Annotated in this window: 108 protein-coding genes (2 of these 108 only partly in view); 15 read left to right on the forward strand and 93 right to left on the reverse strand. The window is 59.3% G+C overall.

Going from position 1 to position 113,453, the window contains the following annotated elements; genetic code table 11:
• From NO887_RS09125 to NO887_RS09145, 5 genes are all read right to left on the reverse strand, one after another.
• Window positions 1-61, reverse strand: partial view of a hypothetical protein gene (locus NO887_RS09125; protein WP_154017988.1) — the start only. 290 nt of this gene lie to the left of the window's left edge; only the first 61 of its 351 coding nucleotides appear in the window; it begins with the start codon at window positions 59-61; its stop codon lies beyond the left edge, outside the window.
• 66 nt (window positions 62-127) lie between these two features.
• Window positions 128-388, reverse strand: coding sequence for a hypothetical protein (locus NO887_RS09130; RefSeq protein ID WP_256396980.1), 261 nt, complete (start codon window positions 386-388; stop codon window positions 128-130).
• A 111-nt stretch (window positions 389-499) separates the two neighbouring features.
• Entirely contained in the window at window positions 500-859 is a 360-nt protein-coding gene (locus NO887_RS09135) for a hypothetical protein (RefSeq protein WP_256396979.1), read from the reverse strand.
• 32 nt (window positions 860-891) lie between these two features.
• Complete coding sequence (locus NO887_RS09140; protein ID WP_256396978.1) at window positions 892-1,206, reverse strand: hypothetical protein; 315 nt, start codon at window positions 1,204-1,206, stop codon at window positions 892-894.
• Between the two features lie 84 nt (window positions 1,207-1,290).
• Window positions 1,291-1,752 carry a hypothetical protein gene (locus NO887_RS09145; RefSeq protein WP_256396977.1) on the reverse strand — a complete coding sequence of 154 codons (462 nt, stop codon included), beginning with the start codon at window positions 1,750-1,752 and terminating at the stop codon, window positions 1,291-1,293.
• A gap of 200 nt (window positions 1,753-1,952) precedes the next feature.
• On the opposite strand from NO887_RS09145, the gene NO887_RS09150 reads away from it, so the two are divergent.
• Window positions 1,953-2,354 carry a hypothetical protein gene (locus tag NO887_RS09150; RefSeq protein WP_256396976.1) on the forward strand — a complete coding sequence of 134 codons (402 nt, stop codon included), beginning with the start codon at window positions 1,953-1,955 and terminating at the stop codon, window positions 2,352-2,354.
• On the opposite strand, the gene NO887_RS09155 is transcribed toward NO887_RS09150, so the two are convergent.
• The 27 genes from NO887_RS09155 to NO887_RS09285 form a co-directional block, all read right to left on the reverse strand.
• Window positions 2,355-4,130 (reverse strand): DEAD/DEAH box helicase, encoded by a 1,776-nt coding sequence (locus NO887_RS09155; RefSeq protein WP_256396975.1) that lies wholly within the window; start codon window positions 4,128-4,130, stop codon window positions 2,355-2,357.
• 62 nt (window positions 4,131-4,192) lie between these two features.
• Window positions 4,193-4,693, reverse strand: coding sequence for a hypothetical protein (locus tag NO887_RS09160; protein ID WP_256396974.1), 501 nt, complete (start codon window positions 4,691-4,693; stop codon window positions 4,193-4,195).
• Window positions 4,694-4,735: 42 nt separating this feature from the next.
• Entirely contained in the window at window positions 4,736-5,650 is a 915-nt protein-coding gene (locus NO887_RS09165) for a hypothetical protein (RefSeq protein WP_256396973.1), read from the reverse strand.
• Window positions 5,651-5,824: 174 nt separating this feature from the next.
• Window positions 5,825-6,127, reverse strand: a complete 303-nt coding sequence (locus NO887_RS09170) for a hypothetical protein (protein WP_256396972.1) — start codon at window positions 6,125-6,127, stop codon at window positions 5,825-5,827.
• Window positions 6,124-6,534: a hypothetical protein gene (locus NO887_RS09175; protein ID WP_256418056.1), complete on the reverse strand. Its 411-nt coding sequence runs from the start codon at window positions 6,532-6,534 to the stop codon at window positions 6,124-6,126. The genes NO887_RS09170 and NO887_RS09175 overlap by 4 nt, the downstream gene beginning before the upstream one ends.
• Before the next feature lies 1 nt (window position 6,535).
• Window positions 6,536-6,856 (reverse strand): nucleoside triphosphate pyrophosphohydrolase family protein, encoded by a 321-nt coding sequence (locus NO887_RS09180; RefSeq protein WP_256396970.1) that lies wholly within the window; start codon window positions 6,854-6,856, stop codon window positions 6,536-6,538.
• Window positions 6,857-6,922: 66 nt separating this feature from the next.
• Window positions 6,923-7,429, reverse strand: a complete 507-nt coding sequence (locus NO887_RS09185) for a hypothetical protein (RefSeq protein WP_256396969.1) — start codon at window positions 7,427-7,429, stop codon at window positions 6,923-6,925.
• Window positions 7,430-7,933: 504 nt separating this feature from the next.
• On the reverse strand, window positions 7,934-8,503 hold the full coding sequence (locus NO887_RS09190) for a DUF7332 family protein (RefSeq protein ID WP_256418057.1): 570 nt from the start codon (window positions 8,501-8,503) through the stop codon (window positions 7,934-7,936).
• Window positions 8,504-8,581: 78 nt separating this feature from the next.
• Window positions 8,582-9,325: a hypothetical protein gene (locus NO887_RS09195; RefSeq protein WP_256418058.1), complete on the reverse strand. Its 744-nt coding sequence runs from the start codon at window positions 9,323-9,325 to the stop codon at window positions 8,582-8,584.
• Between the two features lie 8 nt (window positions 9,326-9,333).
• Complete coding sequence (locus NO887_RS09200) at window positions 9,334-9,630, reverse strand: hypothetical protein (RefSeq protein ID WP_256418059.1); 297 nt, start codon at window positions 9,628-9,630, stop codon at window positions 9,334-9,336.
• Window positions 9,627-9,779: a hypothetical protein gene (locus tag NO887_RS09205; RefSeq protein WP_256418060.1), complete on the reverse strand. Its 153-nt coding sequence runs from the start codon at window positions 9,777-9,779 to the stop codon at window positions 9,627-9,629. The genes NO887_RS09200 and NO887_RS09205 overlap by 4 nt, the downstream gene beginning before the upstream one ends.
• Before the next feature lie 625 nt (window positions 9,780-10,404).
• The gene (locus tag NO887_RS09210) at window positions 10,405-10,566 is read right to left on the reverse strand and encodes a hypothetical protein (RefSeq protein WP_256396964.1); all 162 of its coding nucleotides are present in this window, start codon (window positions 10,564-10,566) and stop codon (window positions 10,405-10,407) included.
• Between the two features lie 334 nt (window positions 10,567-10,900).
• Window positions 10,901-11,785: a hypothetical protein gene (locus tag NO887_RS09215; protein WP_256418061.1), complete on the reverse strand. Its 885-nt coding sequence runs from the start codon at window positions 11,783-11,785 to the stop codon at window positions 10,901-10,903.
• Window positions 11,786-12,315: 530 nt separating this feature from the next.
• Window positions 12,316-12,546 carry a hypothetical protein gene (locus tag NO887_RS09220; RefSeq protein WP_256418062.1) on the reverse strand — a complete coding sequence of 77 codons (231 nt, stop codon included), beginning with the start codon at window positions 12,544-12,546 and terminating at the stop codon, window positions 12,316-12,318.
• Window positions 12,547-12,634: 88 nt separating this feature from the next.
• A complete protein-coding gene (locus NO887_RS09225) occupies window positions 12,635-13,375 on the reverse strand; it encodes a hypothetical protein (RefSeq protein WP_256418063.1) in 741 nt (246 codons plus the stop codon).
• 327 nt (window positions 13,376-13,702) lie between these two features.
• Window positions 13,703-14,002: a hypothetical protein gene (locus NO887_RS09230; RefSeq protein WP_256418064.1), complete on the reverse strand. Its 300-nt coding sequence runs from the start codon at window positions 14,000-14,002 to the stop codon at window positions 13,703-13,705.
• A 77-nt stretch (window positions 14,003-14,079) separates the two neighbouring features.
• The gene (locus NO887_RS09235) at window positions 14,080-14,337 is read right to left on the reverse strand and encodes a hypothetical protein (RefSeq protein WP_256418065.1); all 258 of its coding nucleotides are present in this window, start codon (window positions 14,335-14,337) and stop codon (window positions 14,080-14,082) included.
• On the reverse strand, window positions 14,334-14,957 hold the full coding sequence (locus NO887_RS09240) for a hypothetical protein (protein WP_256418066.1): 624 nt from the start codon (window positions 14,955-14,957) through the stop codon (window positions 14,334-14,336). Before NO887_RS09240 ends, NO887_RS09235 begins: the two co-directional genes overlap by 4 nt.
• 247 nt (window positions 14,958-15,204) lie before the next feature.
• Window positions 15,205-16,419: a hypothetical protein gene (locus NO887_RS09245; protein WP_256418067.1), complete on the reverse strand. Its 1,215-nt coding sequence runs from the start codon at window positions 16,417-16,419 to the stop codon at window positions 15,205-15,207.
• Between the two features lie 2,229 nt (window positions 16,420-18,648).
• A complete protein-coding gene (locus NO887_RS09250) occupies window positions 18,649-18,810 on the reverse strand; it encodes a hypothetical protein (RefSeq protein WP_256396955.1) in 162 nt (53 codons plus the stop codon).
• A gap of 190 nt (window positions 18,811-19,000) precedes the next feature.
• Window positions 19,001-19,210 (reverse strand): hypothetical protein, encoded by a 210-nt coding sequence (locus NO887_RS09255; RefSeq protein ID WP_256396954.1) that lies wholly within the window; start codon window positions 19,208-19,210, stop codon window positions 19,001-19,003.
• 339 nt (window positions 19,211-19,549) lie between these two features.
• The gene (locus NO887_RS09260) at window positions 19,550-20,125 is read right to left on the reverse strand and encodes a hypothetical protein (RefSeq protein ID WP_256396953.1); all 576 of its coding nucleotides are present in this window, start codon (window positions 20,123-20,125) and stop codon (window positions 19,550-19,552) included.
• A gap of 45 nt (window positions 20,126-20,170) precedes the next feature.
• Complete coding sequence (locus tag NO887_RS09265; RefSeq protein ID WP_256396952.1) at window positions 20,171-20,827, reverse strand: hypothetical protein; 657 nt, start codon at window positions 20,825-20,827, stop codon at window positions 20,171-20,173.
• A gap of 215 nt (window positions 20,828-21,042) precedes the next feature.
• Entirely contained in the window at window positions 21,043-21,660 is a 618-nt protein-coding gene (locus NO887_RS09270) for a hypothetical protein (protein ID WP_256396951.1), read from the reverse strand.
• Between the two features lie 234 nt (window positions 21,661-21,894).
• A complete protein-coding gene (locus tag NO887_RS09275; RefSeq protein WP_256396950.1) occupies window positions 21,895-22,872 on the reverse strand; it encodes a hypothetical protein in 978 nt (325 codons plus the stop codon).
• A gap of 1,128 nt (window positions 22,873-24,000) precedes the next feature.
• Window positions 24,001-24,264 carry a hypothetical protein gene (locus tag NO887_RS09280; RefSeq protein ID WP_256396948.1) on the reverse strand — a complete coding sequence of 88 codons (264 nt, stop codon included), beginning with the start codon at window positions 24,262-24,264 and terminating at the stop codon, window positions 24,001-24,003.
• A 6-nt stretch (window positions 24,265-24,270) separates the two neighbouring features.
• Entirely contained in the window at window positions 24,271-24,645 is a 375-nt protein-coding gene (locus tag NO887_RS09285) for a helix-hairpin-helix domain-containing protein (protein WP_256418068.1), read from the reverse strand.
• A 107-nt stretch (window positions 24,646-24,752) separates the two neighbouring features.
• Here NO887_RS09285 and NO887_RS09290 point away from each other — a divergent pair, with 107 nt between their 5' ends.
• The gene (locus tag NO887_RS09290) at window positions 24,753-25,067 is read left to right on the forward strand and encodes a hypothetical protein (protein WP_256396946.1); all 315 of its coding nucleotides are present in this window, start codon (window positions 24,753-24,755) and stop codon (window positions 25,065-25,067) included.
• Between the two features lie 259 nt (window positions 25,068-25,326).
• Here the strand turns inward: NO887_RS09290 and NO887_RS09295 are convergent, their stop codons facing one another.
• The 5 genes from NO887_RS09295 to NO887_RS09315 form a co-directional block, all read right to left on the reverse strand.
• A complete protein-coding gene (locus NO887_RS09295; protein ID WP_256418069.1) occupies window positions 25,327-25,587 on the reverse strand; it encodes a hypothetical protein in 261 nt (86 codons plus the stop codon).
• Between the two features lie 508 nt (window positions 25,588-26,095).
• On the reverse strand, window positions 26,096-26,554 hold the full coding sequence (locus NO887_RS09300; RefSeq protein WP_256396944.1) for a hypothetical protein: 459 nt from the start codon (window positions 26,552-26,554) through the stop codon (window positions 26,096-26,098).
• Between the two features lie 218 nt (window positions 26,555-26,772).
• Window positions 26,773-27,396 (reverse strand): hypothetical protein, encoded by a 624-nt coding sequence (locus NO887_RS09305; protein WP_256418070.1) that lies wholly within the window; start codon window positions 27,394-27,396, stop codon window positions 26,773-26,775.
• A gap of 290 nt (window positions 27,397-27,686) precedes the next feature.
• Window positions 27,687-27,971 (reverse strand): hypothetical protein, encoded by a 285-nt coding sequence (locus NO887_RS09310; RefSeq protein WP_256396942.1) that lies wholly within the window; start codon window positions 27,969-27,971, stop codon window positions 27,687-27,689.
• Window positions 27,972-28,221: 250 nt separating this feature from the next.
• On the reverse strand, window positions 28,222-28,383 hold the full coding sequence (locus tag NO887_RS09315) for a hypothetical protein (protein WP_256418071.1): 162 nt from the start codon (window positions 28,381-28,383) through the stop codon (window positions 28,222-28,224).
• A 161-nt stretch (window positions 28,384-28,544) separates the two neighbouring features.
• Here NO887_RS09315 and NO887_RS09320 point away from each other — a divergent pair, with 161 nt between their 5' ends.
• A complete protein-coding gene (locus tag NO887_RS09320; RefSeq protein WP_256418072.1) occupies window positions 28,545-28,679 on the forward strand; it encodes a hypothetical protein in 135 nt (44 codons plus the stop codon).
• 586 nt (window positions 28,680-29,265) lie between these two features.
• Here the strand turns inward: NO887_RS09320 and NO887_RS09325 are convergent.
• Window positions 29,266-30,489 carry a single stranded DNA-binding domain-containing protein gene (locus NO887_RS09325; RefSeq protein ID WP_256397258.1) on the reverse strand — a complete coding sequence of 408 codons (1,224 nt, stop codon included), beginning with the start codon at window positions 30,487-30,489 and terminating at the stop codon, window positions 29,266-29,268.
• Between the two features lie 531 nt (window positions 30,490-31,020).
• Between NO887_RS09325 and NO887_RS09330 the strand changes: the two genes are divergently transcribed.
• A complete protein-coding gene (locus tag NO887_RS09330; RefSeq protein WP_256418073.1) occupies window positions 31,021-31,260 on the forward strand; it encodes a hypothetical protein in 240 nt (79 codons plus the stop codon).
• Window positions 31,261-31,559: 299 nt separating this feature from the next.
• On the opposite strand, the gene NO887_RS09335 is transcribed toward NO887_RS09330, so the two are convergent.
• The 24 genes from NO887_RS09335 to NO887_RS09450 form a co-directional block, all read right to left on the reverse strand.
• Window positions 31,560-31,865, reverse strand: a complete 306-nt coding sequence (locus tag NO887_RS09335) for a hypothetical protein (protein WP_256397256.1) — start codon at window positions 31,863-31,865, stop codon at window positions 31,560-31,562.
• A gap of 225 nt (window positions 31,866-32,090) precedes the next feature.
• A complete protein-coding gene (locus tag NO887_RS09340; RefSeq protein WP_048076068.1) occupies window positions 32,091-32,603 on the reverse strand; it encodes a hypothetical protein in 513 nt (170 codons plus the stop codon).
• A gap of 93 nt (window positions 32,604-32,696) precedes the next feature.
• On the reverse strand, window positions 32,697-33,206 hold the full coding sequence (locus NO887_RS09345; RefSeq protein WP_256397254.1) for a hypothetical protein: 510 nt from the start codon (window positions 33,204-33,206) through the stop codon (window positions 32,697-32,699).
• Between the two features lie 57 nt (window positions 33,207-33,263).
• Entirely contained in the window at window positions 33,264-33,539 is a 276-nt protein-coding gene (locus NO887_RS09350) for a hypothetical protein (protein WP_256418074.1), read from the reverse strand.
• A 245-nt stretch (window positions 33,540-33,784) separates the two neighbouring features.
• Complete coding sequence (locus NO887_RS09355; RefSeq protein WP_256397252.1) at window positions 33,785-34,297, reverse strand: hypothetical protein; 513 nt, start codon at window positions 34,295-34,297, stop codon at window positions 33,785-33,787.
• A 687-nt stretch (window positions 34,298-34,984) separates the two neighbouring features.
• Window positions 34,985-35,341, reverse strand: coding sequence for a hypothetical protein (locus tag NO887_RS09360; RefSeq protein ID WP_256418075.1), 357 nt, complete (start codon window positions 35,339-35,341; stop codon window positions 34,985-34,987).
• Between the two features lie 1,729 nt (window positions 35,342-37,070).
• Window positions 37,071-40,814: a type IV secretory system conjugative DNA transfer family protein gene (locus NO887_RS09365; protein WP_256397249.1), complete on the reverse strand. Its 3,744-nt coding sequence runs from the start codon at window positions 40,812-40,814 to the stop codon at window positions 37,071-37,073.
• 137 nt (window positions 40,815-40,951) lie between these two features.
• Window positions 40,952-43,237, reverse strand: coding sequence for a hypothetical protein (locus tag NO887_RS09370; protein WP_256418076.1), 2,286 nt, complete (start codon window positions 43,235-43,237; stop codon window positions 40,952-40,954).
• Window positions 43,238-43,618: 381 nt separating this feature from the next.
• Complete coding sequence (locus NO887_RS09375) at window positions 43,619-44,002, reverse strand: hypothetical protein (RefSeq protein WP_256418077.1); 384 nt, start codon at window positions 44,000-44,002, stop codon at window positions 43,619-43,621.
• A 203-nt stretch (window positions 44,003-44,205) separates the two neighbouring features.
• Window positions 44,206-44,631, reverse strand: coding sequence for a hypothetical protein (locus NO887_RS09380; RefSeq protein WP_256397246.1), 426 nt, complete (start codon window positions 44,629-44,631; stop codon window positions 44,206-44,208).
• Window positions 44,632-44,812: 181 nt separating this feature from the next.
• Complete coding sequence (locus NO887_RS09385) at window positions 44,813-47,044, reverse strand: phage NrS-1 polymerase family protein (RefSeq protein WP_256397245.1); 2,232 nt, start codon at window positions 47,042-47,044, stop codon at window positions 44,813-44,815.
• Window positions 47,045-47,395: 351 nt separating this feature from the next.
• Window positions 47,396-49,879 carry an ATP-dependent DNA helicase gene (locus tag NO887_RS09390; RefSeq protein ID WP_256397244.1) on the reverse strand — a complete coding sequence of 828 codons (2,484 nt, stop codon included), beginning with the start codon at window positions 49,877-49,879 and terminating at the stop codon, window positions 47,396-47,398.
• 81 nt (window positions 49,880-49,960) lie between these two features.
• Complete coding sequence (locus NO887_RS09395) at window positions 49,961-51,592, reverse strand: ATP-binding protein (protein WP_256418078.1); 1,632 nt, start codon at window positions 51,590-51,592, stop codon at window positions 49,961-49,963.
• Between the two features lie 281 nt (window positions 51,593-51,873).
• Complete coding sequence (locus tag NO887_RS09400; protein ID WP_256397242.1) at window positions 51,874-52,479, reverse strand: hypothetical protein; 606 nt, start codon at window positions 52,477-52,479, stop codon at window positions 51,874-51,876.
• A 55-nt stretch (window positions 52,480-52,534) separates the two neighbouring features.
• Window positions 52,535-53,899 carry an ADP-ribosylglycohydrolase family protein gene (locus NO887_RS09405; protein ID WP_256397241.1) on the reverse strand — a complete coding sequence of 455 codons (1,365 nt, stop codon included), beginning with the start codon at window positions 53,897-53,899 and terminating at the stop codon, window positions 52,535-52,537.
• A 102-nt stretch (window positions 53,900-54,001) separates the two neighbouring features.
• A complete protein-coding gene (locus NO887_RS09410) occupies window positions 54,002-60,025 on the reverse strand; it encodes a TrbL/VirB6 family protein (protein WP_256418079.1) in 6,024 nt (2,007 codons plus the stop codon).
• Between the two features lie 99 nt (window positions 60,026-60,124).
• A complete protein-coding gene (locus NO887_RS09415) occupies window positions 60,125-62,983 on the reverse strand; it encodes a hypothetical protein (protein WP_256418080.1) in 2,859 nt (952 codons plus the stop codon).
• 80 nt (window positions 62,984-63,063) lie between these two features.
• Window positions 63,064-64,185, reverse strand: coding sequence for a hypothetical protein (locus tag NO887_RS09420; RefSeq protein WP_256418081.1), 1,122 nt, complete (start codon window positions 64,183-64,185; stop codon window positions 63,064-63,066).
• A 137-nt stretch (window positions 64,186-64,322) separates the two neighbouring features.
• On the reverse strand, window positions 64,323-64,691 hold the full coding sequence (locus NO887_RS09425; RefSeq protein ID WP_256397237.1) for a hypothetical protein: 369 nt from the start codon (window positions 64,689-64,691) through the stop codon (window positions 64,323-64,325).
• A gap of 104 nt (window positions 64,692-64,795) precedes the next feature.
• The gene (locus NO887_RS09430) at window positions 64,796-67,252 is read right to left on the reverse strand and encodes an outer membrane protein assembly factor BamB family protein (protein ID WP_256418082.1); all 2,457 of its coding nucleotides are present in this window, start codon (window positions 67,250-67,252) and stop codon (window positions 64,796-64,798) included.
• 131 nt (window positions 67,253-67,383) lie between these two features.
• Window positions 67,384-67,848 (reverse strand): hypothetical protein, encoded by a 465-nt coding sequence (locus NO887_RS09435; RefSeq protein WP_256418083.1) that lies wholly within the window; start codon window positions 67,846-67,848, stop codon window positions 67,384-67,386.
• 98 nt (window positions 67,849-67,946) lie between these two features.
• Window positions 67,947-68,492 carry a hypothetical protein gene (locus tag NO887_RS09440; RefSeq protein WP_256418084.1) on the reverse strand — a complete coding sequence of 182 codons (546 nt, stop codon included), beginning with the start codon at window positions 68,490-68,492 and terminating at the stop codon, window positions 67,947-67,949.
• A gap of 63 nt (window positions 68,493-68,555) precedes the next feature.
• On the reverse strand, window positions 68,556-69,197 hold the full coding sequence (locus NO887_RS09445) for a DNA-binding protein (protein WP_256418085.1): 642 nt from the start codon (window positions 69,195-69,197) through the stop codon (window positions 68,556-68,558).
• Window positions 69,198-69,205: 8 nt separating this feature from the next.
• The gene (locus tag NO887_RS09450; protein WP_256397232.1) at window positions 69,206-70,213 is read right to left on the reverse strand and encodes a hypothetical protein; all 1,008 of its coding nucleotides are present in this window, start codon (window positions 70,211-70,213) and stop codon (window positions 69,206-69,208) included.
• Window positions 70,214-70,961: 748 nt separating this feature from the next.
• On the opposite strand from NO887_RS09450, the gene NO887_RS09455 reads away from it, so the two are divergent.
• Window positions 70,962-71,168, forward strand: coding sequence for a hypothetical protein (locus NO887_RS09455; RefSeq protein ID WP_256418086.1), 207 nt, complete (start codon window positions 70,962-70,964; stop codon window positions 71,166-71,168).
• 4 nt (window positions 71,169-71,172) lie between these two features.
• Here NO887_RS09455 and NO887_RS09460 read toward each other — a convergent pair whose 3' ends face one another.
• From NO887_RS09460 to NO887_RS09475, 4 genes are all read right to left on the reverse strand, one after another.
• On the reverse strand, window positions 71,173-71,565 hold the full coding sequence (locus NO887_RS09460) for a hypothetical protein (RefSeq protein WP_256397231.1): 393 nt from the start codon (window positions 71,563-71,565) through the stop codon (window positions 71,173-71,175).
• A 36-nt stretch (window positions 71,566-71,601) separates the two neighbouring features.
• A complete protein-coding gene (locus NO887_RS09465; RefSeq protein WP_256397230.1) occupies window positions 71,602-72,573 on the reverse strand; it encodes a hypothetical protein in 972 nt (323 codons plus the stop codon).
• Between the two features lie 92 nt (window positions 72,574-72,665).
• Entirely contained in the window at window positions 72,666-73,082 is a 417-nt protein-coding gene (locus tag NO887_RS09470; protein WP_256397229.1) for a hypothetical protein, read from the reverse strand.
• Window positions 73,083-73,143: 61 nt separating this feature from the next.
• Window positions 73,144-73,677: a metal-dependent hydrolase gene (locus NO887_RS09475; protein WP_256397228.1), complete on the reverse strand. Its 534-nt coding sequence runs from the start codon at window positions 73,675-73,677 to the stop codon at window positions 73,144-73,146.
• Between the two features lie 182 nt (window positions 73,678-73,859).
• Here NO887_RS09475 and NO887_RS09480 point away from each other — a divergent pair, with 182 nt between their 5' ends.
• Both NO887_RS09480 and NO887_RS09485 read left to right on the forward strand, forming a co-directional pair.
• Entirely contained in the window at window positions 73,860-74,765 is a 906-nt protein-coding gene (locus NO887_RS09480) for a hypothetical protein (RefSeq protein ID WP_256418087.1), read from the forward strand.
• 93 nt (window positions 74,766-74,858) lie between these two features.
• Window positions 74,859-75,485 carry a hypothetical protein gene (locus NO887_RS09485; protein ID WP_256397226.1) on the forward strand — a complete coding sequence of 209 codons (627 nt, stop codon included), beginning with the start codon at window positions 74,859-74,861 and terminating at the stop codon, window positions 75,483-75,485.
• Window positions 75,486-75,546: 61 nt separating this feature from the next.
• Here NO887_RS09485 and NO887_RS09490 read toward each other — a convergent pair whose 3' ends face one another.
• Complete coding sequence (locus NO887_RS09490; protein ID WP_256418155.1) at window positions 75,547-79,122, reverse strand: TSCPD domain-containing protein; 3,576 nt, start codon at window positions 79,120-79,122, stop codon at window positions 75,547-75,549.
• Between the two features lie 484 nt (window positions 79,123-79,606).
• Between NO887_RS09490 and NO887_RS09495 the strand changes: the two genes are divergently transcribed.
• On the forward strand, window positions 79,607-80,005 hold the full coding sequence (locus NO887_RS09495; RefSeq protein ID WP_256418088.1) for a hypothetical protein: 399 nt from the start codon (window positions 79,607-79,609) through the stop codon (window positions 80,003-80,005).
• A gap of 22 nt (window positions 80,006-80,027) precedes the next feature.
• On the opposite strand, the gene NO887_RS09500 is transcribed toward NO887_RS09495, so the two are convergent.
• Together NO887_RS09500 and NO887_RS09505 are read right to left on the reverse strand one after the other, a co-directional pair.
• Window positions 80,028-80,780, reverse strand: a complete 753-nt coding sequence (locus NO887_RS09500; protein WP_256397223.1) for a presenilin family intramembrane aspartyl protease — start codon at window positions 80,778-80,780, stop codon at window positions 80,028-80,030.
• A gap of 41 nt (window positions 80,781-80,821) precedes the next feature.
• Window positions 80,822-81,463 carry a hypothetical protein gene (locus NO887_RS09505; protein ID WP_256418089.1) on the reverse strand — a complete coding sequence of 214 codons (642 nt, stop codon included), beginning with the start codon at window positions 81,461-81,463 and terminating at the stop codon, window positions 80,822-80,824.
• Between the two features lie 185 nt (window positions 81,464-81,648).
• Here NO887_RS09505 and NO887_RS09510 point away from each other — a divergent pair, with 185 nt between their 5' ends.
• Complete coding sequence (locus NO887_RS09510; protein ID WP_256418090.1) at window positions 81,649-84,804, forward strand: ATP-dependent DNA helicase; 3,156 nt, start codon at window positions 81,649-81,651, stop codon at window positions 84,802-84,804.
• A 7-nt stretch (window positions 84,805-84,811) separates the two neighbouring features.
• Here NO887_RS09510 and NO887_RS18655 read toward each other — a convergent pair whose 3' ends face one another.
• Window positions 84,812-84,967, reverse strand: coding sequence for a DUF7563 family protein (locus tag NO887_RS18655; RefSeq protein WP_425492956.1), 156 nt, complete (start codon window positions 84,965-84,967; stop codon window positions 84,812-84,814).
• Between the two features lie 117 nt (window positions 84,968-85,084).
• Window positions 85,085-85,339 carry a DUF7835 family putative zinc beta-ribbon protein gene (locus tag NO887_RS18800; protein ID WP_465261988.1) on the reverse strand — a complete coding sequence of 85 codons (255 nt, stop codon included), beginning with the start codon at window positions 85,337-85,339 and terminating at the stop codon, window positions 85,085-85,087.
• 381 nt (window positions 85,340-85,720) lie between these two features.
• Between NO887_RS18800 and NO887_RS09515 the strand changes: the two genes are divergently transcribed.
• Window positions 85,721-86,734, forward strand: a complete 1,014-nt coding sequence (locus tag NO887_RS09515) for a PH domain-containing protein (RefSeq protein ID WP_256397219.1) — start codon at window positions 85,721-85,723, stop codon at window positions 86,732-86,734.
• 33 nt (window positions 86,735-86,767) lie between these two features.
• On the opposite strand, the gene NO887_RS09520 is transcribed toward NO887_RS09515, so the two are convergent.
• The 5 genes from NO887_RS09520 to NO887_RS09540 all read right to left on the reverse strand — a co-directional run bounded on the left by NO887_RS09520 (window position 86,768) and on the right by NO887_RS09540 (window position 91,122).
• Entirely contained in the window at window positions 86,768-87,532 is a 765-nt protein-coding gene (locus tag NO887_RS09520) for a DNA polymerase sliding clamp (protein ID WP_256418156.1), read from the reverse strand.
• An 860-nt stretch (window positions 87,533-88,392) separates the two neighbouring features.
• Window positions 88,393-89,193 (reverse strand): LamG domain-containing protein, encoded by an 801-nt coding sequence (locus tag NO887_RS09525; RefSeq protein WP_256418091.1) that lies wholly within the window; start codon window positions 89,191-89,193, stop codon window positions 88,393-88,395.
• 392 nt (window positions 89,194-89,585) lie between these two features.
• Window positions 89,586-89,918, reverse strand: a complete 333-nt coding sequence (locus NO887_RS09530; protein ID WP_048076098.1) for a hypothetical protein — start codon at window positions 89,916-89,918, stop codon at window positions 89,586-89,588.
• Window positions 89,919-89,978: 60 nt separating this feature from the next.
• Window positions 89,979-90,299, reverse strand: a complete 321-nt coding sequence (locus NO887_RS09535; protein ID WP_256418092.1) for a hypothetical protein — start codon at window positions 90,297-90,299, stop codon at window positions 89,979-89,981.
• Between the two features lie 34 nt (window positions 90,300-90,333).
• Window positions 90,334-91,122 carry a GIY-YIG domain-containing protein gene (locus NO887_RS09540; RefSeq protein WP_465261989.1) on the reverse strand — a complete coding sequence of 263 codons (789 nt, stop codon included), beginning with the start codon at window positions 91,120-91,122 and terminating at the stop codon, window positions 90,334-90,336.
• Between the two features lie 135 nt (window positions 91,123-91,257).
• On the opposite strand from NO887_RS09540, the gene NO887_RS09545 reads away from it, so the two are divergent.
• A complete protein-coding gene (locus NO887_RS09545) occupies window positions 91,258-91,614 on the forward strand; it encodes a hypothetical protein (protein WP_256418093.1) in 357 nt (118 codons plus the stop codon).
• 25 nt (window positions 91,615-91,639) lie between these two features.
• Here the strand turns inward: NO887_RS09545 and NO887_RS09550 are convergent, their stop codons facing one another.
• Entirely contained in the window at window positions 91,640-92,371 is a 732-nt protein-coding gene (locus NO887_RS09550; RefSeq protein WP_256397214.1) for a CPBP family intramembrane glutamic endopeptidase, read from the reverse strand.
• Between the two features lie 57 nt (window positions 92,372-92,428).
• Entirely contained in the window at window positions 92,429-94,237 is a 1,809-nt protein-coding gene (locus tag NO887_RS09555) for a TRM11 family methyltransferase (protein ID WP_256397213.1), read from the reverse strand.
• A gap of 127 nt (window positions 94,238-94,364) precedes the next feature.
• On the opposite strand from NO887_RS09555, the gene NO887_RS09560 reads away from it, so the two are divergent.
• Window positions 94,365-95,018 carry a DUF7504 family protein gene (locus NO887_RS09560; protein WP_425492955.1) on the forward strand — a complete coding sequence of 218 codons (654 nt, stop codon included), beginning with the start codon at window positions 94,365-94,367 and terminating at the stop codon, window positions 95,016-95,018.
• Here NO887_RS09560 and NO887_RS09565 read toward each other — a convergent pair.
• The 4 genes from NO887_RS09565 to NO887_RS09580 all read right to left on the reverse strand — a co-directional run bounded on the left by NO887_RS09565 (window position 95,015) and on the right by NO887_RS09580 (window position 101,109).
• On the reverse strand, window positions 95,015-97,402 hold the full coding sequence (locus NO887_RS09565; RefSeq protein ID WP_256418095.1) for a VWA domain-containing protein: 2,388 nt from the start codon (window positions 97,400-97,402) through the stop codon (window positions 95,015-95,017). The genes NO887_RS09560 and NO887_RS09565 overlap by 4 nt on opposite strands.
• A 248-nt stretch (window positions 97,403-97,650) precedes the next feature.
• Window positions 97,651-98,316 (reverse strand): hypothetical protein, encoded by a 666-nt coding sequence (locus NO887_RS09570; RefSeq protein ID WP_256397211.1) that lies wholly within the window; start codon window positions 98,314-98,316, stop codon window positions 97,651-97,653.
• Window positions 98,317-98,411: 95 nt separating this feature from the next.
• Complete coding sequence (locus NO887_RS09575; RefSeq protein ID WP_256397210.1) at window positions 98,412-99,044, reverse strand: hypothetical protein; 633 nt, start codon at window positions 99,042-99,044, stop codon at window positions 98,412-98,414.
• 160 nt (window positions 99,045-99,204) lie between these two features.
• Window positions 99,205-101,109: a methyl-accepting chemotaxis protein gene (locus tag NO887_RS09580; RefSeq protein ID WP_379811941.1), complete on the reverse strand. Its 1,905-nt coding sequence runs from the start codon at window positions 101,107-101,109 to the stop codon at window positions 99,205-99,207.
• 125 nt (window positions 101,110-101,234) lie between these two features.
• Here NO887_RS09580 and NO887_RS09585 point away from each other — a divergent pair, with 125 nt between their 5' ends.
• Window positions 101,235-102,431 carry an outer membrane protein assembly factor BamB family protein gene (locus NO887_RS09585; RefSeq protein ID WP_256418096.1) on the forward strand — a complete coding sequence of 399 codons (1,197 nt, stop codon included), beginning with the start codon at window positions 101,235-101,237 and terminating at the stop codon, window positions 102,429-102,431.
• A gap of 31 nt (window positions 102,432-102,462) precedes the next feature.
• Here the strand turns inward: NO887_RS09585 and NO887_RS09590 are convergent, their stop codons facing one another.
• The 9 genes from NO887_RS09590 to NO887_RS09630 all read right to left on the reverse strand — a co-directional run bounded on the left by NO887_RS09590 (window position 102,463) and on the right by NO887_RS09630 (window position 110,109).
• Window positions 102,463-104,277: an AAA family ATPase gene (locus NO887_RS09590; protein WP_256418097.1), complete on the reverse strand. Its 1,815-nt coding sequence runs from the start codon at window positions 104,275-104,277 to the stop codon at window positions 102,463-102,465.
• 2 nt (window positions 104,278-104,279) lie between these two features.
• Window positions 104,280-105,758, reverse strand: a complete 1,479-nt coding sequence (locus NO887_RS09595; RefSeq protein WP_256418098.1) for a hypothetical protein — start codon at window positions 105,756-105,758, stop codon at window positions 104,280-104,282.
• Between the two features lie 134 nt (window positions 105,759-105,892).
• Window positions 105,893-106,246 (reverse strand): hypothetical protein, encoded by a 354-nt coding sequence (locus tag NO887_RS09600; protein ID WP_256397204.1) that lies wholly within the window; start codon window positions 106,244-106,246, stop codon window positions 105,893-105,895.
• A 118-nt stretch (window positions 106,247-106,364) separates the two neighbouring features.
• On the reverse strand, window positions 106,365-106,826 hold the full coding sequence (locus tag NO887_RS09605; RefSeq protein ID WP_256397203.1) for a hypothetical protein: 462 nt from the start codon (window positions 106,824-106,826) through the stop codon (window positions 106,365-106,367).
• A gap of 71 nt (window positions 106,827-106,897) precedes the next feature.
• Window positions 106,898-107,200, reverse strand: a complete 303-nt coding sequence (locus NO887_RS09610) for a hypothetical protein (RefSeq protein WP_256418099.1) — start codon at window positions 107,198-107,200, stop codon at window positions 106,898-106,900.
• 47 nt (window positions 107,201-107,247) lie between these two features.
• A complete protein-coding gene (locus NO887_RS09615) occupies window positions 107,248-107,556 on the reverse strand; it encodes a hypothetical protein (RefSeq protein WP_256397201.1) in 309 nt (102 codons plus the stop codon).
• 111 nt (window positions 107,557-107,667) lie between these two features.
• Window positions 107,668-108,015 (reverse strand): hypothetical protein, encoded by a 348-nt coding sequence (locus tag NO887_RS09620; protein ID WP_256418100.1) that lies wholly within the window; start codon window positions 108,013-108,015, stop codon window positions 107,668-107,670.
• A gap of 220 nt (window positions 108,016-108,235) precedes the next feature.
• On the reverse strand, window positions 108,236-109,465 hold the full coding sequence (locus tag NO887_RS09625; protein ID WP_256397199.1) for a hypothetical protein: 1,230 nt from the start codon (window positions 109,463-109,465) through the stop codon (window positions 108,236-108,238).
• Window positions 109,466-109,521: 56 nt separating this feature from the next.
• Entirely contained in the window at window positions 109,522-110,109 is a 588-nt protein-coding gene (locus NO887_RS09630; protein ID WP_256418101.1) for a rhodanese-like domain-containing protein, read from the reverse strand.
• Window positions 110,110-110,241: 132 nt separating this feature from the next.
• On the opposite strand from NO887_RS09630, the gene thyA reads away from it, so the two are divergent.
• On the forward strand, window positions 110,242-111,267 hold the full coding sequence (thyA, locus tag NO887_RS09635; RefSeq protein WP_256397198.1) for a thymidylate synthase: 1,026 nt from the start codon (window positions 110,242-110,244) through the stop codon (window positions 111,265-111,267).
• A gap of 29 nt (window positions 111,268-111,296) precedes the next feature.
• Here the strand turns inward: thyA and NO887_RS09640 are convergent, their stop codons facing one another.
• Window positions 111,297-111,620 carry a hypothetical protein gene (locus tag NO887_RS09640; protein WP_256397197.1) on the reverse strand — a complete coding sequence of 108 codons (324 nt, stop codon included), beginning with the start codon at window positions 111,618-111,620 and terminating at the stop codon, window positions 111,297-111,299.
• A gap of 653 nt (window positions 111,621-112,273) precedes the next feature.
• Here NO887_RS09640 and NO887_RS09645 point away from each other — a divergent pair.
• The gene (locus tag NO887_RS09645) at window positions 112,274-112,813 is read left to right on the forward strand and encodes a hypothetical protein (protein WP_256418102.1); all 540 of its coding nucleotides are present in this window, start codon (window positions 112,274-112,276) and stop codon (window positions 112,811-112,813) included.
• 33 nt (window positions 112,814-112,846) lie between these two features.
• Here NO887_RS09645 and NO887_RS09650 read toward each other — a convergent pair whose 3' ends face one another.
• Window positions 112,847-113,453: the 3' portion of a LamG domain-containing protein gene (locus NO887_RS09650; protein ID WP_256418103.1), read on the reverse strand. It continues 77 nt past the right edge of the window; only the last 607 of its 684 coding nucleotides appear in the window; its start codon lies beyond the right edge, outside the window — the gene reads right to left on this strand; its stop codon occupies window positions 112,847-112,849.

Genomic DNA, 113,453 nt, shown 5'->3' on the forward strand with positions numbered 1-113,453 from the left:
GTACCTCAGGCTGTGCGTCGGCTGTCCCAGATGCTGGGCGCGATCGGTTTGATGTTCCCATGGTGGTGTGGCTGCTGGACCGGGCTGTAGATTCGGTGTTCGCGGACATGGTATTTGAGTGTACGGGTCAGGCCGGAGTCGCTGTCTTCGAGGTGCTACTACCACAGTTCGGGCAGCAGTCGGGACATTCTGCGTAGACGATCGCGATATGACCCTCTGGGATGGACCGGTCGAGGTGTTCGCCGACGCCCTCGGCATCGTCGAGGACGAGCTCTTCGTCAGCGACGATCGTGTTTCCGAAGCAGGCGTCGACGGTGCCGTCTTCGTCGATTTCGGTCTCGATGTCGGTTCCACAAGACGCACAGCCGACGGTGATGGATGATGGCATTTTTCTGAATTCCTCTATCTCACTCGGGAGATAGAAAACCACCAGCTCGCTGGTGGTAGACGGTTGATTTTCGGAGGAGCGACTCCAGATGTTGTTGGTCGACGCCGGCCGTCAGGCCATTGCGGGTTGCGCGGCGGACATGATTGCCTGATCTGGACCAGAACACCAGTGGCAGTCGCCGTCGTCGCGCTCTGGGTCGTACCGGTGACCACAATCGGAACAGGATTCGAGGTGGCTATCGCGAACGCGAATGTTCTCGGCGTAGATGACGGTGACGAGTCGGTCGTTTCGCGAGAGGATGATGATCCCGCTGGGCTCGTGGAGCCGGGCGTTATCGTAGTGGTAGTCGGGTGCGCCGATCGGGACGCTGAGTCGCCATGCAGTTTGGATATCGATATCTCGGTTCGGGTTCCGGCTCCACCACTGGAGCTGAACATGGTTCGATGCCTGAGGTGCGTGAGGTACGTCCATAAGAGGAGAGAATTGTGTAGATGGCGTAGTGGTTACAGCGTGCTATCAGTGAAGAGGTGGAGGTGCCCCTCAGAGACGGGATCGACGCCGAGGAGGTACTCCGGGTTCGTCAGTGGCTCACCGTCGGTGTCGACCAGTTGGATGTTGAATACGGTCTCCAGGTCGACGTCGGCGAGTGGCGGCGTCTCGCCGGGGGCGGCTCCAACGTGGAGCGCCAAGGTACCGTTGTCGGTGTGAGCGGCGGCCAGCGGTGCTTCGCGGGCGGGTCGTCGCCCGTGGTGTGATTCGGTCAGGGAGACGCTTCTGACAGCGCGAGCGTCGGTTTTGCTGAGTGGGTATTGGCTCATGTCTGGGTAGGTATGCGCGCGGCTCTGTGGGTTCTGTATCGGCTCGCAGCAATCGAACGAGGTGGGGTGACCCCTCCTCGCTGGTTAGATGCTCGGTGCGGTGGTCGGCGTGGCGGGCTCGGCCGTCTGGGGCTGCTCGACCGGCGACGGGACCGTCGTGGCCCGGAGGCGCTGGCTGAGGAGCGTGATCGCATCGCCGAGGGTCTCGGCCGTGTTGAGAACGTCGCGACCGCTGGACGGAGACTGACGGCGGGTGACCGCCACTTCTCCGTTCGGGTCGAACGTGTCGGTCGGTTCGAGCCGGTACTCGGTCGGGAGTTGATTGTGGGTGATCGTCGCGACCTGGTTGAGACTGCCCGAACGCCCCTGCGTGATCTCGAACTGGACATCCCAGCCACCTTCGAACTGGTGGGCGATCTCGCTCGGAGTGATCACGTCACGGAGCGTGGTTCGCTCTTCGACACCGTCGAGCGATTCGGACGAGTCTCCAAGGCTACAGATGGGTTTTACGACGGTGCTGGCAGCTGCTAGTGCGATTTCGAACATTAGTATCTTTACCTCTCATTTCAAACGGAGAATACAAATTCTCCTGCGACGTGTGGTGGTTCATCACTGAATAGAGCGTCGGACGAAGGGGATATAAGCGGTTTTCAAGATTCGAATAGATGTTCTGATTGGAAAGTTGTTGAGATTGGACATTAGAATTGACCGAAAGAGCCAAGAGCCAGATCCGAGTGAGTACAGGTATGCGACCCCGCGAAAAGCGTACGCTGGCGGTTCGTCTGCTGCTTTTCGTGGGGATGGCCTGTGTCGGCGTTGGGGCGTTCGCTGGGGGCGCAGCAGCTACCTCGGCCGTTGTCCTCTCAGGTGCCGACTTGGCGTTTGCCGCTCGGGTGGATTCGTACGGGACAGTCCTCGATGATCTGATGGGCAACCTCTTCGAAATCGTCCATGTGACGGTGTTCTACGTTGGACTGAGCGCCCTAATGATCGGAGTGGTGCTCAGCTTTCTTGGCTCGCGCCGGGGCGACCGTTCGCTTCTGGGCTATGCGATTGGGACCGGCGGCGGGTTCTTGTTGCTGTTGTACTACGGCTACGATATCCTGTTCGGGCTGCTCCGCTGGACGTTCAAGGTCGGGACTTGGTAGTCAGGCCATGTTCGGCGTCGGTAGCTGCTCTACCCAGTCCGGGGCGGCGACATTCGCGTCGCCGTTATAGCGGATGCCGGAAGCGTTCTGGACGGCGTTCCGGAACGTGTTGAACTCGTTGCCCGGCATATAGCCGTCTAGTTCGATCTCGACGGCCCCATCCTCACGGACGGCGAACGAACACGGGTCGGTGAAGACGCCTTTGTCCTCGAGATACGCTTCCACCGTCTCGATCCGTTCATCGATCCCGCCAGTCGGCCCGTAGGCCCCGTAGTATTGGTCGAGGATATCGACGCGCTCCTCGAAGTGGTCTGAGAGGTACTTGCCCTGGTCGCGAACGTCGGCGATGACGGCGTGGTCACCGTTGCTCGGGCGAAGCGCACGGCCGGCACGCTGGATGCGCTCGATTTCGGATTTCCCACCCTCTGCGTGGACGATTGCGCTGATTTCCGGTATGTCGACGCCCTCCTTCAGCAGGGTGCTGATCAGGATGTCGATTTCGCCGGCTTGGAACTGGTCGAACGCCTCCTGGCGGACGTCGTTGATGTCGCTGCCGTGGAGGAACACGGCATTGTACTCGCTGATAGCGTCGAGGGTGTCGATCGCGGCGTCCTTCTCGGCACGGGCCTGGGTGTCGTCGCCGTCGCCGATGATGTCCTCGCGAACGTCAGCCGCCGTCGTCGACGCATCGAGAGCGTACTCGAGCAGTTTCCCCTGGTTGATCCGGTCGACGCTGACGTGGACGGTGTAGCCCTCGTCGACGAGGTCGGCGGCAGTCGCCGCGACCGTGCTGTTTCGGACGGGAGCGAGCTCACGGCAGTGACGGACGACATCGTGGTAGTCTTCTCCCGGTTTCGCCGTCCGCTGGCCCTCAGCGTCGACGAACCGGAACTCCGGTTTCGCGAGATGCCCTTCGTCGATGAGCTGCTCGGCGTCGATGACGCTGATACACTCACCGACCGCGGCTTCGATTTCGAGTTCTTCACCGGGCGTCGCACGCCACGGGGTGGCCGACAGCCCAATCCGGTACTCGGTGTCGAACTCGAGGCCGATTTGTTGCATCTTCTTCGCTCCGGAGGTCGTATGACACTCGTCGAAGATGGCGACGCCGTAGCGGCCGTCGAGGTCGCCGATGTCGTTCGACAGGAGGCTCTGAATCGTCGCGACGGTAACCGGGCCTTCCGACCACTCGCCGTCGCCGATGATCCCCGGCTCGACGCCGAGGACGGATTCGATCTGATCTGCCCACTGGTACAGGAGGTTCTTGGTGTGAACGAGGACGATCGCCTGCTGCTCGACGGTGTGGATGAGGTTGAGCGCGACGACGGTCTTGCCGCCGCCCGTCGGGATGGAGATGACGCCCATCTGTTTGTCGAGACTCGCTTCGACGGCCTCCTGCTGGTACGCACGGAGCGAGTGCGGGAAGTTCCACTCGGTCGCGATCGACGCCCCCGAGCGGTCGCCCTCGATGGTCGTCTCAACGGTGTAGCCTTCCGCTTCTAGGAGTTGAACGGCCCGACCGAGCAGCCCGATTGGAGCGCCGCTGTGCTCACTGTTGTAGATCCGGTGAAAGCCGTCCCACGATCCGTTCTTGTAGCGGTCAGTGTATTGCGCGTTCGGATCGCGCCACGCGAGTTCGTCTGCGAGTAGCTTGTCGACGACCGTACTAGCGTGTTGGACGAAGAACCACGTATACCCCTCGGGGACGACGATGTCGATGTGGCTGGCGTCTGCGGTCGGCTCTGCGGTTGTTGCGGTTGGGTCTTGTGTACTCATATTATTTCACCCTCTACCCCCCTCGGGGGGTATAAATACTCCCGCTGGGCGCTCTCGGGGGTCTAAGCGTCGTCGGCGAACTGCCCGTCCTCGTCGGCGAGCTCGACAGTGGCCAGCGGCTCGCCACAGGCACACTGGACCGGCGCTTCCGGGGGCGCTCGCATGTGTGGGGGGTGGCCGTCGTCGGCTGGCTCCTCGGTGACGAAGGTCGCCCGACCGCACTCGTACACCGCGATCGCGACGGGGTCGTCGTGGTAGTCGGCCTCGACTCGCTTCTGGGCCTGCTGCCGGTGTTTCTCGCGCAGGGACGGTCGCTCGTCGTCACAGTCCTCACAGAGGAGTCGGTACGGGACATCCGGCTGCTGGAGCGCGAGACAATCAGGGGCGATCAGGCTTCGTCGCGCAACGGTCTCGTTCTGGGCGTCGCAGTTGTCGCACTCGGGCGTTCGATGCCGCTCGACTGCGCTCGGCATCGCGGCGTGTGCCTGTTCGTTCCGGATCGCATCTGCGACCGGATCACCGATATCGCCGGGACTGAGGCCGTCTCCGTGTGGACTTCTCATTAGATATCTCCCTCTACTTCAGTCGGGGCGTACAAACTCTCCTCACGGGGAGGCCGTCTCGGCGGTCGGAGACGCGGTCCCGTCGGTGGCGCTCGCGTGTGTGGGTGTCGAGGTGGACTGCGGGAACGAGAGGTGCTGGCGGCCAGTCTCGGTCAGCCACTGGTGGATCTCGCGTTTCTGCGTGTCGGAGAGGCGGGAGTAGACGACCTGCTTCTGGAATCGTGGGTCGAACACGGCCGCCTGGACCCAGCTGAGTCCGTCGTTGCCAGATCCGTCGATGGTCTCGTCGATGACCATCCCGTCACAGCCGGTCGGGTACTTGATCCAGTCGTTCGAGCCGTTGGCGTGGTCAACGATATGTTCGTGGGGGTTCACGCCGTCGCCGAGGATGAGCGCGTGCTTCGCGGTCGGGATATCGAACCAGTCGTTGGTGATCTGTTCGAACCGCTTGCTCTCGGCTTTCTGGTTGGCTCGACAGAAGCGGTCGGCCTCAAGATGGCGGACAACATCGGAGGTAATGCGGGCTCGGTCCTCGTAGTCGCTCAGGTCGAGGTCGTCGACGGAGTCGCGTGAGAGCTTGTTGAGACCGGCGAGGTACTCGCCGACCACCGGGTCGTCGCGGACAACGGATGGAATGTGAAATCCGTCTCCAGACTCCCCAGCGTCGTCGAGGTGGCGGCGGAAGGAAACGTGGTTGTAACTCACCTCAACGTAGGCTGGAGTGATCTCGTCGATGGCGGTCGCGATACAGGCGGGGCCGGCGACGACCACATGCTTGATCTTCTCGCCAGCGATGCGGAGCCGTCGGTCAACCGGCGCAGCCGCGGTACAGATGTGCTTTGCGAGCTGTTCAGGGTCGGAGATACAGCGGGGGTTCGCGAGGATGCCGGTGGGGATGACCGCGAGCGTGAACATCGGGTCCACGAGGGAGGTGACTCGTCGGGCTGGCTCGGCCATTCAGTTTCGAAGTGTGAACTGGGGTTCAAGGCTGGCTGGGGCGGCTCGGCCGGTGGACTGGGTGGGTTTCGGATACATCTTTGAGAATATCCCTCGCTCCAAACGGGGGTTAAAAACCCCCTCTGGAGCTTCACGCGGGAGTGGTGTGGGTGTGCCGGCGTAGCCTCGTGGGCGTTACTCGTCTGGATCGAGTTCGAACGCGAGGTCGCCGTCCATATGGTCGAAATCCGCGCCGTTGCCTGAGTGGTGGATGCGGATCTTGGGGACTGTTGTCCGCTTGATGTACTTGGCGTCGATCGCGACGATGTTCTCGGTCTGGATGACGAGACGGTTGGTCTCGACCGTGTCGCTGTCGGTGATCCGACTCGCGTACGCCCAGTCTTTCTCGAAGTGCCGGACCACGTGTTGGACGTCGAGTGTTTCGCCGCTGGTCGTGTGAATGGTGACGCCGTTAGCCTCGTCGGGGTCGTTGCTCATGCGAAGTCACCTAGCGACCGGTTCTGCTTCTCGCGGACTCGGTGCTCGAACGCTTCCGGCGTGTCGATGTCTTCGTCCTCGTCGTAGAAGGTTAACAGCCAGACGGTCTGTTCTCGTAGCTCGGTTCGCTTGGGGCCGGTGTCGACGCGGTGGACATCTGTCCCGTCAAGTTTGAACGCGAAGGTGTCCTTCGGGCCGGGGGTCCGCTTCGAGGAGCGGGTCAGTTTGGCCCCGTCTTGGTGAACCCACGTGGTGTGGAACGGACCATGATCGTCGATATCCCAGCCGCCGGGGACTGGGTACCGGAGGTTGGCTCTCGACCACGTTTCAACACCGTTCCACTCGGGATGGTCGGGTGGATCTGGCATCTCAGGCGGGCTGTCGCGGTCGGTATCTCGGTCAGACATGTTACCCGAACAGCTCCAGTCGGTGGTCCAAGTCGTCGAGGACGGTTTCCAATTCCTCGGTGAGCTCTTCGTCGGTGAACAGCAACTCCAACTGCCAAAGCATCACCCGCGCGTCGACGAGCTCTTGGAGAAGGCTTTCCCGTTCCTGTTGTCCGTTCAGGCTTCGGTTGATCGCTGCTGAGAGTTCCGAGAACTCTTCGGCGGCCTTGTTAAGTTGCGAATCTCTGCTCCAAGCGAGGTCGGCTCGCTTCCGCAGATCAGACTCGGAAAGCGCGGCATCCCACCGTTCAGGTTCAGGTTCGTCTTCTAGTGCTTCTGTCATACGGGCTAGCTACTCACCGTCATTATCGTAGCAGTCGGAGCGCGCCGATATAACGCTACTGGGGGCCTATTCCGTAGCGAACGGCGTTTCGGTCTCGTACTTGCGGCCACGGTACGGGATCTGGGTGGCGACGAGTCCGGCGGTCTGCTCAGTGAGGATTTGCTCCAGGCGATCGTTGATCTGCCAGAAGCCGGGGTCGATATCGAAGCGGTCAACGCTCACGTTGGCGAGACGGATGTCGACCGGGTGGAACCGCCCTGCTGTACCGGCCTTGAAGACGATCGAGATGTCGACACCGTGCCGAGGGGTCGGTTCCGTGGTGTCGCCTTCGATGGTGATCGGGCGGTGGATGAAATGCCGGATGATGTTCGCGAGGTCGGAACAGCCGGGCCAAACGGCGGTGACGTCTTGGATGGTGCGGTACGTCCTCGTTGCGTGGAGTTCGTAGGTTGCTGGTTCGGGACTGTCCTGTCCGGTGACGGTGAGGACCGTCGTGAAGTCGTATTGCTCAAGGGGGTCAGCCGGCCCCAGGGGCGCTGTACTTCCGTTTTCTGGATTCGTCGTGATGCTCATGGGTGTGGGTGGTGTGTTGGTGTGTCCGTTGATTCATTGAGTGTGGATTAGGATCGTCGATACCGTCGGTTGATGGGCATACTATGCGAGTCACTAACAGACAAGATAAATGTTCTTGTCGTCGGGGGTGGGTGAGTGGTCATCTCTCTCCTCCATTTCAGTCGGGATGTACAAACTCTCGGGCTCTACTGCGGTATCTCGCTTCGGACGGTCGTTCGTGTTGAGGGTGAGTCAAGCCCTTCGCAACAGCCTAACGACGGCGAGCGTCAAGCAGAGTCCGGTGGCGAGCCCAAAGAGAATCACGCCGAGCATACCGATACTGCCGATCGAAGGGGTGCTGGGATTGGTGATGACGCCATACGCTACGCTGGTGAAGCCCAGCGAGAGCCACGCCATCACGATTCCGACAGCAGGGAGTTCGCGCTGGTTTCGGTGTCGACGTCGAGCTTCTGGATTCTCGTTCTCGTGTTCTGTATTACTGATCTGGGTTGGTCTTGAGCGCATCTAACACTCGACCTCACCAGCGGCGGAGGTGAGCGGGGGCGTGGTCTCGGTGTAGGTCGACTGGTCGATCATGCCGGAGAACATCGGGAGCTGGAAATTGTAGTTGTACAAAAGGTCGAACGCGGCAAACGGGTTGACCCCGTCTTCGAGAAGGCCGCTGCGGCTCAGACGGACGCCAGCCGCGAGAGAGATGATTTCGTCATCGTTGATCTGGCCGGCGAGTTCAACGCCGAACTCGTTGCCGTTGGTCGGGTCGGTGAGGATGGAGGCATGAACGAGGCCGTCGATCGTCGCCGATCCGTTTCCGATATCGAGAGCGTGACCGCTACCGGCGAAACAGCCCGTCAGGGGCTCGGTAGTCGCTTCAGCGGACAGTTCGGAGTGGTTGTCGAGAGTGTCGTTGGTGGTCGCGAGCATCTCTTCTTCGGTGTCGTTGAGTTCGTCACTGTAGTTGGCGGCGGACGCAGGGGCGGCGGTCATCGCGAGGCCGATCGTCGCGAGCAGCGCGATTGTGACTATGATTGGAACGTAGCGACTCACACGGACGAGGCTTATCTTGCTCTGGATCATGGTTCACCTTCTACCTCCAACGAGGTACATAAATACCTCCCGGCCACCCCTAAACAGAGGTGTGCGACGCTAAGACGGTTATTCGCAGTTGGGGTAGAGCAGCATAACCGTCTCGCCTTTGAGTTCCTCGGCCCATGGGCAGAGAGGCTTGCCGTCGTAGTATTTGGTTCCGGTGAGAGTGATCCATTTGACTCCCTCACACGGGGTCTGGTGGACGTCGGGATCGAGCGGGAGGTCGGTGTCGCTCTTCGAGCTGGTGACATGGTCGAAGTAGTCGAACTCGTCGAACGTGAAGGCGAGTTCCGCTTCGATGGCGGCCCAGATGTCGTCGAGGCTGTCCCACGTCTCGGTCATCGTCCGGTCGAGGAGATGGCCAGACGGGTCGTAGTTCCACTTGCGGACCTCCTCGATGAGGTCGTTGCGGCCGTAGAACCACACGGAGTCCAGCCAGTAGGAGAACTCCTCGAAGTTGTGGAACGCAACGAGCGGGCGTACTTTCACCCAGTCGGGGAGAGTGTGGTAATCCCGCTCGGGAATGGTCTCGAGGTCGTACTTGGTCACCGGGTGGGAGTCGCCCGGTGGGAGGGTGTCGTCGTTCTGCGGGAACCAGTCGGGGAAGCCCCGGTTGATCTGGGGTCGTTTGAGCGGGAGGAACTGGCCGTCGAGTTGGAGTTTCCGACAGCTCATCCCGGCTTGCTTCCGGATGGAAAATCCGGAACTGTCGGGTAACAGGATGCCGAACTCGTCGGGGAGGCACCCGATCTCGAGGGTGCGATTTGCTGGGGTGGGTGCGTCGGCGTCGGCGCGGTGGGTAGCGTCCATGGGTGAGTTCACTGGTGGTGGGACAGCATCGGTGTCGGGCGGATGGGTACGTACCTGAGGTAGAACATCGCGGAGATAATCAATGCTCCGCCGCCCACCGCCGTTGTCGCGAGCAGCGCGACGGCGACGCTGACGAAGGCCACTGTTGCGAAGAACAGGAACACCTTCCCGAGCCAGACGACGGCGTCGGCGGCTGCTCGAACGGCGATCCGGCAGATGGGTCGGAGTTGGGTGTCGGTGAACGCACTCTGTGTCGACATCGGTGGGAGAGTGTCGGTGTCGCCAGCCTTCGGCGGGGTGCTCATCGCCACGACCTCACGTGCGGCGTGGAAGGAGATGCGTCGGCCTCGAGCCACCCGAGAACTCCCAGAATGGTCAGTAGGATGGCGGCGGCGATGGCGGGCGGTGCTGTCGTCGCGACGATTGTCAGGAAATCTGGTGGGGTGATGGGCATTATCTAATTCCTCTACCCCAAACGGGGTTTAGAAACTCTCTACGATACGCTCACTGGGATGTCACTGGCTGAGGGGTGCTGCTGTCCGATCAGACCCGCCTGCTCTTCGATAGCGGCCAGAAGTAGCCAGTAGGGGGCACCCGAGCTTGGACCGTTTGGGCAGTAGGGGGCACCGGGCAGCGAGGGGCACCGGGCAGTAGGGGGCACCCGAGCTTGGACCGTTTGGGCAGTAGGGGGCACCGGGCAACGAGGGGCACCGGGCAACGAGGGGCACCGGGCAACGAGGGGCACCGGGCAACGAGGGGCACCGGGCAACGAGGGGCACCGGCATCGCCCACACTACGCACTGCCTTCCTGGCTCGCTCTGCGAGTCTGTCTGGCTACGGGCTGTTGAGGGCACCGGGCAGGAGAGGGCACCGGAGCCTCTCGTATCTCGGTTGTTGCGGGCACCAAAACTCAAGCGACACTGGTTGTTGAGGGCACCCGGTTGTTGCGGGCACCCGAGCCCCAGCTGGCAGTCGCATCGCGCCCCTCGCTGTCGGTGTTGATCTGCGGCTCCGTATGGCCGTGTGGCCCGAACGCGCAGTCGTGGCAGCAGCGACTCGCTGTTGGGCTGGGCTTGGCACTACCCGATCGACGGCCCCGGTGCGTGAAGGCCGCCGCCTTGGAGCAGTGTCGAGTCCGGGTCTTCCGGATCGTAGCAGACGAAGATATCCGTCTCCGTCGTACAGAGCTCTGTCGTCGGATCGGGATCGTGGATCCCAATGACTGGTGGCTGTTCTCCCATGCTAGGCTCCTCTCGTGAGTGGTGGAATGTTCATTCTGACCTCCTCGCCGCCCCTCGGAGGGTACAAACTCTTTGGCGCGCTGAGGGGGGCTGTCGGGCTGGGCTGTACCGGTAGCGGGGCTGTGTCCGCTACAGAGTGCCCGTTCGGGTGGGCGATCGTCGCCGAGAAGAACACTGGAAAAACGGTGTGGGAGAACATGTGGGGCGATAGCATGAAAAACACTGGAAAAACGGTGTGTGGTGGGTGTCGTTGGTGGGTCGTATCGACCCGATGAATAGCGGAGGGGTGATCCCCTCCAGGGATGGGTTGGAGAGACAGCGCCGAGAGGAGCGTTTAGTCAGCCTGCGCTGGGGAGACCTCGCTGGCCTCCGCCGCCACAGCCGCGTCCGGCTCCGGCTCCGTCTCCGGGGCCGCCTGCGGGTCCAGCCCGAGGTACTCCAGGTCGTCGGCCGACAGCCGGGCACGCAGGTCCGCCACCTGCCCGTCCGTCAGGTCCTCGACCTCGACATCGCTGCGCGAGGACTCGACGAGGTAGCGCGCCCAGTCGAGGATCTGGTCGTCGTCCTTGTTGGCCGAGATGTCGATGTAGTCGCCGCTGAGCTCCGTTGCGAATTTGACCCACGGATTCGTGCCGCGAGCCGTCGTGATCGCCTCCATGCCACGGTCGGTGCCGTCATGGAGGAAGACGGCGTGCGTCGCCGTCGTGACCGTGTCGAAGTAGTCGTTGTAGACGCGCTCGTCCGTCTTTCCGCGGGCCTTGGCCTTCGCGCGGTTGATCCGCGACTGCTCGAGGAGCCTGTAGTCGATGTCGTTGCGATCATCGCGATCGCTCAGGTCGAACGCACTCGCGTCGACGCCGTGCTCCGCAGCCATCAGCTGGCCGACCGGGACATCATCGTCCATCATCACGCCCTCGACCGAGTAGTTGTCGCCGTCCTCCGCAGGGTCGTCGAGGAACATCCGCCAGTCCATCGAGTAATACTCCACATCGGGGAAGACGTCGTCGTCGAATCGCTCTTCGAGGAGCTGCGAGAGCGCGTAATTCTCGCGAACCACGACGTTGTCGACACGCTGGTCGGCCATCGCCGCGATCTTCTTGATGCCTTCCTCAGCGCGGTCCGCGAGCGCCTCCATGTCGCGAATGTACCGATCGTTGCCGGTGAGCCCGAGTGCCGCCACGAAGACATTGAGGTCGTCGTTGGTGTTCGTACTGGCCATGCTACCGCCGTTCTGGGATGCTTCTGTCGACATTGTGTATCACTTGGATTGATTGACCGCAACCGCAACCGCATCTGCCGTTTGGGGATTCGCACCGAGACAGTCTGTCTGGACTGCCTCGATTTCTCCTCCCCCTACCCCCAATTGGGTATATAAATTCCCCAACCCACGCATCTGGACAGACAGTGCGCGGCGGCGCTCGCTGTCATCCTCGCCGCAGAGGACAACATGAACACCGTTGATCGAAGAGAATTCGAGTTCCCCTTCGCCCACCCCCGAGGAATACAAACCTCGCTGGGACGGACTGCTGGACAGGGGCCAGGCGGGACACTCTCGCGCAACTCGCCGCGAGTCGAGACTGGAATCTCCCCCGAATGCCTGACTACGAACCATCTCCTTCACCTCAACCGAGGAGTAAAAACTCCCCAGCGGGGCGTCGAGCTGGCCGTCCAGCCCGTCGGAGACCCGCAGTCGCGTCTTGTCAATCGCTTCGACCGTCTGCGTTGGAATGATTGACAAGATGGGTTCCCTCAGTGCGTTTCGTCCGTAGCGTCTCGGATCTCGGTTGAGACGCCGATGTCCGGGATTTCGGCATCGCGCGCCGCCATGGTGGCGTCGAAGTCGTTGGAGAACGTTCGATCGAGCGTGCCGAGCTCGGCGTCGTCTGCGTCGAGAACGACGACCTCGAAGGTGCCGTGGTCGGCGCTTTCTCGCGCGGCTTGCGCTGCTTCTGGTTGGTCGATGACGTATGAGTCACACATCTTGTGTATCTCTCACCACTCTACTCGGAGAGTAGAAACTCTCTGCGGGGCATCTCCGAGCGAACGTGCTTCGCGAAGGGGAGGCCACTCACCGGTAGTCGTCGATCTTGAGGCCAGCTTCCTTGTGTGCGTCACTGCCGGCGGCGACCATCCCACCGATGTGGCCTCGGAGGCTCGCAAAATTCCCGGAGTGGTACGTACAGCTTGTGACAGGACACATTCCAGTCTCGACGAACGGTGTCCTCCCGCCACCTCTAGAAGAGCTGGGATTGGAGGTGTCGGTGTCGCTGAGTTCGTCTTTCCGATCTCGGAATGTCTTCGGAGAGGTGACTTCACCGAGGCCCGGAACCGAAATTGTTCCGTCGTCGGGAGCAAGAGATTGCTCGGGGAGCAGGTCGATGAAGAGTTGGAGAGGGCCGGCGACATCGTGACCGTCTCGGAGGAAATGTTGGATACAGGCTCTCGCACACCTCGCCTCGAAGTGCCACCGACCGCCATCGTATCGTGGAACGGCTCCAAATCGCTTGGTCTCGCTAATGCTATCTTTCGTTTTGTAGGGGCTCTTGAGCATGACACGCTCGTTGAGGTATCGCCCATCATCGCTCGGGAGCGTGACAACGCCGGCAAGGAAGATATCCTCGTCGTCGTTGTAGGTGACGTCCTTTTCGAAGATGGCGTTCCCGCTTGCGGGGAGTCCCCGAAATCGGATGAGGGGGTTCGCATCCACGAGTGTCGGGGTTGTGTGGACGATCTCGGAGATCTTCTCGGCGAAATTGCCGACGGTTTCTCGACTGTGGGAACTGGCTGTGGTGCTGGTTCGCTGGGACATTGCTTGTATCTCTCTCCGCCTCCAACGGAGAGTAGAAACTCTCTGCGGGGCATCCTCCGTTTCCGTGAGCTTCGCTTCGCCCGGTCCCCACAGACAGGCCTCCGGCGCAGCCGAGACGCTCGGGCGGTGTTGAGAGAGCGTCGAGGAGGGGAGGAGGGGAGGGAGGTGGAGCGTTGCGGTCCGACCCTCCGGGCGACGGGGGAGGGCACGCGCAAAAACGAACAGCCGGGCGTCACCCGAGCAGCGAGACGAAGATCGCGGTGGTGACGAGCGTGCTGGACAGGAAGCAGCCGGCGGCGATCGGGTAGCCGATATGCTTCTCCATCGTTACTCCTCCGTCGCGTCGACGACGTCGACCCGGACGTTCTGCGTGAGTGCCTTCCGCGTGGTGTCCCAGTCGGGCCGGTCGATGACGACGTGGCCGTACTGGTGTGGGCTCTTGGCGGCCGGAACACGCTCGACGATTTCGACTTCGAGGTCCTCGTCGAACGCGGTGTAGACGGGCCGGAACGTCGACCGGGGCTCGTCTGTGCGCTCGCCGATTGGCTCGACGCTGGTGTCGGTTGGAGTGTCCATCGGGCCTGCGTACGCTTCGGTCGTCTCTTTCGGGGGTTTGGTCCAGCCCATATCAGAATTCACTCTACCCAACTCGGTGGATAAAAACTCGCTCTGGAGCGAGTCTATTCAGGCGGGCAGGCGTCGATTCACTCGGCCTCCTCGCGGTAGTCGTCGATGCTGAGGTCGTAGGCATGGTGAGCGCGGTCGCCTGCGCTACCGAAGTGGCCGCGAAGCTGCGCGAACGTGTGGAAGCCGGTCGCCGTGCAGCCGGCGACGGGACAGCCGTCTGGAACGGCGACGTGGTCGGTCTCGTATTTCGAGCGGTTGCGCGCGGCGAGCTCGGACGGGCTCGGGACGTCGCCAAGGCCGGGCACGCTGATCGTCTCGTCGGTGAACTCGCTCATCGGCCGTGCTGGTTCTGGAGCGTTCGCTTGGCGTCTTGGACGGCCTCGTCGATCTCGTCATCGGAGAGACTGTGCTGGAACGCCTCCTTCATCACGGTTCGGCGGATCGCTTCCTGGGCAGAGTCGGTTCCGAACTGCTCGTCGGCCACCTTCTGGGCGTCGACGCCCTCGAGTGCGATCGCGGTGAGCGGGACGATGACCTGCTTGATGCTCGTCCAGTCGGTGGTGTCGATCTCGGTGCCGACGAACTCGTCTTGCCAGTAGTCCTCGCGGATGTCGGCCTCTGAGAGGTGTCGGTCGGAGGTCGCCATGTTGAGGTCGGCGAGCTCGTCGGGGTCGCCGAACCACGTCGGGAAGCGTCCGGAGAGCGCGGCGGTCGCGACGTTGACGGCTTCGAGTTCGGACATCGATCCGGGCTCGGACGTCTCGCCGTTCACGACGGCGCGGTTCTCGATGGCGGCTCCGAGATACGACAGCAGTCGGTCGACCTTGCACCGACAGCCACGATGCTCGAAGTCGACGAGCTGGTCGAAGATGTCGTACTCGACGACACCGACCAGTCGGTCCGGCGTGATCGCCTCGAAGTCGATTCGATCAAGGGTGGGTGAATGGGCATTCATGTTTCCTTCTACCTCAATCGAGGGCTACAAACCCTCTGCGCGTCGTTTTCGGGACTGACGTAGTCGCCCATCCGAGGCGGGGACCGCGCCCGCCCGCTACCGCAGGCAGGCACGGTGGAACGTGTCCCCGAAGGGGACGCATCGCCCCGTCGCTGTCCGGATCGTGACCGAACGGAGGGAGCGGTCGCCTCCGTTCGGGATTCAGTGCGCTCGCACCTTGGCAAAAAAAGACGACGATGGCCCGGTTCTACTCGTCGCGACCCGCGTCGAACTCCTCGTCGCTGATCCGGCCCATCAGCCAGTCGTTCGTCGCTTCGATCCGCTCGGCCGAGATATCGTGCTCGCCGGCTTTCGACCCGTCCGCGTTCATCTCCATCAGCCACTGGTGGTTCTTCGCGTCCATGTCCCACGCGGGCGGCGAGGGCGCTTCACTGGACATCTTGCGACGGGTGCCCGGCCCATCCCCGTGTGCGAGATGGACGATTTCGGCTTCCGCGTCCACCGCAATCGACGTTTCCCACTCACCGTTCCGCTGGTAGGCGTTGACCTTGCCGCGCTCGATACGCACCTGGTCGCCCTCCTTGAGCGTCGGCTTGCGACCCGACTTCTGCCAGATGACCACCTTCACCGTGTCGTCGTTTTCGTCCGAGAGCAGCCCGACCTGCCGCTGGCCCGTTCCACGCGGGGACCAGAGCACGTCAACCGTCGCCTCGATCGTCGTCTGGTACTGCTGGAAGGGATCGATAGAGGCAATCGACTGCTTCACGTCCGGGAACTGCTCGACGCTCTCTTTGAGCCCGATAGTCGCGTTCGTAATGTGCTGGCCAGCCGCGAGTCGAACGGCGAGACACCGGGCGAACGACGCGCGTCCCATGTACGTTTCGTGCCCGAAGTGGTCAGCCAGCCGCTGAGCCGACGTGTTCGCTTCTGCCACCTGCGATTGCTCGAGGTCGCCCCACGGGTTCTCGTTCGTCTCGACCTCGGGTGCCTCCTCGCTCGTCGTCCGCGCGTAGTGCGTGTCAGCCGTGACCTCGGTTCTGCACCGCTCGGCCCGGTCCGGGATGTCCTCGCCCTTCTCGGCCGCCTGCTGGCGCACGCTCTCGAACCGCTCGGCGAGCGCCGTCGATTTTCGGTCCGCCTCGGCTTCGCCTTCGATCCGCTCTTCGACCGCTAACGTGTACGATTCACGGTCCATCTCCGGGTCATCGAAGCCCCGAGGCGCACGCCGCGACTCACGCCGACTGACCTGCCCTTCGATGCCCATGTCAGTCGTCTTCAGGCCGCCCGCCGCCTCGTTCGCGTCACCGAGCGCGACCGTCATCACGTCCGCGCCGACCGTGATCCCGCCCGTCCCGCCGAACGACTGTCGGCCAGTCTCCTCATTCGACCACACGCCCTGCATGTTCACGTCGTTATCCTGAATCCCGTACGCGCCCGTCTCGCCGATGTCGATGTTACGCATTTGTATTCAACTCCAAACCCAATGAGGCCTTTCGAGAACCCCATCACCCCGACTGGGTGATAAAAACTCTCTGGCGAATCAGCGAGCAGCCTGTGTGGAACAAAACTCACACAACCGCCGCCGACAGCCGGCACGACCCCTACTGGGTTCACCCTCACTATGATTTTCAACACCCCTCAACAGTTGGAAGCAACCGGGCGGCGTCCGGCACTGCGAGGAGCTCAGGCACGGTCGATTCCGAGGGAAGGGTCCCGCTCGGAGAGCGGGAAGGGTCCGGAAGGAATCGGGTGTGCCTGCGCCCGCAGCTGTCGGAACAGCGGGGGTCGCGCTAGCGGTCGGCGCGACCCTCGCTGTGTTCTGGTCGGGCCGAGCGGTGTGGAGAGGCCCGGACAGAACCGTGAGGGATTGGCCGGTGAAGTGGCCGATACCGCTGGAAGGGACCCGCGAGGACCTACCGGATCCGAGCGGGTAGGGTCCGGCGGTATCGAGGACCACATCACCGCCACAAGTTGGAAGCGTACAGGTGGGTGCCCCGTTGAATCGGTCGGAGACGGTGGAAGGGACCCGCCGAAGGCGGGTAGGGTCCGGCGTGATCCGACCGATATCAACGAGGGCACGCGCCTGAACGAACCGACAAGTGGTCTCCCCAACCCGCCCGGTTGACCGCCGACAAGTGGGGGGTGTGGTTAGCACTTATCCGGTCCTTCCGGCACGGCGAGGAGTGCTGTCGCGGGCGATTTCAATCGGAAGGGACCCGCTCGAAGAGCGGGAAGGAGTCCGGCAGGAATCGTCCGCGACAGCGCCCGCAGCTTGCCGGAGCAGTGGTGGTCGCGCCTGTGTGATAGCGCGACCGCCACTGGGTTCTGTGGCGGGCCGAGCGGTGTGGAGAGGCCCGGCGCAGAACCGCGAGCGGTTAAGTGCTAAGAAAATTGTGCTGTTTCCGCGGACTCCGGCGGTCGGCCCCCACCGCCGGAGCGGTTCCCGGTACGTGGCCTGGCAGCCGCCGCCGTCGAACCGCGTCACCCGTCAGATGCGCTCGATGAACAACGTGAACCCGGCGCGCACGGTCGATGTCGTCGGAAGGGACCCGCCGAAGGCGGGTAGGGTCCGTCGAGATCGTGAGCCGTGCGCGGTGGAGTGAACGCAGATGAATCGGGCGGATATGGTCGGGATTCCGCGCGAGCCGTCGGCTGCGAGCGGGCACTCTCCAGCGCGAGCGTGGTCGCTGAGCCGGTCGATTTCTGTGAGAAATCGTGACCCGGCTCAGTGCCGCTCGCGGTTCGGAGAGTGGCCAGCGAGTACGACCGACGGCGAGAACGGCCGCCGAGCCGGTCGAATTGCGGCAGACGGGACCCGCGCGCGGTTTGCGCGGGGAGTTGTCTGCCGGATTCGGCCCGGCCCGGCTCGGCGAGCCGTTCCGACGACGCGGAATGCGAGCGCGCAGCGAGCAAGCGGTTCGGTGGGGGCGGCAAGCCAGGGCGCGTTCCCGGAACCGTTTCGACTCGGCGGCACTGCCAGTCGACGCGCCGGGATGCGGCGGAAGGGACCCGCCCGGAGGGGCGGGTAGGGTCCGCCGGATGCCGGTGGGTCGAGTAGGCAGGGCGGCGAGTGCGCGGCGCGCGCTACTGCACGCGCCAGCGCAGAAATCGAGGAAGTGAGGAAACCTGGTCGTAGCACGACCCGATGTGAACAAAGGCCGCCGCAGGCGAGTGACGAGCGGTGTCGCGACGCGGCTGAGGTCGGTGGAAGGGACCCGCGAGCGGCTTGCGCTCGCGGGTAGGGTCCGGCGACGTCAGTCGGGTCGGGGCCGCGCAGTTCTCGACTGCGGTGGTCGCAGTGAACATCGGCTCTCGGGGGGTGGGTACTGAGCCGTGCGCGTCCGGCGAAAGCAACGCGATTCGCCGGAAGCGTGCGGGGTCAGTAACCCACCGCGCGTAGAGCAGCGTCCCGGAAATCAGCCGCTATAAACGACGTGCGCCTAAATCACCCACGTGCGGCGCGGTGAGAGTGGCCGACTATCTCCGATCGTCGTGTCGCTCTGGATCCAGCTGTCGCGTGCGAGGAACGCGCGTGCTGGTGGCTCGCGGTACTGGTGGGACTGAAAGGGGCTCGCCCTGTCGCGTTCACGTGGTCGCCTCGACCGGCCCCTATCCGAGCCGAACGGTGTGGAGAGGCACGGATATGCCGTCGAGCGGCCGCGACAGGGCGAGGGGCTTTCGAGGTGGGCTCTTAGGTCTCGTCGTAGAAGTCGTCAGCGTCGACGCGGGTCTCGCTACCTGGTCCGTGGACGATCACCACTTCCTCACCGAGCCGGTAGACCTCGTCGGCAGGGGTGATGTCGTTTGGTCCGTCTGGCGGATGACTGTAGTCGGGGGTGTTGGTCTCGTCCATCTGATCCTCCACCTGACTCGGGAGGTAAAAACGGCTGGTGGTCGCGGTCAGGCGCAGCCCGAGCGAGCGGTGTGGAGAGCGAGGGAGGGGGAGGCCGACGCAACTATGTCCGTCGGTCTCCGGCCTCGGCGGGAGGGGCGGAGCGGAGCGTAACGGTAGCAGCGAGCGAAAGCGAAAGGGACGGACTCGATCAGTACCGCATCGAGTCCGCGCCCGCTTCGATCATATCCGCTGCTTCGCGGAGCGTCTCGGCGACCTGCTTTGCCTCGTCTTCGTCGATGGTCTCGACCGCGGAACAGCTCATCTCGCGGCACTCGATGAGGTGCTCGAGGTGTTCGGAGGCGTTGGTTGCTTTCTCGGTACCACGCACGAGGGTTCGACCGCCTGCGCTTCGCGCCATACGCGCTCCCGTACCCCGAACGCCCCTAATGGTCTTGCCGCGAGCGAAGCGAGCGGCCCCAGTGGGGCAACCGCAAGCCGGCGCTACTGCACCGGAAGGGCGGTTGCATGGCCTTTAGGGGTGTTCGGGAAGACCGGGCGCTGGCGCGAAGCAGACATACCCGGCGAGTGGGTCGCCAGCCTGCTGGCGACGCACGCGCCGGCCCCGGCAAACATCTACGTCTTGGCGCAGCCCGAGCGGGCGGTGTGGAGAGCGAGGGAGGGGGAGGCGCGAGCGATTAGCGGTGAGCGAGCGGCTCCGGCCTCGGTGGGAGGGGCGCTGAAAAGACGAGAAGGTCGGCTAGGCCATCGACCACAACGAGGTTGCGTTGGGGCGGAGATCGAGGAAGGGGATCGTCTTCGGGACTGAGCCGAAGTTGATCTGCGTGAGGACCAGTCCGGTGGCGGCGTCTCGCATGTCGAGTTTCGACGCGAACGCGGCGGTGTGGGTGAAGATCGGCGTCCGCGGGGCGTGGGCGGGAACCTCGTGACGGTCGCGGTCCTCGACGTCGATCGCGGCGACGACGGCGGGGACATCCTCGGGGCGGACCAGAATGCCGTAGAACACACCGCCGTACTCGGTGTGGACGGAGCGGACGTCGACGCCGCCGAAGGATCCCTCGGCATCGCCTGTGGTTTGGAGTTCTGCGGGGAGGTCCTCACGGGTGACGCGCGGCGAGTCGAACGAGAACGCCTCGACGGAGTCATCAACGACGGTCGCGTGCTGGGCGAACTCCTCGACGCCGATCCCGACTTCGGGGCCGTCGTCGCTGGCCTTGTGGCGCGAGGCTGCGAGATACCTCGCGTCGAGTTCGCTGTTTTCGGAAACGGTGTAGGTCTCGTCTTCGATTCGGACGTTGTATGCGGTGGTGGACATGGGTGTGGAGTCTCTGCTGTGGGTTTCGCGGCGAGCTCGGAACAGTCAGCGGTAGTCGTCGATCCGCACTTTCAGGTGCTTGTGAGAGTCGTCGCCTCCGGCGACCTTCCCGCCGATATGGCCGCGGAGCTGCTTGAACTCGTCAGAGTGGAAGCTACAGCCGCTTGCGGGACAGGCCCCCGTCTCGACGTAGGGGGTGACTGCTCCACCGCCGGACTGTTCACCTACGGGCTCGGCTGCGGTCTCCGCCGCGGGGATGTCGATGTGCTTGAGGAATGTCTGGAGGTGTCCCGCGACATCGTGGCCCCAATCGAGGAAGTGCTGGAGACAGCTCTCGGTAGCGCCCGCCTCGAAGTGCCACCGGCCACCATCGAATCGGGCGTGCGCTGTGAGTTCGGGGATCGCGTTGAACGCATCTCTCGTCTTGTACGGGGTTTTGGTTATGAGCCGCTCATTCATGAATCGCCCATCGTCGCTGGGGAGCGAAACCGAGCCGGCAAAGAAGATATCGTCCTTCTTCCGGTACGTCACGTCCTGTTCGTACACGGCGTCGCGGCTCGCCGGCAACCCACTGAAGCGGATGACCGGATTCGCGTCGACGAGCTCGGGCATAGTGTGAGCGATCTCGGTGAGCTTCTCGATCGGATCGTCGATGGTCTCGCGGTTGTGCTGGCTAACTGGGCTAACTGTTGACTGTGACATTGTCTCGAATCCTCTGTCCAAATCGGGGAATAGAAACTCTCTGCGGGTTCGTTTACCGCCGAGTGGGGCCGCTACATCTCGCGGAGTAGCCCACGGACTGGCGTTACAAGAACACTGGAAAAACGGTGTGGGGGGTCTCGGGAAGTGGTGGCACGAAAAACACTGGAAAAACGGTGTGGGGCAGGGGGGAAGAACACTGGAAAACCGGAGTGGGTCTACTCGTCGTCGGCGAACTCGTTGAGGACCTCGTCGGCGTGTTCGTATTCGTGGCGCGTCCGGGGGGAGTTGTACCGCCGGATACAGTCGAGCATCGGCGACGAGATCGCGTGCCAGCCTTCCACTGAGGCGTGCTCGGTAACGTAGCCGACGAGGTCGTCCTTGCTGAAGTCGCGCGAGGATGTCTTGATCGAGTCGACGGCGACGAGAACGTCGTTGTCCGGGGCGTTGAGGATATGTCCGTAGCCGGCGGCGTGCGGGTGCGGGTACCCACGGAGGATTCGCATGTCGTCATCGACTTCGTCCCGGAAGGCGCGGTGGTGTTTCGGGACGACCTTGAGGATCCGGCCCTGCTTCTCGTCGTGATACACTGCCCGCCCGAAGTCGTCGACGCCGACGAGCCACGTGTTGTAGTGGGTGGTTTCGCCGGTCTGGTGGTGGACCTTGGTGCGTCGGAGGGAAGCGTCCCACTTCTTCAGCGAGAACGGAGTGTAGCAGCTTCGGCAGATGCGGCCGACCTCGGGGAGGGAGATCGCGTCACGGTCGGTGGAGTGGCCGCATTCGTGCGTGCTCTCGGTCATCGTCTCTTGGGTCTGGGGTTGTGAACTGCCAGTCATATCTCTCGCTTCAATCGAGATGTAAAAACTGCTCTGCGGGGCGCGAACCTGCTGTCCGGGGCGGTGATCAGGAATGCGGTCAGGCGCAGCCCGAGCGGGCGGTGTGGAGAGCGAGGGAGGGGGAGGCCGACTGAAAGGAGGGCTCCGGCCTCGGCGGGAGGGGCGCACAAAAGAGAAAGAAGAGAAGAGAGGGGCAGACGCACACAACAACGACGGAAGGGGGCTCGCCTCGCCTCAGTCGTCAGCCGGGCCGGCGACCGCAGCGGCCTCGGCCGCGACCGGGCGACTGTCGTCCTGGGGCGTCTCCGGCTCGGCCGTCTCGGCCGGCTCTTCGACGCCCAGCCCGACGTTCTCGAGGTCCTCGTCCGAGAGGCGCTCGCGCAGGTCCGCTTCCTGCTCGTCGGTCAGGTCCTCGACCTCGATGCCGCCCTCGCGGTTGCTCTCGAGGAGCGCGCGCGTCCAGTCGAGCACACCGCCGACGCCGCCGCTGGGTCGGACAGAGCGGATCTCGCCCGGTGCCTTCGACGCGAACTTGACCCAGTCGTTCTGGCCGCGAACGTCGCCAGCCGCGTGCTCGTAGCTGTCCGTGCCGTCCTCGATGATGATGACGTGCTCGGCCGTCGCCAGACTGTCGAAGTAGTCCGAGAGGAGCCGCTCGGTCGCTTTCGCCTTCGACTTCGCCTTCGCCCGCCCGATACGCGCGCTGCCGCCGAACTCGCGCTCGCTCTCGTCGAGGCTGTTCTCGTCTTCGAGCAGCTGGAGAACCTCGTAGTTGATGAGGTTCCGGTCGTCACGGTCCGAGAGGTCGAACGCCTCGATCTCGTCAGCCGTCATGTCGTGGACCTGCGCGACTGCCGCCACGATGGGCTTGTCGCCGTCCTGGGCGACGCCCTCGACGGAGTAGCCGCTGCCGCTCTCGGCGGGGTCATCGAGGAACATCCGGAAGTCGAGCGAGTAGCTGTCGACATCGGGGCCGTCCGAACCGAACATCTCGCCGACCGCCTCAGCGATCTCGTAGCTTCCGCGGACGACGACTTCGTCCATGGACTGGCCGAGGTTGCCAGCGAGACCGTTCACAGCCGAGCAGATCTCGTCCGCCATCGCATCCATGTCCGCGATGTATCGCGGGTTCCCGGCGATGCCGGTGGGGATGACGAGGACAGTGTTGTTGGAGTCGATACTACCGTTCTGGGGAGTGCTGGTTGCGCTCATTGGATTCACCTAAATCGAGGGATGGATCATCGGAACGAACGAGAACATGTCTTCGTTCGCGCCTCTCACTTCAACGCCCCTCGCCCCAACCGGGGTATATAAACCCTCCTGCGGTCGCTTCGAGGAGCTTGGGATGCGTTCCGACATCTCACCCAGCACGCTGGCTGTGGTGGTCTGGTCGGAGTGTGACTTCTCGAACATCCCTCTACCCAATTCGGGGACTATAAAATCTCCCGGCGTGGGCCTGCTGTGTGGGATACACGACGGAAGTCCCTGTCCAACCACTCTCGTAGGCTGGTCAGTGGTACTCCCGTATGCTACTGTTCGAGTCATCCCTCACTTCACTCGGGTCATATAAACCTCTCCTGCGGTGCTGCCCTTGGTATCGCATCAGTCGGTCGCTGGCTCGCTTGCGGATCGGTGGCTGTCCCCCGGCGCAGCCCGAGCGGGCGGTGTGGAGAGCGAGGGAGGGGGAGGCGCGAGCGATCGGCGGCGAGCGAGCGGTTCCGGCCTCGGCGGGAGGAGCCCAGATCGGGAGTACGGCGAAGCGGCGTGATGGTACCAAAAGGGGGGTCCTACACTCGCTGGCGGCGACCAGTGTCGATGGGTGACGCTGACGAGGTGAGGAACTCATCGAAGACGGGTTCGTCAACACGGTGGACGTGACCGCAGTTGCTACACTGGAATTTGTTCTCGCTGAGCGGTTCTGAGTTGCAGCCTGATTGGCAAGCCATTGTTATTAGACCTCACTCGAAACCGGGGAATAGAAACTCTCTGCGGGGCGCTTGGACATACTTGGGGTGGGCCGATACGAAGCGAAGCGGGCGGAATGGCGCAGCCCGCCGCGCTCGCCGTACGAGCGCAAGGGAGGGGGAGGCCGACTGAAAGGAGGGTTCCGGCCTCGGTGGGAGGGGCTGAGCGGTCTGTGGTGTCTGTGGGGTCCCACTCGTCGCGCGTGACTCCGACGCGCGTGGTGGTGGCTCAGACGCCGTAGGATGCTCGCTGTGCGTCCGCCGGATTCGGGTGTGGTTTTCCACTCGCGGGAGCGCGGAACGTCTCACGGTCGGCGGTGGCGTCTGGAGGGCGCAGGGGGAGACGACGCAGTCCGGTGTGGTTCGGAACGGGTCGTCACTCGTCTCGGTCGAGCGCGTCGAATATCGAGGCCATGCTGCCGTGGATCTTGGTGAACGCGGCTTTCGCCGCCTCAGCTAGCTGGATCATCGTGTGGTCGGTGACTTGGAAGTCGACACTGTCGTCCGTATCACGGGCGACGAGTCGGATCGTGACGACGTCCTCGGCATCCTGGTGGATCTTGATGTCACCGAGAAAGCCCAGTTCGTGCGTCGGTTCAGTGATCAGCGGGTCGTCGAATTTGTTGGGGTTGTCCGTCATAGGTGGTTAGGCGTCGAGTTCCGCGACGATCGTCGGGTCGTGCTCCTTGAACGGCTTCCAGGCGTAGTTGCCGAAGTGGTAATCGCACCGACCTGCGGCGAGCGACTTGAGACCGCGGGCAGTATCTTCGCCGACACCGTCGATCAGCGTGAGCTTCCACTTCTCGTTGTGGTGGATGTCGGGAATCGTCGAGAAGCCGGCCCGCCGAAGGTTCGTCGCGAGCTGCTTCCCGACGCCGAACAGACTCTCGATATTGATCAGCGCATCCGGCATGTGCTGGATGGCGAGCGACCGGTTGTGAATATCGTAGATGTCGAGTTCAGCGATTTCGGCCTCAGTCTGTCCGGCTCGTCCTGCGGTCTGGGTCTGGTGTGTACTCATTTCGAATACGCCTCACCCAAAACGGTGGTTAAAAAAATCTCTGCGGGGCGCTTAGGGGGTGGTGTTCTGAGAGGTACATTAACTATAGTTGAACGTGATATCTGAATATGAAGGTTGAGATAGAACCTACTCATGTTGGAGAAAGGGCAGCCCCAGAAAGAGTGAAATTGGACTATGAGGGGGAATGGGTGACGGGTACGATGGTCATAGAGGAGTGTACTACGGAGGGAAGTACGTCCGGCGGTTCCGGGCATCTGATCTTCACGACTGGGGGGGACAATATGTACAAGTTCAGGCGCTGTGCCGATGGTGAGGGTATTATATCAACAGTTGAAGATGTCGAGTTTCCTGCTCTGGCAATTCCTAGTGATTCTGCTATTGCCCTCGAAGATAACCTCTATCTGCTCTGTGAGAGAGAATAAGACAGGAGTTTGTTCGTAGTGAACTGAGTTCGGGTCTTGAAACGTGATCGCCGGGTCCGATTGATCGGCCTCGTTTTCTAGGATTGGTGCTGCTTTCTTCCGGCGCAGCCCGAGCGGGCGGTGTGGAGAGCGAGGGAGGGGGAGGCGCGAGCGATTGGCGGAGAGTGAGCGTCTCCGGCCTCGGCGGGAGGGGTTGTCGCTGCTCGCGAAGCGGTATCGCGCGGATCGGTGCTGTCGACGGTCGAGGACCGCGCCTCGGTCAGGCGCAGTCCTCGCAGATGACCTCGCGCTCGGGGCCGCCGACGAAGCCGGATGCGTACTCGAGGTTGGCCGTGGGGACGAGCCCCGACTTGCCGCAGCGGTCGCACGACGCCGTCGAGTGGGCCGCCGCCGCGCACGTCTCGCCGTGGGGGTCATGGTCGGGCTTCTGGAACTCCGGTTCGTCGCGACTCTTGAACGTGACGACCATCGGCTCGGGTTCCTCGTCGATGCGCTCTGTAGCGGCGGTGTCACCGGGCATGTCTGAATCCGAACCGCGGTTGCGGGTATTACCTCGCCCCCTTGTGGGGTGACCGAAGGGAACCGCGAGCGGGCGGTGTGGAGAGCGAGCGGCGACGGTTTTACCAGCAACCGCGGAAGTCGGGTGAGTGCCCGGTGACTCCGCCAGCGCCGGAGAGCGCGTCGGCGGCCGAGCCGTCGGAACGTTCAGGCGACAACCGCGGGTGGAGTTCCGCCGGCCATGACGCGGCGAGCGGGGTGGTGGCCCCGGTGCGGCGTGCGGCGGCAAGCGGGGCGGCCCGAGCGGACGGCCTCGCGGAGCCGGCGGCAGCGGACAGGCGCAGCCCGAGCGACTGGCTGAGAGCGAGGGAGGGGGAGGCGTGAGCGATTGGCGGTGAGCGAACGGCTCCGGCCTCGGCGGGAGGGGCCTAGTGGCGAACGGTTGCTTGGAGTGTAACCCACTGAAGAAACCGAGCGTGTCGGGGTTTTCGCGGTCCCCGGTATGACGATTCTGTACGCCCTCACCGAAGCTATCTCGAGAATGAGAGGTGGTTATTTGCCGGATCTGCAATGCCACTAAGGAGTTCTGCGATGCCTTTCCCGACGGGGTCTGGGTGAATGTTGTTGATGTCGCGATCCGAAACGGACAGTAAGCCGTCGTGTTCTGGGTGGCCGATGGTGCATGAGTCGGTTGACGTGAACTGGTGAGCGTCGATTGTGTTGACGCTATGTTTGGCGTGAAGCTTCTCGTTGATGTCGAACACGTCAGAGTCTCTGAAACTCGGCGCGGCTTGATAGACAAGGGGAAGAATGTCCATTTCGGCGATGTCCTCTTTGGTGACATCCTCTGCGAGGGTTTCCTCGTTGACTCCTGTGAGTCTCGGAGCGTAAATGAACTCTGAGTCGCGGTGTTGGATGGTTAGCAATACATCACGGGAGGTGCCATCGGTAAAGATGATCTCCACGTCGTTCGTGATTGGGAGTTCCACACAGCACTTTTCTCGGTATGTTGATAAAGCTCTGCTGGTCAGGACAGTTCATGGGGCGGGGTTGTATCGCTGAATGGCGCAGCCCGAGTGGGCGGTGTGGAGAGCGAGGGAGGGGGAGGCGCGAACGACTGGCGGAGAGTGAGCGTCTCCGGCCTCGGCGGGAGGGACTGAACGGAAGCTGGCCGCGGTCGGCGGGGACCCGGTTGGAGCGGTCGCCTCTAGTCGCTGTTCCACGCCGGCTTGTTGTGCGTTTGGTGCCGGTGGGCGATCCGCTCGAAGTAGGGGATCATCACATCGACCATGGGTTCGAAGCGGCGGGTGTCGTGGAGTTCGACGCCGAGCGTGTATCGTGCGGCCTCCGGCCCGTGGCCGGACTGGCCTTCTCGCGGCTTGTTGGGGTAGTCCGGGTCTTGGAGTGCTGCTTGGAGTTCGTACACCTGCGCCTGCTTCATCGGCGTCCAGTAGTCGCCGCCGACCTTGTGGCGACGCCAGGCGATCGTGGAGCAGTCTGCGTACTCCGGGTCCATCCCGACGGCGGTCGCGCGGCGGCTGAATGCGTCTCGGATGGGGGACCAATCCGCGTCGGCGAGTTCTGAAAGGTCCAGCTCACCGCCGTTGCGACAGGTGTCTTCGAGGGCGTCCTTTTCCCAGAGTGCGTCGACATACGCTTCGCCTGCTTCGATCGCGGCCGCTTCGTCTAGATGTTCGAACTGGAAGGCATCGACGGCGGCGAACGCCTCGATGGATGCCGCTCGCTGTCGCTGGTCGTGGTACATGAAGCCCATACCGAGGGATTCGGCAACAGTTCGAGGCGTCTGCTCGCTGGTCTGACTTGGAGTCATTTCTATCTCTCAGTTCCCCTCGGAGGTCAGAAAATACCCAACGGCGAGGAGATCACAACGACGGGCGACGGGACTCGGCTGATTAGTCCGGTGCCGTCCGGCTGGGCGTTCGCGAGTGGTCAGGCGCAGCCCGAGCGGGCGGTGTGGAGAGCGAGGGAGGGGGAGGCGCGAACGATTGGCGGAGAGTGAGCGTCTCCGGCCTCGGCGGGAGGAGCGCAACAGCGTCGGACCTGGGAGTCGCCCGAGCCGATAGGGGATCCCGGTGAGCCAGGTGAGCCGTGTGCGTGGCGTTAGTTTCGGAACCGGGAGGCGAGGTCCTTCGCGTGTTCTGGGTTGAGCGACTGGGGGCCAACGTTGTTGAGATCGTGGTCGGTAGCGAAGGACTCGGGTTTCACAACGTGAGAGACGTCGTCGAACGCCGCATCTCGGGATTCGCAGAGGGTTTCGCAATCGCGTTCCGCGCCAGTTGCGACGACGATTCCGTCCGAGGGCTCTTGGTGGGGGTAGATTTGGACGAGGACGTGGTGATCGGTCGGCGAGCTCTCTGATTCGGTCGTCGTGTTGGTGGACTTCATGATGTACTCCTCTACCTCAGTGTCGGGAGGTAAAAACAGTGCCGCGGGGGGTGAGACTGCGGACACCTGAGCGACTGCGGGTAGGTACCGAGCTGTGGCGCAGCCCGAGCGGGCGGTGTGGAGAGCGAGGGAGGGGGAGGCGCGAACGACTGGCGGAGAGTGAGCGTCTCCGGCCTCGGCGGGAGGGCCACAGTGGCGAACGATTCACTCGGAGCGCGTCTCACCGGCCTGACGAGAGCGCCGAGGGTGGCTACCCCCAGGTAGCTCCGCAATTGGCGCACTCATGATAGACGGCGCGATCGCCGTCCCCAGTTGGGAACCGCGCCTTTGGTAGCTTCCCGACGTTCGGGTTGTCGCAACACTGGCCGTCGTCGCGCTGCTCGCCGCCGTCGTCCGATTCGCTTCGGGCCATGTTCGACCGAAAGCCGCGGTTGTGGGTAATTCCTCGCCCCCTTGTGGGGTGACCAAGGGGAACCGCGAGCGGGCGGTGTAGAGAGCGAGCGGCGACGGATTTACCCGCAAGCGCGGAAGTTCGGGAGTGGCCCGAAGCAGCGAATCGGTCGTCGGCAAGTCGTGACGACGGCCAAGTCCGTCCACCCGAACGAGGTGAAGTACGAGGCGGTGAGCCCGGACGGGGAGCGCGACGCTCGACATCGTGAGTGGGTATCGGAGCTACAGGGGAGTAGCCCACGCGCGGTGGCGGGATGACGCGGGAGGGGCTGGGGCAGTAAGAGCGGGAAACCGGCGCGCGGTTTGCGCCGGGCAAACGTTCTTGACTGCCCTGGCGGTGGCCCCTCCCGCTTGGGCGGGGTAGTCGCGAGCGCAGCCGGACTACGAGGAGGGGGCTGGGGCAGTAAGAGCGGGAAACCGGCGCGCGGTTTGCGCCGGGCAAACGTTCTTGACTGCCCCGGTGGGAGCCCCCTCCGACATGCTCTGGTCTGGGGAGGCGGAGCGGTAGCGGTCCCAGTGCGCGCGTGACCCCGACGCGCGTGCGCCGCCCCAGTCATGTCCCAGTCGCGGTCTCGGAGTGGAAGACGGTCCAGTCGTTGCGCGCGACTCCGACGCGCGTGGTCGTGTCCGACCGCGGTCGCGGTGGCTGATCGGGACAGGACCGATGCCCTCCGGCGCAGCCGAGACGCTCGGGCGGTGTTGAGAGAGCGTCGAGGAGGGGAGGAGGGGAGGGAGGTGGAGCGTTGCGGTCCGACCCTCCGGGCGTCGGGGGAGGGCAGCTGTGCGGAACCGGCCGCCTCCGGTCGAGGCGGCCGCCGCGGCGCGACCGGTCGCGGCGAGCGGTTCAGGCCATGGCCGCGTCGAGTTCGTCCTCGGTGATCCGGCCCATCGCCCAGTCGTTGACGGCCTCCATCTGCTCGGTCGTGAGCGTCGCATCGCCCGTGTTGGCCGGCTCGCCGTTCATGTCGCCGATCCACTGGTGCGTTCGGGAGTCCACATCCCACGCCGACCGGGAGGGCTTGTCGCCGCCGAGCTTCCGGCGGGTTCCGGGACCGTCGCCGTGCGAGAGGTGGTGAATCTCGGCGTCGGCGTCGACGGCGATGCTGGTCTGGTATTCGCCGTTGCGCTTGTAGGCGTTGACCTTGCCGCGAGTGATCCGGACACGGTCGCCCTCCTTGAGCGTCGGCTTGCGGCCCGACTTCTGCCAGACGACGACCTTCACGGTCGCGCCGTTCCCATCGGAGAGGAGACCGACCTGTCGCTGACCCTTGCCGCGAGGCGACCACAGCACGTCGACGTTGGCCTCGATCGTCGTCTGGTACTGCTGGAAGGGGTCGATCTCCTTGATGGGCTGGCGGACCTCGGGGAATCGCTCGACGGAGTCCTTGACGGACATCATCGCCTGAAACACGGAGCGCCCGTCGGCGACCTTGCGAGCGAGGAGCTGGCTGAGGGACGCACGCGAGAGCGCACATTCGCCGTGGAACCGGTCGGCGAGTCGCGCCGCCTGCGTGTTCACGTCGCCGACCTGCTCGGGGGTGAGTTCCTCGAAGGGGTTGGTCTCGGGTTCGCTCGGGGTCTCGGGGGTCTCGTCGCTCGTCGTCCGGGCGTAGTGGGTGTCGCTCGTGACTTCCTCACGGCATCGCTCGGCACGCGACTTGATCTCCTCGCCCGCATCGGCGGCCTTCTCGCGCACGGAGTGGAATCGCTCGGCGAGTTCGGTGGACTTCCGGTCGGCCTCGGCCTCGCCCTCGATCCGTTCCTCGACCGCGAGCGTGTACGACTCACGGCGCATCTCGGGGTCGTCGAAGCCCCGCGGCGCACGCCGGGACTCGCGACGACTGATCTGGCCTTCCGTTCCCATGTCCGTCGACTTGAGGCCGCCCGCGGCGTCGTGGGGGTTGCCGAGCGCGACCGTCATCACGTCCGCGCCGACCGTGATCCCGCCCGACCCACCGAAGGACTGGCGACCGGTCTCCTCGTTCGACCACACGCCGCGGACGTTCACATCGTTGTCGGCGATTCCGTAGGCTCCGGTCTCCGCGATGTCAGGGGTTCGGTTGGACATGAGTTATCTCCCTCTATTACTGCCTACGTGGGCAGTAACCTTAAACCCTTCGTTAGGCGGGTATGAGGGGGTTGAAACCCGGATTTCGGTCTTGGGAGTCCGGTGGGGGCGGGGACGAGAACTGCGGTCGGTCGAGGAAGCCGGACGCACCCGCAGCGAGGCTACGGCGAGCGAGGACGCCCGGCAGCCCGGAACGGCGCGAAGCGCCGCAGGCCCGGCAGCCCGGACCGACGGAAGTCCGGCGAGGCGGTGACGGAGCGGGAGGTGCTGAGCCGCGTACGAGAAACGTGCGCGATCGTCGTCGCGGTCGACGCGGAGGTGGTCTGTGGTCCTGGTGGATGAAAGGGCGAGGTAGGCTCGAACCGTCCCGGACCCCATAAGCACCGCAGCGAGCTGTGTGGAGAGCGAGGAGCGCAGTGCGGGTCCCGGAACGGTCGGTCGAGCCTGCCGAGGGCTTTCGCGGTCTTCTTCACCGACTCCGCTGTCGCTGTAACCGACATGTTCTTGCCGACGTAGGCACTATCTCTGAGTATGCCACGCCCACCGACCGTCTCCGATGACGACATCGTTGATGCCATCCGAGAGCACGAAGACGCCGTGTTGTCGACGTCCGAAGTCGCCGATGAGTTGTCACTGAAGCGCCGAGGAACGCTGAACCGACTGAAGGACCTCCATGATGAGGGGCGGATCGAATCGAAGACCTTCCAGGATCGGTTTGCTGTGTGGTGGATCCCACACGACGCCGACGCGCCGGAATCGGGAGATCGCTGAAGCGGGTTCTCGGTAGCGGTCAAGGCGCAGCCCGAGGAGCGACCGCACCGCAGGGAGGGGGAGGGGGCCAAGGCAGTAAGAGCGGAAAACCGGCGCGCGGTTTGCGCCGGGGAAACGTTCTTGACTGCCTGTGCGGAGGCCCCCTCCGGCCTCGGTGGGAGGACGGTCCGGTCGCGGAGATGGAGTGATGCTGAGTCTCGCCGAAGGCGCTCAGCGCCAGCTCGTCTGGCGCGACCCGGCGCGCGAGCAACGCGCGGATGGTCGTCGGTCGGCCGCAAGGGCGACCGTGGCCGTGACGGTCACGCCGGGGCGTCGACCCGCGGCCCGTAGTGGTCCATCAGCCGCCGAACGTACTCGGCGGCAGCCCCGGTGGTCTCGAACGTGTCGCACGCGACACGGACGAGGAAGTCGTTCTGGTGGACGGTGACGTGGACGTCGCCGTCGCCGGGGGTGTAGATGGTGAGCGTCGTCGGCTCGTCGACGGCGTGCTCGAGACACGCCCAGACGGTCGCCGCGTTCGGGACGTGCGCTATCGCGCTGGCCGGGATGCCCCGCTTGCGGAGCTCCCAGTCGCGACCGGCGGTATCGAAAGAGGCGGGGTCCATCTTATCGAGTCCGGAGTGGGGTCGCCGTTCCGATGGGTGCGCCCATGTTGGCCGCGCGGCGCTTCAGGTCCTCGATGCTGTCGTCGTCGGAGTGGGTGTGTTCGTTCATCTTCGGCCTCTACCCAAATCGGGGGACAGAAACTCTCGCCGGGGGCGTCGCTCTCCTCCCGGCCTCGCGTCTTGTCAATCGTTACAACGTCCGGGCGAACAAGTTGACAAGACCGGCTACAGGTCTGCCAGCGATTCGAACTCGGCGTCGACGTCGGTGTGCCACTCGATCGACGGCCGCCGGGAGCCGTCGTGTTTGTGCATCCGGACAACCGACCGGGACTGGTCGCCCGTCGCCGACGCGAGCTGTGCGCCGGCCCAGCGGATCATGGCTTCATCGGTCGGGGACGAAGCGAGTGAACGGAGGTGGCCCATGAGGTGTCGGGCGGTGTCCGCGGAGAGATCGTCGACGGCGAGCTCGACAGGCCACGCCGAGCCGTGGCCGGGCTGGTGGTTGCGACTGCGAAGGACGGTCGCGTCGAATTCGTTGAAGACCGAGGCCATTCGCGTCAGGGCCGCCGGGGAGTGCTCTTCGATGAACAGCGAGAGCGCCTGACAGAAGAACGTCGATGTTCGCTCGTCGATGCCGTCGAACCAGATGGTGATCGCGTTGTGCTCATCGAGGTCGGCGTCGTACACAGTCGGCGTCTCGACGAACGGAGTGTCGGTGGGGGATAACTGACTACTCATGATCTCTCTCACTCGCCATCGAGAGGTAGAAACTCCTCGCGGGGCGCTCGGTGGTTGGGTGGCTCCTGCGGAACCCACAGAGGACGGACGCTGTTAGGCGTCGAACTCCTGAAGGATCGCTTTGCGGGTGGTCGCGTTGTCGAGGCGGAACACCTGGACATGGAGACCGGCTTCGCGAGCTTGGTCGATCATGTCCGCGGTCCCGTTGGAGTCGCCGTCCCAGAACGCGACGAGCGCGTCGGCGTGGTCGGCCATCTCGCCGTTGCGGCGGGGGCCGGCCCGAGCGTCGTACTTGCCGTACTGGCCTTCGCGGACGACGGCGTCCGGGTGGTCGATGTCGTTCCAGTCGGGGGTGAACTGGACGACGTCGACATCCGAGCGGTAGCTGGCCCACGTCTCGCCCCACTGGTCGGGCGAGGAGTCGTTGCCGCCGCTGACCAGTTCGTCGATCGCGCGGCGGTCGATGCCGGCGGCGTAGAACGCACGGGCGACGACGGCCCGCTGTTCGGTCTCGGTCAGCGACAGCTGCTCGGAGAGGTCGCGGGAGCCGGCAACGATCACTGCGGGGTAGGCCTGTGCTGATGACGCCGTCCGGTCGGACATGCTACTACTCACAGTTCACTCGGAGGGTAGAAACTCTTCGGGTGGTACGCGGGTGCGCTACTCGGGGCCGCCCTGGATGATGTGGACGTCGCCCTCGAGAGCGTCGGGAGACTCCTTGATGTCATCGAGGATCTGGTAGCCGTCGTATCCATCCGCAATCCGGACGCGGACCTTCATCACCTCTGCCGGCACTGAGTTGACGTCGCCGAGGAACTCGACCAGTGTGGCGTCCTCATGGCCGTCGAAGTAGTCCTTGATGGCAGACTTCACTTCGTCTGCGCGTTCATCGAGCGATCCATCGAAGCCGAAATTGTACGTGAAGACATCAACCATATCGGTACACCTCAGTCGCGGGATAAAAACCACAGGGAGCATCTGACCTCACCCCGGACTGCCGCTGTAACGCATCCAGTGATCGAGTGTCGTCGTGGGGGCACACCCCTCTATCGAAATGAAATCGGACCCCCCGTTATCGACTTGTAACCGGACCCCTCTATCGATGTGTTCGATACGGACCCCCCGTGTTCGATGTGTGACCGGACCCCCCTCGGAGCGACTGGGGGGTGACCCGGCGGGCGCTACACTTCGACGGCGTTCCAGTCTGCGTCGGTGTCGGCGTGCCACTCCATCGTGCTGCCGAGGTCGTCGGCGGTCTCGGCCACGCGGACGATCGACCGGGGCTGGTCAGCGGTTGCCTTCTCGAGGACGGAACGGAACTCGGCGATGCCCATGAGCGAGCTGCCCATCTTCCGGCCGGCGGTGACCATCCGGTGGGCCAACTCGGAGTCGACGCCTTCGATCTCGACTTCGACGGGCCACCGACAGTCGGGGGGCGTCTCGTCCATCGGCTGGATGCCCACCGTCTTCTCCACCGGGCTTTCGGTGACGTCGGTGAAGATCCCGAGGACCTGGAGGAACGGATCAGCGTCGTTGGTCTCAAGCGTTCGCGAGAGTTGCTCGGCGAGGGTGGTTGCCGTCCGGATGTCAACGCACTCGATGTAGATGGCGACCACGTTCTCGGAGTTGAGGCTGTGCGTTCCGTAGTCGGTGGCTGTCCGAACGTCGACGGTGTCTTCTTGCGGTGTACTCATTCAGTTCTCCTCTACCCCCGTCGGGAGCTACAAACCCCCGCGCCCTACTCGTGACCTCCACGTCGGGATCGGACAAACAGTCTGCGGCCTGGTGGATGAAAGGGCGAGGGTCACTCCTGTTCGCTGAGTCGACCTCTATCCCGGTCGCGGTTTGACCGGGATATGTTGCTCAGCGGGCAGGAGGGGACCGAGGGCTTTCTACGGCTCCTCCACCACCCCGCTACCGATACTCCATACAGGTACCCACACCCAGCCTGCGCTGACGGCTCCCCCACGGGTGAGTGACTGATAGCACACCCCCTCGCTGAGACGTTCCCCTATGGGGGCCGTGGCAGTACCACCGCTGTCTCGAGTAAGGGGCCGTCTGTTCCAACTGTCCAGTAGCCCGTTCTCCGTGGGCGTCTCCGTCGTGGTTGATCGCCGTCTGCTGATCGGACTCCCCCTGTCCGGGCTGGTGTCGCTGTGTCGGTCCTCGGTGTTCGCGAGGCTGGCTCCCATCGCGGGTGGTCTGAAGAAACGTCGTCGGGAGTGGTCCACGCAGTGCTGGATGGCTTCCTGCTGATGCTCACAAAGGTGGAGGGTGGTGTGTCCCCGTCCGGTGCTACTCGCATCGGTCGGAGGTGGTCCCCCAGCTGTTCGTCTCGCCCTGGTGTTGCCTGTCGCTGTCTGCTCGACGTCGCCGGGCGTTCAGTTGTCGTCGGCTTCGTTGTCGTCGTGGTACCAGCCGTCGTCGCCGAAGTAGGGGTGTGGTGTGACGAGGTCGACGCCGGTTGTTCCCTCGGGCAGCGGCATGTTCCCGATCTCCTCGCTGCGCTCTTCGAGCATTTCACCAAACTCACCATCTGCGTCGATGGCTAATTCCATCAGCATCCGTTCCATCTTGATGTTGAGCTGTTCCATCTTGATCCGCTGGTGGCGGTTGTTCACCCCTTCGCGAAGAAGTAGCTTCAGAGTCAGGCTTCGGGATATCTCGTGGTGGTCTGCGATGTCATCGATGAGCTCCGCTAGTTCATCAGACACATGGCAGGTGACGTTAGTTGCCATCGTAACTCTCCGTTCATCGGGTGCCCTCTTAAGTCGTCCCCTCAGACGAATCCCCACCTCCGTTCTGCCGGCCTCGGCTACTCCCCGCCGACGTGCCACCACCCGGCTCCGTCCTGTTGCCTCCTGCCCGCGGCAACCGGGGGGATGATCATCGCCTCTCCACCCTCACCCTCTACACCACTCCCAGTGGTTACCCCCGCTTGCCCCCACGCGCCGGAAAGCCCCTTTGCTGTAGCTTCCCATCTGGTGCTGTCGATCGCCGCATCGGTCTGTCCCACCGCGTGGCTGGTCGTCGATGCAGGTCCCCACACCGAGAGTTGATGGATGGTCTGTTGCTTCTGGTCGACGTCGATCGCTGTCCCTGTCTGGTTGTGCCAGCCGGGGGTCGTCTTCGCTCGCTGTCCGGTGTTGTTCTGTCCGAGTGGGCCACCCCCCTGTCTCGCACTCCTACGCGCCCCCTCCCAGGCTGTTTCCTCTGCGCCCAGAATCCAGTATCTGATTTCTGATATAGTTCTCCTGTCTCTCTCACCGATCGCTCACTTCTCCTCTCTCCCCCTCGGCCCCGTCCTGATCTATCGCTACGCGGTCGACCTTCCGGTCGTATTGCCCTCTAGGCCCCTAACACTGTGAATTCGCGGAACCCACGCAGACTGATCGAGAGGTATATTAGAGAAGCTCTAAAGCTCCCTCAGCCTGTTAGAACCCACGCAGCGGGATTATGGGGGAGGGTGCGTTGATAATAATCCCCCCAGAATCGACAGCCGTCTAGCGATAAACAACTACATCAGATGGAATATATAACATATCAGGTATGGTCCAGAAAGGCGTTGGGTCTTGCGATTATGGTCGGTTTTGAGGCAACTATTGCCACCTATCATGGAGTTAGGCTATACCGCTCTCATGTTGCGATTACATCGCTGATAGCATACCCCCACGAATCGGGTTCCGTCCTGCGATTAGAGATTGGACGCGGTTGTGTCAAATGTGTATTGTTCTGGAATTGTAGTACGATAACAACACCGGTCAAATCGCTTCTCGTCTTGCGATTATGAGAATTATCACAACTCCCCCGCTATTCGCATCTCGTCTTGCGATAACAGAATTTGAGAGATCTTCACCCATCATGTCGTGATGGTCCGAGTGGCTGATAAAGAAACCCTCCAATCTAGTTGTCTTCGTGCGATTATGATTTTGATAAGAGATTGGCTGTATCGCTCTCCCGTCTTGTGATTTATTAGTACTGGTTCGTCGTAATTGTCTGAACTATTATGAGATGGTCGTTGTTGGGTTCAATGAAGCGGTTTGGTTTCTGTCGGGAGGAGATCGATTCTTAATTAGATTGTTCTGTGATACGCGATAGACATCCACCTGTTGTGCCCTGTATGACGGAGATATTTTGGCTAGGTTTCTCTGAGATTTTCGATTGATATCGATTTGCTGTGCCATCTGTGGCGGAGATATTCTGATTAGATTGCCGTTCGCATATCGTTTTTATTGGGTTTTCTAACCGATACCAAAGCGGTTCACTCCCTTATTTTCAGCACAGTCTTGCTCTAGGCGGCCCCATTAGCTTAGAACGTGGTGTGTTCGTGGGGATAGTGTTTAGTGTTATAGTGATCGCTGAAGGATTGAAGAACTGTTGCTAGGCCTGTTCAAATGAGAGTCCGGAAGGGATGTCTGAGTTATGGATTGATTCCGCACAAGAAAATGAGTGGGGAGGATATGGCCGCTAGTCGTCGCCTAGATCTTCCCTGAGTTTGTTGATGCCGAAGATTCTCTCCATCCCCGGCACGTCCAGCTTGTCGCTAGTCTTCTCGAAGTTGGTCGTGCTGGTTGCTTCTACGTATCCGATCTGGTCAGCGAGAGACGACAGGAGCTGGCGCATCCCGTCGATGTCTTTGACCACCCAGATGCCGTCACCGGGCATGTTTGCGAGCTTGATGTAGTCGTCCTCAACGTGTCGCCGCTTGTTGGGAGATGTTTCAACCTCAACGGTTTTGATGCGATCGTCCAGAGAGTCGTCGGTCGGCTTGGCGTACAGGTCGTACTTCTTCTCTTCGTTGTCCGGGCTGTAGTACATGTGCGTCTCGTAGCCGAGCGCGTCGTAGTGTGCCTGGATGAGCTTGACGCCGACACGATGCTCCGGGCTCTCCCGGCCGTACTCACCGCCGTCTCGTGGCGCGAGATTGCGATCCACGACGACGTTTGCTTCGTCTGTCGGCCAGTAGTACGCCTGCCTGTTTCCGAGCGTGAACTTCTCGAGGTATCCCCAGTCACAGAGGTCTGCTGCCGTCTCGCTGTAGGGAAGTTCCTTCATCGAGTCCTTGATGTGGTAGCCGTTTACCCCATCGGTGAGCGCGTCGTAGACCATCCGCAGGAACATCTCGTGTTCGTTCGTGAACTCCTCGGTGTCCGCTGGGGAGGTGTCATCATCGCCGTCGTCGCCGTCATCGTCTTCATCTGCGCGTGCTTTCACGCCGCTGTCCATGTCGATCGCCTCGTGTTCGCGGTTGACGCAGTGGCGATACCGACTTCGTTCACGCACAGAATCCGCGAGCGAGTTGACGTTGAATGGTCCCGCGTTGTGTCCTGGCGGGATGGGAAGCGGCCGGAGCGTGAGTATCTCTGGCTTCTGTTTGTGGAAGCCCGTCGACGGCAGCTGGACGATCCACTCGCCACGCCGAAGCCCGGAGATGCGGTCTTTGATCTCATCATTTTCGAGGTCCTCGTGGAACAGCGACTCCGCGAGGAGGTCGTCGGTCGCGACGTTGCCGATGATCTTCGTGTTGATGTTGTTGAGAATCTCCTTGTACGCCCGCCGATTGTCGTTTGGATTGTCTCCGAGTACCTGCTCAGGATACTGCATGATGAGTCCCAGCGAGAGATTGAATTCCCGCCCTTTCGGGAGCAGTTCTCGGTAGACAATCTCGTTGCGAGCGATGTTTGCGGACTCCTCGATGATGACGTTCGTGATGTATTCGTCGTCGTCCGGCGTCCAGATGGACTGCGCCGATGTCCACAGGTGCGAGAGGAACAACACAGTGAACACTTCGCTGCTGGCTCCACGAAGGCTTCCCGTGTCGATGAGAACGACTTTGTTTGAGTTGAGGATGCTCTTCATGTCGAGCATCGGTATCTCCTTGCTGTACCAGTTTGTCTCGTCGTTCCAGTATTTATCCTCGATCGTGTACGACAGCATATCCCAGATGAAGTCGCGTTCCTTCAGCTTCCGGATCCGATTGAGGACTGCGTCCGTCGTGTTCATGAACTGCCGTGCGTCCTTCTCGAGGTGCGATTCGAGGATGGACGTGACCTGCGTGTCGGCCGTTCGCGGGATTGCTTCGAGGACTTTGTCGTAGTCTTCGTCGAGGTCTTCGACCTGCTTGCCGTACTTCTGGAACTCCTGTGCGGCCTGCATGAGCTCACCGATAGAGAAGTAGTCCTTTCCGTGGTCTTTGTCGAATAGCGCCTTGATGAGATTGGTGAGGATCTCGTTCGCGACGAACGCCTGTTCGACTGTCTTCTTTCCCAGAACGAAGCGCAATATCTGGAAGTAGTGGTCGATGATATCCTGTTTAGCCGTCTCGCGTGTCCGCCCGGCACCCTCTGTGAGCGGCCGGAGATCGAAGAACGGCATCCCCGGAACCATGCCGTCTGCCTCGGGGATCTGGATATATTCGACGTCGTCGACGTTGCCGAACAGCGTGCGATGACACCGCAGGTAGTTCTCACACATCTCGCCGTCCTTGGGGTCGATGAGGATTGTTGGCCCCTCGAGGTCATTGTGTGTGGTCAGCATATCGTTGATCGTTGCGACCGTCTTCCCGCTGCCAGTCGTCGCAGCACGGATGTAGTGCTGGGTGAGATGGTCCGCAGACAACGACAGTGCGTCCCGTTGCGAGAGGTGGTTCCACCACTCGTTTTTCGTCTCGATGGTGCTGATATCGTCGGGCTTGTCGCGGTGATCACGCAGCGCGGTGACGGCGTGACCGATCGTCATCCCCTTGGAGAACTCCTTGAACACCTCCTCGTTCGGCGAGGTGAGCGGCGACTGTGCCGTGGGCATCCCGCCGGTCCCACCGCGACTTGCTTTCGGGAGCGAGTCGATCGACGGGACCGTGATGAAGTTTGAGAGCTCGTCGATGTTACAGACGAGCAGCGGTTTTCGTCGCGTCCATGACTCCAGCCCGTTCGGGTAGGTGATGCCGTGGTTGAGCATCCGTTCGTACTCAGCATCGTTTGTCCCGAGGTAGTTCCCCTCGATGGAGTAGAACTTCCCGCTGACTTGGTTGAGCGCGTCTTGGAGATTGCGCGCCGTTTCCGCGTCGGATGCTGCGGCTCGCAGTGAGACGTTGTATGTGTGCGACGGGTCCTTCAGGTCGATCTGTCCCATCCGACTGGTTCCTGAGCGGTAGCCGCCGGTCTGTGAGTCGTGGATTGAACCACCGATTTCATGCGGCGTATCGCTCCGGTGTCGCTCCTGTTTCTCTTCGTCGGAGACGCCAAGGGCACCATCTATGAGCGTTCGGAGGACGAGTCCGCCGGTTGTATGGACGCCCTGCTTGAGGTTTCCTTTCTGCCGTTCTGCCTTTGGAGACCAGTCTGCCCGTGGCTCGAAGACACTCTGAAAGACGACCGCGCCATCCGATTGGATGATCGTCTCGAGGAGGTTTGAGAGTGGTGAGCGTTCGATTGCTTCGTTGTCGTACGACGAGAGTGTCGTCATCCAATCGCGCCGCTTCTCTTCGACACCTTCCCAGCGGACCATCTCAGGGACGTCCTCGAAGATGTTTGTGATGTCGAATTGTTTGCGCCCGAACTCGAAGTTTTCCGGATACTGCGATCGCGTCGTGCTCTCAAGCCGGTCACATGTAACGTCGCCACGCTCACCAGGCCCGATGAAGAACTTGAACTGCGCTTCGTCCTCGGGCTTGTAGATGATGAACTCGAAGTTCGATACTGGCTCGATCCCAGCGATGTGGAGCTCCATGTCGAGCGGGAGCTTCCGTCCGTTCCCGTAGCGGTGGAGGCCGTACAGTTCGCGTTTGACGGTCTCTGAGTTCACTTCCTCACGGACTGGTGTGATTTGGATGTACTCCTGTTCGGATTCGATTTCCTCAATGAAGTTTTCAGCCTCACCGTCGCTGAGCGTTCCACTGAGAGACGGATCAGATGCTGATTCGTAGTCCGCGGGGATGGTGATCGGCTCTTCGTCTTCATCCTCTACCTCCCCATCTATCGCGGCCTCGAAGATATCGAAGTCGCCGTCAACCACCTCGGGTGTCGGCGTCTCGTCGTCTTCGACCGATGGTTCGCTTGTCTCTTCAGCTGGTGCTGGCGAGGCACTGTCCGTAGTGTCGTCGGCAGTCTCATCGAAGAGGGTCGGCGGCTGTTCCTCGGATGGTTCGTCTGGGCCGGGCGGTTCTCCTGGCGAAGGAGTATCGCCTTCCCGGTGGTTGTCGTCTTGGCTCACCGTGAACTGTACGTCACAACCAGATTAGTTATGTCTTGTGCCCCCGTTTTCTCTCCTCTCCCGATGTGGGCTCACAGAGGCAGGATTGTTAGAAATCTGTGGGTTTCACCATCCGGTTCCCATAGTGGTTGTCGTCCCTAATCTCGGTACTTCATCCACCACACGAGGAACAAACCAAGAGCGATCCAGTTGATAAAGACGAGGAGGTTCGAGATCATCGCGTGGAGGTATCCGATCGGCATCCTCACGATGTTGAGGGCGACCTTGCCTGTCCAGACCTTCGTTGATGACTCGCCATAGTGGGTGTCGAAGTCCTCTCGGAGAGGGTCCCCCTCGAAGCGCACGTCGACCGTAGAGACGTTTTCACTTACCATCTGGGTGAATTCCCCATCGGAGTTTGTGGTGGTCCTGTGGACAGATTCACCGTCGATGATGATCTCACGGTTGGGGACGGGATCATCGGTTTCTGAATGCTCGAGGGTGCCAGTGACCTCGTACGTGGTTGTGTTGAGATCGCTAACGATCCGCGTCGGTTCAACGGTGATTCGGTGGACCTCACCGATGGGGACGTCATTTCCGAATACGTCGGTGGCGGTGATTTCGATGTCCTCTAACTCGCTGACCGGCTGTGACAACTGTGAGCCGACAGTCCTGTAGAGTTGAACATCGCCCCCTGTGTCGATGACGTTCTCACCGAGGTTGATCCCTTCGTAGATCTGGGCTTGATCTTGCATGGTGGGTTTCACTCCGAGGGTGTTGGAAGCCGATGTTCTGTACCCCGCAGCGTCCATGTAGTCACGGTGGAGATTCGGCGTCTCGTCATGTTTGACAGACGTTCGGACCCACTGTGCCGAGCCGTCCCGTCGGTGCTCGACACGATCGTAGAGTGACTGAGAGAGGAAAATCCACGGGCTGTGGATCTTGTACTGGTCTTGGTGGGCGCGCTCCTTACAGAACAGTGCGCCACGCTCGATACACTCTTCGTTGGCCTTCAGCTCGATGCTTCCAAGCGGGTTTTTCTCTGGTCGCTGGTCGCCGATGATGTCGAAGTAAATCTCGTCACGGAAGGCATTCTCAACGAGGTAGGCATCAATCGTGAGGTCCGTTGCGTCTGCGGCCTCGATGGTGTAGTAGCTCGGGTCGTGGAAGGCACTTGCTGCGGACACCTTCTTTGTTTTTTCCCACGAGTTACCGGGGCAGGTGCTGTCGACACCGTAGGTGAGTTCTAAACCGATGAGAACGTCAGAGTAGAGTCCAAGGCGACCGCTCTGAGGATTGTCGATCGTGAGGATGTTCTGGTCGTTTTCAGTAACGTAGTATTCGTTGTCGTTCTGAAGAGACATCACTGAACTGCTCTCGATGATCTCCCACTCCTCATACTTAGTGTCCGTTCCGGTGAGAGTTTCGTCACCACTGACGTATGAACATTGTTCGCTACTGCTGTAATCTTCTGGGGTGGTGGTTCGGTAGTCAAACACTGTTGTGATATTGACTTGATCCGGATTCACCAGCCAGTAGTCGTCATAGAGCGCGCCTTCATCCATCCGAGCGACGTCGGCGTAGTGGTCGTGGACGACCTCGACTTCATCTTGCCAGTACCCTTCTGCTGTGGCACCTTGGACATCATACCGGGCGGAATTGTTCCCGTACCCTGCTGCTGGGACGATGCTCAGGTCGTTGCTCGTGTTGATGAACGTACTCCTTACAACATCTTGGTTGAGTTCAGTATAGTCCGTGAACTCGCCTTCATAAACTTCCGCATTGCTGGGATTTAGGACAGTTACTCCTTGGAAGGTGCCGCCTTCTTTCTCGTAGATGAACTCGGCGTTGCGGACCGGAATGGTCCCTCCCCGTCCCTCGATTTCGGCAAAGAGGAGGTTGTCGTCGCCCGTCATGATCGACTCGTTGACGGGGCGGCTCTGCCCGATGTGGACTAAATCAGTGACTTCCGCTTCGTCATACGATATCCAAGTGTCGTCGGTGGTGACTTGATACTCTGTGTAGAGGGCTTCCCGGAACCCATCTGTGAGCTGGGCAAACTCCGTGGTTTGGTCGACGGTATAGGTCCGTTCATCGAGCCTGAGGAGTGGCCGATCTACTTTGTACGTTCTTAGATCGACAGATTGGGATGTGACTGAAAAGATATCATCGTTGTTCCCTGTTGAGTTCACATCAATGTCGTTTGAAGCGAGGATGCGGTACGTACCCACGTCGTCTACCGGTGGGTTTTGTGTAGCAGTTTCGATCGGTGGATACTCGCCGTAGTCGCTTTCTTGGCCGTCACTGATGAGGATGGCCCCGCTCCCGATCACGAGGAGAAGTGCTAGTCCAATAACAGCCGAGGTTCGTTTATTGGGTAAGAACATGGTACAGGAGGTTCCAGAAGGCACTGTAGTTGGCCCCGATAATTGAGAACAGAACACCGATGCCGAATAAGCGGAATCCCCACGATCGGCGTTGGGTCCGTTTCTTGTTCATCTGCCATGCCATGAACCCAAGGAGGATGAGGGTCAATCCAAGGATCCAGAATACGCGATCAAGTCCTTCGAAGTGCTCGAACGCGGACCAGAGCATATCGAAGTCGAATTGCATCAGGGGTCCGGAAGCTGATGTCGAAGCGTACTCGCTTGGAACACTGGACAAAGACGACATGATGTGGCGGAGCTGGGTTGTCACAAGAGAGGAGAACGTAGGTCCATCCTCTAAGATGAACTCTGCTAATCGGGGGCTCATTAGTTCGTGCTACCCGCTATGCGGCCAGGTGTCTAAAATATAGGGGGTGGATTCGTTGTTCGTACCGGACTTTACGAACTGCCGGAACCGCCTTCCGCGACCCACTTCAGGAGGCTCACGAACGCCGTGAAGCCGAAGTAGAACACGATCATGGCGAGACCGCCGACGAGCAGCCAGACTCCGGTCTGGGCGCGCTCACTGCTACGACGGGCGGTGAACCAGAGGGTGGCTCCCGCGAAGACAGTCACGAAGCCGGCGTATTGAAGCGTTGTGTGGGCAACCTCGAAGAGATTGTCCAGCATGTTGGTGTATCCGTCCATCCCAGCTTCACAGGCGGAGGGATCCGAGGGGCTACAGTCGTTTGCGACCACGCTCGCCGCACCGATCCCACCCGCGGTGAGAACGAACGACAGAGCTAACATCGATAGTACAGCTCGTGAGATTGCTTGGCTCATGCGTCGAATTCTACAAAACAAGGTACTAATATTAATCTGCCGGTGGTTTTTGCTAAGTTTTCAACTCTAACAACATTATTCCTTGTCAGTTCACCAGTTTGAACATTGGAACGCCCTTACCCTGTTTCATGGCGAAGCTGTCGCTAGCCGAGTAGCGTTCAATAAATGAAGTGATGGACTATACGACTGGGTGGAAGTTCCGTTTAGGAACTACCAGAACCGCCTTCCGCGACCCACTTCAGGAGGCTCACGAACGCCGTGAAGCCGAAGTAGAACACGATCATGGCGAGACCACCGATGAGCAGCCAGACACCGGTCTGGGCGCGGTCACTGCTACGCCGAGCAGTGAACCAGAGAGTGGCTCCCGCGAAGACAGTCACGAATCCAGCGTACTGAAGCGTCGTGTGAGCAACCTCGAAGAGGTTGTCCAGCATCGACGTATAGCCGCTCATTTCGTTCGATTCGCAGTCGTCGAAGTTCTCAACGACATTGTCGTAGTCGTCGACGTTAACTTCCTCACAGTTCGTCGTGGTATCCGCGACGGCCGATCCAACACCGAGCCCCATGCCCGTTGCGACGAACGAGACGAGGAGCATTGACAGTACAGCACGCTTAATTTTTTGGCTCATGCGTACAGTATGACCTCCCCATGGTACCGATATATAATTATCGGTCAAATAGGCGTGAAACTTTCAAAATATACAATATAATCCCCTGTCAGTTCAAATTCGAAAACAAAGATAGTTGTTAGTTCAATTTGTTGAACTGGGATTGTCGTCTCGAAATGGACTATCGTATAAAAAGAGCGGCCTAGAAAAGGTCCGACCAGAACGATCGAGACGGGCCAGTTTCGTTGGGATCGTCACTGGGTTCGGCGGGTGCTTGAGATTCCGCGGGGACCAGGTCGGTGCTGGTCTCTGTTTCATGCGCTGGAACGTCCTGAGGTGGCTGGCGTTCCCACCGTACACGTTCTTGCGCCTCGAGTCGCTCGACGAACTCTTCATCAAGGATGTCCTCCATGGGGATTTCATCGTCACTCAGCCCCTCCGCGATCTCGTCGAATACGGGGTGATTCTTCGCTTTACACATCACGAAGAGAACCTGCTGAAGCGTCTCCAGCTGGTGTTCGCGTTTGTCGACGATGCGTTCGTAGTGCTCCAGCTCACGGTAGACGCGGGAGACTTTGTTCTCCTGCATCTGGATCTCGTTTTCGAGTTGGGTCTGGTACTCGCTCAGTTCCTCTTCCATCTTCCCGAAGTCCTGCTCGAGGACCTCAACTCTCCGTCCGAGTTCGGAGGGGATCGTCTCGTTTCCGCTGACAGAGTCGCTCCCGTCTTTGATCTCCTCTTTCTCATCTTCGTCGTCTTCTGCCTCGCTGTCGTCGGTCTCCGAGTCTTCTTCACCCACATCATCCGAATCGCTGCTCTCCCCTTCAGATTCGGAACTGGTGGTTCCGGAGTTGGTGTCTGAATCATCGTTGTCTTCTTCAGACTTCTGCTGTTCGACGTGGTCTGCCTCTAATGCTTCAACTGCGGCCCTGCCCTCTTCTGGATCGAGTTCGTCTTCTGCCGCAGTTTCGTCGCTTTCTGTCTCGGTATCGCTATCGCTATCGGAGGGGTCCTCTCCATCCGAGAACATGCTCCCTTCCGACTCAGATGGTCGGTTGAATCCATCATCGAGATCGGACGAGACATCTACGGTCACCGTGTTGGACGACGGATCATCGTCGGTGGTGTCGTCATTTTGATCCTCGTCGGCGGTCGGTTCGTCGTCCGTATCCGCTATTTCGGCGGGTTCTTCTGTTGGATCAGCCGTAAAACGGTCTGAATCCGGTTCTGTCTTGCTGGGGGAGAAGTCCGAGACTGAAGGATTCCGCTCGCCACGAGTCCGGCGGTTTCTCTCAGTCCGGGTGTTTCCCCTGCGTCGACGGGTGTCGTCTGGGGTTGGGTCCGTTACCTCCTGATCGGATTCCTCACCAGAGCTCGCCTGACTGTTGGATTTGAACCCATCCGGCCCGCCTCGGCCGGTACTTCGACTTCGACGTCCGCCGCCGGTCGTGCTTACGGGATCAGATCCGGCTTCATCGTCGGTTGCCTTTTTTTGAGGAGTCGGTTGGGCGTCGCTCTGGGTGTCCTTGTCCTGGTCTGCGCTGTCGTCATCGGATCGGGTCTGTACTTCGTCATGGCGATCGTCGTCGTAGTGGGTGTCCACACGGATGATCGCCTTCTCGATGGTCCGCTCACCGTAGGTGGTCCCGTCCGAGTAGTGCTCCTCGTTCCACTTTTCACGCATGAGGCCGGATGCCCGGAAGATCCGATCGATGAGGACAGGATCGCCACTACACCAGAATGCGAGCTTGTTACAGAACACCATGTCTGCTTCAGATTGGCTGTAGCCCGTCTTGTTGTGGTCGTCTGAGAAGCTGAAGAACTCCTCCCAGTGCCCACGCCAGAGGAGCGTGAACCCGTAGCCGTTGTCTGCCTTCTTCGCATCGGTCAGCAGTTCCTGTTCGTACGCGGTGAGGTCCTCTGTCGTTGGACCGAGTGAAAACGGGATGTCGACATCTCTGTCGTACCCGAGATTCGCTAAGTTGGGCCGTTCTCCGCTTGGGGGAGTGATCTGTATGTTCTCGCTGCTGTCGTCGTCTTCGTCATCCTCGTCTTCTCCGTCCAAGAGATACTCGGTGTAGACGTTGGTGAGGCCCTCCTGGTTGCTGTTGAGCGTTGCCTCCTCATCCGTATCGAGAGGCTGCCCATCCGACGAGACGACGTTGCCGGTGACGGTGAAGTAGCGACCGTCTTCGTAGATTTCGATGTTCCCCTTTCGGCGGCGATCGCCGGGGATCTCGCCTTCGAGGATGATGTGAGCGCCTGTGCCCGACGGGCTGATCTCGATGAACCCGTCCATTTCGTCCATGACTTCGAGTGCCCAGTCTTCCCACTCGCCGGTTTCCGCATCGCGACACTTGTCGAGGTCGATCCCAACTAGGTCGTCATCTTCGGTAAAGACAAATCCGACGCCGTCGTGGTTTTTCCTCTTCACCCTCACATTTCCGAAACTGGTCCACGTAGATGGGTCGTCAGTCTGTGCGTACCCTCCGTTAGGGTCCTTGGGGAGTTTCGTTTCTTTTCCGTCTCGCATCCCAGTGTCCCAGCAGATCCACTGCTTGCGGTCCCTCAGTTCACTCGGGATATTAGTTACTTGAATGTCCATTGTTGGCTTCGTGTTGGCGTGTGTATCTACTCTCGCACCCACGGGTCATATTCTTAACCCCCATGTGGGTCTTCACTCTCACCGCTACCACACCTCTCTCACTACAAGATGAGAGATAAAAAACAAACCAGTTCGGCACTTAACAGGCGATTCTCTCTGGGGCAGGCGATCGCTCCTCCGTCAGTGTTGAGACCAGAAGTGCTGGAGTTCCCGGCCGAGCTCTGGAGGGGAGATCGGTCTGAATTCATCTGTCGCGTGTTCTGGGAAGTGCTCGCGAACACTGGTGAACGTCCGGCTATTCGCGTACCGCTCGTCGATGAGGACACGGACGCCGACGTCCTCGACGCCGCGGATGACTCGGCCGAGTGCCTGTCTCGTCTTCCGAACAGCGGGAACGGTAAAGGCGAAATCGAAGCCGTTGTTATCGAACCGTTCATCGTACGCCGATTGGATGGCCTGAGAGAGGTTCGTTGACGTGTTGGTGATCGGAACGCCACAGACAACTGCCGCGTTGAGCTTGTCGCCGTCGAAGTCCACACCCTCTGTGAGCGTCCCACGGAGGCTTGTTGCGAGAACTTTGGGCTCGCCATCGAAGAAGGCCTGCTTGAGCTCCTCAGTCGCCGCGTCGGAACTGCTGGTGTCGGTTAGAACCGGTTTGGTGACGTTCGGGTTGCCGTCTAACATCCTGCTTGCCCACATGGCTTCGAGGTAACTCGGCATGAACACGATCACGTTCCCTGGCGTGGTGTTCACGACCGAGGTTATTGTCTTCCCGTACGTAGTTCGCAGTTCCGGGTGTTCGTCGGGTGGCCACCGATTTGAGTAGGTGAACTTCTGAGCGTCGACGGCGAACGATGCTCTGTTCTCCTGTGGGAAGCCGAGATCGAACGCGACCTTGCCGACGTTTCGCTGTCTGTCTGTGGAAGGCGATTGTGTACTCCCTCCACCGCCCCCGACAGAACCGATATCAGGGATATGGACGGTGTCCTCGTCTCCTTCTGGAATGTTGGCGCTGGCGATCGCCTTGGTGACGAGACTGCTGGTGGGCTGGGTCCCTTCTCTGAGTTTCTTCACTCCAGTGACTTCTTCGTAGATGTCGAGGGGTGAGAGCGTGGCCGACATGAGGATTGCCCCACCGAAGGTATCGAGAGTCGCGGCGATCTCGTTTTGGGGGATCGCGTTGTTGATCTGGACCTGCGCGTAGTAGCCAGTTCGCCACGGGCGGGTAGAATCGGCAGTCGAGCGGGTCCCCTTCCGTGGGATTAGCTTGATCTCGCGGAAGTATTCGGAGTCACCACCTGTCCACCATCGGTTGAGGAGTTCGTAAACGTCGCTGATAGCAAACGATCCGTCTGGGCTCTTCTCGTCAACTTCGCGCGAGATGACGTCGCGGGCAACGCTCACTGCTCGGGCGGCGAGGAGGGTTTTCTCCCAGATGTCCTCGTAGTCGTTGTCTTCTACCCATTTTCGGATGCTGTCCGGGCCGGGGTTCTGTGGGTTTTGTAGCGCGATCGAGAGTTCGTCGCGGTTCTTCCTCCGGCACTTGTCCTTCCAGTTGGTCCCGAGTTCGTCTCGAAGCCCCTGTATCGTGCTTTTGTGGAATTCGTCTTGGATTCGCTCAACGAATTTGGATGCAGTTAGCAGATCGGGGCCAGTCAGACCCGTGTTTCCGATGACGGCATCTGCGAGCTGGCATTTCCGAGGGTGGCCCTTCCCGGTGATCCAGCGTTGGACGAGAGTGATGTCGTCAGCGGCTTTGGAGAACGTGGAGTAATTGACGCTGTACGACAGCTGGTCTCGTACTTGGTGGACGAGTTCGTGAGCTTCGTCGCAAATGAGCAGGGTGGTGTCGTCGATGATGCCTCCGGTGAATCCAGCCACCGTCTTCGGGTTGAAGGCGTGCTGGTAATTTCCGAATAGAGCCATGCCTTCGTCGTGGAGTCGGCGCATTTCGACGTGTGGGCAGGTTCCCGCGCGTGCCGCGGTCTTGAGTGTCTCTTCGCCTGTCGTCACATCGAAGATGGAGAGCGGGAACGAGTCTTTGACTGAATTCGTGATATGTTTAGCGTAGAATGGACAGTATTCCTTCCCGGCGACAGTCGGGATCGACGGTTGGACGCCCGCTTTCGCTCCGTCGAACGTGAGCGTGTCCTCGACAGATGGCTCCCGTTGAGCATACGAGAATAGGCCAAAGGCGGCGTTGGCTTCTCGACTGTTATTCTGTCGCGCCGCTTTCGCCATCAAACTCCGCGTGTTATCCCGCAACTCGATACATCGGTGGTAGATGTCTTCCTTCTCGATCTCGCCAGCCTGGACATACGGGCACAGGTCGGCCTTACCGACGAGAGTCAGTCCGGGGATGTTGTTGTCCGTCTTCCTGTTGATCGTCCGTAGGTCTGATTCGAAGGCGCTCAGTTGCTGCTTCTTCGATGTGATGACGAGTACGCGGTCGTATTTTGTCTCTGGGTCTTTGACGAGGCTGATACCCGCAGTGAGCGCGATGAGGGTCTTCCCGGTCCCACACGGACCCTCAAGAAGGAACACGCCCCCGTCGCGAACGGTGTCGATGCTTTGGTTGATACCTTCTCGTTGATTCGGGTATGGCTTGAAGGGGAAGATATCCTCCCAGATTTCGCTGTCGTCGGATCGCTGGCTCTCGGTCATGGGGCGATTGAGTACCTAGTACGTCGGAGGAGAGTTACTTAAATCCGTCCCGCAAAACAGGGCTGAAGATTGCTGAGCCGGTTATTCTTTGTCGGACTTCATATCCCTGTAAGCCCGCTTGATGTCGTCGAATTTGAGCTTCTGAGCCTTCCGGTCAACTGCCTTGAATTTGGCTTGGTTGATGAGGGCGTTCAGGTCTGCCCCACTCCACCCGCCGGTCTTCGACGCGACGCTCTGGGCTTGGTCTTGGGTGATCTCGTGGGGCACTTCCGCGAGCTTGATCTTGATGATCTCGAGTCGGGTGTCGGACTCAGGAAGTCCGATCTCGAAGTCCTCGTCAATGCGCCCCGGACGGAGGATCGCGTCATCCATCGACTCCTTGAGATTCGTCGTCAGGAGGATGATGTAGTCCTTGTCCTCCTTCGTGAGCGCCGAGAGGAACATATTGGTGATCTTCTTGTCCTCTGCGTGCGAATTGAGGCTGTCGTCACGGCTCCCCAGAAGCTGCTCGGCCTCGTCGATGAACACGACGCCGCCGAGTTCTTGGGCCTCCTCGAAGAGCCGCTGGATGATCTGCGGCGACTTGTTGATGAACTCGTGGGTGAGGTCCGCTTGGGTCAGCTCGACGAACGGCCGGTTGAGTTCGTTCGCTAGCGCACGGGCAAACAGCGTCTTCCCCGTCCCCGGCGGGCCGTAGAAGAGGAGCCCGCGCGAGGGCTCGATCCCGAAGCGGTCGTAACTGGGGTTGTTCCCCCGGAGCGGGCTGACCACCTGTTCGCGGAGTGCGTCCTTGACTTCGGGATACCCACCGATATCCTCGAAGCGCATCTCGGGCGGCTCCTCCCACGGGAATTGGTACTGAGTCACGGCCTCATCATCCGTTTCCTCGGCGGGCGTATCGCTCTCGTCGTCCTGTTCCTCGTCCGTGGCCGTCTCCTCGTCCGCTTCCTCGTCGTCACTATGGTCGACTGGCGTTACGGACCACTCAGGAGTGGTGTCCTCCTGAGGCCCGTCGTGCTGGTCGGTGTCCGGGGTATCTCGAAACGGGTGGTCGTCTGCCGATGCTCGGAGATCGGCGGGCGTCACGTCCGACGCCGTGTTGGTAGGCGAGCTGTGGCTGCCCGCATTTTCCTGCTCACTGGCCTTCTCGTCAAAGGGTGAGTTCAGGGTCAGCGTGTAGTCCATGAAGCCCATCCAGTGGAGGAACCGCTCAAAGCGGCTGTCGTCGTCTCGGCGGTAGCCAAACTTCGAGACCGAAGACTGCGACCGCTCGTGGTACAGGCCACTCAGAACCGCGAAATACCGGGGCAGGTAGCCTGTCGAGGTGGTGATCCGGGTCGTCCCACAGCCGGCGAGCGCCGTCGAAACGAACAGCGTGGCCGCATCTGCGGAACTACTGGCCCATTCAGGCGGCGTCGTACCAGCTATCACACCTGCGGTTAGGAGGATCACTCCGGTGGCAAGACTGGCAACGATCCCGCTGTGGAACGGACGCCAGTGCTTGTAGTTCAGATGGAGCCCGAGGCTGATCAGGCCCAAGAGGAGGATGAAGGCGGTGGAGGTCTCCATCACAAGGAGGATGAGTGCTGGGAGACCGAGGAATGTGAATCCCATCGGGGCGTCAGCATAGTCTTGGTGAGCGGGATCAACTTGGAGTAGCCACCGCCAGGAGAGCCACGCGAAGAGCAGCCCCGCGAGAATGTAGTAAATCATCAGAGACTCCCCCACAGAGCGTGACGCTTCTCAGACTCCGCCAACGGACCGAGGCGGGCGTACACCGGCTGAGGGGCGCGTTTGTGGTTCATTGTTTCCGTTCTAGATGGTTCTTAATGGTACTGATATATAAAGTCGTGTCCTGTGCTCAGAGTGGCACAAAAACACCCGTCCCACTGTGAACTCCACTTCTAAATTATACAAACTGTCTCAAATCGGCCCATTACGTTGGTGGCGTTGGGTCGGGCTCTTCGGGCGAGTGGGATGAGGTCGTGTCGGTTCTAGCTTTCGGAGTTGTCGTTCTGTTCAACCGCCTCGAGCGCGACCTCGTGGGCGACTCCATACTGTTCTGCGAGGAGCTTTGCGAGTTCGTCGCTGGTGGGGTTTTCCGTGATCTGCGATTTGGCGTATTCACGCACGGCTGTTACGGCATTCTGTAGATATACGACAGTCTGTTCCCGAGAGAGTCCATCGGGGAGATAATACTCGGCTGTATCCTGAAATGGTGAGCCGAAGAGAGAGCCCGCATTGTCGTCGATGGTTACGGACCCTTGCTCAGATAGTTGTTCATCGAGCTTCTGCGGTTCGATCACGAGCCGGCTTCCCCTCCCAGCAGTGTATTCGCCTAAGGCGGCCATGTCCTGTGGTGAGTCTCCCGCCTGACCGAGTAGGTGCGCGATTGTGCGAGGGGCTGGCGGTATCCAGCCTTCTGTAGTGAGGATACCTTTGAGCTGGTACTGGCGATCGCTGGAGGGGAGATTGAGTTCTTCCCGGCTGAACGTGAAAATCCCAACCGAGCCTTCTGGGAGTGTTGCGGAGTTCGGAAGCCCGACTTGTGATAGAACCGTCGAGTGTCCATCTGTGTCGTTCGAATTGTGTGTTGTCATGGTCGTACTTTGGTGGTTGTCGTCTTAAACAGTCCGCAAACTGGCCCGATCGGTGTTACTCCAGTTGGCCGTCGTTCTCTGCGAGGGTCTGCGCCTCCATCGCTATAGAGTCGCTACAGGTGATCCCCTCGGGGGCAACCTGACCGAGTTCGAGCAACGACGGGATGATCCGCTCTCGGTAGGCATCGAGATCGAGTCGGATGTTCTCTTCCCACCGGGACGGGAAGCTGTTGTTCGGCTTGTGAGCGTATTCCGTGAGCCGCTTGCCGTCGCCGAAGCGGGCTCCGACGATCGCGCCGGTCACAGCACCGACAGTGTCGGCGTCGTCGCCACGGTTCACGGCCTCAATGAGTGCGTCTCCGGGGTGTTTCGCGTTGAGCCCGATGTAGAGAGCCGTCTCGAGCGTGTCAAGCACGTAGCCGCCGTTGCTCAGTTCCTCCGGATCCGTATCGGGGAGGTTCTCGAGGAGTTCGACCAGTTCGTCCGGGGCATCCGATGAGAGTTCGTCGAGTGCGATCCCGAGCGGGTCGTTACGTCCGCGGATGATGCTCGCAAGGACGAGGTTGAGGGCGGCACAACCGTGGGTACACCGCGGATCTGCGTGGGTGATCTCTGAGGATTGCCGGCTCACCTCTTGGAGCGTGTCGAGGTCGTCAGGGTAGGCGATCGCGAGCGGGGCACACCGCATGATACTCCCGTTACCTGCTGAGCGGTACTCGCCGCGTTCCTCGACCGTCTGGTGGCCTGCCTCTCGTGGGTCAACCCCATTTCGGAGCTTGTCGATAGAGCTCAACGTTGTACTACCGATATCGAACGGCATGGATTCGAACCACGCAACGATCTGGTCTGCGTAATCGTCCATATCGAAGCCGTTGTTCCGAAGCAGGCTGGCGACGAGATACAGAGCGAGATTCGTGTCGTCAGTGATCGTCCCCGCCGGTTGATGGTGAGAGCCATCGCCAAGAAAGTCGGTTACGCGGCCGTACTTCTGTTGGATCTGATCCTCCGACATGAACTCGACCGGACGCCCCAGAGCGTCTCCGTACGCCTGTCCGATGATGATGCCTTTCGCTCGGTCGAGAGGCGTGATCAACTCACGTGTGGTGGGGTCTCGTCCGATCGTCCCTTCCGTGGATGCCTCAAGGCCCCACGTCGCTCGGATCTGATCTGCTTGGACGGATATCTTCCCGCTGGATTTGTGTTTCTGAAGTGGCGTTCTGAGTTCGGCATCTGCCACTTCCTGGTACGCTCTCACCAGCTCGAAGTCTGAGTGGAACGGGTGGAGTTCCTCGAAGTGGCCACTCGTAGGCTTCGGCCGATTTACCGCAGAGTAGTTGACGGAGGGGTAATTCCCGCCGGGGTTAACGTCGGAATCCCGGTGCGGCGGGGTAGTAATATCCATGTCCTTGATTCGTCGCATGTACTGTCTTAGGCTGGTAATCGCATTTATACCTTTGTCCCGGAGTTCAACAACCATCACCCACAACGGGTGCTACAAAACAATTTTTCTGTAGTGTCCTCTTTAGAGGAATTCTGCGCCGTCATCTCCATCGTCGTGTTCCTCCGAAGCGCCGACTTCACCTACATCTGCCTCCGACTCGTTGAGGACCTTGTTTACACTGTGTTCAGTGATTCCGGGACTGGGGACAGCATCTTCGTTTTCATGGACGTACTCGCCCCAGTTGTGGAGTCGCTCTGCGCCTTCTTGCGTCTCCAGCCCGGTCGTCTTGTCGGCCGCCATGTTCCGCACCGTGAAATCAACCAAGTTGTGATCCTCTTCTGAAGCCTCCTCCGGGTTCTCCATGGTCTCTTTCAACCGCTCACCCGCGTGGGAGTCTTCGTAGTTTTCCTCGCCCGTGAATCGGATGTCCTCCATCGGGATCGACTCTTTGCCTTGGACGAGAATTTCTCCTTCATCTTGGTTGTTGAACTCCGTAAAGTCGTGTTCGGTGGGCTCGTAACCGAGGCCGTCGACGGCGAGTACATCCTCTTCAGTTGCGTCCGCTCTCGTAACGACGGGTGAATTCTCCATCGACGAGAAGCCCTGTGCGACCCCTTCTTTGGTCGAATAGGCCATCGACTGCTCGTGTTCCGGGACCTCGACTTCGTCTGCTTCCGGGTGATCGATGAGGTCTGCTGCGATGTCGTTACCTCTGTAGCCCATCCCGCGGTGGACATGGGCCTCTCCATCTTCATCTGCGAGGTTCTCCTCGACGAACTTGTTTGACGCCTCCATGAAGTCACGGTGGACTTCCACCTCCCCCTCTGTGGGCTCGTAGTCGACGTCGTTGTCTCGGACCGGGTGATCGGTTTCGAGGGCCTCGTTCCCGACAATCTCCTGTTTGGTCACGTCTTCACTATTGAACTTCGAGGACCGCTTTCGCATCTGGAAGCGAGTGTAGAGGTTTTCAACGTCTTCGTCGCCGTGTTCGGCTTTCAGACTCTCGAAAAGCTCCTCCCGTTCGCCCACCTCAAGCATGTACTCCTCACCTTCTTCGGCCTGCTTGGTTGAGAGATTCCCGTAGTCCACATCGGCGTCGATGGCGTGTCCCGATTCTGGTTCCGGGCTGTGGGTTTCTGTGTGGTCACCTCCCGAGCTGTCGTGTGACGGTTCGTCGCCACCAGTATGCCCGTGGCCGTCCGTGCTGACAATGTCTTCACCAGCGACGGCATCGATGTTGCTCCGGATCACTTCGGCCCGGTTGTGTTCACCGCCGGAGACCTCGTCTTCGAGTTCTTCGACTGGCCCGAGGACATCATCAACCTCGCCGCTTTCATCGAGCTCGGTCGCAGTCTCGATCGCGCTGTCGGTGATTTCTTTCTCGTACTCCCATTTGTCGGTGTGGAAGTCGTCGTTGACTTCCCCGATGTGGGTTCCCGTGTCCGCGCCGGCTGCGGCGTTGATCTCCATCTCTGCGCTATCGGAGACGTCGCCGATATCGTCAGCAGTCCGATCGAAGTCCATCACGTGGAGGCCGCCTTCTTCATCGACGTGGACGTTGTCGGGGCTGGTGTCGAAGTTTCCAGCCAGCAATTGCGAGCCCATCAGGTCATCGAACTCCTCTCTGTCGACGTTCTCTAGGGCGCTATCTGGGGCGTCCTCGACGGCCCACGTTTCCGTTTCTGCGCCACCAACCTCCTGCTGGATGACTTCGTTCTCCTCCGCGTTGTACGCGACGTTGGGCGTTTCGTGGCCCATCTCCTGCGTGTACTGATGGCCGATCAGGGACTGCGTTTTCAGCTGTTCTGCCTTCTCTTCACCGTTCGCTTCTCCGAGTGCGTCGTAATCAGTGATGTAGAGGTCCTCTCCGGAGTCTTCGAGGGTCTCTTTCCGCATCGCACCGGCATCCACACTGAGGCCTTCGCCGAACCCTTCGTCTTCTCCATCAGATTCATCGACGTGGTCTCTCCAGTTGTGAGCGTCGTGGCTCCATTCGTCGCTATCGGAGACGCTAACGATCGGTTCACCCTCTGCATCCGGCGATTCGGAAGCCCCCGACGACGCGGTCTCGCTGCCCTCTGCCTCGAAGTGCCCGAAGTCCTCCCCAGCGGTGGGGGTGGGGGCAGCCTCGCTCGAATGTATTTCGTTACCACCCCCGTGTTCAAAAGGGCCGGTGTCACCCCCTCCCTCTTCCGTTTCTGAACCCCCACCCTCCTCCGTGGGTTCCTCAGCGGGTTCACTTCCGGTACCTTCACTCGTCTGACCGCCTTCACTAACGAATACGTCTTCATCTTCAACTGTGTCTGACCCGCCGGATTCAGTTTCGGAGCTGAAGTCGAACGGAGTGTTGACGTGTTCAGTGGCCGCTGACTGACCATCTGAAGAGTGAGATTCGGTGTCAGTTTCTGGTTCGCCTGAGCTCTCGGTGGCGACGTGCTCAGTGGTCATCGACTGACCATCTGAAGAGTGAGCTTCGGTGTCAGTTTCTGGTTCGCTTGAGCTCTCGGTGGCGACGTGTTCTGCGGCCGACTCACTCTCGTGACTCGAGGGCTCGCTGTGTGGCGTGTTGGGTTCACTGCTGTGTCCATCGCTGGAGGGGCCATTGTCGGGTGACGAGTGGTTGATCTCTTCTGTGGTGTGAAGCTTTGAGGTGGAGTCGTTATGCGGGACTAATTGCATGTACTCGTCGTCGGGATCGACTTCTTCCCCCTGTTCGTAGTCTCGGCCCATTGCTGGGGTTTCTCCCGCTCCGCCGTGCTTTTCGGAGTTGATGCTCGCATCGCCCATGGCGTTCTTCGTTGCCCACTGCCGGGTCGCGAAGCCATTGTCGGAGTCGAAGTTAACGACTTCTCCGCTTTGTGGGTCGCGCTCTTCTCCGTCGATCTCGGGCATATCGTCAGAACCCATGGCGTGTTCATCACTGAAGCGAACGTAGCCAACTTCAGCGCCGTCCTCCACCGGAGAGCCACTTTCGTCTGCTTCGGTGAAGATTCCTCGCTTGGCGATCTTATCGTGTCCTGCGGGCGTGGTGTCGCTGAAGGTCCAATCGCCTTCCATAGCAACGGATCCGGGGAGGTCACTTTCGGTATCTGCCTCCATCACTTCGTGGCCGGACTTCTGCTCTGTGCGACTCCACCCGCCAGATCCCGAACTTGAGTCGGAGGAGGGTGAACTTCCGCCCGATGGTGAGGAGACTCCACCGAATGAGGAGTCAGATGAACCGCCACTGGAACCACCCGATGTTGCGGCACTCGTGGTCGTAGAGCTACCGGCAGAAGTGCTCACATCCCAATCCGCTTCGCTTGAGTCGGTGGAACGTTCGGATTCGGATCCCGGCTCGGTGGTAGTCGTGGTGTCGGTCTCGCCCGAACCTTCGGTTCCTGAACCTCCCGACGCGGAAGTCTCTGTGGTTGTTTCACTACTACCCCGCGTGTCGGCGTCGTAGATCCCGTATCCTTCGGAAGTGCTACTCTCACTCGTCTTTGAGCCACCTTCTCCGGATCCGCCGATTCTGAGTGAGTTGTAGTTGTGGGCCCCCTCGTATCCGGTGTGGGTATCCTCGCTGAAGCCGTAGCGTTGTTCGGTTACTCCCTCGAGGTCAACCCGATCGCCGACGGCTTCTGAGAGGCTTTCGTTTGCTTCTTCGCTACCAGCATGAACAGGCGTTCGCGCTCCGTTCTCTGCTTGCGCGTAGTAGTTCCCCTCGTTGTTGGGGTCCTCTTGAAGGGTAACGTCGGACACTTTTGTCTTATCGCCCTCTATGCTGCTGTCGCCGATCATCTCGTCTACACGGACCTCGTTTTCATCGAAGGTCCGGGAATGCTCATCTGCCATCATCTGGAAGTTCCCATCGCTGTCCTCAGAGGTGGTTAGATTCCCAAGACGGGCTGTATCCCCGTGTGAGAAGCGCATGTCGGCATCCTCCCCGACGGCGAGGTCTCCAAGTTGGTCACCGCTCTCGGGATCGTGGACAGAGAACTCTTGTGCGTGTCCTTCTGCGGTAGCGTTGGGTGAGGACTGAAGCTGGACATCGTCGGAGAGATCGAATCGCTCTCCAGATTCTGCGACTGTCTCAGCGTTTTCGGTGACATCGCCAGCATTGATGTTCGCGGGCGGGTGTCGTCCAGGGCCTTCGTGACCTTGTCCCCCTTCTGATGCTTGCGGGGCCGCGCCGCCACCACCGCCACTACCGCCGCCTCCGCCGCCACCGCCACCGAACCCACCACCGGCCATTAGATACGGTGACTGAGCTCCGATCGTCCCTTTCATGCCTTCTTTGAAGAAGGCATCAGCAACATCACTACCGTGCTTGTTGATGTTGTTTCGGGTTTTCTGAAGACGCTCTGCATGGTGAGACATCTTCTCGTCGAGTTCGTCGGCGTGCTCGTGGTGGGCCTGTGCTTGTTCGTACTGGTCGTTCTGTTCTCCGCGGAGTCGGCCCCGATTCGAGCCCACAGAGGAAACTTGGAGTTCGCCGTCTTCGTCCAAGTATCCGAACTTCCCATCTTCGGTGAGTTCGGACACCCCTTGGCCTTCTTGCGGCGTCGTGCCTAAGCTTTCGCCAGCTTGGTCGATGTCGATCGCACCGTGTTCACCCTGACTCCAGTCGACGGAGTCGTTGAACTGATCGAGTTGTGCTCCCCGTTTGTCTCCTTTCTGTTGCTTGTAATCGCCGTAGAGCCGTTCCAAGTTCGCAGGCGAGCCCTTGCTTGCCGCTTTGGAAGAGACGCTGCTGACGGCGTTCGAGATGCGGGACTTGTTTCGGTCCTTGAAGTCTTTCGCACGAGAGACACCACCTTCGATGTAGCCTTTGGGTTCAGACGCTTCGGACGAACCGGCAACGCCAGTGACCTCGTCGGAGGGGCCGCCGGCTTCAGCTCCGGTCCCGCCGGGCATGTCTCCGGCGACGCCACCCTGAGACTCCGTGCTGGAGCTTTTGATGGTCTCTCCAGATTGGCTCGACATCACGTCGTTGAGGTCACTTCCAGAGCCCGCTGCCCCTCCCGTTCCTGAGCCAGTAGTGCTGCTTCCACCGGAACCGCCACCACCGCCACCACCGCCACTGGCACCACCCCCACCACCGCCCATGCCGCTTGCTTGCTCAGCGGCGCTTGACCCGCTCTGTGCCGCTTCTCCCGCAGCACCACCGAGCTTTCCGGAGACTGCGCCGAGAGCAGCGCCGCCTGCCATAGCCATCCCAGTCATCGCCTGTCCGGCACCGATGGGTTCGCCCGCCCAAGAGACGATTTTCCAGACGGATGCGATCATTATGAATGGGAAGCACAGGATGAGCGTCATGTACGTCCACAGACCGGCGATGGTGTTGTCTGCCGCCACGGGGTCAGACGCGATTGTGACCATTGAGAGCATGATAATCGCGATGATGGGGCCGGACAGGAGGGTGTACGTGCCCATCCGGAACCATTTGTTTGCGAACTCATTGACCGACTCGAGAAGCCCCCAGTCCGCATACCAGAAGACGATGAGGAGAGGTGAGGCGATGTAGACGATGTAGATGAGGAAGATTCTCATCTGGAGGAGTGTGAGAACGATCGCGAGGGCGATGAACACCGCGATAACCACCTTCACCAGAATTGCGGCTGAAGCCGCGATGATGATTCCACCAGCAGTTAGAACACCGATGCTAAGCATTCCGCCACTGACCGGATTCAACATGCCAGTTATTTGCCCGGCATCGGGGAGAATTGCGAGAGTGAGCGCGTTGGAAACATCGACGCCGAATCCGATGATCGGTCGGCTGACAGCCATTAGGGCGACAACGCCGACGATTCGGAGCCCCTGTCTCCAGAGGCTGGTCTTCTGCTCATCTGCAAACGGCATTGAGAGGAGACCCAAGATGATCATGATTGGGAAGAGAGCGAGAGAGATCTCAAACATGCTCATCCATGCTTCATCGGCATTTCCGTACGGGGTCGGGTCGATGATGATGAAGTCGGTTAAGTCGAAATCGAGGAGCGCATCTAAGACCCCCCTGCCCGCGTCCATGAGGAACTCTGGAGCAAATGAAAAGAACCGATCGATAAGCCCCTCTGCGATGAGGAAGGTGCTATACCAGAGAAAACTCCCGAGGATTGTTGGATTCATGGATATGGATGTGTATCTGGGATGGGGGTGTGCTTCGTTGAATTCTACTTCTTAACCGGGGGTAATCAGTATGTCGGTGAGTTAACCCCCCGATGGGGACTACAAGACGAGGAGTGCGATGAGGGCAATAATGATGATGACCAGTGGGACCATCTTGATTGCCCAGCTGCCAAACTCGGTGTCCGCGAAGGCCTCGATCTTCGCGGGTAGCGGGCTCGTTTGGCCGTCTTCCTGTTCGCTCTCGTGTTCGTCTACCGTTTCAGAGATGCCCCCCTCCTCGTCGTCGCTTGAACCGCCTCGGTTGGGGAGGATGCGGTCGAGGAGCGTATCTTCCGATTCGGTATCGTCATCGATCTGGTCACGTGCGTCCGGGGACTCGCTCTGTGTCGATGGGTCGGTGTCCGAACTTTCGACGGAGGGCTCTCGGTTGAGTTCGTCCTCGACGGCCCCTTCCTCGAAGGGGTCTCCCGGCGGGGTCGTGGGTGCCGAATTCTCAACAGCCGACTCGGGCCGGGTGGATGCCTCGGAGTCACGGTGGGGCGCGGATGGTGTGTCGTCGGTGGGTTGTTCATCTTCGAATTCGCTTGGGACCTCGGGGTTGCCCGCCGGCTTGCTAACCCGGAAGGGGTCGCGCACTTCCTGATTTTCTGGTTCCGGGGGAGATTCTGTTTGGCCTTTCTCGAATGTCTCGTGGTCGTATTCGGTGGTGTCCACGGCGGGGCCGGTCGGTGGGGAACCGTCGAACCCGTCTGTCGGTCCGGACTCTTGCTCGGGAGAAACCTCTGTGGGGACGGATGAGCCGAAGTTGCTCTCGTCGTTGTTTTTGCCCGAGGGGCCGACTTCGTGGCCTTGCTGTCTCGCGTACTCTTCGATGTCGAGCGTTTCTTCGATCATGTGGCGCTCGAAGTCCTCAGTCCAGATCTCGAGACGCCGCCGCCCGTGTTCTGAAGTCGACAGGAGACACTCTGAGAAGCCAGAGTTCTTCCCTCTCGCTGCTTGTCGGAGGAATCGAGCCTCCTCGCTACTGAAGTCGAAGTAGTCGATCAGCCTGTCCGAGACGTTCTCTTGGTAGAACAGCTGCTTAATGTCGCAGTTGTCGTAGATTTCGCGTTTCTGGTCGTTCTCTAGGAACTCGTCCGGCGTCTGTGAGATCAACGTCAGGCCCGCATCGAAGTGGCGCGAGTGGCGGATGAAGAGGTTGAGTAGGTTCCGAGCGCCGGGGCGGTCTAACAAGTAGTGAACCTCCTCGAACGTGATGTCGATCCGGTGGGGGCTTCTGCGAGCCTCCTGGTAGGCCCAGTCCAGCATCGTGTGCATGATCAGCGGCATCTCGCCCGTGTCTGCGAACGCCTCCATGTCGAAACAGACGGTGCGGTCGTCGAGCTTGATGTTCGTATGGCCGTTGAGGTTGTTGTTGACTGAGCCTTCTTTGAACGACTCAAACTTCGGGACGAGGTTCTGAGCGAGCTTGATGTGCTGGTCGGACGGGTCCATGACGATCTCCTTCGTCCGAGTCGGACAGTCCGCTAGCGTTCCCGCACCGTCGGCCATCGCTTGGTTGACGGGCGAGGTCTCGGAATTGAGGCCCCCCTGGGCGACGACCCGTACACCCTCGATCACATCGTCAAGGATTGGCGACTCGTGGTGGAACGTTTCGGGGTCTGCGGTGATCCCCTTTTTGGCGTATGCGTAGTGGATACACTGAGAGATGACGCCCTCTTCGCCAGCGTCCATCCCACCGCGTTCTGCTTGGTCGAAGTAGGTCTTCAGAATCTCGATGACGCTCCGGACCTTCTTCGTGTAGAGGTCGGTTGCCTCTTCGTTGTTGGTCGGCGGTTCGATCTGGAGCGGGTTGATGCGGTCTTCGCCGCCGAACTTGATGACGGTTCCGTCGATCTTCTCGGTGAAGTCCACGAAGTCGTCTCCGAGCGGGTCGAAGATTATCGTCCTGATGTCGGGATCGTTGAGCTGGCGGCGGTACATGGCCATCTTGACGGAGAAGGTCTTCCCACCGCCAATCTTCCCGGTGACAACCTTTGAGTATCCACTAAGGTCGAATCGGTCGACGATGACGGGCCGCTTGTTGTCGTCGAATCCGAAGTGGACGCCCTCTGGCTGAATAACGGGCGGCTCAACGAAATTGAAGAACGTCGCGAGTGCCTCCAGTTGAACCGTATTGTTGTTGCGGATGGGGTCTGTTCCGACAGGGGCAATCGCTTGCTGGCTCTCGATTTGCCGGCCCTCGACGGGTGCTAGGTCCATGCCTTGTTCGGACACTTTTCGCTGGACACTCCGGCTGGCTTCCTCAAGCTCGTCGAGAGTGTTGGCGTGGACCTCCATGTAGAACGAGAAGTTGAACAGCTTGGTTGTCCCCTCGATCACGTTGCGGAGGAGACGCTCCAGTTCCTTTCGCTCGTGTTCCTCTTCGTAGACGTCGGTCCGGCCCCGGCGCTGCTTCCACTGAATCGCGCTTTTCATCTGCGTTAGTCGCTGTTGAAGCCGCCCCTTCACAGATGAGGTGTCTCGAGGCTTGATGTGCATCGAGAGTCGGACGTCGTGTTCTGAAAGCGTAACTGGGATCAACCATCCGGGGGTCACAAGACGCGGGAGGCTGGTCGTGGTGAGGATCTGATAAAAGTCCCCGTCACGAGTGTGCCATTTCGTTTCCCGCTCCATGTTGTTCGGGGCGACGATGGAACGATCGACACGACCTCGCTCTTCCCCTGTTTCGAACGCAGAGAAGAGCTCGATGTCGTCGTCGACAGTATCGAGGTAGTAAGCGGCCTCCTCGATGTCTGCTCGCTTCGTTTCCCGCCCGATCGCTTCGAGGTATTCGATCGCGTCTTGGAGTTGCTCACCGTCTAGACTGTCGATGTCGAGTCGACCGCCTTCATCGGTGTCTGTGTCTCTTCCGATGAGGTCGTTGAAGTTGTCCTTGATGTTGTCTTTGATAGCCATAGTGTGATGTGGATGATAGTGTAGCCGCTGTTCTTACGGCGAGACGTGGGTAGTGACCAGTCGTTTTCGTCCAGATGACATTAGTCTGCTGGTCGTGGGAGGTTGGTTGGATCGTCTGCTTCGGGCGTTGTCTGGGCGGTGTCTTGGATGGTCTCGGTGCCGGAAGGCGTGCTGTCTGCGTCGGTCGGGCCTTTCGTCAGCCAGCCGTGGTCTAGTGAGGCCGGCGGCTCTCGGCCCTTGTAGTAGTAGTAGAGGACTTCCAACGCATCGTCTCGGTTGTCGATGGCGTTGGTATCTACACCCGTCCGGGGGAGAGCTGATTTCACGTTGTCTGCCCGCGACCAGAGTTCATCGTATCGCTTCTCCTGGTCAACCTTCGAGCCCTTGGGCCTGAACCGATCGAGGAAAGAGCCCGCGCCTGCCTCCTCGTGTTCTTCGTACTTCTGAGCAGTTACAGTGATGAAGTGGCGGCGATCTCTGATCTCCCCCATTTCAATCGTCTTCTCCAACCACTGAACGTGGTGGATTCGACCGAATTCGAGATACTTGCTCTCGTTGGGGGGCTTATTCTTGTTCGTCTTCTTGACGTTCTCGGCGTATTCCTCTGCGTTGAACGGGACGGGGAGGGTGAAAATTTGAATTGGTGATTTCACCCCCATGAGGAATTGTGAGAAGGAGTGATACACCGCCTTTCGGGACTGACTATCCAAGATCAACCACGGCCGGGGTTCGATCTCGATCATCAGCGCGTACGCTTCATCCGTTTCGATGACGCCGTCGTCATGGACCGCTTCAAAGTCGAGGTTCTCAATTGTGTTTTCGTCTCCAAACATGGCGTTGGTGTCGTGGTCCTCTTCGGGTGGCTTCTCCGTCTGCGTGTTCTCTGGTCCATCCTGAATCTCAACGGGATCTGTTTGTGTCTGGATCGGCTTCCACATGAATCGATCAGGCCCGAGATAGTACCGGACCATACCGAACAGGAACGCAGCTGGACTCTGTCCCTCTGGTGTTCGGACGTAGACAGCCGTCCCGATCGCGCCCCCCACAAGCACGGCCGGACCGAAGATGATTGCGGGGAAGTTGAGAACGGTCAGAATGAGGCCAGGAGCCATCGGAACGAGGTATGACTGTAGAAGTCGCTGTAATGAAAAGCCAAAGAGCTTCGTTTTGAGCAACTTCTCAGCGACAGGGACTGGCTCCATCTTCGTCTATGTCAACCCAGACCGCTATAATATATCTTTGGGCGTTGTCCTGTTTATTTGATAAGATATCTGTGCGGACATACCCCTCGGTCAGGGTTGCGAAAAATATGAAACGGAGTTAGGGCGTTTCGTCCCTATCAGACGTCGCCGATGAACGCTGCTAACTGGAGCAGGATGTCCATCGCGAGTGCGAGACCGAACAGGATGAAGCCGCCGACCATGGCGGTGTAGCCTGCCTGCGACCACGAGGAGTTCTTACTGCCGAGTGCCCACAGCGTGATGCCGTGGAGCAGGATGATCGGACCGAGTAGGTACGCGATGTTCCGGAGCAGCTCGTGGATCCGGCCGAGTAGGCTGATGATCTCGAGTTCGGTGACGGATGTTTGGATGATTGTACTGGGGCTGCCGGTGGCCGCTGCTTCACCGACAAGCAAGGTCGTTACTAACGCGAAGGCAGCACTCCACTTCAGCGTGGCCCGCGTATTGGATTTCGTTGAGGTCGTCATTTTGGCTCGTTGTAGGTTTGGTTTGGCTCGTGCGACAAGGGTTTGAGAACCCGTTAAGTCGCTATTCTAAACCGGGGGATATGATTGTTTCCCCCCAGTTGTGGTTATTCTCCTTGTTCGCCGATGCCTTCGACAGTTGCTCCAATACGCACGTGGGCGAGTTGGGCTTCTGCTGCGACGTCGTCCCGGTTGTCGGATGCGACTAGTACGACGTGGACGTACTCTCCCTCAAGCGGGAATGTGACCATGTGGTCGTTGGTCACAACCTCGCCGTTGAATGAGAGGGCGACCTCTTCAACAGCAACGGCGTGCTCGTGGTTCTGGACGAACGTGTCGATGTTGTCCCCCTCTTCTCTGACGTAGTTCGTGTCCGGGTCGAGCATGTCGCCCGATTCGAGGTTGCCATCTTCCGTGACGTACACGCGCATGTTCATAGTCGTCTCGTGAACAGGCCCAACAAGACCAGATTGACCGCTTGCGATCCCCCTCACGTCGACGAAGCCCGTGTCTAAGGCGTTCCCCAACGAGATATGTTCGTCATATCTGACCGCCCCTGCTTCATTTGGTGTTCCACTAAAGTCGAGGTTGAAGGTTTCACCAACAGAGACAGGGCGAGCTTCTCCACTCGATCGCTGGTAGTCGAACTGCCAACCATTCATCGTCCCGTCTTGGAACTCAGTGCTGTAGTACGTCGGGGGTTCCGCCTCGAGTGCGGGGTTCGCAAGGGGAGCCCGATCGATGTCCCCAGTGAAGACCCAGGAGGCGAGGTTGAACGTCGGAACCACCCCGATTATTACAACCCCGGCGATTATTGCGCCGAATAGCAGTGATTGGGCGAGTTCCTGTCCGCGAACACTCTTCGTGTACGTGAACACCATGAACCCGACGACGAGTGCGATCATGACGATGATCAGCAGGTGGGTCGTCGAGATGTCGAGTGCGCTGATAAGCACGCCGACTGTTCGGTCATATCCCTGATCAGCATCAAGGACAACGGGGCCCTCAGCAGTCAATGGGTCGCCCTCGGTCGTTTCCTGTAGCGTCACGAGCTTGAGGTCGACGATCTCGAAGGCCGTATCTGACGAGAGAGTGTAGTCGAACTCGTGTGTCTGAGGTTCAAACTCAACAGTCAGCTCCGATCGGGAGTTTCCGGAGATACTCCCAGAGCCGACTTCTTGACCGAACTGTCTGATAGAGGCGTCAACGGGTTCGTTACCAGTCTCTACGGTCGCAATCACGTAGACGTTGCGAACGCCGTCTTCTGTGATTGCAGATTCACTGAAGGATCTCGTGATGTCCCCAGCTGCGGACAGGGTTGGTTCACTCTGGGTGCTCCAGAATCCAGGGTTATACACAGCACCGCTGAACCCATCGATTGAATCCAGCTCACTAGCATCCTGTGTATCGGGCTGGCCTTGGTAGTTCGGGAATCCAAAGTTCTCGTTCAGAGAGTTCAGTGCACCAGTACCGGGCGTTTCGTCGTTGTTACTGGAACCAGGTCTATATCTCCATTTGAGATCGCCTGTTTCGCCGTCGATTTTGTACCAACGGCCACCATTAGTGGAGGTTCCGGTGTAGACATTTTGGTTCGCGTCGACCGTCATGGTGTCAACATCGGCACGTGGGTTATTACCCACGTCATGTGCCCATTCTTCAGAGAATGTTTGACTGAATTTGTGGACAGCATCGTCGCCATGTGCGAAGATGTAACCACGCGGGCCGATGTGCATTGTACTGTAGTAGTCGTTGCCGGTGCTATCAGGGTACTCAGCAACAAGACTACCAGAATCGTCAACACGTTTGAACATCTTATCACCGCGGTCGTGGTAGAACAAGTCACCACTATCTGGCTCAATTGCGCCAGAGAAGATAGAGCCCTCAGCATCGCTGGTCGGGTTGCTCTGATCGATGTGCCAGAGAGAGGACCCATCGGAGAGGTTGAGTAGGCCAACACCAGCATGACCACCGTAGTACATTTTGTCCCCGTCGGGGTGAATCTTAGTAAACCTGATGTCGGGGTTTATATTCACCTGCCAGTATTGGTCTGGGTCGCCTGTTGATTCGTTCACTTCCTTGGAGTACGCACTTACTCGGCCCCCCGCAGAGGATGTGATGAGTTTGCCGTCGGAGGTTGCACGCAGATGACGACTCGAGTCAGAAACGGACCAAACGAGTTCGCCAGTGTCCGCTCTCCTCATGCGAAGCTCGTTTCTATCTGTGTCGGTGTGTGCCACCATGCTTCCATCGTCAATGACGGCGATGCCAGCGATTCGACCGTTGTTATTGGTCCGAGTCCGCCAGAGATGGCCGCTGCCGTCATTCGTCACACGGTACAGTGCGACTCGTGCGTCATTTTCGCGAGTGCCGCCAAAGAACATCTCGTCCATCTCTTCCAGCTCGTATTGATCTGGATCAACATGGGAGGTGTTCTCGAATTCCTCTTCGTAGTATGTTTCCTCGGACAAGATCTGTCCACTGACCATTCCAAAACCGACTCCAGCCACGGCCAACGCAGCGATAGCTACGACTAGAACGGTAAGGGTTCGCTTCTGATTGCTCATGTGTACTATGTACGTGGAGACATCGAAAGGGGCTGATTTATACCTTTTCCTCAATTTCCCGATCCGGTTCAAAATAAAGACACACAACGGTGATACGTTTTACAGATTGGCAGTTCTCCGCTCGGTGGGCGTTAGCCGCTAAAGTCGATCTTGTCGGGCGTTTTCTGTTCGTTGATCACGGTTTCTGCGAAATTCTCTGGGAAGTTGGTTGCCTCAATGAATATGCGGATGTTCGTCGCGCCCGTGTGGGTGAAAATGTCGAACCGGGTCTGATACTCTTGGCCGGCGTCGAGTGAGAAGATCTGTTCTGCCTCTTCAAGGGCGACTGACTCGCCTAACGCTTCGATCGTTAATCGAAACTCACCCAGACGACCAGTGTTCTTCACTAAGATGAGGGTCCGAGCCCGGTCGTCGGTATTTCTGAAGTTGCCGATCTCGGAGACAACTTCAACGATTTCTGGGTTTGGATCGGGTTCATCTACCGACTCTTCGCCACTGTCACCTGTCACGGAGGCGCAACCGGCGATCGCACCAACCAATCCACACGCTCCTGCGGCTACTGCTTTGCGTCGGGTGTACTCGGTCTTATGGCTCATATTAGGCCTACTACGGTGTACAGCGAATGTGTTTATAAGCCTTTAGGGGGGGGTAGGCTCGCGTAGTTGAAACAACATCAGGTCGTTTCAGACCCGAATCAGCCCCCGAAGATGAGGCTGATGAAGACGTGGACGATCGCGGCAAACGCCCGTTCGCTTACGGACATGGCCATGAGAACGATACCAGCATAGGTGATCTTCTGTGATTTTGAGCGGAAGATGCTGCGGTGTTTCGTGATACCCCACAGTGCCGAGCCGAACGTCGTTGCGGCCATACCGGTTATGGCGGCCATTTGTGAGAACGTTCCTGAGAGGTCCAGTATCCGGAGTATCCCATCGTTATCACTGAACTGTTCGAGATACAGATTCGGGTACATACTCTCAGCGTGTCCGATCCCGTTTGTGTGGCCAGTCATGATGTACGAGGTAGCTTCGTAGAATCCACCGACGAAGAGGACGGACACGAGTGCCATCCCGCCACCCAGAAAGAGGCCTTTGAATCGCCTGTGGGTAGCTGGGTTCGACCGCGTCGCGACGAGACCCAGCCCTCCGATAATAAACGCAACCCATCCGAGGGCTTCGGCAGTGATAATGCTGATATCGAAAATACGCCAAGTGAAGGATGTCAGTTCGGTGTAGACCATTAGGGGATTGGTGTGGTGAAACGGTGATACGTAGCTTAGCGTGGGGCGTGGGGTTCGGCCGATCTAGTCCTGTCCCACGCCGGGGGCAGTGGGGGACGCATCCGGGTCGGGTTCGGTGTCGGCCATCTCCTCGCGGATGATTTCTTGGACCTCCTCTGTCGCCTCGATCGCCGCGTCGCGGTACTGCTCGAGGTCAGTCCCATATCGCTCTGCTGCGAGAGCGGCTGCGTCGTTAGCGTCGTTACTGAAGTTCGTGAGACGGGTGGCCGTCTTCTCTGCGGTGTCTTTGACCCAAGAATCGTACAGGGCCTCAGGGATGTCGGTGATGCTCTCGACGCGGACCTTCGGGACTGGCCCAGAGTCACCAGAGAACGTGACTGCCTTCCCCGTGACGGCGACAAATTCGGGCGGGTCAAGTTGCCGCATGTTCGCGATTGCCTCTGGTTCGAACTGGCCGGCGTCGATCGGGAATCGCCCAGTGGGATCCTGAAGTTCGCCGCGGATGTAGTTCTCGCTGTCCGGGTCGTCGACGATGTCGACGAGGGATCCGACGAGGAACACGCGGTGCGCCCACTGGCCGGTTGGGAGGAGAACCATGTTGGGCGATCGATCGCCGTCTCCTCTCGTTTCTTCGTACGTTGCGTCTTTGTATTCCCACGCGAACACGCGCCGGGCGGGATTTCGTGATGGTGTGCTTTGGCTCATGGGTCTGGTTACGGGAGCTGTTCGAGCTCTTGTTTGACGTTCTCGAGGTCAGTCACGGACGGCGGGTTGAGTAACTCGAAGTCGGAGACGTTGAACGATCGGCCGCGGTCGCGACCGTGGAATCGGATGTATTCACCGTGGAGTTGGCTGACGATGTACTCTTTGACGACTCCGGTGTAGTCGTATTTCTCGACTAACTGCTCGGCCTGCTCGAACGTTAACTGCGCGAGCGAGTCGGTCTGCTCGGCGTTGAGAAAGACCGTCCAAGAGTCTTCGCCGTCGTCGACGACGGCTTTCGTCCGGATGTCTGTCTCGGATTCCACTTCACCACAGTCGGGGCAGACGGTCGGATCCTGAAGGACCCGCCGGCACGTTTCGTTGGGGCAGCGTTCGATCAGGCCCATCTGGTCTTGGAAATCGACGAGGACGCCCTCGATGGTTTCCGTGTAGGTGTCAGGATCGATGCCGAGTGCGTCGTCGCCTTCGAGACGTTCCGCTTGGGTCGTTCCCGTGAGCTTCAATTCGACGTTCCCGTCGAATTCCGTCGTCACAACGGGATCGAATCGGTAGGTTTCCCCAGTGACCAGCTCGGTCTCGAAGCCGGAGTTCTGCCACGAGACGAATCGAACAGTCCCGGTTTCATCAGCGAGACGTCCCTGCTGGTCCATCTCACTGTACGAGGGATCGTAGGCCTCGATGACGGTGCCGATGAACTCGATCCACTCACCTTCTTCTTCGAGTTGGCTGGCGGTTAGTTGCGGGTTGACGCCCGAGGGAGGCGATGGGTTACTCCCACCAGAGATGTACTGGCGAGGGTTATCCGCGCCGGCTTCTCGGAGGAGACTCCGGGAGACGTAGCGAACTGCGTCTTCGGGATCGACTCGTTTCTGTCTGTGATCTTCGATGGCGTTCGAGATCGCTTCATCGGTCGTTTCGACTGAGATACCGTCTTTTTCGGCACTTTCCAATGCCTCACGGACCTCGTCGACGTGATCTTGATGTTTGATGTCAGTCATGCGTGTGTTCAGTTGCCGGAGGGGTTCATTTTGGAAAAGGCCAGATCAACGATTCGGCTCGTTAATACAGCGGGCCTTTGTCTCCGGTTGTGAATTCTACTTCTGAGCCTGCCTATATTATGTTTCCGGGGGTGGTGAGGAGGTAGGCCCCGCACATAGATTTTAGTTCTCGGGGCGTGACGCGGTAGATATGAGGGGAAAAGAGAAATCACTTAGTCGGTCTCGAGAACCCCGAGACCCATTTCGGTTAGTCGGCACAGCATCGCAAGACGGAGGGGGTACCAACCAACCCGAGATGTGGGATACACAAAGAAAAAAGCAGGGAGAAACCACCACTGATCGAAGTGAATCAACGGGTTCCGCCGAAGAGCGACCCTCTCAAACGAGGGGTGGCCTTCCTACAAGGGTAACAGTAGGATACGTCGTATACACAGACTCGCCGCAGTTGCGTTCTCGACCGGTCGATATCGGAGGCTCGTCAGGGGTCTTCGTTCACGGGGTGGACCACATAGAAGGCGTAGCGAGTAGACAGTCGGGGATATCAGATCTGTTGAAACAGGGTGGCGTCCCTTGGCGGCAACTGTCGAATCGAGAAGTCGAGGACCTTCCAGAGTCGGTTCGTCGGAAACTCGAAGAGCAAGATTGCGTTCAGGCGACCGCGTTGTTCGGTGATCTAGCTGGGGTGTTGGTTACTCTTGAAGATGGATGGAACACCGGGTATTCACATGGCGCAGATGTGCTTGCGTCTATGATTCTATCGGCAGACGGGCAGGGGTTCACACGGGCAGTCTACTACTATCTGAGTGTGTTCGCGACTGAAGCGGGTTCAGATCCTAAAGCACTCGCGGAACTGAAAGGGATCCAGCCAGAGACGATCCGGGCTGAGCTACGGAAGGCAGAGAGTGACTGGGGGGAGGAGCTTGCTGATCTGGTTCAGCGGTCTGATGCGTCCTAGGGGGTTACTTGAATAATTCTCCGTCGTTCTGGAAGTATCTCTCCTCTTCGTGGATATACAGTAGCGGGATCATGATCACGGTGTAGAGTGCGAATAACCCGAGGACGTAGTACGTCCTATCGTAGAGCATGAGAACCAGCATCCCGGTCGCTGCGACGACGGAAAATAGCAGGAAGTAGAGTTCGATCCGCTCGTTTTCCCACTTGTTTTTCATCTGCCTGAATGTGGTCGGTGCTTCTGAGAACAGTAGTCGCATCTTCACATCTCGTGGGAGGTCCTCAGCTGAGAGATCGTCGTTCTCTTTGACTTCTTCGACTGTGATGTCGGAGAGCGAATCCTCCGGGTCGGTATCAGCGGTCTTCTCCCCGCTTCCTACGCCGGGGATTTTCTCGAACATATGATCTGCCTCTTACACACCCCTCTGACGGCAGTCCTATTCAAGTTCCCCCTTCTCTTCTAAGGTACTCATCACGGATTCATGGTGGTTTTTGTCGAGGTCTTCCTCGGTCGGGTCGGCCGGTTCCGAGTTCTCCCACGTGGCTTTTGCTCGGGGTATCGGACCTTCGGAAGCTGTGTGGCAGGCCAAACAGATCCAACGACCAGCCCGGTTGTTTCCAGCTTTTCGGCTTCTGATGCCGTCGAAGACGTGTTTTTGCGCCGACTCACAGTGCGCGCAGTTGCGGAATCTGACTGGGTTGTCGCCAGTGTTGTAGCTCCGCTGAAAGAGGAGCGCGGGGACCACCCACTGTTCTTTTCCATTCTCCTCTACCCCAGAGAACATCGTGTCATCGGGTGAGTCCGGGTGGACTGGATCGCTGTTCTCGAGGAAAATGTAATCCTTTGAGGATAGAGTGGAAAACTGGCTGAAATCAATGTCGGCGTGAGAGGCGTTGGTCGAGTCTGCCTCCGCATCTAATTTGGAGATCGCCGACTCGAGGAGCGACTTCCCAGACGGGTCGTTGACGGGAACAGCTTCGGGGAGGTGACCGCCCCAGCCAGATGTGATCGTGTCGGAGGGGCTATCCATGGTCTCGATGAGTTCAAAGCTACGCCCATCGCCAGGTACACCAGTTCGCCGTTTGAACACCGCGGAGGCAAGAGCGAGTGCGTGTATCTTGCTATTAGCGGGGACGATGGCGAGCGCGACGTGGGAGTATTTCCACTGATGTCCAGCATCGCGCTTTTCTGCGGTGTTGGTGACCTCGTGGTCAACACACCGGGAGTCGGTCGGTGGGATAGAACACCCGCAGATTTCGCAAAATGAGGGGGCCTGCTCGTCTGATTGGTCTTCAAAATTGGAGGAGTGAGTATGTAATTCCCGTCCAGAAGACCGAGGCGTCCCGGCAGTACCGAGGTTTTCATCCTCGGGGAGGCGGTCGTCGTCGGGGTAATTGTCGTCGGTCATGGGTGAGATGAGTTGGTGAGAGTCCTTAAAGGTAAGCTAGAGTGTGTTTCGGGAGAACTGGTGAACCTAGTGTAGAGACTGTTCGAGCTGGGTTAGAAGAGACTCTGGTTAGCAGCGTTATCGCCGGAAAGGGTCTGCTGGTCTTCTTCGGCGTCGGCGAAGAGATTGGCTTGTTCACCTTCGCTACTGCGGGTTACCTCAGGGCGATCGTCACACAGGAGTCCCGTGGCTTCAGGGCGGTCAAGACGGCTCTCCCGTTCTCGCTTGTCGACGTCGACATCGAACTGATCGAGAGTGGTCGTGATCGCATCCTCTGCGGGCTCCAGTTCGCCACTATCGCCAAACGTCATCTGCTGTTCTGCGGCGATGTCGAACGCTTCCCGACCAGTCGTCGAGTCACTGTTGGCCGGGGAAGATTCGTCTCCACTATCGGTACCGTCTGCGGGTTCAGCGTGGTCTTCTGGCTGTACTCCACTGTCGCTCGGCGGTGTGCTAGTTCGGGTAGACATGTTTGTTCACCTACTACTAAACCTTCAGCTAAACTCGGGGGTTAAAAATATAAGCTGGATCTCAAGACAGAGCGATCAAAAACAGAACAGTACCGGCACTGACGGACCCGCAAAGCAGTAGCCCCCAGTTCCAGAGGCGCGAATCGGCCGTTGCCCAGCCGAGAGTGTACGGTTTGTTGGAGATGGGCCAATACGGATTGATCGTATAGTCGTAGGCCTCGGTTAGGATGTCACCGACGAGGTGGCTGATGAATCCGAGCATGAAACCAAATGTCGCAAGGAGGAGGGTCGGTATGTCTGCTACGAGCCACGAGAGGAATTCTCCGTTGCCGATCGTGTTGAACTCCAGTATCGAAACGAGCTGTGTGACGAGAGAGCCCATAGCCACACTGACGATGAGCGCGAACCAGATAGTGTGCGTGAATCCACGGTGGGTGAGGATCTTGAGTCGTTGGTCCATGTCGGGAACTCGGGCCGTCGTGAATGAGAATACGAGAGTGAGCACTCCCCAGTGAGGTCCGAAGAGGATCCCGAAGAGGAAGGCGAACGGTGCGGCAAACAAGAGTGCTAATCCGATGTGGCCGTTTTTATACATTGTATCAAACCGCTCTGAGACGGTGTTAGACGCTGGTTCGCGTTCACTTGATAAAAGTCTACCCCGGTGGTGGCTTGTCGTTGTATGGGTGGCGTCCAATCCTGATCAACATGGTGGAGGGCCATCTTGGGGTTTATTTGACCGAAACCTAGATAGTTGCGGGTAGAGTCGGTTGGTTTAGAATGGCGTATATCCGGGAAGTAGGTAGGTCGTTTCAACTGATGTTCACTCAACCGCGGGCGATCGGCCTTCACGTTGGTCTCCTCGGGGCTATTCTTATCGCAGTAGTGGTGAATCCGGTGGAGTCCGTCCCGCTCCTTGGATCTAATTGGATTGTCGGGGGGTATTCGCTGATGGTGAGTGGGATGAGTGTGTTTCTCGCGATCGGCGTTGCCGCGTCGCTGAGTGGACATGGCAGCGGTGCGATTCCGCCATTTCTCTCACCGGCTTGGAGTGCTTTTATGATCGAGTCGGGCTACATATTGGCGATGTTGTTCGTCGTGCTTCCTCAGGTTCTGTGGGGAGGTAGTATTGTTTCGGGGCTACTGATGGTAACAAGCGTATTGTCCGGGTGGGCAGATTTCTTGATGAGTGCTTTGGTCGCAGTTATTTTCCTTGTTGGTAGTTTCTTTTTGGGGGGTGGGATTTGGGCGTACCCCAGAATAACCCGGTCGAGAGATGACATGCTTCATAGCAAGGTGATATGGCTAATGAAGGACTTTGACGAGTTTACTATCGAAGATGCTGGAGATATGGCTGAGGCCCTAGTCGTGTTTGAAACTATAGGGGATCATACTATCGAATATTGGTCTGACATCACCTACTTTGATGACGAGTGGAAGTGGGAGATTCCCCCGGAAGCTATCCGGGACTGTGTAACCGATCCGTTGTTCACGATGCCTCGATTGATTCTCCCCCTTTCGGTGGAGAGCCACCGACGGTGGAGGATTATTGGAGTCGCCTTGATCGGTGCCGGTGCCGTAATTCATACACTGCACGGTTCAGAGCAATATCTACCCATATTAGAGATACTACTGACCATATTCGTGTCGTACGTCACGATGCAGTTTGCTTTTGGCTCGGATTAGCGGGTGTTGGATGGTGCTGTAACCCAGCAGGCACCACATCGGGTGGGTGAAGTTGACCAGAAACTATTCTACAGATGAAAGCTATGGGTGTGTATGGTCGATTGCGACTACTGTGAGGAGACTGTCGATTGTGGCGACAGCCACGATCAGGAGTTTCTCACGCACTTGGCGGAGGAGCATTTTGATGAGCTTGGCGCGGTTGACAAGCGATTAGTAGAAAATGTCTGGGAAGGCAACGTGGGCAAACTCGAAGATGACAAGGAGCTCAAGCCGGCGATCGTCGCGGGGATTTTCGCAGGTGGGTTCGCGCTTGTCATCGGTGTGTTCGCAGTCCAGATGCTAGGTATCGGGACTGCTGATGCGACACCGGCGGATACGACTGGAGATTGGGTGTACGAACAAGGCGAAATGGAGATCACCGTCGACGGCGAGCAAGTGGACGCGGCTGAGTTCGCAGACGGTGAAGCGTTCTACGTTGCTGAGGGGAGTTCGATGTGGCACATGAACGTCCCGACAGAAGACCGTCTGCGGATTGCCGAAGGGCTCGAAGAACTGGGCGTGGTCACCGTCGATGGTGGGTCGGTGTTAGTTACTGAAGCGGTCACGGATGATACGGCGAATGCGGATATCACCGTTCATGTCAACGGCGAGGTCGCGGAGTTGGGAGATCTTGTTCAAGATGGCGACCGGATCGAAGTCGCAATCGAGTCCGAGAACTAGAGACCCCACACTTGGCGGTTGAGGTTCGCCTGTTCTAAAAAGGTAGATGAGAGATGCTAGTTTAGCACTCTGACCAGCCGCAGGACTCGCACGTCTTGCAGCCTTCGGAGTAGTAGAGGCTCATCCCGCCGCACTCGGTACACTCGGGGGACTCGCCGGCCGCGATGAGTTCCTGAGTGGCGTCTTTACTGACGCCCTCTGTTCCGGCCGCTGGTTCCTCTGTGACGGGGCTCCCACCGTCCGTCTTCTCTGACGGTGTGGTGTCAACAGCGTCCGCGTCGGGGCTGTTGTCCACGTCTGAGAGGTTCTGCTGTTTGGGGGTGTTCCGGTCGATGTCTCCCGTGAGCGCCCGGTGGAGCGCAGTGCCGATTGCGTCCGGAATCGACTGGATCTGCTCGCTTTTGTCCCACGCGATTTTTGGACTTCGGGTTCCGCGGAGTTCGTCGACGATTTCCTCGGGGTCGACGCCCGAGCGGAGCGCCGTCGAGATGACCTTCGCGAGTGCCTCCGTGAAGGAGTTGGTGTAGCCACCGGAGTGGCCGATGTTCGCGAACAGCTCGAACGGCCGGCCGTTCTCGTCCTCGTTGATGGTGACGTACACCTTCCCGTATCCCGTTTCGATCCGTTGGGTGACGCCCGCGAGAGAGTCGGGGCGCGGGCTCCGATGACTGTAGTCGATGCGGGGCTGTTCGCTCGCCTCGAGGATGTTTGCGATCTCCGTGTCGACCGCCTGTTGGACATCCTCGTTCTTGAGGAACGCTTCGATGCCGCCGAACACGTCGCTGATCTGCTCGACGAGGGTTTCGGCCGCTTCTGTTTCGTCTGCGAACTCGGCGTTTTTCGCGCGGGTCGTGAGGACCTGCTTCGAGCGAGTGCCGTCGCGGTAGACGGTGACGCCCTTTCCACCGTGGTCGTAGATGTAGCGGTACACTTCCTCCATGTCGGCCGCGCTTGCGTCGTTGGGGAAGTTACACGTCTTCGAGATCGCCGAGTCGACGCCCTCTTGGCAGGCACACTGGACCGCCGCGTGTTCGATTCCCGTGAGGTCGCCCGTGACGACGAACAGTTCGCCGATTGCGTCGGGGACGCTGTCGAGGCCGTCCACGCCATCGAACTCGTTGTTCGCCATCTGCTCTTGCGCTTCACGCTTGACAGAATCGACGTCGATGTCGTTTTCCTCCAAGGTCCGGAGGAAGTAGTCGTCGAACTCGACGAGCATCTCGTCGCCCTGGACGTCGTCGGAGACGTTCTTGTAGAACGCGACGTTGTAGATGGGTTCACAGCCGCCGGTCGTGTTCCCGATCATCGAGGTCGTGCCCGTGGGCGCGATCGTCGTCGTGTTGTGGTTACGGATGGGGAAGCCATCCTCCCACTCGTCGGCGTCGAGGCCGGTGTGGTGTTCGAACCACTCACGGTATTCCGTGGGGTTCGCGTACTTCGAGTCGCTCCAGTCGTTGAACACGCCTCGTTCCTCTGCGAGCTGGTGAGACGCCTGCTTCGACTCGTGGTTGATGTGGGTCATCAGCTGACGGGCGACCTCGTTACCCTCGTCGGACCCGTATCGAATTCCGAGTTGGATGTAGAGTTGGGCGAGTCCCATGATGCCCAGACCGATCTTCCGCATGTCGCGGACGGTCTCTTCGATCTTCTCGACCGGGAAGTCCGACATCGTGACGACGTTCTCGAGGAACCGAGTACCGTAGTCGATCCGCTCGTCGAACTCTTCGTAGTCGATGGCTTCGTTGAGGAACGCACCGACAGCCACCTCGTGAGAGTCGTAGTCGGCTGCGTTCTCTGCGGACCACACACGCCAGTCGGGCGCGTTGAGGTCTGCGATCGTCGAGAGGTTGATGTGCCCGAGGTTACACGACTCGTACTCCTCAAGCGGCTGTTCGCCGCAATTGTGGACGTTGAGTCCCTCTTCGCCGGATACGCTGGCGAAGAAGTTGTGGGTGCCTTCGACGGTGAGGTCGTAGACATCGGCCGTCCCGTCGAGGGTGACACTCTCGACAGTCTTCGCGACGGTTTCGTACTCCGCTCCCTGCTGGGTGGCGAGGGGCTTCGACAGAGAGACGATTGCGTCTCCTGCCGAGAGGTCCTCTGCTTTGACCCACTTCCCGTCGGCACTCCGCAGTTCGTGATCCGGGGTGACGCGGATGGCCGTTCCAGATTCGGTTGCGACCTTGACGATGTCGGCGTCTGTCTTGGTCTGGAACGCTCTCGCAGATCGGGTGACGACTTCTCGGTTGTTTCGCGATAAGACATCAACCCGACCGCCCGCCTCTGCCAACTCGCCGATGGTGGCGGTCTCGCCGTCCGCCAGTTCGACTTTCATCTCTCCGGTCAGGCAGGGGTTCGTCGCGAGGATGCGGTGGTCCGGGTGTTCTTCGACATCAAACGAGTGTTCCTTGTTCACTCGCTCAAGGTAGATGACGCCCGGCTCGCCGTTCTCGTGAGCGCCCTCGATCATGTCGTCCCACAGTTCCTGTGCGGGGATGGAGAGGACCTCTCCGGCTTCTACGTGCTCGCCGAGGCCGAACATCTCGTAGAGTTCCTTCGTTTCGGGAGTCGCGACGTGCGGCTCCTCGGTTCGGGGGTTGGTGAAGGCGAATTCCTCGCCCGCCTCTAGAGCCTCCATGAAGTCGTCGGTGATGCCGACGCTGATGTTGAAGTTCGAGAGGTGGCCCTCGACCGCGTTCCGGAGGTGTTCCGGCACACGGCCTTCGTCGTCGATGAGTTCGCGAGCTTCACCAAGTGCGTCCTTGAAGGAGTTGTGGGTGAAGTCGTCGGGATCGTTCAGCCGCAGCGAGTGGGCGAGTGAGACGTCCTTGTTCTTCGCGTGGATGAACTGGATGACATCCGGGTGGGAGATTCGCATGACGCCCATCTGTGCGCCACGGCGAGCTCCACCCTGCGCGATTGTCTCGCAGAGTTGGTCGTACGTTCGCATGAACGTAATCGGCCCGGAGGCGATCCCGCCGGTCGAACCGACGGCGTCGCCGTATGGGCGGAGTTTCCAGAACGCATACCCCTGACCACCACCGCTCTGGAAGACCTCTGCGGCCTCCTTTGCGGTGTGGTGGATGTCGGAGATGTCGTCGCCGGGGCTGTTGACGAAGCACGCAGAGAGTTGCTGGAGTTCGTCTCCGGCATTCATCAGCGTGGGCGAGTTCGGCATGAACGACAGCTCTTCCATCTTCTCCTGGAAGGCAGTCGCTTTCGACTCGACGTGATTGCGAAGTTCATCCGGGAGCTCGGGGACGACCGTGTCGTAGGCGAACTTGTTGACGTTGTAGACGCTTAGGAGCGTCTCGGCGTCGTCAGTGGCCTTGGTCCCCTTACCGAAGACCTCTGCGGCGAGTTCGTCACGTCGCGGGTGGTCCGGCTTGATCTGGTCGGGCGTGACAGTCACGTCGACGCCGAGGTTGTCGGCCTCGAAGACTGCCTCTGCGAGAGCGACGTTGCGCGCGACTCGCTCGAACAGTTCTTCAGGTGCCTCAACAGCCTCGCCCTCGGCGTTCTTCCGAAGATACCGAGCGGGCAGGATGTTGTAGTAGGCGTTGTCTGTGAGCGTTTCAGCTAGTGTATCGGCTTCTTCCCGCTTGATCGGGAGGTCTGGTGAGTCAGACGTGTTCATGGGCAATCTGTGGCGGTTGACGTAGGTGAGCGTCACCTACGGAGGCTGGTCGGTTCCAGCCATATAGGTTGGTTGTCTGTGTTTTCATAGTTCGTAGCCGTTGGGGCCTCACCCTACAGATTACTCCGAAGCAATCAGTGGAGATTTGGCTTGGTACATAGGCTATCATCGAGTCATTCTCGCGGAGTGGTTGTATCACTTGTGGTTAAGTGTCTAGTTAAATCACTAATCAACTCACTTTACCATCGTTGTATAAAAATTACCTGTGCTGTCATTTCAAATCATTTTACGTTCGTTTGATTTCTCCGGAGTCTATTTATATTCTCAATGAAAAGCAAAAGTTAGAACGATGGAGAATAGGTATGGACCTGGAAGTGAACCGGATCTACATGAGAATGTAGTCTCGTATTCTCGCCCACCTGTGGTATCTGCCCATTTTATTCCGGCGCGTAGCGTTACACCGCCGTTGTCGATGTGGCTACAGATGTTCGAAATACGGGGTCGTGTTTTCGGCCAGATATTCACACAGCGGAAGATGAGAGAGTTCGACGAATTGCCCCAGATGACGAACGTGGGATCAACTTCGTTGGAACTGGAATACGAATCGCGAGATTACCACGATCCGCTACAGTGCTTAGTTGAGAGCATCGACGCGCTGGAAGCCGTGGTGGACCGAAAAAAGGCAGAATCGCCTGTTCTGGAGAGTGTCGAAATCCAGGACAAAAACTACGCTGAGTGTGGCTCGGATCTTGTCCAGATGTTCGGGACGCCGTTTTCAGACATCCTTGGAGTCCTCTCACGGTCAGATATTCTGGTCAGCGGGTCAGATTTCGACAATCGCGATCGCGATGGTGGGTCGGGCCACATGCCGGGCGACCTGTAGGCGTTTAGCCCTCCGTGAATTTCTAGAAGACGAGAGTTTCAACGAGCAGGCCGACTCCGAATCCGATCAGTGCGCCGGGGACGGAGACGATGAGCGCGGCGATCGCCTTCGGAAGTTCCGCCCACATGAGAAGCCCGAGGCCAATGATGCCGCCGAGGGCGGTTGTGAACTGCGGGAGGGTGATCGATAGTGCGCCAAACTGAGCGGCAGCACCGTACGCCCCGGCGCTAACTGCGAGCGCGCCCGGAAGGAATCCATCGCCGATCCCCAGCATCGAGATGCCATGATCCGAACCGTGGAGACCTTCTAATCCCTCCTCAGAGACAATCTCTCGGAACTTCTCGAACGAGAAGGTCTTGGAGTGAGGCACGAGGATAAAGATCGGAATCCCGTATGAGATCATCTTCGCGGCCATTGATTGCATCTGGCCACCCTTCACACCGATCAGATCGTACACCAGCATCCCGAGAAGAAAGAGGATGAGGAGTGTAGCTGGGAGCTTCGTCCCGAACGAATAGCCGGCGTAGATCATCAAATAGACACTGAAAATGTTGAAGATGGTCCACGTGGGGATGGCTGCTGGCCACCCGGTTCGAACCATCGCGATGGCGACCAACGCGACGATCGGGAAGAACGTCACAACCGGTTCAAGATACTCCGTTAGAAGCGTGGGGGTGAAAATCGCGATACTGATGAGGGAGACGAAGAGCGTGCGACGTCCACCGGGTGTGTAAAGCGAATATGAGTGGCTCTGGATCGTGCTCGATTCGGCCATTGTGGTCTCTGCTTCACAACGAGGTGTTATGAAACTGGCTCTCAGATGGCTGTCGCGAGGAACGGATAGATGATGTCGAGAGTGTACAACGCGGTCGCGATGACGGCTCCAGCAAAGAGGAAGTGAGATCCGATGGCTCTTGCCCGGTCAAGAAGCAGCAGTACGCCCACAAGCGGGAGGGAGAAAACGACAGACGGGTGCTTGAGGAGGAATATCGGCATGGCGAGGATGGCAAGAACCCCGCGACTCCCCAACGGTGTGTTCGCCCATCTCGCCTTGGCCGCTGTGTTGATGTTGGAGATGTCCTGTGCGCTCGGGAAGGCGTGGAGACTCGACGAGAGGGCAATCCAGAAGCCTCCGCATAGGAGGGCGATTTGGAGGTAGGATAGAGACTCGAGACTTGTGTAGTGGATTGAGATACCGATCGCGAGGTACAGGCTAAAGGCGAACATCGTGTTTAACAGGAACGGAGCTGCTGCTACTGCGAGGATACCGCGGTACGTTCTGGGCGTCTCATGTTTCACGTATCCTGCCGGGCTACCGAACTTGAAGAGCCGATATTCAGCAATGGCGAGGCCGAGGTCTTCTGCGGTATGCTTGTGGGCTAATTCGTGGATGACCACGCCAGGGGCTGTGAGGAGGTAGTAAAGCTGGGATAGCCACGGCGGGATGGAGATCGGCAATGTACTTCCACCGACTCGACTACCACGCATAACTGTTTCGCGGAGGTGCCACGGTCTCGGGTGTGAGAATCGATCTGAGCTTCGCTGAGTGAGAGATTGAGCGGCTGAGGGCTCGAAAATACTCTAATAGACCGCTGAAACAAACAACCTTCAAGAGGGGAGCCGTTATAATATTCAGTATCACAATGCCCCAAGACAATAATCCGAGCCGGGAAGATCCGCCACCACTACCTCCAGAGGTGACTGGCGGTGAGCCGATGGAACCCGAGCTCGTGCTTAGCGATGGGTCGGATTCGTCGGGTGGGTCGGATACGATCGACCTGTCTGAGCTGGACGAAGCGTGGACGCCGTATTTTCGGTATGAAGCGGCGTATTCCGACCAGGTGGACGCGATAGACACGTTCCTCGACCTACTGGCCGATAACGGCTACTACGTCCACGAGGGCGCGTGTGGGACTGGGAAGACGCTGATGGCTGTCACTGCCGGAATCCACGCGATTCGCGACCGGAGTTACCTCAGCGAACACCGTAGCGAAGAGGGGCCGTTCCCCGAGTATTCCCGTGTCGTGGTGACGACGCCGCTAAAACAGCAACTCAAGCAGTTCATCGAAGAGATGAGGGGGATCAACCAGTCCCTCGCTAGCGGTGTATCCCCGGTTTCGACGGTGGTCATGCGCGGACGGACAGACATGCTCCCGTACGCCTACACGGATGCCGCCCCGTTCGACCGGCACCCTGTTACGGCGAAGATCGATGATCTCCGTGAGATGACGGCAGAGTTGATCCGGTTCGACTCGAATATCCCGTTGAACTGGCCTGACGGGATGACGCCGCCGGACTTCTCGCGTCACGATTACGATTGGAGTGATCCCTCGGAAGCGGCCGAGCAACACCGAGAGAACTACCGATTCGACCCGGAACGGGCGAAGGCCGTCCGCCAGATCGTGGCAGATCTGGAGAGAGGTGGCGCAGAGACTGCGGATAACCTCGTTGTGGATGGGGTGGAGACGCCTTACCCAGATTACGTCCCCCACACGAACGATGTCGTGGACACGGCAGTGCTTGAGCGCCGTGGGACTGGTCAGTTGCCGTTGGACCTTCAGGGTAAGTTCGACCCGTTCTACGCGGGGTTCTTCGCTGGTGGACCGACTGTCCCGTTCAGTTTCGATGACGCCGAAGATCACGTCTTCGACCGTCGCGAGCTTATCCAGAAGGCCGCCAGTAGGGGCATCTGCCCGCACGAAACGATGGCGCACCTCGCGTCGGACGCTGAAGTAGTGCTGGGGAACTACAGCCACCTGTACGATCCACAGACGCGGCTACTCACAGAAGAGAAGGCGGGCATCCTCGATCAAGAGACCATCATCGTGGTCGACGAGGCACACCAGATCGAATCCAGAGTCCGAGATATGCTCTCGGATGAGATGGATATCTACACACTCGACCGCGCGATCGCCGATGTCGAAATCGCCCGTCACTACGCCAACGGCGATTTTGAGAAGACGCCGTCGTCGGGGTTGTCCACGGAGAAGCGGCACACGGCGAAGAAACTCGCGAAGGAGGCGCTGAGTACGATACCGGGGTATTCGGTCTCGGTGAAGGATCTCTCTGAAGTAGAGCGGTTCCTCCGGTACGTCAAAGAGAAGATCCTCGGGTACGGAGCCGAGCGCATCGGCAAGGAGTTTGACGACGTGACGTGGGAGCAGGCGGTCGACTACGGATGGAACCTGAACGATATCGAGCATCCGCTGACCGACCCTGAAGACCCGGACGATCCGGACACACTCATGACTGAGACAGTTCGAGAGTCTGACTACGATGCTGGAACCTACCGAAAGGTCTACCCGGTGATGCTCGCCCTCAAATTCGTCTATGAGGGTCTCGAAGAAGAGGGCATCCACGACCGGACGCCGCAAGGTGTGGGTGTCGGGGACTTCTTCAAGCGGTGGGCGGTCGAAGGCCTCGTTGAGTACCACCGGCACGTGGTGCTCGAGCACAGTCCGAAAGAGTCCGTTCCGGGGGAGTACCCCGATTGGGTCAGCCAGTGGACGCCGAAGCTCCAGCTGTTCAACTGTATCCCGCGGCGAGAGCTCCAAGGCGTGTTCTCCGAGTTAGGCGGCGGTGTGCTGATGAGCGCGACCATCAAACCCGAGGATGTCTTCATCGAGGCCGTGGGTATCGACGAGGTCTCGTACCCGAGTGAGGACGACGAAGAGGAGAAACCCGGTGAGCGGCCATCGGAGTTCGAGCAGTACCCGCTTCGGTTCCCCGAGGAGAATCGGCTGTCGCTGATCGGCGACCTGCCGAAGTACACCAATAACAATCGCGGAAGCCCGACCCAAGATCCGCTAGAGATGACGGAGGTTCGCCAGGAGTACGCGAGAGTCATCAAGCAGGTTGCGTCGAGCCCCGGTAACGTGCTGGTCGCGATGCCGAACTACAACGAAGCCGAGTGGGCGTACGAACTCGTCAAAGCGGATCAGAGTTCGAAGCGGCTCCATCTAGACCAGTCCAGCTCCTCACAAGAGACCGACCGGACGCTTGAGGAGTTCTTCGCGGATGGGGACTCGGTCATCTTCACGAGTACGCGCGGGACGATCACAGAGGGCGTCGACTACGACGGTGGGAAGCTCCACTGCGTCGTTGCGGTTGGCATCCCGCTGCTGCCGACGTATCAGCCGACGATCCGGGCGATCAAAGCCGCCTACGACGACCGTATGGAAGGGTCCGGGTTCGACACGGCGCTGACTGTTCCCGCAGTCCGGAAGGTTCGGCAGGCCTTCGGCCGCGTGATCCGCGGCTCCGAGGAGACCGGCGTCCGGATCCTCCTCGACGAACGGTACGGATCTTCGGGGTTCTACGGCGTCAACGACTACCTCTCGGAACAGGAGCAGCGAGAGTTCGCCATGACCAACCCCGATGATGTGGGGCGAGCGTTGTCCACGTTCTGGGAGGAAACGCCACTCAGCTATGAACACGGAGAAACGGCTGAGGAGGCGGGGTCAGAAGAGACGGTCGCGGCGAAGAGCGTCACAAGCGAGGAACCGGCACAAACGGGTGGTCGGACTGGTGAGGCGGTCAGTGCGGATTCGTACTCGAAGATCTACTTCGGCGAGGAAGCTGGCCTTTCCGGGTGGGTCTCGGTCAGTACCCGCGTTGCTGAGAACGAGATCGTCCCGCTCGTGTACGAACACACGGTCGAGAGCGGAGACGCGGGTGAAGACACGATAAAGCTGAACTTCGCGAAGGAGCTGTCGGCGAGTGGCTGGACAGACGTGAAAGCGGACGTCGTTCTCTCGGAGATAGAGCCGATCGCAAGGGACGCCAGAAAGCCGGAGTAGCGGGCGGTTAGAATCTTGGGGTACGGGCCTTCCTGATCTGTCCGTTGTGTCGAATAAGGTCATCGCACTGGGGACAGGCTCGCGGGTTATCTAATCCGTCCGGCGTGAAGACTCGGACGTAGTTGTCGGTGACGTGACTTTCGCAGTTCTCACACGTGGGCATACAGTCGGCGCTCCGCTGCGGGGTGTAATAAGTGGTTCTGTCAGATAGGGTCTGTACCGCCTGTTTTTGGCCAAAGCTGTTGCTCTGAGGGGCCGATCCCCGGCGTTTTGGAATGGCCTAACTCTGTTTCATCGAACCCACGCGCAGCTTCGATGTCGTCTCGCACGTGAGGCACTTGGTTACTCGGAACGGCGCTTTGCCGTGGGTCTTCGGGCCACCTGAGCCAGTTGATGTGAATTCGACGGTGACTTCGTGAATTGTTAACTCATTACAGGAGCCACAGTCCTCGTACCGTTCGTTCTGGCCAAGTTCACTGCTTCCAGTGTTCACTACTGACCTACCGGTGTGAGACCTCTTATGCGCTCGGGGCATGGCTGGCGTTAGCAGTCATTTGTTATAACTATATTGATTGAACTGACTACTGGCTGAAGAGGGGGAGGGGGTAAAACGAGGGGAAGCATTATCGTATGCGGGTGAATTTGGGGTTGTAAGAGAGTTGATCAACAAATTATGACGCCATCCGATAGAGAGACGACCGGTAGTGAGACTTCTCGCGGTGTCGAGGGCTCTGATCCACACCTACGGCAAGACGGGGGAGAACCAACCTCGCCAGTCCGTGAGCAACAAACCGATCCGCACCAAGCAACGGCTACATCGGAGCAGTTCGACGAACTTCCTGAAGACTATGTCCCCCCAAGTCAGCGGTATGGGGCTGGCGAAGTTGAAGAGTCAAACGCGATGGGGTGGTCCGATGTGGAAGGCCCGATTCACGTTAAACTGATGCTGATCGTGATGGTGGCGGCGAGTAAAGTGTCGAATCTGCTGGTCGGTGGGGTACAGTGGATACTCCCCAGAATAACCGGGACTGCGGACCCGCAAGAAGGGATTTCGGGGTACTTCTACCCGGACGATATGATCGGGGAAGACGAATTCATCGTTCACGAAGGGAACCCGAGCAGGTGGGTGATGATGGGGCCGTACCTCGTTGCGGTCGTGATGCTCGTTGTCGCGGTGGTCGTGACGATCGGCGTCCCGTTAGGGTATGGTGACGAGATGCTTGCGCTCGTCACACCTTCCGTACTTGATCTGAGCGTCCCTGACCGCTGGTGGTATTTCCCCTTGTTCCTCATTGGTCTGTCCGTGGTGCTGCTTACCCGGCAGGCGATCGAGCGGGGGTCGACATGGCACATCGTTACGAACCGGCAGATCCTTCACCGGTCTCACCTCCTCAACACGACGAAACAGCGATTCGACCTTCACGAGATACAGAACGTCGAAGATCACTACCCGCCGCCGGAGCGGTTCTACGGTGTTGGACACATCGACTTCTTCACCGCGGGGACGGGTGGGAGCGAAGTTCACTTCCACGGAGTGGATAACCCGAGTGAGCTTATCAAGGAGATCAAATACTATATGCGGCAAGATAAGGAGCGCCGGCTTCGCGGTGGTGTCTCTCCTGATCCGGCGGCGGCGGGTGATCCGCACGCAGAGGGTCCGACAGTGTATCAAAATGATGGAGGACATCAGCACCCGTCTGAGCCCCACGTTGATCAGCAAGCGGCTCAGTCCCCGGACAGTAACCAAGAAGTTGCTCAACAGCCGGAAGAGCCTACAGGCCCGTACGAGCAGGAGACGGACGAGGAGGATGAATCTGAATCACCAGACTACCCTTGGAGGCAGCCCCCTCAAGAGGAGGGCGATAGCATAGAGGAACAAGTGACGAGACAGTCCCTCCAAGACGATATGCGGGAGATTAACGATCGGTAATCGGTAACCGACTTTTCGAAAGGTGTTAGCGCGTTAGTCGCTCTGGATTCTCGGGGCGAGCATGTACGTCGTCTGCCCGTGGCCTTCTGCGAATCCGAAGTGGAGCTTGATGGGGAACTCCTCGCCCAGTTCCATCGTAACCTCGGCATCCTTCGGGATGGCCTTGTTCATGTCCTTCAGGTAGTCCAGGCTGAACAGCGAATCCGCGGGCGCAGCGGAACTGAGAGCCACGAGGTCGTCAGTCTCGAGTTTGAGGTCGACGTCGTCGGTGTCGCCTTCCGCGCTGAAGCTGAAGCTCTGTTCTACGTCGTCGACGGACAGGCGGATGTGGTCAGAGACCATGTCCGCGGCCTTCACACCGCGCGCGATCTGCGAGCCCTCGACGGTCACGTCGGCCGGGAGGTTGAGGTCGGGGATCTCCGGCTCCTGGCGGATGGAGTCGGGGTCGATGAGCGCCAGCGTGTACGAGAGGCCGTTGATCTCCACGTTGAGCTTGCGCGTCTCGTGGTCGTAGTCCAGGTGGACGAGGTCGCCGTTGTTCGCGAGGCCGATGACCTTCTCGAACCGATCCCACGAGATACCGAGGATGCCGACGTCGGTGTTGAGGCTCTCGAACGCGGGAGCGGAGAGGGTCAGGTCGACCATCCCCACGTTGGCGGGATCGACAGCGCGGATCTGGAGTCCCTCGGGGGACGTGCGGATCTTACACTCGTCCACGAGAACGCCGACGCTGTCGATTGCGTCTTTGAGGGTGGATGCTTCCACGATCGCGTCGAACTCCTGGGGCGGGGACTTCACGTCCTCGTCGACTCCAGAGAAGTCGCCATCGTCGGTCTGTGCGGGTTCGGGTTCGGCCTGGGTGTTGCTCATGTCGGATTCCTCGTTGGTCGAGCCGTCCTCGGTCGCCTCCTCGGTGGCCGCCTCCTCGGCATCCACGGACGGAGCCTCAGACTCGTCCTCGGAGAGGTCGTCGGGTTCGGCTTCGACTTCTGCTTCGGGTTCGTCGACGGTATCGCTTTCGGTCACCTCATCGCTAACAGCGGAACTGGCGGGGTTGGCGTCGGGCTCTACCGCAGCTGCGTCGGTGCTGGCTTCCTCGACCGGCTCGACGTCCTCGGCTTTGCCGGCCTCGGCGGGGCCCTCGCCTTCCGCGTCGGGTGCGTCTGAAGAGGATTCCTCGACATCCTCGACAGAGTCAGAGGACTGCGGCTCCGACTCGGGTTCGTCGACGGCAGACGCTTCAGCGACTTCTTCGTCGGCCGCGGCGGGCTCCTCAACAGCCTCGGGCTGGTTGTTCTCCACGTCGCCCGCGCTCGGTTCCGTCTGCGGCTTGTTCGTGATCACGATGCCGCCCGCGTCGTTGTCTTCGGTGTCGGTGCTTCCGTTCGACTGAGAGTCTGCTGCTTGGGACATTTTTTTGAGTACCTCTTTTCTACTGCTCCTCACCCCTCTCGGGAAATATAAAACAATCCTGAGGCGAGGCCGCGAACGAACTAGAAGAGCCTCCTGACGGCGGAGCTACCCTCTAGTCGGAATCGGTGGCTGTGTGTCTCTTTCCACACAACCACGATTCATCACCATCTCTCGGAGGGTAAAAACAATATCTCGGGGGTCTCTCTCAACTTAGATCGGCTAGAAGGCCGGGGGGCTTCCCGCGTTTACTTGGTCTCGTCGTAGAGTGTTTGGATCGTCGATTGGGATAGCTCTCGATCGTAGGCATACACGGCCCCGATACGCCCTTTCGTATCGTCACCGTGCCAGTGGGATTTCCCAAAGAACACATTGGTCGACGTGGCTGTGTTCAAAGACTGATTCCCACCTCCAGTGTTTGAATCTAAGGTCGCATCAACGTACAGCGAGTGGTCATGGACAGCTGACCCACCAGATGGGAAGACGACGGTGAGCAGATGCCATTGGCCGTCGATAACATCTACTGAGCCATATTTCTGTCCGCTAGCGTTTTCGACACGCAGGACATCGCCATTTGCGTCATCGATTCGGATATCATATTTGTTCCCAGTGGTGTTCGCCCCGTATGAGATGAGGCGGTGGTCTCGGGAGCTACCAGACTTGAACCAGATTGCCCAGGTCCGCGGGTGCGTCCCCGTTATTCCTGACCAGCCGTTGAGGACGATGTAGTCGTTGCCCCCGTCGAACTGGAGCACCGATCCGTCTCTTCCGCTGTCAGTGGCCCATGTAGCATTGTGGATCGATCCATCGTGTGACCCTTCGATATCGGTGATGGAATTTCCGGAGCCAGCATTGAGGTCCCAGTAGGAAACGAGCCCCTCGGTGGGGATGTTAGGACCGCCCCAGGGAAACACACTCCCAGAGTTGATCTCGATCTCGCTGTTCCCATCAATATCTGACTGCCAGTCGCGACCGCCGCCCCATCCTAATTCCTTAGTATTGGATTTCAGCCGCCTGTTGGTGGTGAAGCGGTGCGACTCGCCCGGCATTAATACGGGGTTCGTAACCCGTCTGGCGAACTGAGGTTACAGTCTAACCACTCGGTCACAGAGGCGCAGATTGACGGTTTGCGTGGGGTCTGGCACTCCCATGAGCTTCCATCATGTCGGAGCGTGTAGTACCGTCTGGGCTCCCGATAGTCGTTGTCGAACTTGACCGCGAGTCTGATGAGCATCTCGTTGAGGGCGGTGGACCCTAACGAGATGTCTGTAATTGTGACGCCGGCCTCCGACCGGCCGATCGCGTCGGAGAACCAGTGCGGTCTGTTCGGTGAATCTGATGGGGCGGATGGTTGTGCCATGAGTTGTCGGATGGCCTATACTGAACACCGCAGGGTGGCTATAAAAAGATTATCGCGGTGTCCGACAAAATCCTCATCGGGTTATTGGTATCTGTTCAGCATATCGAAGAAGAAGTCTGGCGGGTCGTTGTCGTCGGGGGCTTCCATGCCAGCTGCGAGACCGAGTTTGGTCCCGATCTGGAAAGTGCCGACGTAGTAGATGACCAAGAACAGCGGGATCATCCGGATCATCCCTAGGTCGATTGCTTTCAGTAGCACTGACGGAATGATGATGGCGAACCCGATGAATGCTCTCGGGAGAGGGCCGAGTTGGAATTCTGAAGCCGCCCACTGAACGCCAAAGCCGATCGCGGTAGACGCGATGAGGCTAATGATGACGATACTCCCGAATAGGATGATAGAGTAGGCTACCATGGGGTGTAGCTCGGAGTTCAAAGGCAGGTGTAATATCTGCTCCGGTCAGATTGACCGCTGTTAGAAGTAGGGGGCCAGCATCTCTGGGCCTTCCTCTGCGACGTCGACGTTCATCAACAAGAGCACCGACGCGGCGAAGAAGAACAGGAGGAAGATGCTCGCGGCGACCATCAGTGTGAGCTCCGTATCCAGCCGAGATTCGATAGTCCTCCGGGTGATGGGGAAGAGGAAGACACCGCCACAGAGTAGCAGGAGCCCACTCCCGACAGAGTGCATCGCGAGTATCCCCACGCCGTTCATAATGATGAGTAAGCCCATCAGATAGCCCACCCCCGACTTTACGCGGGGCATTAGCCCCTCTGTAGTGATTTCTGCGGCCATAGCATACGCACGTAGACAGAGCCTGCTCAAAAGACTACTGGCCCTCAGAATCGGTTTCGCTGATGGGAGAGGTGGACTCGATGTAGGGAGTCACCTCCGAGATGATGCTGTCCGTGTAAAAGGAGTTCACATGGTCGAGGTTCCAGAGTCCGGTTTTGTTGATCTCGGCCCGCGGTGAGTGGTGACCGAGCCAGTCGTCCTTTTTCAGATGGGGATTCGTTCGGCGTGCGTGAGAGACAAGCGCGATGAGGTTCTTCTCGAGGCGTGCCCGATCGCAGTCTGCGTGGGGCTTGCCAGGGATGTCAATCACAAGGAACGGGAGGTTTCGAATCCGCTCGGAGACCCGTAGTTCGAGTGGGTGTTCTTGGGCGCGAATCTCTGAGGTGGATATGTTGTCTGGGAGCTGACGGTGCGGAACGCCCCAGTGAGGGTATTTGTCTTCCAGGCCTTCGTCTTCGATGATCGCGTTTCCGATATGGAGTCTGAACACGGACCCTCGGCAGTTACCACCGTCTGCGTAGTTTCCACTGGTGGTTCCTCGGTGGGTGCGGAGTCGCTGCCAGAGCGAACTGGAACTTCCTTTGGAAACGCCGACAGTACCGATCCGAGTGATGTGCCACTCGCTAACCGGGTCGATCTCCGGGTCTGTGGATTCGTCGAAGAAGATGTAGATCCCACGGTGAGGCCAGTCCACCGTTCCATCGACATCTGAGAGGTAGAATGGGCCTCCTGTTTGCGTTTTTAGCACACCAAGTTTCCGGTAAAACTGCGCCAGTTTGTTTGGGCGATCAGGACTGGAGACGGTGGAAATGAATACGACCATGGTATCGTCTGTCGGTAGTAGCGCGTCTGGGTTCTATTCAAACCCTCTTCTCACCTTCTCTCGGAAGGCAAAAACGGATTTGAGCAGTATTTCTTGTCAAGCTTTACAATGCTGCGGCTCATATCTATTGACAAGATGGAAGACACCGAACCGGCCCCACCGGACGAGATCGCGCAGTACATCGTTGATGGACTCCGCCGCCAAGAAATCGATCAGTTAGAGCTAATCGAGGAGTACGCCCGCCAACTACGCGAATACCGGATCGGTCAACAGGACCAGATGATCGACGAGGATGACTTAGATGTCGATGAGTCAGACGAGGTCGTCGACGTCCAAGATAGCGACGAGGGGACGGTTGTTATTCGGCGGAACAACTGCGGTTCAGACTGTAAGGGTTGCCCGCACGGGCCGTACAAGTACATCGTCACACCGGACGGGAAGGGCGGTCAAAACTGGGACTACAAAGGCAAGGTCGAGGGGGAAGGATCGTAATATTTTCCAGTTGAAATGAGGGGGGTTACACAACCCCGGTAACTTCGAAATAGAGGAAGAGGAAGAGGACCGCGTTGTAGATGCCGTGTGCGAGAGAGGGAAGGATGAGGTTGTCTGTGGTCTCGTACAGCCAGCCAAGGATGAGTGAAAGAAAGAGAACGATCAGGAGTGTACTCGTTGCATCCGCTGCGCTTGCGGTTAGGTAAGCCGGGAAGTGAACCATCGCGAAGATGACGCTCGAAACGAGTATAGCATATTGCCGGTCGAACGATTGGTAGAGCGACCCCTGAACGAGCCCTCGGAAGATGAGTTCCTCACACGGGCCGATGATCAGAATCGAGATAGGGATGAGCGCGAGTAAGATCGTGGGGTCAGCGGGAGATTCTGAGGTCGTGAAGGCTTCGTAGATCTGGTGATCGGAGGTGCCTACGTTGAGAAGGCCAAGGAGGAATTCGAGTCCCATCGCACCGGCAAGTAGAACTACGACACCGCCGAGTACCAGCAGTATCTCCTTCGAGGTTGGTGTTCTGACTCTGAGGAACTGGTACCTGTGATCGGTGAATTGGAAAAACAGTGCCGTGGTAGTTATAGCTCCCATCAGCAGGCCGAGGTTACTCACGAAGAGCTCTTGCTCGAAGGGGACTGCGCCAGTTGTGAAGTAAAGCGCGCCCAAGAGGATACCCGACCAGATGCCGATGAGAAGGTATCCGCCGATACCGATACCCGTGGCTGAGATGAATGTACGGACCTGACTCATGTGTTGTAGTTATACCGTGGACAGTACGTGGTCATTAGTGCTTTGGTCAGATTCGCATTAGAGATACTCATCGAGCGTACACGCGGTTGTGTCCGCTGGAGTGTTGGTCTCTGGGGTGCTGGCAGGCCCGGTGCCGAGTTTCTCGATCACTCGTTCAACGATGTCGGTTGAGCGCGGTTCTGCTGTGAGCTTGTCTTCGAGGACCTGTTCGAGGTGTTTGCGCCGGATGTAGGCGTATTCCCCCGAGAGAATATCGGACGGGAGGTGATCGGTGATTTCGGAAACGAGCTCGTCATCGGCAGCGACGTAGCTCGGATCCTTCCGATTACAGGACCCGTCGTGAAGTGCTTCTGCTTCTGTGAGCCGACCGGGACAGACGTCGGACTCCGTGATACGGTGGTCAGCTCCGGAAGGATTGATGGGCTGGCCGCTCTCGGAGAGACAGAGGTTCCCGGCGATCGCGCCGCAATCCGGACAGTCCACATAGGCCGCAGGGTGGTGGAAGTAGGAGTTCCCACAGTGTTCACAGTGGGAGGAGTTGGGGTGAGGCTCGAAGTTGGTCCGGTTCTGCTTGTCGGTGATGTTCGGTGCCCCGTGTGGATCTTGGTAGAGTCCATCGACCTCACCATCACCGAGCGTGGCAACCTCGAGGTTCTCGTGGGGTTTCTCGTCGACTGCGATGATCCAGTCGTGGGGTTCCGGTGCGTGGTTCGTGATTGTGACGCCGCGACGGGTGTAGTCGTAATCCGCCCCGCTCATCAGCGTCGCTGTCTGCCCGATCTGAATCACACGCCCGCCGTTTCCTTTGACGAGGTTCGTAATGCTCCGCTTGAGGATCGTGTCGATGTGGGTGACTCCAGATTTCGAGCTGGCCTCTGCTTGCGGGCTTCGGATGTTGCGTTGGAAGGCCTCATACGGGATGTCGAGGACGACCGCGTCGAACTCGCCTGTTGCGAACGTGCTGTCGATGTTCCACGGGGCGACGACCACATCAGCGGAGAGGGAATCGGCGTCCGTATCGAAGTCGGCTGACGTGTAGGTACAGGTGGTACAGGTGTACTCATCGAGCGAGAACCGCGGGGTGTCCTGGTAGATATGGAGAACGCGATCGTCATCATCGAGCCACGATGTGATGGACGGTTTGAGCGCCTTGTTGAGTGAGCCGTTGCTGAGGGAGTGGCGGTATTCCATCTGGATGTTTTCACCGCCGTTTCCGCCCTTGGAGATGTTCGACCCGCGGATGTTCTCTGCGCCAGCGTTTGGGACGACGGATTGACTGACGGTAGTGGCTGAGGGGGACTGCCCTGGGGTGGTCGGCTTCCGGGCCACCGTCGCGAGGTAGTCGTTTTGCGCGCCCAGCTTGTTGAACAGAGCAACAGCCTCGGTCTCATAGCCGAGCGAGAGGGGCATCACCGACGTCGAGTATCCGAACTGGATGATGATCCCGCCGGGCTTCAGGATTCGATTGAACATCTCCATCACTTCGTCGTCATAGAAATAGAACTCGTCGCGGGCTAAATCCAGATCGTACTTCTTCACCGCCTGTCCCCACGTGTAGGGCGGGTCGTAGACGATCGCGTCGTAGGTCTCTGGTTCTACGTGGTCTTCGATGGTCCGAAAGTCGATGTGGAGGTCGGCGTCTGCGTCTTCATTGATGTCAAGACGTAGGACGTCACCCGGTACGTCTAATCTCGCAACGCCGGCACACGGGTTCAGGATGTGCTCTGCGTCTTGGAGATGTGATTCAGTCCACCAGCGGAGCTTCTCGCTTTGAAACGTTGACCCCTCGGTCGTGTCTGACCAGTACGAGAGAAGCGTGTTCGGGTGGCTTTCCTCGGTGGCGGTAGTGTGGGCTATGGTGCTCATGGGCTCTAATCCAAATTCCTCTCACTCCCCTATGGAGGCTATAAACAGCCGAATTCTAGCTCCCCCCACCCCCCGGTGGATTTAATTAGGGGTGCTGTGTAGATTTTCACCACGAGACGCACGAGCCATGTCAAGTCAAATACAGAGGTCCGCCATTAACGGGTATACGTTTGGGCGGGAACTCCCGGTGGATGAAGTAGAGAAAGGAAAGTCGATTCTGGTCAAAGGCCCTTCAGACCCCGAACGGAGAGATTTCGTCATAGATCTCCTCAAGTCGGATAACGGTATGCTGGCCGACCCGTCAGTTGTGGTTACGACCAACGAAGTCGGGAAGAACGTCGCCCAGCGGTACCACTCGCGATTAGAGGGAACCGACATCCACCCGCCTCTCGGCATCATCGATTGTATGCCGAGCCCCACACCGTACTCAGTGCGAGAAGCATCTGTCGTCCAGGTGGGCGGCCCCGGCGACCTGACTGGCGTCGGCGTGGAAGTCACGAAGATGATCGAGTCGATGAACAACCGTGGGTACGAGCGAGTCCGACTCGTTCTGGATTCGATCTGTCCAATGACCATGTACGCAGACATCGAGGTCCTGTTCCGGTTCCTCCAGACAATGGTCGGTTGTATTCAGGCAACGGACTCGGTCGGCGTCTTCACCATCGACCCGGACTCACACGACGAACAGACGCTCTCGATGATCACCTATCTGTTCGATTACGTCCTCGACGTGGACGGCTACAGTGGGTTCGGTGTCGTCGGGTCGACTGGTTTCGATTAATACACCGACAGGAGACTTGCGAGCTCGTCGAGTCGGCTTTCGAGTTGTGACGGGTCGTACACTGTTGTCGTCTGATCGTATTCTCTGAGTAGCGTTTCAGCTTGTTCCGGTGGGTGCCCCGGCTTACAGTCGGTCGCGATCGTCAGTGAGCAAACCGGGTCGTATGAAGCCGCAATCTCGCTAGCGACGGCGTCGATGTCCGATGGCTTGTCGTCGGTCATCGAGATGATTAGCGACTCACGCGGGCTCGAATCGGCCAGCGTCCGCGCCAACGAAAGTGCCTCCGCGAGTGGCGTCTTTCCGCCGGTCTCTGTTGAGAGGATCTGTTCGCTGGCGAACTCCGTTTCGACGGCTGGTGGCTTCACGAGGCGAACATCGTCGCGGTAGAAGTCGATGATGGCGACGTCGATATCCAAGGACTCACACGCAAGCGCGAAGCGAGCGACGCCGTTGGTCGCGACGGAGATCTTGCTTTCCGCCTCGTCGTCGTAGTAGCTCGGCCCCATCGACGCCGAGCGGTCGAGGATCAGCACTAAGAAGTAGTCCTTCTCATCGCCGGGGAGGGTTTCGGTGAACGTCCGCGGGTCGCCATACCCCAGTCGGTAGGCTGTCTTCACATTGATCGTGGAGCCCGATGAGAGGCCGTCACGGTGGTTCGTTTGTTGATCCAAGCGGAGTTCCTTTGCGAGCGTGCCGCCCACGAGTGCCGCAGACCCCTCGATCGTCGCCCAGTCGATGTCGGGTACATCCTGAGGATCCGGTTCGGGGAGGATGTCGAGGTCCTCAACGGCGGCGAACTGCCCAGCGCCCTCAACGGCGAGCTGGTCGTCGATAGCTTCGAGGTCGCGTTCGAGCGCGGTTTCATCTACGGTGGCGTCAGCTGCGGTCTCGGCGGCCTGTTGGCGATCGCTTTCGAAGTCGGCTGAGGAGAGTGATTCTGGCTCGTGAACCGGTGAGGGGACCTCCGGGGAGTCCTGTCCCTCCTCCTCGGTTGGGGGCTGGTTGCTGGTGGTGTCTGTATCGGGCGCAGTTGCCTCCTGTGCGGTTTCCACTTCGGGTGCCCCAGCGGCCGTGTCGGGGGCCGCCGGCTCGTCTCGCGAGGCCGTGGGGCCGGTGTCACCCCCGGTGTCGGTGTCCGGAGTTGTCTCCCCGTCGTCTCCATCGTCGTCCTGTCCGAAGTCCGTGAGCGATGCTTGTCCGCTAGTGGTCTGTTCGGGTGTGTCCGGAGTGTCTGTCTCGTCGTCGGTGGGGGTGTCCTCTCCCGTCGTCTCGGCGGGCTCTGAAGCCGGCGACTCCCCTGCGCGGCCGTCGGCGTCGTCTGAAGTGTCGGTCGTGCCGGTGTCGTCAGTGGTGTCGGTCGCGTCGGTCCCGTCTGAAGTGTCGGTCGAGTCTTCGTCCCCTTCGTCGACGCCGTCCGGATCCGGTTCGTTGCCGATGGTCGGATACTGGTCGACAGACTGCCGGCTGTCCCCGCTCTCGGTCGTTTCGAGCGAGGGGCCACCGTCGGAGCCGTCTTCGGGGGCGGTCTCTGTGTCGCCGTCTCCACCGGACTGTTGGGATTCGGGCTCGCCGGCTTCGTCGGAGTCGTTGGCGTCGGCGTCCCCCTCTGGGTCGTCCTGGTCGGCAAGCAGCGGTTTGAGGTCCTCGTTCCAGAATCGAATCGTCCGCTTAATCCGCTTGATCGAGGCCGCCTTATCGTGGTGGTGGATGGCGACGGTCGCGTCGGACCGCAACGAGAGGATGTCTGTGGCGAGTTGGTCGATGGCTGCGTCGATCTCGGTGAAGGCCTTGCGGTCGGCGTCGGTCGCGAATGTGAACTGGGTGTCCGTCTCGTCCAACAGGAGGTCCGTGACGCCTGAGTCGTAGATAAGCCGGTCGTGGAGGGCCTTGAGGAGGGCATCTCCAAAGGAGAACTCGTGGTCTTCGGGGTACTCGTCCGGTTTCTGCGTGAGCGCCTCGTTGATTAGCGTGAGCCGATTGGCCGACCGCTGAGAGAAGTCATCTCCCGTCATCGCTTCGTTTTCGATCGCGCCGTCCTCGGTGATGTTGATCAGCTCGTGGACGAACTCGCGGTGGGCAGGCTCGACTCGATCCTCCGTCAGTGACTGGAGCGCCCCAAAGGCTGTCTTCAGGATGTGGAGCGTCTCGTGGATTGCGAGACCGAACTGATACGCGCTGTCGGCAGTGAGCTGGTCGTTGAGACAGACGGACTCGAGTGGAGCGGCCCTCCCCGTGACGAGGACGAGGTAGTCGGCGTTGACGCTTTCGACAAGGTTGCTGGCCTCGCTTGGGGAGAACTCCGTCTGCTCGCCGTCGACGAGCGCCTCTGTGGAGGCTGGGACCACGGCCGCCGTGGCGACGTTCTCGGTGACCCGAACTTCCACACGAGAAGTGATGTGCGCCGGAAGCAGCCCGTGGACAAACTCGCGGAGGTGGGTGGTGCGACTCCCCGAACAGCGTGTCTGTTTCGGCTTGGGGGGTGTTAGCGTCGATGCTAGATTGCTTGTCCGGGAATGTTGAGATTGACTCATTGAATTCTATTGACACCTCTAGAGACTCTTCTACTACCAGTCGAGAGATACAAACAGGCTACCTACCGGTTAACGGCCTTTTTCAACAGTTCCTCAACTGCCTATTCTCGGTTGGTCTTGCGGTCGATGACGGGATCTCTCGTGAGGCACGAAGCATCCACGGTGAACATTTCGTTCATCTCGTCCCACTGAGTTGGCAGCCACCTGTGGTTGCCCATGCCCTCCTTCCAGTAGAACGTCTTGAACCCGAGGGAATCCGCCAACTTCGAGATGTCCACGGAGCGGCGGTTCAATTCGACCGTGCCAGTGTGTGTTTCGCTCTCTGTCACTGGTGAGATAGCGAATACGTATGGCTGGTTCGACACGTACAGGTTCGCATGTTGGTATTGGCCGAGACGTCCCCGCACCTCCGCTGCGGAGTTGAACACACATTTGATCCGATGGCCGGCATCACGAATATCCACCATCGGCTCTTCGAACTCTTCGCCTGTGGCGTCCCCAATATCGTAGCTCGACTTGGCGAAATATGGCACGAACGTCGCGACATGGTGGTTGTGGTCGAGGTCTTCTTCTTTGACCAGATGATGGATTTTGGATGTGCTGAACGTCTTTGTGCCTCCATTCGGGTAGGCGACAGTGAATTCGGTACCGATCGGTGACTCTACAACCGCCTTTTTCCCGTCGATGATCAGTTCATCGCCCGGACTGATGTTTTTGATGTCGTTGATACCCATTTTGAACAGTAGCAACTTCGCTCGGTGGTGCATTAACGGATTCTCCAAATCGCCATCTGTCGATTCGTACAAAGACTTATTACGGCTTATATAGATGGCTGGGGCACGTTCTGTGGCCTTCCAACCTCCTACTTCCGATTGGTCTTGCGGTCGACGATGATATCTTCACAGAGCATCGAGACGTCAATGATGAACATCTCGTTCATCTCGTCCCACTGAGTTGGCACCCACCTGTGGGTGCCCATGCCGTCTCTCTTAAAGAACTTGGTCAACTTGAGTTCATACGCCAGATTCGAGATGTCGAGACTGCGGTAGTTGAATTCGACTGAGCCAGAGTGAGTTTCGCTCTTAACCACTGGAGAAATGGCGAATACGTACGGCTGGTCGGAGACCAACAGATTCGCATGTTGGTATTGGTGGAGATGCCCCCGCTTCATCGCGGTGGCGTTGAACACACATTCGGCACCATGGAATTTGTTGTGAATGGCCACCATCGGTTCTTCGATTTCTTCGCTCGTGGTCTTGCCAAGATCGTGGCATCTCATGCCCAAATACGGTACGAACTTGGCGATGCGCCCCTCGCGGTTGAGATCCTCTTCTTTGATCAGGTTGTGGGCCTCATCACTGCTGATCGTCCTTGAGCCCCCAGTTTCGTAGGTGACACAGAATTCACCGCCGAGCGCCCAGTCTACTGTTGCCTCCCTCCCGTCGATATACAGTTCGTCGTCTGGTCCGATGTTTTCCACGTCGTGGGTGTCCATGCTCTCTGTCTACACCCGCGGGGTGTATGAATGGACTCTCCAATACAATCCCATTTCACTCGTGCAAAAGTATAATACACTGTGTGTCGACAGCGAGGGGGTGCGTTCTGCGGCTGTTCGTAGATCCGTTGCTCGAAAAAGAACCGCAGACGCGAAGTCGTTACCGCGACGGGTGGCCACCGTCGCCGACAGCCACATCCCCAGCGGTGGCTGACGTGGACGGTGTTGCCGTTCCCACGGAGAAGCCGCTGAGCAGGTTCTGGAGCTGGCTCGCCTGTTCGGAGAGCGTGTCGGTCGCCGAGGTCGCGTTCTCCATCGCGGCGACCTGCTGGTTGGCCGCCGTCGCTGCGTCGTCGGCCTCGCCGGCCGTCTTCCTGCTGATAGTCGAGACCTCCTCAGCCATCGAGACCGTTTCTTCGGTACTGGCGGCCTGTTCGTCCGCCGCGGTGCTGATCTCTTGGATGCCGGAGTTCGTCTCGACGGCGTTGTCGGCCACCTGCTCGAACGCTTCAACGGCGTCTCGGACGGCGGCGGCACTCCGCTCCATGTTCGCCTCGACGTCGCGAACTTCGCTCACGGTGGCGGTCGTCCGCTCTTGGGTTTCTTCGATCAGCGCCTCGATATCCTGAGCCGCGTCCTGTGTCTCCTCGGAGAGTTGTTTCACCTCGTTTGCGACGACAGCGAAGCCCTCGCCCGAGCCGTTCGATCCAGTCGCGCGAGCGGCTTCGATGTTGGCGTTCAACGCGAGCAGGTTCGTCTGCTCTGCGATGTCGCTGATTAGGTCCACGATCTCGCCGATGTTCTTCATCCGGTCGTCGAGGTTGTCCACTGTCTGGGCGGTCGACTGGATTGCCTCTTGCGACTCCGATACGGTGCCGATCGCGGTCTTGGCCGTCTCCTCTCCCTCTTCGGCGACCGATGCCGTCTCGTTGGCGGCCTGTGCGACGGAGTCTGCGGAGGACGCCACTTCTTCGATCGTTGCGGATAACGTGCTCATCTCCTGGGAGACCTGACCGAGCATCTCGCGCTGTTGGTCTGCGCCGTCGTCGATGACGCCGATGGAGTCGTCGAGTTCCTCACTGCGCCGTTTTGCCTGTTCGACGCTGATAGCCGTCTCGCCGCTTGCGTCGGAGACGGTGTCGGCGAACGACTGGACATCGGTGATCGTCGCCTCGATCTCGTTCATCATGCCGTTGAAGGACTCTCCAATCTGTTCCATCGCGGCACTGTCGCTTTCGGGGTTCGTCCGCACCGTGAGATCGCCGTCGGCCGCTCGATCCATCAGGGTGCTGAAGCGGTCGGCTTTCTGCTCAAGGTGAGCGTTGAGCTCCTCGACTTCTTCCCGCTGTGCTTCGACTTCGGCTTTCGCTTCTTCGACGTTCTGGATCTGCTCTTGTTGGGCGGCCACTTGGTCCAGCTTGGTGTCTGCCTCTTCACGGGACTTCTCGATTGAGTACCAGTTGGTCATCAGCGCGGCGGCGAGCCCGATGATGAAGACGGCGTGGATACCGCCCCAAACGACAGGGTTGGCGATCGCCGCCGGGTGGTTGTAGACGAGACTGGAGTCGATCAGGCTGAACACACCGTGGCCAATCGCCACGTAGGTCATCCCGACCGCGAACGGGAGCCAGTCTTCATAGAGAGCGAGGACGGCGATGAAGACGAAAAAGTGGAAGTGGGCCTCGATGTAGCCGCCCGAGAGTTTCACGAGCGACATCGAGACGGTCATCGCGCTGAACGCCGCAAGCACGGTGCGGGTACGCCGGTCGAAACGGGACCAACTTGCGAGCGCGGCAGCCCCGAGGATGATCGATACGAACGCGGCCATCATCATCGGCATGAGCGCCGGAATTTCTGCGCCAGTGAGCGGCATCGTCCCCTCGAAGAGCCCGAGGGCGACAAGCAGCGGAACCTGTGCGACGATTAGAAGCAGAATCCCACGGTGACGTGAGCTCCACATCTCGGACGGCATCGACGAGCCGTCGGGGATGTACTGGAGAACTTCCCGGATAGAGAATCCACGGCTATTTGATTTCGAACGTGTGTTAGTCGCTGCGTTTGCCATGTTTAGGTACATTCGGGGGGTGGCATGAGTGTTCGCGCCTGATTATTGACAGTGATATTCAAGTGGTCGGGTTAGTGGGTCCAATGACCGGAATAGCTATTGGGTTGTTGTGAGAAGAATCGAATATGTCAGACGGATCTAGTCGGTTTACCAGCGATCGGCGTGCCCGCGGAGCGGCGTCGTGGTCCGATGGTTCGGACTGGGCGGCGGGGACTGCTGAAAACGTAGAAGTAACGGCTGGCGGGTTAGTGGGCCGCCCTCCGGTACAAAACGGTGGAGTCTCTGAATTTGTACGTAATCACCGGGTTATCGGGGGGCGTAGTGGGCTCTACGCTGTTAGTGCCACAGATGGGGGTGGGATGTGGACGTATTCGGTTGGGAACGATGAATTCACTTCACCGGCTGTAGTTAATGAGACGGTGTTTGTTGGGAGACAAGATGGGAATCTGTACGCTATCGATGCTCTTGAAGGAACAAGGAAGTGGCTGTATTCAGCGGGCGGGAGTATTCAATCGTCGCCAGCTGTTGTTGGTGGCACGGTCTACGTTGGGAGTAACGACGGTAAGCTCCATGCTGTTTCTGCCGCGGATGGGAGTGTGCTGTGGACATATTCTACGGGGAATATTGTCAAGTCGTCCCCGGCGGTTGTTGACGGAGTTGTCTATATCGGAGATCACGGTGGGGAGATTCATGCGATACACGCGGATGACGGGACTGGAAAGTGGACGCACACGATTGGAGGATCAATATACTCGCTCCCAGCAGTCGTTGACGGCATGGTTTATGTCGGGACCTACAATGGGACTCTTGCGGCTATTGGGGTTGCCGACGGTGTTGAAGAGTGGACATACGGGACAAGTGGTGGTATTTTTTCGTCGGTTGCGGTGGCAGATGGGGGCGTGTATGCCGGAAGTATGGACGACAGACTCCATGCGGTTGACGCTTCGGATGGGAGTAGAGAGTGGGCTTTTTCGACGGGTGGTGTTGTGTACTCCTCGCCAGCGGTGGTGAATGGAACCGTGTTTGTCGGGAGTAACGACGGGAACCTGTACGCTGTCGATTCAGTCACTGGGAGTGAACAGTGGAGATACGCAACGGAGGATCCGGTGAAATCGTCGCCAGCTGTGGTGGATGGGACAGTGTATATCGGGGGTTTTGATCAAAATCTCCATGCTGTGAACGCTGTAGACGGTTCTGCTGTGTGGGCGTCTCGGGTGGGAAGTGGTATTTCCTACTCTTCTACGATCGGAGGGGCCGACGGTTGGTGTTTCACAAACCGACCGGGGGTGATCGGCAACACGGAGCCACTAGCACCCTTCTGAACTACACCGCTTTCACGGGACTGTACAACTACTAGAATATCCCGCTGAGTGCCTCGTGTGCATCTTCGGGCCGCTGGTTCGGTTCGGCGACCATCCGGAGGACGTTCTTGAGAGCGGCCTGCGGGGAAGCTCCGTCTGCGATATGCTCGATTACGATGGTCAGATTCCGCGTTGAGAGCGTCGGCCAGTTGGTGAATTCGTCTTTGCGCGTCCGGTGGGCGAACTCGACGATTTTCTCGAGCGTGTCCTCGTCGACGACGGGCCTCGGCGTGTTAAGCTGCTTATCCAAGGTCTCGACTTCGGCGTCAACCGTGTCGGGATACCCCTGCCAAAACCCACGGAAGCGGCCGCGAGTGGCCGAGTTCATCGGCTCGGAGTCGCGGTATTCGCGCGTTGGCGGGTTCATCGTGACGACGATTCGCGCTTCGGGATGAGGCTCGATGGTCTGCCCGTGAGACTTGATCACGATCTTGTTCTCGTTGAGCAGTTGGTGAAGCGCCATCGCTGCCCCGCTCTGCATCACGGGGAACTCGTTGATCACGATCACATCGCCGTTGAGGAGTCCCTGCTTCACGTCGGCGTTCTTCGGTTCAAGCTTCCCGTCTTCGTTGGGAGAGATCGGCCCGAACAGGTCCTGTGGCATCGTCGCTTTGTCGACGTCGAGCGAGCGATAGCCGCGGTTCGTCTTGTGGCAGATGTACTTCGTGAGGTAGTTCTTCCCGCTGCCACGCGGCCCGACAATCCGAACAGGGACGTTCCGGGCGAGTTTCTTCGCGAGCAGCTCGTCGATGGGCATCTGGAGGTCACGTTCAAGTGGGATCGACGGGGCGATCACCTCCCCATCATCGTCGACGGGGAGCGCGGAGTGGCCGGCGTCCGGCTCGTTCGCCGCTTTGGGGACCATGCCGTAGCCAACGTCTTCGAGGACGGTCAGTCCCGTGTTGACCGGTGAGTCAGCGTTGTGGCCCGTATCCGAGACGTACACACCGCCGTCGTCATCGACGCTCAAGTCGTCACGCACGTCGATGAGCGGGCGACCGACCGTGGCGGTTTCTTCGGCCACGGTGGAGACGACCGCGCCGGCCCGCCCGAGTGTGGCCACGCGGTCGTGGTGACGCTGGAGTTGCTCGGCGGCCAGTTCCCCACCGACAGGGAGGTTCATGTACGCCTGCCCAACGATCTGGTTCACTTCTCCCGGCGTGAACGTACGGGAGGCGTCTTCGAGCGCGGACTGAGCACGGTTGATCTTCGCGGTCGTCAGCGTGGCTCGGTCGGCCTGCTCAACGACCTGCTCAGGGGAAGCATCGATGAGTTCTTGATCGGTCTGGATCCCCGAGTTCGCCAACGCCTCGACGTCGGAGTTGGTGAGACCGGGGATGGTGGAGAGGTCGGCCGCGTCCAGATCCGTTTCGAGATCGTTGTTGAGGGTTTCACGGAGGGCGGCGGCATCTGCTTCGGTCAGGTCGCGGAACGAGCGGTAGCCGGCGTCGTTCAACAGCGCCTCTACATCGTCATCAACCGCTTCGATGGCAGTGAGGTCGTTGGTCACCTGGTTGAGTGCGCCGAAGTGGGCGGTGACGGCGGCCGGCTCCGGGCTTGTCGTCGTCGCCCGCGTGATCAGCAGTTCTCCGCCGGAGTCCCGGTCGGTCTCGAAGCGAGACGTGTCGGCGTCCTTGAGCAGACTCGCAACGGTGTTGCGACTGATCGATGTCGCGTTCTCGACGGAGTAGACGAGGTCGTCGGTCGAGATGGGGCCGCCGCGCTCTCGGATGAGCCGATTCGCAAAGTGGGCAACGACCTCCTCGGTGGGCACGGCGTCGGGAGAAGTGGTGTCTGTCGTGGACATTATCAGTCACTCGTCGCGCCGCTGTCGGCGCTCGGAAGGCGCTGCTGGACGCGCTGTTCGATCTTCTGTGCCTCGGTGGGGTTGAGTCGGTTTTCGGTGACGCCCGTCAAGTCCATCACGTCTTGGAGGGATTCGCCGAGCGTCTGCTGGGCGGCGTCGAGCGTCTCGGTGTCGTCGGTGTCGCTTTCGAGCTGGTGTTGTTCTTTTGCGAGGGTGATCTGGGTTGCTGGGTGACGGAGAATCTCTCCGGCGAGCTCTTGGTACTCCTGGTAGGTCGCCCCGGCCTTCGAGCCACTGTAGTTGTCGAGGATGGCGAGTTTGAGCGAGAGTTGGAGATTCCACAGTGTGGGGCGTTCCGGCGGGTCCGCAAGCGCGGTCGCGCGGTCGGCGGCCTTCTCGGCGTACGTCTCGTTTTGGATGCCGAGATATTGGTAGAACTCCGTGATCGAAAAGGGCAGCTCCTCGAAGTCCATCGCGACGACCCGAGCCCGAGTGATCTCCTTGTTGATGTCTGCACACAGCGAGTCGATCTTGGAGAGAATCGTTTCGTGCCAGTCGATCGCGTCGGCCATCAGGTCACCCGTGTGCTTGCGACTGAGGTCCGTCCCAGCGTACGGCAGTGGGATCATCGTCCCCACCGAGGGAATGAAGATCACCGGCTTCACCCACAACTTCTGATGCCCACGGAAGTCGTAGCCCATCCGGTCGCCGTAGTAGATGGTCACCGAATCTTCACTCGGCGTCGTGTCCGCGTCGGCGTCGGCGGTCGCGAGGGTCAGTTCGTTGTTCTCGAAGTCGATGTCGGTCCCATCGGGCGTCCCGATCTCGTAGGCCTTCGAGGGGTAGATCGTCGTGATCGTGACTGAGCCACCCCAGTCGTAATGGCGAATCCACCCGAAAGCGTCTGTTGCCCCGTGCTTCTCGCAGGCGGCGATCTTCCGCTTGAAAAACGACCGCATGTTACCGGGGTTGTATCGACGAGAGGCGATCTGCCAGCGGAACTTGACATCGTACCCGAGCGTCCGGAGCGCGAGTCGACGCCGATCGACGATGTCCTTGTGCGTACTGACCTTGATCTGTGATTCGGGCTCGGCGTTCGCGACCAGTTGGTCGACCGTCCGACCGGTCGCACTCGCCAACTCGCTCAAATCCAGCCCGTGAACGTCGGTGAGCGCGTCGACGTCGACGGTGACGCCCGATCCGTCCTCGGACTCGGAGACGAACTCGTTGTCGGCCCACAACTCGCCTTCGCCCGCGTGGGGGAGGACCTCGAGTGCGTCTTTGAACGTCTGGGTGCCACTGGTGACGTATCGCCGGCCTGCCGTTGAGACGGCGTCTGGATACGTGGCCTGTGCGGCTTCGTTCACGCCGAGGAACGGGACGGTGCCTTCCTGTTCGAGCAGATCGGTCACGGGAACGCTGGTAGTTGCGCTGACCGTCTGGCCGAACCCGGAGTTACTGTTGGACTGACTCTGAGACATTATTGAATCACTCACTGGATCTGAAATCTCTCTACAGCTAATCTCAGACCCTTCAGGGCTCCTCGGGGGCTATAAATAATCTCAGCGGTGCTTTTCACCCCGGTTATTGACGGGGGTTATCTTCAGAGAGTGGTCTAATCCCACCAAGTAATCTCAGGCTCAATATCTTGGCCGATTGTGAAGCTAGGGTTGGGGGGAAGGAATTCGTCCTTGAATTCCAGTAATTGCGCCACAGCTACAGAGAGGTCGTCCGTAGTAATCCCTTTTGAACCATGGAATGGTTCATTAACAGATACTTGGACCTGGAATCTGTGTTCAGCTGGCTCGAAGTAGTACAGAATAACAGTTCCCCAGACCGTCCCGACGTGTTGGAATTTACACAGCCTGAATGCGGGTGGGAGATGATCCTCGGTGGTGCTCGGGAGGCGGGAAACGTGCTCCTCAATTTCTGATTCAATCCCACTTTGTGTGGGGAGTTCTTGCGCCATCAATTTCATATCAACAGGAGAGTCTATAACTATAGCGATTAGGGCATTTTGTCAATCTAGACAAGAGGTATAAAACAGGCTGGAAGTGCATAGTTATCGGCCCGAAGAGGCGGTGGCGTTACTCGGAGACGGGCTCGGGGGAGTTGACAACGCGGGCGTCGACAACCCAGCCACGGCCCCACTCGCTTTCGTCGTCCAGTATCTGGAGTTTCGAGTAGTAGAGGTAGCTTCGGACCTGCCACGGTTCACGGGTGGGGTCACCGATTCCGGTGCGGTACATGTAGGTCGCATCGCCGGCTGTTCGCTCAACGAGCTCGAGTGTGTAGTCCCAGTCGATGTCGGGGGTTCGGCGGTCGTTTTCCCCGCGGCGGGCCTCGACGCGGCACTCTACGGAGTCGATCTGTTCAGCGGTTCCGAACGTGATCTCGACGACGTCGCCTGTCTGGACGTGGGTCAGCACGTCAGAGAGGCGGCTGGTCTCTCGTGCTGGGGGCGTGGCTGTCTCTTCGTTGCCGATGTAGAAATCGGGTTCTTCTGGATCGTCGGGACTGTCGTCGTCGACGCTGGCACTCGGGGTCATGTATAGGAGTCTGCGTGGGGGGTGATAGGTGTTGTTGTCAGATTTGTCGGGAGCTGGCGGCTAAGGCGAGGTTACGCTCCAGAGTCTTCGGCTGTTTCGAGCTCGTCAAGGCGCTGTTTCATTCGCGCAGTGTGGAGTTCGTTCCTGATGGCGACCTGAGTGACCCAGTATTGGAGTCGCGCATGGAGTACCCACAAGAACGCGACGGCAATGTGGCTCAGAAACGTGGTTGTGAGTTTGCCCGTTTCAACGAACTCGGTGGTAGCTAACCACGTGAAGTACAACATTCCGATGCCCGAGAGCAGGAGGTACCCTTGAAGCCGGCTCCGACGCCATGGGGTCGCTTCAACCTGATTTTCGTGTGTCGGGTACATACTGAGTCGGAGAAGGGGCTGTCTGTTAACTGTTTGGCCTTTTGGGCTCAGTAGCGGTACTCCAACGATGAGGCATCGGTGTCGAGATCGTCGCGGGCGTCCTGGCCGTGGATCCATCCGCCATGCGCCCAGAACAGACTGAGGATGGGAATGGCGGCCCACCCCCAGCTGGGTATCGAAAGCCCGGTGAGCCAGGTTCCGACTACGGCGGCGATCGAAAAGACCAGTCCGATGGTGACGAAGCCAACGCCTGCGTACAGGAACGGGAGTCCATGCGGGAGCTCGGTGTCTGCCCAGAGTTTGAATCCCTCTAAGGAATCCTCGTACTCTCGGTTGCTAACGGGGTCTTGCGGCATAGATGACGGCTCTCGTTGAATGGCTATAATGGTCCCGGTCAGACTACCCGTGTGTCGGGAGAGATAGCGAAAGCTCACGGAGGGAGAACGCGAAGGTTGGTCAGTGGCGATTCAGTTGCCTTCTGCGACGTATCGGGCCAGTCCGACGAGGGACGAGAACCCGAAGTAGAAGACGATCATGGCCAGACCACCGACGGTCAGCCAGACACCAACTGAGCCGCGATCAGAGTTCTTCCCGGTCGAGAACCAGAGCGTCACACCTGCGAAGACGGCTACGAAGCCAGCGTACTGAAGCGTGGCTTTCGCGAAGTCGAAGATGTTGTCGAGCACATCTGAGAACAGGAGGTCGCCGACACTATCGCCGGGGTTCTCGCATTCAGACAGCTGCTCAGGGCTTGTGAGTCGGCAGTCGTCCGCAGCAACCATCCCAACAGCCCCTCCAGCACCGATTAGGACCATGGAAAACAGCATGGCGGCTACACCTATACGTGAGGCTCCTCCACTTGGCAATCGCATACTCGAACACTCAAAGCCAGCTAATATGAATCTAACGGGCGATTATTTGAAAAATCGGCGGTAATGTTCAACAGTTTGGAAGAAGAAGCGTACAGATGGTAGATAGTTCAACGGTTTGGAAGAAAATTGGTGTATGAATGTATGTCATCTCGGGGTCCGTCAGTCACTTGGAGTCCGGTATCTCCGGTGGTTCTTCCTCTGTCGGTGGTTGCGGAGTGGCTGTCCGTGTTCGCCGGGCTTCACGCGCGATATTCTGTGCTAACTCCACGGTGTACGGGACCGTGGTTTTGCCGGCGTAGACTGTTCCTCCAAGGAGCCAGCCCAGCGGGAAAGAGATCGAGAACCACATGAAGAGGTGATTGATGCCTTCAAGCGTGAACGTCGAACGGAGCCACGTCTCGAGGCCGAGGATTGTCGCATAGTTCGTGAGCAGATATTCGGCGAATAGCACGCTCTGTTCGAGGATCACGTTCAGGCGTGGGTCATAGACCGCGATGACGACGGGCGGCAGAAGGATCACGTTGAGAGCGAACGGGTACCCGAGCAGGACGGTTTTGACCTTCCCAGGTGCGAGAAAGCAGAGTGCGCCGATCGTCGCGGAGACGATTGCGATAAGGACGGCCATGACGAGAGCGGTCATTCCGGTGCCGTTGAACGTAAGCGCCCCGTAGATGATGCTGAGCCCCCAAATCGAAGTTGCGAATGATGTGACGATCATCAGACTTCGAGCGTGGGTGTCGATGATGGATTTCCACTTGTCGACCCACGCGAGCGCGTATCCTGCCCATTTGTAGTAGAACGGGATCTCCTTTTGCCGGCGGACGTCGTCTTCGGTGGTCGCCTGCTTACGCCGTTCGTCCCGTTCCGCTTTGGCCTTCTCTAGGTCTTCAAGCGAGCCTGGTGAGCGCGGCCGTTCCTGTTCTTCTGTTGAGGGGCCGCGGGCAAGATACGAAGAGTCGATGGGCGTCTCGCGAAGGTGCTTGTTGACCGCGTCGATGCCCTCACTCGAGAACGTCGCTTCAGGACGTGACCCACAACTCCAACACGGGCCACCAGTGCTGCCGTTGAGAGCGCCACAGTGAGTACACTGCTTGGGGTTGTTCTGGATGACCTTCTGGCTCTGCCGGCGTTTCTTCGAGTGTGAGGGGTCGAGTGGGCCAGTGACCCCAACTTGGATGTCTGCTTCGTCACTGTTGGATGTGTACTCGGCTTTGAGCGTGTCGCTCATCCCTTGGTGGCTACTGTGACCGCCGCTTCCACCCGTCGCTATTTCGACGGAACTGCTGCCTTCCTCTTCGTCCTCTCGCGGGTCGAATTGTGAAGTAGCAGCTCCAATCAGTAGGACGATGGCACCGACGAACGCGGTGACGATGACAACGATTGTATCTTGCATGGGTGTTGAGTGGGCGTCAGCTGCGGTCGTGTATTTCGCTGACGTGGGTGGAGTGGTTACTTGTCGGCGTTGCTGTAGTCTTCTTCTTCAGGAAGCACCGGCTCCTCTGCTTCGACGCCTCCAATGGGGTAGCCTTTGTCGACCCACGGTCGGATGCCTGTGTAGAGCGCATACGCGCCTGCGTTGCCAGAGTTCTGTCGAGAGGCGGCCCGAAGGCCTGAGAGGTAATGCGGGCACATACAGTAGGTCACGATGCGCTCGTGGTCGCCGATGTCGTTCATGGGATCGTCCGCCGTTCCGTCAGGGGCAGGGCTACTTATCGCCCCTTTCATGTGGACTTGGTTGTACCGCTCGGCAGTACGGGCGTCGACAAATCGGGCCTTCCGGGTGTGATACCAATAATACGCGACGTCCAACGGGACTTGCTGAATCTCCGTCCCTTCGGAGTTGTAGTCGGTGAACTGGCTTTCATCGACTTCGCGCTCGGGAAGATCAATTGGGTCGGGTGCGAGCCCAGCCTCGGTCAGATTCGGATCGGGATCGCGAACATCCGCGGTGATGGCCTGAGTAGTGGCGTTGCTGGTACAGCCGGCGGTAACTGCGATCGCGCCAACTGCCGTTGTCAGGTACTGACGTCGCCTCATGCTCCTACTGAATATGTACTCTGACATAAAGAGACCGGTCAGATGGTTCGGGCGAATAGTTGGAACGCGGTAAGGCTGTTTCAGGGGTGGAGACCCCATAACTTCATACAGACGGGGGGGGTGAGAGAGAGTATGAAACAGTACCTCTCTGCTGTTGAGCGGGCATTAGCCGGTGGGACGTACAAGCCGAATCGGACGGGTGTCGATACGATCAGCCGATTCAACGTTGGCTACCAGATAGATCTCGAGGAGGGATTCCCACTTCTCACGACGAAGAAGATGGATGGGTTTCGATGGCGGTCGATGATCCATGAGCTGCTCTGGTACCTCTCTGGCGAGGCCCACATCAGAGAGCTTCGCGAGAAAACCGGGATCTGGAATGAGTGGGCAGATGAAGACGGCAAACTCGACACGGCGTACGGTCGGTTCTGGCGGCGGTATCCTGTCCCGGAGCTCGAACAGCAACTACCGGGTGAATCGTGGCCCGATGACGCCCACCGCTGGGTGTCGACCGAAACGCAGGATGGTGAGACAGTGCGGACCTTCGATCAGCTTCAGTACGTACTGGACACGCTGCGGGAATCACCGCACTCTCGACGACTGGTCGTCAGTGCGTGGCACCCGTCGAACGCGGCAGTATCGACGCTCCCGCCGTGCCACTACACCTTCGTCTTCAACGTCCAGGGCGATCGACTCAACCTCCATCTCACGCAGCGGTCTGGGGATATCGCTCTGGGGATCCCGTTCAACATCGCGGCGTACGCGCTACTCCTGAAGATCATCGCTCAGCGGACCGGCTTCGAGGTCGGCGAGTTCGGCCACACGATCGTCGACGCCCACGTCTATTGTGGGGCCGGCGAACGCGGAGCGTGGTACGATGAAAATCTCGAGGCTCTCCAAGACCGCCTCGCGGCTGTCGATAAAGCCGACGGGTACCTCCAGGTCCGCGAGTGGGTCGAAGAGAACGCACCGGAGGAAGCAGAGGGAGACGACCAACTAGATCACGTGCCGGGGCTTCTCACCCAGCTGTCTCGGACGCCGATGTCGAGACCGAGCGTGTCCGTTCGCGATGTTCCCCTCGATGAGCTCACGTTCGACGATATCGAGCTTCACGACTACGAATCCGAGTCGGGACTGTCGTTCGGAGTTGCTGAATAACAGAGGGTCGATGTTGCGGCGGTTCTGCGTTAGACTGATGGGATGAGCGGGGTCGCTGCTGATTCTGTGAAGCGAATCATGGGCTCAGCGGTGCTGGCCTCGAACGGGAACACCGGAGTCACGACGATGGGGATTAGACCGGGGGCGAAGAAGTTCACAACACCCAGTCCTACTAGAGCAACCAATCCCAGCATCGTGAGATACACGGCGATGTCGATCAAACCACTGAGGATCGAGAGACCGACAGTGAGGATAGCGACCACCGCGATCGCGGTGAGGTACCATGACTGCGTGATGGTGCCGATCGCTCCATCAATAATCCCAAGCACGACCACCGCTTCTGCGCTCGTCATATGCCCAGTCCTGCGGGGCAGTACATAGCAATTCCGCTCAGATTGACCGCGACACTTATTATCAAGGTATGTGAAGCGGTTGTTGTGGTTACCCTAGCCGGACACTCTGGCCTGCCCCAGACTGGTTCGGGTGGCCCCTCGAGTCGAATAGCAACATTGTGTTTGTCATGGCCGGCCCACTCGTCATGGGCCGGTAGCCTCCTCGCCTGTGGAGAATCTCTGAAAGCCAGTGAAGCCAACAATACCTCAACAGAACCACGCCCGGCGTAGTAATGCGATTACCGAGTCTCCCAGTCCACGCTCTGGTCGTTGTGAGCTGGCCGCCGTCTCCCCGGAGGTGGCCGGGTGGTAACGGGGTGATCTAGATGCTGTCTCGATGGGCAATTGGTGACGCCTACTGAGTCGGCGAAACGGTTCCCCCTAGTCCTGCCTTTTGCTGTGTCCTGAATTTTCTCGTCTAGTCAGTGGTCGCGATACTCATAGTGGGACGTTGAGTTCCCAACATGGCAGCGGGGCACTCCCCGGCACGGATCTTGTCAATCGTTGGGCGTCCCACGTTGTAATGATTGACAAGACGGTGCTGTCGTATCCGAAGCGACACAATCTCCATAAACGCCACACTTAACAATTGGTTCGGCAACCGTGTAGTTGGCATGAAAGAATCCGCCGCCGCAGGTCGCGACCGTCGTGTTGTTGAGGATGGTGCTATGGTTGTCTCGAACCGGGTGTCGCCCGATGTTTCCGAGGAGGTTATCGATGGTCTGCTCGACGAGGGTGTCGTTGGTCTGGTCGATTACGGAACCGGACCGTCGCTCGATTCCGAGGCACTTTCCGTGGACAACGCTACCGGACGGGGCTCGCTGAACGATCTCCTTGAGTTCTCTCGCGTGGGCGGGTACCTGGTCGCTCACAAAGATGGACTCGATCGGATCGTCTCTGGCCGGGCTCGACCGGGCTCGCTTCGCTTCGAAAGGATCGAAATGTCTGATGGCTCCGAGAAGGTGCTCAAATGCGTCCAACTCGACGCCTACGCTGAAATCGGCGAAGATGAACTGGACGGGATTCACCAGATCTCCGGGAGGGAAGGGCTATCGCGACACACGTTCACCGATCTGAATGATGAAGATGAAATCGAGCAGGTGGTTGCCGCTGTGACGATGCTGGAACGCGAAGGACGGCTCGTGTACCGATAACGGAGGACCAAGGGTCCGATTTTTGGCGAGTCGTCACCCGCTGATCCGACCTGTGGTGTAAAGGTTCGAGGCCTCACTTGCGGTGATGCCCTTTGAATACAGCCGAAGGTCGTCAATATACCCGTTCCACCAGTCGTTATTCCCGTCGCCCCGACATCCAATTCCAAGAGCATCCGAGTTCGTTGCGATGGTTCCAGTCAAGGGTTGTGAGCCTACCTCGACGCCATTTTTGAAGAGCCTCTGGATAGTTCCATCCCACGTGCCTATCCAGTGGGTCCAGACACGGAGCGGTATTGGTTCGGGCGAGTCCAGAGTAGAGTGTTCCCCATCTATGTACACCCGGAACGCCATTGAGTCGTCGCCGTCTACGAATTGATCCTTGACGAGCCCGTACGACTCTACTGTTTGGCCGTCAGTCCGCTTCGTGATGATGCGGCTATTTTCATCGTCCCGGCCGTCGAGATATGACCAGGTCGAGATCGTGATCGAGTTCGTAAACTGGAGCTCTGGTGCGTTCGGGACTACAACGCGGTCTGTGCTCCCATTGAAGATTTTCGCGTATCCCCCGGTAGGGGCTGAGGTGTAGCCCGAACTAGTGTAGTCGGATCCGTGGTTTGTCCCCCACGAGTCTGAGAGGTCT

Source organism: Halorubrum laminariae (genome assembly GCF_024494655.1).
GTDB lineage: Archaea > Halobacteriota > Halobacteria > Halobacteriales > Haloferacaceae > Halorubrum > Halorubrum laminariae.

What these genes read in the sequence shown, in the direction of transcription:
- thyA (WP_256397198.1), top strand. Translation starts at nt 110,242, where the DNA reads ATGAAACAGTACCTCTCTGCTGTTGAGCGGGCATTAGCCGGTGGGACG.
- NO887_RS09490 (WP_256418155.1), bottom strand. Translation starts at nt 79,122, where the DNA reads ATGAACACGTCTGACTCACCAGACCTCCCGATCAAGCGGGAAGAAGCC.
- NO887_RS09470 (WP_256397229.1), bottom strand. Translation starts at nt 73,082, where the DNA reads ATGTCTACCCGAACTAGCACACCGCCGAGCGACAGTGGAGTACAGCCA.
- NO887_RS09180 (WP_256396970.1), bottom strand. Translation starts at nt 6,856, where the DNA reads ATGACAGAAGCACTAGAAGACGAACCTGAACCTGAACGGTGGGATGCC.
- NO887_RS18655 (WP_425492956.1), bottom strand. Translation starts at nt 84,967, where the DNA reads ATGCCCACGTGTGAGAACTGCGAAAGTCACGTCACCGACAACTACGTC.
- NO887_RS09330 (WP_256418073.1), top strand. Translation starts at nt 31,021, where the DNA reads ATGCCACGCCCACCGACCGTCTCCGATGACGACATCGTTGATGCCATC.
- NO887_RS09315 (WP_256418071.1), bottom strand. Translation starts at nt 28,383, where the DNA reads ATGGCCCGAAGCGAATCGGACGACGGCGGCGAGCAGCGCGACGACGGC.
- NO887_RS09130 (WP_256396980.1), bottom strand. Translation starts at nt 388, where the DNA reads ATGCCATCATCCATCACCGTCGGCTGTGCGTCTTGTGGAACCGACATC.
- NO887_RS09640 (WP_256397197.1), bottom strand. Translation starts at nt 111,620, where the DNA reads ATGACGAGCGCAGAAGCGGTGGTCGTGCTTGGGATTATTGATGGAGCG.
- NO887_RS09425 (WP_256397237.1), bottom strand. Translation starts at nt 64,691, where the DNA reads ATGACGACCTCAACGAAATCCAATACGCGGGCCACGCTGAAGTGGAGT.
- NO887_RS09255 (WP_256396954.1), bottom strand. Translation starts at nt 19,210, where the DNA reads ATGGCGCGAAGCGCAGGCGGTCGAACCCTCGTGCGTGGTACCGAGAAA.
- NO887_RS09325 (WP_256397258.1), bottom strand. Translation starts at nt 30,489, where the DNA reads ATGTCCAACCGAACCCCTGACATCGCGGAGACCGGAGCCTACGGAATC.
- NO887_RS09410 (WP_256418079.1), bottom strand. Translation starts at nt 60,025, where the DNA reads ATGAATCCAACAATCCTCGGGAGTTTTCTCTGGTATAGCACCTTCCTC.
- NO887_RS09285 (WP_256418068.1), bottom strand. Translation starts at nt 24,645, where the DNA reads ATGAGTACACACCAGACCCAGACCGCAGGACGAGCCGGACAGACTGAG.
- NO887_RS09625 (WP_256397199.1), bottom strand. Translation starts at nt 109,465, where the DNA reads ATGCAAGATACAATCGTTGTCATCGTCACCGCGTTCGTCGGTGCCATC.
- NO887_RS09350 (WP_256418074.1), bottom strand. Translation starts at nt 33,539, where the DNA reads ATGGTTGATGTCTTCACGTACAATTTCGGCTTCGATGGATCGCTCGAT.
- NO887_RS09345 (WP_256397254.1), bottom strand. Translation starts at nt 33,206, where the DNA reads ATGTCCGACCGGACGGCGTCATCAGCACAGGCCTACCCCGCAGTGATC.
- NO887_RS09510 (WP_256418090.1), top strand. Translation starts at nt 81,649, where the DNA reads ATGCCCCAAGACAATAATCCGAGCCGGGAAGATCCGCCACCACTACCT.
- NO887_RS09280 (WP_256396948.1), bottom strand. Translation starts at nt 24,264, where the DNA reads ATGACGGACAACCCCAACAAATTCGACGACCCGCTGATCACTGAACCG.
- NO887_RS09535 (WP_256418092.1), bottom strand. Translation starts at nt 90,299, where the DNA reads ATGGCCGCAGAAATCACTACAGAGGGGCTAATGCCCCGCGTAAAGTCG.
- NO887_RS09605 (WP_256397203.1), bottom strand. Translation starts at nt 106,826, where the DNA reads ATGACCCCGAGTGCCAGCGTCGACGACGACAGTCCCGACGATCCAGAA.
- NO887_RS09265 (WP_256396952.1), bottom strand. Translation starts at nt 20,827, where the DNA reads ATGTCACAGTCAACAGTTAGCCCAGTTAGCCAGCACAACCGCGAGACC.
- NO887_RS09360 (WP_256418075.1), bottom strand. Translation starts at nt 35,341, where the DNA reads ATGGCAACTAACGTCACCTGCCATGTGTCTGATGAACTAGCGGAGCTC.
- NO887_RS09380 (WP_256397246.1), bottom strand. Translation starts at nt 44,631, where the DNA reads ATGAGCCAAAAAATTAAGCGTGCTGTACTGTCAATGCTCCTCGTCTCG.
- NO887_RS09215 (WP_256418061.1), bottom strand. Translation starts at nt 11,785, where the DNA reads ATGGCCAGTACGAACACCAACGACGACCTCAATGTCTTCGTGGCGGCA.
- NO887_RS09615 (WP_256397201.1), bottom strand. Translation starts at nt 107,556, where the DNA reads ATGCCGCAAGACCCCGTTAGCAACCGAGAGTACGAGGATTCCTTAGAG.
- NO887_RS09135 (WP_256396979.1), bottom strand. Translation starts at nt 859, where the DNA reads ATGGACGTACCTCACGCACCTCAGGCATCGAACCATGTTCAGCTCCAG.
- NO887_RS09485 (WP_256397226.1), top strand. Translation starts at nt 74,859, where the DNA reads ATGGTCGATTGCGACTACTGTGAGGAGACTGTCGATTGTGGCGACAGC.
- NO887_RS09610 (WP_256418099.1), bottom strand. Translation starts at nt 107,200, where the DNA reads ATGTACCCGACACACGAAAATCAGGTTGAAGCGACCCCATGGCGTCGG.
- NO887_RS09455 (WP_256418086.1), top strand. Translation starts at nt 70,962, where the DNA reads ATGATTCTATCGGCAGACGGGCAGGGGTTCACACGGGCAGTCTACTAC.
- NO887_RS09195 (WP_256418058.1), bottom strand. Translation starts at nt 9,325, where the DNA reads ATGGACGCTACCCACCGCGCCGACGCCGACGCACCCACCCCAGCAAAT.
- NO887_RS09390 (WP_256397244.1), bottom strand. Translation starts at nt 49,879, where the DNA reads ATGACCGAGAGCCAGCGATCCGACGACAGCGAAATCTGGGAGGATATC.
- NO887_RS09550 (WP_256397214.1), bottom strand. Translation starts at nt 92,371, where the DNA reads ATGAGTCAGGTCCGTACATTCATCTCAGCCACGGGTATCGGTATCGGC.
- NO887_RS09335 (WP_256397256.1), bottom strand. Translation starts at nt 31,865, where the DNA reads ATGGACCCCGCCTCTTTCGATACCGCCGGTCGCGACTGGGAGCTCCGC.
- NO887_RS09400 (WP_256397242.1), bottom strand. Translation starts at nt 52,479, where the DNA reads ATGACAACACACAATTCGAACGACACAGATGGACACTCGACGGTTCTA.
- NO887_RS09630 (WP_256418101.1), bottom strand. Translation starts at nt 110,109, where the DNA reads ATGAGGCGACGTCAGTACCTGACAACGGCAGTTGGCGCGATCGCAGTT.
- NO887_RS09445 (WP_256418085.1), bottom strand. Translation starts at nt 69,197, where the DNA reads ATGAGCCAAAGCACACCATCACGAAATCCCGCCCGGCGCGTGTTCGCG.
- NO887_RS09435 (WP_256418083.1), bottom strand. Translation starts at nt 67,848, where the DNA reads ATGAGCCATAAGACCGAGTACACCCGACGCAAAGCAGTAGCCGCAGGA.
- NO887_RS09620 (WP_256418100.1), bottom strand. Translation starts at nt 108,015, where the DNA reads ATGGTCCTAATCGGTGCTGGAGGGGCTGTTGGGATGGTTGCTGCGGAC.
- NO887_RS09585 (WP_256418096.1), top strand. Translation starts at nt 101,235, where the DNA reads ATGTCAGACGGATCTAGTCGGTTTACCAGCGATCGGCGTGCCCGCGGA.
- NO887_RS09295 (WP_256418069.1), bottom strand. Translation starts at nt 25,587, where the DNA reads ATGCCCGGTGACACCGCCGCTACAGAGCGCATCGACGAGGAACCCGAG.
- NO887_RS09500 (WP_256397223.1), bottom strand. Translation starts at nt 80,780, where the DNA reads ATGGCCGAATCGAGCACGATCCAGAGCCACTCATATTCGCTTTACACA.
- NO887_RS09575 (WP_256397210.1), bottom strand. Translation starts at nt 99,044, where the DNA reads ATGGACACCCACGACGTGGAAAACATCGGACCAGACGACGAACTGTAT.
- NO887_RS09155 (WP_256396975.1), bottom strand. Translation starts at nt 4,130, where the DNA reads ATGAGTACACAAGACCCAACCGCAACAACCGCAGAGCCGACCGCAGAC.
- NO887_RS09205 (WP_256418060.1), bottom strand. Translation starts at nt 9,779, where the DNA reads ATGCCCATCACCCCACCAGATTTCCTGACAATCGTCGCGACGACAGCA.
- NO887_RS09275 (WP_256396950.1), bottom strand. Translation starts at nt 22,872, where the DNA reads ATGAGCGCAACCAGCACTCCCCAGAACGGTAGTATCGACTCCAACAAC.
- NO887_RS09145 (WP_256396977.1), bottom strand. Translation starts at nt 1,752, where the DNA reads ATGTTCGAAATCGCACTAGCAGCTGCCAGCACCGTCGTAAAACCCATC.
- NO887_RS09305 (WP_256418070.1), bottom strand. Translation starts at nt 27,396, where the DNA reads ATGACTCCAAGTCAGACCAGCGAGCAGACGCCTCGAACTGTTGCCGAA.
- NO887_RS09260 (WP_256396953.1), bottom strand. Translation starts at nt 20,125, where the DNA reads ATGTCCACCACCGCATACAACGTCCGAATCGAAGACGAGACCTACACC.
- NO887_RS09375 (WP_256418077.1), bottom strand. Translation starts at nt 44,002, where the DNA reads ATGAGCCAAGCAATCTCACGAGCTGTACTATCGATGTTAGCTCTGTCG.
- NO887_RS09165 (WP_256396973.1), bottom strand. Translation starts at nt 5,650, where the DNA reads ATGGCCGAGCCAGCCCGACGAGTCACCTCCCTCGTGGACCCGATGTTC.
- NO887_RS09475 (WP_256397228.1), bottom strand. Translation starts at nt 73,677, where the DNA reads ATGTATAAAAACGGCCACATCGGATTAGCACTCTTGTTTGCCGCACCG.
- NO887_RS09395 (WP_256418078.1), bottom strand. Translation starts at nt 51,592, where the DNA reads ATGATTTACTACATTCTCGCGGGGCTGCTCTTCGCGTGGCTCTCCTGG.
- NO887_RS09465 (WP_256397230.1), bottom strand. Translation starts at nt 72,573, where the DNA reads ATGACCGACGACAATTACCCCGACGACGACCGCCTCCCCGAGGATGAA.
- NO887_RS09235 (WP_256418065.1), bottom strand. Translation starts at nt 14,337, where the DNA reads ATGAGCGAGTTCACCGACGAGACGATCAGCGTGCCCGGCCTTGGCGAC.
- NO887_RS09540 (WP_465261989.1), bottom strand. Translation starts at nt 91,122, where the DNA reads ATGGTCGTATTCATTTCCACCGTCTCCAGTCCTGATCGCCCAAACAAA.
- NO887_RS09250 (WP_256396955.1), bottom strand. Translation starts at nt 18,810, where the DNA reads ATGGACGAGACCAACACCCCCGACTACAGTCATCCGCCAGACGGACCA.
- NO887_RS09570 (WP_256397211.1), bottom strand. Translation starts at nt 98,316, where the DNA reads ATGCACCACCGAGCGAAGTTGCTACTGTTCAAAATGGGTATCAACGAC.
- NO887_RS09525 (WP_256418091.1), bottom strand. Translation starts at nt 89,193, where the DNA reads ATGCCGGGCGAGTCGCACCGCTTCACCACCAACAGGCGGCTGAAATCC.
- NO887_RS09160 (WP_256396974.1), bottom strand. Translation starts at nt 4,693, where the DNA reads ATGAGAAGTCCACACGGAGACGGCCTCAGTCCCGGCGATATCGGTGAT.
- NO887_RS09460 (WP_256397231.1), bottom strand. Translation starts at nt 71,565, where the DNA reads ATGTTCGAGAAAATCCCCGGCGTAGGAAGCGGGGAGAAGACCGCTGAT.
- NO887_RS09405 (WP_256397241.1), bottom strand. Translation starts at nt 53,899, where the DNA reads ATGCGACGAATCAAGGACATGGATATTACTACCCCGCCGCACCGGGAT.
- NO887_RS09440 (WP_256418084.1), bottom strand. Translation starts at nt 68,492, where the DNA reads ATGGTCTACACCGAACTGACATCCTTCACTTGGCGTATTTTCGATATC.
- NO887_RS09240 (WP_256418066.1), bottom strand. Translation starts at nt 14,957, where the DNA reads ATGAATGCCCATTCACCCACCCTTGATCGAATCGACTTCGAGGCGATC.
- NO887_RS09560 (WP_425492955.1), top strand. Translation starts at nt 94,365, where the DNA reads ATGTCAAGTCAAATACAGAGGTCCGCCATTAACGGGTATACGTTTGGG.
- NO887_RS09595 (WP_256418098.1), bottom strand. Translation starts at nt 105,758, where the DNA reads ATGTCTCAGAGTCAGTCCAACAGTAACTCCGGGTTCGGCCAGACGGTC.
- NO887_RS09450 (WP_256397232.1), bottom strand. Translation starts at nt 70,213, where the DNA reads ATGACTGACATCAAACATCAAGATCACGTCGACGAGGTCCGTGAGGCA.
- NO887_RS09480 (WP_256418087.1), top strand. Translation starts at nt 73,860, where the DNA reads ATGGCGTATATCCGGGAAGTAGGTAGGTCGTTTCAACTGATGTTCACT.
- NO887_RS09200 (WP_256418059.1), bottom strand. Translation starts at nt 9,630, where the DNA reads ATGAGCACCCCGCCGAAGGCTGGCGACACCGACACTCTCCCACCGATG.
- NO887_RS09340 (WP_048076068.1), bottom strand. Translation starts at nt 32,603, where the DNA reads ATGAGTAGTCAGTTATCCCCCACCGACACTCCGTTCGTCGAGACGCCG.
- NO887_RS09590 (WP_256418097.1), bottom strand. Translation starts at nt 104,277, where the DNA reads ATGTCCACGACAGACACCACTTCTCCCGACGCCGTGCCCACCGAGGAG.
- NO887_RS09150 (WP_256396976.1), top strand. Translation starts at nt 1,953, where the DNA reads ATGCGACCCCGCGAAAAGCGTACGCTGGCGGTTCGTCTGCTGCTTTTC.
- NO887_RS09415 (WP_256418080.1), bottom strand. Translation starts at nt 62,983, where the DNA reads ATGGCTATCAAAGACAACATCAAGGACAACTTCAACGACCTCATCGGA.
- NO887_RS09310 (WP_256396942.1), bottom strand. Translation starts at nt 27,971, where the DNA reads ATGAAGTCCACCAACACGACGACCGAATCAGAGAGCTCGCCGACCGAT.
- NO887_RS18800 (WP_465261988.1), bottom strand. Translation starts at nt 85,339, where the DNA reads ATGCCCCGAGCGCATAAGAGGTCTCACACCGGTAGGTCAGTAGTGAAC.
- NO887_RS09230 (WP_256418064.1), bottom strand. Translation starts at nt 14,002, where the DNA reads ATGGGCTGGACCAAACCCCCGAAAGAGACGACCGAAGCGTACGCAGGC.
- NO887_RS09545 (WP_256418093.1), top strand. Translation starts at nt 91,258, where the DNA reads ATGGAAGACACCGAACCGGCCCCACCGGACGAGATCGCGCAGTACATC.
- NO887_RS09185 (WP_256396969.1), bottom strand. Translation starts at nt 7,429, where the DNA reads ATGAGCATCACGACGAATCCAGAAAACGGAAGTACAGCGCCCCTGGGG.
- NO887_RS09580 (WP_379811941.1), bottom strand. Translation starts at nt 101,109, where the DNA reads ATGGCAAACGCAGCGACTAACACACGTTCGAAATCAAATAGCCGTGGA.
- NO887_RS09645 (WP_256418102.1), top strand. Translation starts at nt 112,274, where the DNA reads ATGAAAGAATCCGCCGCCGCAGGTCGCGACCGTCGTGTTGTTGAGGAT.
- NO887_RS09245 (WP_256418067.1), bottom strand. Translation starts at nt 16,419, where the DNA reads ATGCGTAACATCGACATCGGCGAGACGGGCGCGTACGGGATTCAGGAT.
- NO887_RS09270 (WP_256396951.1), bottom strand. Translation starts at nt 21,660, where the DNA reads ATGACTGGCAGTTCACAACCCCAGACCCAAGAGACGATGACCGAGAGC.
- NO887_RS09555 (WP_256397213.1), bottom strand. Translation starts at nt 94,237, where the DNA reads ATGAGCACCATAGCCCACACTACCGCCACCGAGGAAAGCCACCCGAAC.
- NO887_RS09430 (WP_256418082.1), bottom strand. Translation starts at nt 67,252, where the DNA reads ATGAGCAATCAGAAGCGAACCCTTACCGTTCTAGTCGTAGCTATCGCT.
- NO887_RS09190 (WP_256418057.1), bottom strand. Translation starts at nt 8,503, where the DNA reads ATGATCCAGAGCAAGATAAGCCTCGTCCGTGTGAGTCGCTACGTTCCA.
- NO887_RS09210 (WP_256396964.1), bottom strand. Translation starts at nt 10,566, where the DNA reads ATGGGAGAACAGCCACCAGTCATTGGGATCCACGATCCCGATCCGACG.
- NO887_RS09290 (WP_256396946.1), top strand. Translation starts at nt 24,753, where the DNA reads ATGAAGGTTGAGATAGAACCTACTCATGTTGGAGAAAGGGCAGCCCCA.
- NO887_RS09355 (WP_256397252.1), bottom strand. Translation starts at nt 34,297, where the DNA reads ATGAGTACACCGCAAGAAGACACCGTCGACGTTCGGACAGCCACCGAC.
- NO887_RS09600 (WP_256397204.1), bottom strand. Translation starts at nt 106,246, where the DNA reads ATGGCGCAAGAACTCCCCACACAAAGTGGGATTGAATCAGAAATTGAG.
- NO887_RS09220 (WP_256418062.1), bottom strand. Translation starts at nt 12,546, where the DNA reads ATGTGTGACTCATACGTCATCGACCAACCAGAAGCAGCGCAAGCCGCG.
- NO887_RS09530 (WP_048076098.1), bottom strand. Translation starts at nt 89,918, where the DNA reads ATGGTAGCCTACTCTATCATCCTATTCGGGAGTATCGTCATCATTAGC.
- NO887_RS09495 (WP_256418088.1), top strand. Translation starts at nt 79,607, where the DNA reads ATGTTCGAAATACGGGGTCGTGTTTTCGGCCAGATATTCACACAGCGG.
- NO887_RS09170 (WP_256396972.1), bottom strand. Translation starts at nt 6,127, where the DNA reads ATGAGCAACGACCCCGACGAGGCTAACGGCGTCACCATTCACACGACC.
- NO887_RS09225 (WP_256418063.1), bottom strand. Translation starts at nt 13,375, where the DNA reads ATGTCCCAGCGAACCAGCACCACAGCCAGTTCCCACAGTCGAGAAACC.
- NO887_RS09140 (WP_256396978.1), bottom strand. Translation starts at nt 1,206, where the DNA reads ATGAGCCAATACCCACTCAGCAAAACCGACGCTCGCGCTGTCAGAAGC.
- NO887_RS09420 (WP_256418081.1), bottom strand. Translation starts at nt 64,185, where the DNA reads ATGGAGCCAGTCCCTGTCGCTGAGAAGTTGCTCAAAACGAAGCTCTTT.
- NO887_RS09175 (WP_256418056.1), bottom strand. Translation starts at nt 6,534, where the DNA reads ATGTCTGACCGAGATACCGACCGCGACAGCCCGCCTGAGATGCCAGAT.